Here is a 115,343-nt window from a genome sequence, read left to right on the forward strand (position 1 = left end):
CGAACGACGCGCTCGCGGTCACCTACGCGGCCGCCTTCGCGCAGGAGGTCCGCCTCGTGGGCCTGCCCACCGGCGCCGGTGAGGACCGCACGGGCGAGCAGGGCGACTTCGATGCCGAGGACCTCGGTGGCCAGGCGATCCCCGAGGGGGTGAACGACTGATGGCCGGCACGATCGTCATCGGCTGCGCCGACCAGTCGCTCGCGTACGAGCTGCGCTCGCAGCTCGCCGAGGCGGCCGACGTCGAGGTCGTCGGGGTCGCGGAGACCACGACCGAGCTGACGTCGCTCGTCGTCACGCACGAGCCCAACGTGATCCTCGTGCACGACCAGCTCGGTCCCGAGCCGGTGCACCAGACGATCCGGGACCTCGGCCTGCGCCGCCCCGCGACCGTCACGATCGTCGTCTCGAGCGACAACGAGCCCGAGGCGCTCGCGTCCGCGATGGACGCCGGTGCGCGCGGCGTGCTCGCCTACCCGTTGTCGTTCGCCGACGTGCAGCAGCGCGTCGTGAGCGCGCTCGACTGGTCGCGGCACCTGACGTCGCTGCTCGCGTCGACCCGCGAGGGCGACGCCGGCCCGCGCGGCCGGGCGAACGTCGTCGCGGTCACCGGCTCCAAGGGCGGCGTCGGGACCAGCACGATCGTCACGCACCTCGCGTGGGACATCCGCCGCGAGGTCCCCGCGTACAAGGTGCTCGTGATCGACCTCGACCTCGAGAAGGGCGACGTCACCAGCCTGATCGAGGCGCGGTACCGGACCTCGATCGCCGACCTCGCGAAGGTCTCCGAGGACCTGTCGGTGCGCACGGTCGCGGACGCGGTCTTCGAGCACGAGTCCGGACTGCACATGCTGCTGCCGCCCGAGGACGTGCGGGACGTCGAGTGGGTCACGCCCGCGGCGATCCGGCAGATCATCGCGCTCGTGCGCCAGCAGTACGACCTGGTCATGATCGACCTCGGCTCGCACGTGACGCCCGTCCAGGCCGCGGTCGTCGAGATCGCCGACGAGGTCGTCTCGGTCGTCACGCCCGGCCTGATCAGCCTGCGCGCCCTGCGCCGCAACCTCGGCTGGTGGGAGTCGCTCGCGGTCCGCAAGCCCGACGCGGTGCACGTGCTGCTCAACCGGCACTCGCGCGTCGACGAGGTGCAGCCCGAGACGGCCCGGCGCCTGTCGCCCGCGCCGCTGCTCGAGACGGTCCTGCCGGACCTCGGCCGCAAGCTCGAGTCGTCGGCGAACTCCCGCTCGCCCGAGCTCGTCGACGACCCCACGTGGTGGAAGTCGCTGCGCGCGCTCGGCCGGGAGATCGGGCTCGTGCGCGTCGCCGGGGACGCCCCCGCGCAGGCGGCCGCGCCCGCGCGACCGGCCCCCGCAGCACCGGCCTCGGCGCCCTCGCTCGAGAAGCCCGGCCGCGCGTCGTTGCCGACCCGCCGGCGTGCGCGCGGCGACGAGACCGGGTCCGCGTCGGTCGAGCTGCTCGGCGTGCTGCCCTGGGTCGCGCTCGTGTGCGTCATGCTGTGGCAGCTCGGCATCGTGGGCGTCACGTACGTGTGGACCGGGCACGCCGCCTCGGCCGCCGCCCGCGCGGTGTCGCTCGGCCAGCCCGCGTCGCAGGTGCGCGACGCCGCGGAGGACCGCTTCCCCACGGGGATGCGCGACGGGCTGCGCGTCGACCTCGACCCCGGCGACGCCGGCGGTGTCTCGGTCGTGTCCCGGGTGCCGCTCATGATGCCGGGGGTCCTCAGCTCCCCGTGGGACGTGCGGGTCGACCGGTCGGTGGTGATGGAGCCGTGACGCGGCGCACGCGCGGCGACCGCGAGCGGGGCAGCTCCGCGGTCGAGCTCCTCGGTGTGATGCCGGTCGTCGTCGTGGTGATCCTCGTGGTGCTGCAGGTCTGCGCCGCCGCGTACGCCACGCAGGCGACGAACCAGGCGGCCCGCGACGGCGCCCGCGCGCTGAGCCGCGACCAGTCCGTGCCCGCCGCGGTCGAGCGCTCGCTGCCGAGCGGTCTGAGCGCGGACGCCATCAGCTACCCGGGTGGCGACGGGGTGCGGGTCGAGGTGCGCGTGCCGCGCATCGCGCTCTTCCCGCCGCTCACCGTGACGCGTGAGGCGGTCATGCCATGAGGGCCGGGTTCGGTGAGTGGTCGGGCGAGCGCCGCCCCGAGACCCCGGCGGCCGCCGCCGTCGTCGAGCAGCCGGCGGCGCCGCTCGCACGCAGCGACCTCGACGAGGTCCTGGTCACGACGTTCAAGCGCAAGCTGCTCGACGAGGTCGACCTGCACGAGCTCGGACGGCTCGACGCGGGCCAGCGGCGCATCCGCCTCGAGCGTGTCGTCGCGCACCTCGTGTCGACCGAGGGCGTCATCCTCACGACGCGCGAGCGCAACGCGCTCATCCGCCGCGTCGTCGACGAGTCGATCGGCCTCGGCGTGCTCGAGCCGCTGCTCGCGGACGAGACGGTCTCCGAGATCATGATCAACGGCCACGACACGATCTACGTCGAGCGCTTCGGCCAGGTCGAGCGGGTCTCGGCCGCGTTCGCGTCGGAGGAGCAGCTCCGGCAGACCATCGACCGCATCGTCTCGACCGTCAACCGCCGCGTCGACGAGTCGAGCCCGATGGTCGACGCGCGCCTCCCCCCGGACGAGCGCATGCCCCGCGGCGCGCGCGTCCACGTCGTGCTCCCGCCGCTCGTGCTCAACGGCCCGACGGTGACGATCCGGCTCTTCCCGAAGGCGTACGGCCTGGACGAGCTGCTCAACCGCAACAGCCTCGACCCCGCGACCGCGGAGCTCCTCGCGGCGTGCGTGCGCGCGCGGATGAACATCATCGTCTCGGGGGGAACGTCGTCCGGGAAGACGACGATGCTCAACGCGCTCTCGGCGTTCATCCAGTCGCGGCAGCGCATCATCACGATCGAGGACGCCGCCGAGCTCTCGCTCTCGCAGGACCACGTGGTCCGCATGGAGACGCGCCCGGCGAACGTCGAGGGCCAGGGGCAGGTCACGATCCGCGACCTCGTCCGCAACGCGCTGCGCATGCGCCCCGACCGCATCATCGTCGGCGAGGTCCGCGGCGGCGAGGCGCTCGACATGCTCCAGGCGATGAACACCGGCCACGAGGGCTCGCTCGCGACGGTGCACGCCAACACGACGGTCGACGCGCTGATCCGCCTCGAGACGCTCGCCTCCATGAGCGACGTCGAGGTGCCGTTCCACGCGCTGCGCGACCAGGTGAACAACGCGGTCGACCTCGTGGTCCAGCTGCTGCGCGGCTCGGACGGGACCCGGCGCGTGGTCGAGGTCGGCTACGTCGCCTCGCGGCACCGCGAGGACTTCGTGGTGCAGCCGCTCATGCGCTGGGACCCCGAGGCGCCGAACCCGCCCGGCCCGCCCGGACGGTTCGTGCAGTACCCGATCCCGCAGCCGATCCTCGACCGGCTGCGCATCGCGGGCGAGCCGATCGGCATGGCGGCCTCCCCGCCGCACGCCGTCCCCCAGCCGCCGACCGAGCCCGGTGCGCCGGCGCAGAGCGCGGGGGCCGCGTCGTGATCGTGGTCGTGATCCTGATCGGCGTCCTCGGGGCGTGCGTGCTGTTCCTCGCGGGCGTCCGCGAGCTCGTGTCGGTCGCGTCGCGCCGGCGGGCGCTCGTCGCGGGTGTCGTGGACGACACGCCGCTGTCGGGCAGCGCGCGGGTCGCCCGCTGGGACCGCGCGTTCCGGCAGACCGCCCCCGGGCGGTGGGTCGACCGCCAGCTGCTGCTCGCGGGCGAGGAGACCCGGCCCGCCGTCGTCGTCGCGGGCGTGGCCGTCCTGGGCGGCCTCCTGATCGGCTGGGTGCTGGCCGTGGGCCTGGCGCCGGTGTTCGGCCTGCTCGGGATCGTCGCCGTCGTCGTCGGCATCCGCGCCTACCTCGCGCGGGCCCGCGAGCGGCGCAACGAGCAGTTCATCGCCCAGATGCCCGAGCTCGCGCGCGTCCTGTCGAACGCGACGAGCGCGGGCCTGTCGATCGCGGCCGCCATCGGGATCGCCGCCGGGGAGCTCGCGGCGCCCGCAGGACCCGAGCTGGCTCGCGTCGCGTCGCGCATGCGGTTCGGCGACAGCCTCGAGGCCGCGATGACCGGGCTCACGGAGCGCCTGCCGTCGCGCGAGGTCTCCGTGCTGGTCTCGACGCTGCTGGTCAGCGCGCGCTCGGGCGGCTCGCTCGTCTCGTCCCTGCGCGACATCGCCGACACGCTCGACGAGCGCAAGGAGATCCGGCGGGAGGTGCGCACGACGCTCGCGCAGTCGACCTCGACCGGGTACCTCGTGATCGGCATGGGCTTCGCGCTGCTGTTCCTGCTCAACGTCATCCAGCCGGGCACCGTCCAGGCGATGACGTCGGAGTGGGTCGGCCGCGTCGCCCTCGTCGTCGGCGGCGCGCTCTTCGTCAGCGGGTTCCTGCTGATCCGGCGGATGACGAGGTTCGACGGGTGAACGTCCTCCTCGCCCTGGGCGCCGCGGTCGTCGGCGCGCTGGCCACCGTGCTGCTGCTCGTCGGCTACCGCCAGATGCGGACCGACGCCCTCGACACGCTCGACGTCGAGGACCTCAGCCTCCTGCGCGGCCGGGAGCGCCGTCGCGCCGAGGGGGAGACCCCGCTGCAGCGGCTCGCGCGCCGCCAGGTCCCGCGCCTGCGCTCGATGCTCGGCCCGCAGCGGCTCGCGCAGCTCCAGCGTCGCATCGACGAGGCGGGCCGACCCGACGGGCTGACCGTCGACGGGTATCTCGAGCGGACCGCCATGTGGTGCCTGATCGTGGCCCCGGTGCTGCTCCTGCTGCTCGTGCAGGGGAACATCCTGATGGCCGTCCTGGCGCTCACGGTCCCGGTCGCCCTGCCGCTCAGCCGGGTCGCGGCGGCCCAGCGCAAGCGCCGCGAGCGCATCGACCGCGACCTGCCGGACTTCCTCGACGTGCTCGCCGTGACCGTGATGGCGGGCGTGAACTTCCGTGCGGCGCTCTCCCGCGTGTCCGAGCGGTTCCAGGGGCCGCTCGCCGACGAGATCACCCTGACGCTCCAGCAGATCGTCAACGGCGCGTCGGTGCGCCAGGCGTTCACCGACCTGCGCCGGCGCAGCACGTCCGAGCCGGTCGGGCAGTTCGTCTCGGCGCTCCTGCAGTCCCAGGAGCTCGGCGCCCCGCTCGCGGAGTCGCTCCAGCAGATCGCCGAGGACATGCGGCGCGACAGCGGTCAGCGGCAGCGCCAGGCGGCCGCCCGCACCGCGCCGCGCGTCACGCTCGTGACGTCGCTCGTGCTGGTGCCGGGTGCCCTGATCTTCATCGTCGTGGGCCTGTACGTCGGCACGGACGTGGACTTCGGTGCGCTGCTCGGCGGTGTCGGGTGAGCGCCCCGCAGCGGGACTTCGCGCACCAGGTCGTCTCCGCGGGCCTGCTCGTGCGGCTCATCGCGATCATGGTCGCGATGATCGGCATGGTCGGCGACACCATGACCGGGCCGGTCCTGACGTGCGTCCTCGTGCTGAGCGTCTCGAGCTTCTCGTTCCTCGTGTACCCGCAGGTGTCCGGCTTCGTCGCGCGGCACCCGCTCGTCGTCGTGGTCGACGTGCTGCTGACCCTCACGGTCGTCTCGCTGCTCGGCGTCGAGAGCCCGCTCGTGCTGGCGACGTTCTCGACGGCCCTGATCCTCGGGGTGCTGTTCCGCCCGCAGATCGCGTGGCTCGGGGCCGTCGTGCTCGTCGCGGGCTACCTCGCGGTCGCCCGGGCCACCGTGGGGCTCGACGTCGGCTTCATGCTGGCCCTGGGCGTCCCCGCGCTGTACCTCGCGTTCGTCGCGATCGGGCTCGCGGTGCGCGGCGCCCACGAGCAGTTCGTGGGCGTGGCGCGCGAGGCCGCCCTGGCTCGGGAGGCCGTCGCGGCGGCGGACGAGCGCGCGCGGCTCGCCCGCGAGATGCACGACTCGCTCGGCAAGACGCTGCACGGCATCTCGCTCGCGGCGCAGGCGCTCCCGCTCTGGGTCGAGCGCGACCCCGCCGCGGCCATGGTCCAGGCGCGCGGGCTCGCCGACGGCGCCAACCAGGCGGCCGACGAGGCGCGGCGCCTGCTCGTGCGGATGCGCGCCGACGAGCCCGACCGCCCGCTGGTCGAGGTGCTCGCCGAGCTCTGCGCGCGCTGGGAGCTCGAGCACCGCACGGAGTGCCGGTTCACCTACGGCGCCGCGGTGGACCTGCCCCCCGACACCCGCTACGAGGTCCTCGCGATCCTCGGGGAGGCGCTCGAGAACGTCGCCCGCCACGCCGGGGCGTCGCGCGTCGACGTCGAGCTGCGCGGGCAGCCCGACGGCACCGTCCGCCTGTCCGTGCAGGACGACGGGCAGGGGTTCGTGCCGCGCGAGGACGGGACGAGCCCGCGCGGGCACTTCGGGCTGACCGGGATGCGCGAGCGCGCGCTCGAGGTCGGTGCCGAGCTCGACGTCCGCTCGACCCCCGGGGCGGGCACCCAGGTCCTCGTCCAGGTGGGTCCCACGAAGGAGCGCAGCGATGTCCCGAGGTGACACGGTCGGCGACGTGGGCCCCGCGCCCGGAGGTGTCGACCCCGCGCACGGAGCCCTGACGCAGGTCACGGTCGTCGTGGTCGACGACAACTCGGTGATCCGGATGGGCCTGCGCAGCCTCCTCGAGGCCTCGGACCGGTTGCGCGTCGTCGGCGAGGCGGCCGACGGCGAGGAGGCCGTGCGCGTCGTGCGGGCGACCCTCCCGGACGTCGTGCTCCTCGACGTGCGGATGCCGCGGCGCGACGGGGTGCAGGTCGCCGCCGAGATCCAGGCGTGGACCAAGGTGCTCATGCTGACCTACTCGGAGGCGCCGGAGGTGGTGCGCGCGGCGGTCGACGCGGGTGCGAGCGGGTACCTGGTGCACGGGACGTTCGCGGCGCACGAGCTCGAGCGCTCGATCCTCGCGGTCGCCGAGGGCTCGTTCCTGCTGTCCGAGCGGGCGGCCAGCGCGATGCGCGCGTCCTGGGCCGCGCCGTCGACCCCGGCGGCACCGCAGCGGCCCGACGTCGGCCTCTCGGAGCGTCAGCGCGAGGTCATGGAGCTCGTCGCGCTCGGGCGGACGAACGCCCAGATCGCCGGCGAGTGCTTCCTGTCCGAGAAGACGGTCAAGAACCACATCAACCACATCTTCGCGAAGCTGGGCGTCCGGACCCGGGCCGAGGCCGTCTCGGTGTGGCTGGGCGGTGCCCCGGACCCGGGCCGAGGGCGGCCGTAGATGGGCCCGCAGATGGGCCCACGGGCCCGCCACCGGCGCCGGGACCGCCCGTAACGTTCCTGGTGTCAGGACGAACCAGGGCAGCTCAGGCCGGCCGGGACGGACCTCAGACCTCAGCACACCACGTGGCTCGGCCGGCAACGGTCGGCCGAGAGAACGGAGAGCACCATGACCCGCATGTTCGTCAACACCAAGATCCGCCTCCAGAAGAGCCTCGAGGAGCGCGAGCTGGGCCAGGGCACGCTGGAGTACCTCGGCATCGTCATCGTCGCGGCGATCCTCGTGGCGGCCGTCGTCGGCGCGTTCGACACGTTCGACCTCAAGGCGAAGATCGGCGCGCAGCTGACGAAGATCGGCAACCTGGGCGGCGAGTGACGCCGAGCGCGTGACGGAGCGGCGGTGCGGTGGCGGAGGGGCCACCGCGCCGCCGCTGTCGTGCAGGTGGTGCGGGTCGTGCAGGCGGAACGGGCGGGACGAGGAGGGAACCGGATGCGGGTCGGACGCAGCACCTGGCGACGGGACGAGGGCGACGACCGTGGGCTCGTGACGAGCGCGCTGGTCGTCGTCGTGTCCGTCGGTGTCGTCGCACTGCTCTTCCTGGCGGTGCTCCCGCTGCTGGTCGGGACGGACCAGAAGGGCCGCACGCAGACCGCGGCGGACGCCGCGGCGCTCGCCGGCGCGGAGTCGGTCCGCGAGCACGCGCTCGCCCACCTGGATGACGTGATCCGGCCGGTCGGGGGAGTCTCGTTCGCCGCGATGCTCGGACAGTCGCGCGGGCTCGGGCAGGCCCAGGTCTACGCCGCCCGCAACGGCGCGACGATCGTGGTCGAGCAGTACCGGTACGACCCGTTCGCCGACGAGGTCCGCGTCGTGACCCGCTCCACGCAGGCGCCGGCGCGCTCCGGGGGCGAGCCCGCGTCCATCGACCGCACGCAGGCCGTCGCGACCGCCGAGGTCGGGGTCGACCTCGGCGAGTGCGTGTTCTCGGTGTCGCAGAAGCTCGTCGGCCACGAGCCCGTGCCCACGACCGAGCCGCCGCCGCCCGGCGCGCCGGAGCCGACGCCCGCGCCGACCCCGACCCCCACGCCGACGCCGGTGCCGATCTACGACGACGAGTACCGCTTCAGCTGCCCGGGCCTGCGCGCCGTCCCGGCCTCGCTCGACCTGGGCGCCGTCCTCGACGGCGCGCGCGAGGCGCTCGACGACGCGCTGAAGCCGAAGCTGGTGCGATGATGCAGCCGGCCCGAACCCCGACGTCCACCCGAGAGGTCCGCGCGATGACACCCTCGACCCTCCGGCGCAGGTCGGCCGCGCTCGCGGGCGCGGCCGGCGTGCTGCTCGCGACCGGGGCCGGTGCCCAGGCCGCCGAGGCGGGCCGTGACGAGCTGCCCCTCGGCACGATCGACCTCGACGGGCAGGAGACGCCGGTCCTCGGCTCGTTCGTCTACCACCAGTTCCACCTCGACACGAACCCCGAGATCCGCGGGCTGGTGCACGGCGTGCAGCGCGTCGAGGGCGGGACGGTCCTGTATTACTCCGTCGGGACACCCGCGGGGTCCTCCGCGTCGGCTTTCGCTGGGGCGATGGCGTTCCCGGACTCGAGCCACCCGTACGACGGGTCGCACGGGGTCGACCTCGCGCTCGTCGACACGCAGAGCCTCGCGGCGTACCGGCCGCTGTACACCTCGAGCGAGACCTTCACGAGCGCGACCGCCGACCTGGAGGCCTCGCCCGGTGAGCTCGTGGTCGGCTGGGCCGTGTTCCCCGAGCTCGCCGCGGACGTCGACACCGTCCAGGTGACCATGCCGTGGGGCACGGCGGTCGGCGACGTGCCCGTCGGCGAGGGTGCGCTCAAGCCCGTCGCGCAGGAGCCGGCGCCGCTGCTCGGGGAGGGCTGGCCCGAGGTGCCCACCGCCGACGCGCTCGCGGCCGCCGACGCCGCCGCCGTCACCTACTCGCTCGTGCGCCGCACGGGCGACGAGGAGGGCACGTCGACCACCGAGGAGTCCCCCGAGCAGGTCGCGGTGACCCTCGACGCGAACGTGCTGTTCGCGAGCGGGTCCGCGGACCTGTCCGGCGACGCGCAGCAGGTCCTGGCGACCATCGCCGCGGACATCGCGGACCGAGGGACCGGTGAGGTCGTCGTGACCGGGCACACGGACTCCGACGGCTCCGACACGTTCAACCAGACGCTGTCCGAGCAGCGGGCGTCGTCGGTGCTGAACGTCCTGCAGCCCGCCAGCGGGAGCGGCGTCACGTTCACCGCCGTCGGCCGGGGCGAGGGCGACCCGGTCGCGGGCAACGACACGGACGAGGGCAAGCAGGCGAACCGGCGGGTCACCGTCGTCTACGCGGTGCAGGGGGAGTCGTGAGGAACAGGACGTGGGGCGTCGTGGCCGGTGCGGTCGCGGCGGTCGGGGTCGGCCTGGTCGTGCTGGCGTCGTGCTCGCCGGACGACGAGCCGGGACCCGGGGCGACCTCGACGGCGGGCGCGTCCTCGTCGACCGGCGGTGACACGTGGACCCGGGCCGAGCTCCAGGAGCTGGTCTTCGAGGGGGACGTCGGCACGTCGAGCGTCCTGGGCTCGGTGTCCGGCGAGATCCCGAGCCGGCCGACCCCGTTCCCGGCGGAGATCGAGGTCACCGAGGTGAGCGCCGGGTCCGAGAGCACCCTGGTGCGCTTCACGCTCCGTAACGACGGCGAGGAGGTCTCCCCGAGCCTCGAGTCGTTCAACCGTCGCACCCCGCTGACCAAGGACATCCGCGACATCGCGATCGTCGACACCACGCTCGGCGCGCGGCTGCAGCCGTTCCTCGGCGTGCAGGCGAGCGCGCCCGACGTCTCGATGTGCACCTGCGCGGACGCCCCGAAGCAGGTCACGGACGCCGGTCAGCTGCTGTCGGGCACGTTCCCGCCGCTCGACCCGGGCACCACGACCATCACGGTGGAGATCCCCGGGTTCCCCCCGGTCGAGGACGTGCCGGTCACGCGCCGCTGAGCAGCCCCCCACGGGACCCCGTGCGCCGCACCCCCGTCCGCGGGGCGTGCGGCGCACGCGCGTGACCGTGCGGGGGAGCGCGCCGGGTCCGGTGACGTGACCGGCCGGAGCGGGGCGCGGAGCGAGCACCGGCACGGGCGCCCGCCCGAGGCACGCCGGCGCCTTCTCCTCGATCCGGGGCGGCGGCGACCGATCGGTGGGGAAGGGGCCGCGGGGACGCCGGATGCCGACCCGTCGGTAGGATGCGGGCCGACGCCCGCCCCGAGCGGAGCGCTGCCGAGCCGGCAGCGCGACGTCGACGAGCAGCACGGACGAAGGCAGGACGGACGACGGTGCGCTGGCGGTCAGGACGCGGTGACGCGCGCGCGTCCGGTGTCCCCCTCCTCGCGCTCGCCCTCGCCGCGGCGGTGTCCCTGCCCGGGTCCGCCGCGGTGGTCCGCGTCGCCACCGACCCCGCCGGCGCCGAGCTCGGGCTGTGCCGGTTCGTCGCCGCCGTGAGCCTGCGCGCGGGCGCGTGCGAGCCGCCCGAGCTCCTCGGCGCCGGCGACGACGACGCCGCGCGGGTGTACGGGCCCCCGGTGTGCCGCGTCTACGCGCAGGCCGACGAGCGAGGACGTTCGGTCCGGACGTCGCGCGTCGCGACCCGCACCGGTGACGTGCTGGTCCAGGAGGCCTCGGGCGGCGCCGTGCGCGTCGTCGCGGTGGCGCCCGCGGACGACGGCGCGGCGCTCCTGACCGTCGGGGAGCCGCGCGACGGCACACGCCCGCCCGCGGACGCCGCACGCGAGGTCGGCGACTCCTGGGAGGTCCCGGACGCGGACGCCTGGGAGCGGCTCCGCACAGCGACCGACGAGCGCGACGCCCAGCTCGACCGGCTCGCGTCCGGCGTCCCCGTGGCCGAGGCGTGGTGGCTGGCGGAGAGCGGGCAGCGCACCGCCCCACCGCCGCCCCCGAGCCGCACGCTGGTCCGCGGGGTCGTCGACCTCGACGACGCGGCCGCGCACGGCGTGCGTCCGCGGCCGTCGGCGCGGCGCGGCGCCGACGACGACCTCGTCGCGCTCAGGGCGGGTGCCCGGGGGACCGTGACGATCGCGACGGGCACCGACGGGACGCAGACCTGGACGTACTACCTCGACGGCCGGAGCGGCACCGGAGTGGACGAGGGTGCGCTGGGCGTGACGCGCGACGCGGTGGGTGACGTGCGGGAGCTCGTGCTGCGCAGCGTCGCGCCGGGGGAGCGGCGGGACCGCCAGGTGACGACGACGACGCTCACGGTGGCTGACGACGACCGCGGGGTCGTCGACGCGTGGCTCGGTGAGCGCGCCCCCGCGGGCCTGAGCGACGGCGTCCGGGTCGAGGAGTCGGCGCTCGTCCCGGGGCTGCCCTCGCCGCGCGCGTTCGGCGACCTCCTGTACCGGGGCTCCACGACGAGCGTCATCACCTACCGCGGGGTCGGCGACGACGCCGACTTCCGGTCCGCGGTCCGCGACGGGTGGGCGCTCGGTCTCGCGGTGCGCGCCCGCGACGTCGGGGCCCGCACCGCCGACGCGACGTACCTGGGCTCGCCGAGCCGGACGGGCGAGCGCCTCATGATCCCGGAGGCCCGCTGCACCGGCGGGGCGTCGTTCTGATGCGCGCGGGGGCCCTCCGTGGTCGATGACCTGATCCGCCGGCCGTCACGGCCCTCGCAGCGCCCCGCCGCGCGAGGGCACCGGGGACCCGTCGAGCGCTGGCACGAGCTCGGGCGCACCGTCGACGGGCTCGTCGGGCGCCACCGGCACGCCCGCGCGTGGCTCGTCGGGCTGCTCGTGGGCGTGGTGGTGCACTCGCTCGCGGCCGCGCTCGTGGCCGTCGTCGCCCTCGGTGGCGCCGCGGGCCCGGCCGGCCTGCTCCCGGCGCTGACGCCGGCCGTCCTCGGCGCGGCCGCCTCGGCAGCAGCGTTCCGCCCGCGGACGCCGCCCACGGTGCGCGACGTCGTCGTCGTCCCGCTCGCGGTCGTCGGGTACGTGCTGCTGCTCGCCGCGCGGGTCCTGGGGCGCGTCGGCGCCGACGTCGCGGCCGCCACCGCGACGACCGTGCTCGTCGTCCCCGCCGCCGCCGCGCTGGTCACCGGGGTCGTCGCGGGGCTGGTCCTGCGGCGTCGGTGGGAGCCGCCCGCGGGACCCGTCGCCTCGGTCACCTACACGACGCCGCGCGTCTGACGATCAGGTGGTGGGCCCGGATCCGGGCCCACCGACGGGTCCGTGGGCCCACACCGCGCCGCGGACGGCGACGTAGCGTCGTGGTCCCCGACCCCCCGCCCGACAGGAGCCGTACCGCCGTGATCTCCCGCCTCGCCCGCGCGGCGCACCCGTCCGACCGCGGGGCGAGCACGCTCGAGACCCTCGGGATCGTGGTGGTCGCGGCACTCCTCGTCACGGGCGTGACGATCTCGATGGCGGCGTACCCCGGCCTGATCTCGGGTGCGCTGTGCCGCTTCACCGCCGCGGTCGGGCTCGGGGCGGGAAGCTGCGAGGAGAGCGACCCGCAGGCCGAGGACCCCGTGACCGACGATGACTTCCGGCCGCCGGTCTGCATGCTCCACGAGGAGAGCGAGCAGTACCAGGCCGAGTTCAAGGCCTGGTTCTTCACCTTCGGCCAGAACTCGGGCTTCATCGTGCAGGAGTACGCCGACGACACCGTCCGGGTCACCGCGACGGACGGTGCTGGGGTCGGTGCGGGGGGCTCGGTGTCGAGCTCGACGTTCGACGCCGGCAAGCTCGGGAACGGCGACAACGCGGGCGTCGACGTCGACCTCGGTGGCGGCGTCAAGTTCTCCTACGGGGACACGTGGGTCTTCGACGACCACGACGAGTGGCTCGAGATGAAGGAGCAGCTCGACGACTACCTGCTCCAGCAGGAGATGCTCAAGCAGCGCGGCGGGGTGTGGGCGGCGAAGTCCATGGGCTGGAAGGAACAGCCCAAGGACCCCGAGGTCTCCTACGTGCGCACCGAGCTCGAGCTGTCCCTCGAGGCGGCGCTCGGCCTGCGCGACCCGCTCGGACCGGCCGGGCCCAAGGGCGAGCAGGAGTTCCTGGACCCGAACGTGGGCCTGACGCTCGAGGCCAAGGCGGGCGGCGCGGTCGTCGTCGAGACGAACCACGACACCGGCGAGCAGAGCTGGATCTACGAGGTGAGCGGCTCGGCGGCCGCGGGCGCCGAGGTCGTCGTCGGCCAGGGCTCGGTTCAGGGTGCCGTCAAGGGAGCCTTCACGGTCACGCGCGGCGAGGACGGCGACGTCACGCAGCTCGTGTTCCAGAGCACCCGCGAGGTCGGGGTCCGCGGCGGGCTCGGCAACGACACGTTCGACCAGGCCGGCGGCAGCACGGGGACCAGCGAGACCGACTCCTACGTGACGACGACGACGCTCGACGTGACCGACGAGAACCGCGACCTCGTCGACTCCTGGCTCGCCGAGCGCAACGACGCGGGCGTCGCGCTGACGCTGCCGTTCGGTGCGATGGAGCCCCGCAACCCGTCCGACGACCCGTTCCTCCAGCTCCTGTACGAGGAGGCGACGATGAGCCAGCTGACGTACCACAACGTCAAGGACAAGACCGAGTTCGAGGCCGCCATCAAGAAGGGCTGGGAGTTCGGGTTCGCGGTCAGCGCGGAGAACGCCACCGCGAGCCTGACCGACGCCGACTTCCTCGGCGCACCCGGGCAGGACGGCACGCGCGTCATGCTCCCCGACACCGAGTGCAAGTGACGGAGGGGACGACCGTGACGTTCGCGAGCTTCGTGCGGCCCTGGGCGGCCGGCCTGGTCGGCTTCCTGGTGGGCGAGTACGGCGCCGGCGCCCTGCTCGGGTCGCTCGTGCGGTCCGGCGACCGCGAGCAGGCCCTCGCGCTGAGCTGGCTGCCGTGGGTCGCCGCGCCCGTGCTCGGCGCGCTGCTGGCGACGCTCGCGGTGGGGGTCGTCGCGACGACCCGGTGGTGGCACTGGCTCGTCGCCGTGCTCCCGGTGCCGCTCGGCGCGGTCGGGGTCACCGCGGCGGTGATCGTCCTGACCGGTGCCGCGGCGACGGGCTTCGCGCTCTCCGTCGTCGCCCAGCTCGTGCTCGCCGCGGGCGTCGGGCTGGCCCTCGGTACGCTGCGCAGACGGGCCTGGCGCCCGCCGACCCCGGCCGAGCCGCCCGTGAGCTACGTCGTCGACCGACCGGAGGACCTCCCCGCATGAGCCGCCCGAACCCCGTCCGACGCGCCCTCCTGGCTGCCGCCGGCGCCACCGTCCTCGTCGGGCTCGCCGCCTGCTCCTCGGGGAGCGGCACACCCGAGGGCTGGACCCGCGTCGAGGACGGCTGGCTCCAGGTGGACGTCCCCGAGGCCTGGGTCGAGACCGGCGGTCTCAGCGACCGCTGGACGGCGTCGTGGCAGGACGCCGAGGGTGCGGACGCGACCGTGCAGCTCGCGGCGAGCCCCGCGCTCGGCTACTACCGGGCCGCGGAGGCGCGCGGGATCATCCTCGCGAACGCCCAGGTCGGCGGTCTGCCCGGGTTCGCGGTGACGAGCCAGTCGGACCCCGTCGACACCGACGCGCTCGAGGTGACGCGCACCGACTTCACGTACGAGCCCGACGACGGCGGCACGTCGGAGGGCGTGCTGTGGGTCGCGGCGGACCGTGAGACGAAGAAGTCGGTGGCCCTGCAGCTGACGGCCGCGGAGCTCGACGAGGACGTGGTCGAGCAGCTCGAGGCGAGCATCCGGGTGCTCGACACCGAGGCGACGCCGAACGGCTGACCGGCCGCACCGTCGCGCACCGCTCTGCCCGGACCGCCTTCCCGCACCGCCCGGCCGCAGCGCCCGGCCGCACCGCGCTGCCCCGCACCGTCTGCCCGCACCGCCCTGCGCTGCGCCGCCCACCGCCCTGCACCGTCCACCGAAAGAGGTCCCGTGCGCCGCACCGTCGCCGGCCTGGCCGCCGTCCTCGTGCTCCTGTCCGCCTGCACCGGCGGGGACCGGCCGAGCGCCTCCGGCGACCCCGCGAGCAGCGCCCCCGCCACGGCGGCACCACAGGAGCCGGCCCCGGTCGTCGTCGAGGCGACGTACCTGTCCGTCCCCGTCGAGCTCGAGGTCGCGCCGGTCCAGGTGCAGGGCGACGTCGCGCTGCTGTCGGTCGAGTACCGGCTGGGTGCGGGGGCGCCCGCCGGGGCGGTGTTCAGCGCGGGGCAGGTGCTCAAGACCGCCACCGGAGCGGTCGGCCCCACCGGGGTGCGGCTCGTCGACCTCGAGACGGGGCAGGTGCACCCGCCGGGGACGGACGCGGAGCGGCAGCCGGCCGTCACGCGCGAGGCCCTGCCGGTCACGGCGGAGGCCCCGGCGACGTCGCACGGCCTCTACCGCGCCCCGGCTGCGGAGAGCGTGGCCGTCCTGTTCCCGTACCTCGGCCTGGTCCGCGACGTCCCCGTCGTCCACCTGGGCGCGGGGGAGGAGCTCCCGGTGACCGCGCAGGACCTCGGCCGCGCGGGCGACATCACGTACGCCGCCGCGCCGGTCGACCAGTTCACGGTCGCGTTCGACGACTCGTCCTCGACGCGCGTCTCGCACGAGGACGTCACGGTCGCCCTCGCGTCGGACGTGCTCTTCGGCGTCGACCTCGCCGACCTCTCGCCGGACGCGCAGGCCGTCGTCGACCGGGCGGCGACCGAGATCGCGGCCGAGGCTGCCGAGGGCCGCGTCGAGGTCGTCGGGCACACCGACGACGTCGCGTCGCCCGAGCACAACCAGGACCTCTCGGTGCGCCGGGCGCAGGCCGTGGTCGACCGCCTCGCACCGGTGCTGGGGACCGCGTTCGAGGTCGTCGCCGAGGGCCGAGGCGAGAGCGAGCCCGCCGTCGCAGGGACGTCGCCCGAGGCCCGTGCGGCCAACCGCCGCGTCGAGATCCGGTTCACCGCGGCGACGCCGGGCGCGTCGGTCGAGGTGGGCGCGGCCGCGGCGGTGCCGGAGCCCACGGGTCCCGTCGCGTCGGGCGACGCGGCCGTCGAGGTCGCCGGGGTCACGGGGTTCGCCGTGCGGGCCCTCGCCGTGGAGCCGGTGGGCCCGTTCCTCGTCGGGACCCTCGAGGTCGAGCGCACCGGCGCCGGGACCGCGCAGCCGACCGGGCTGTTCGGCGACTTCGTGCAGGGCCTCGCCACCGGGCGGGGGCTGAGCGCGCTCGCGATGGGCGGGGGTGCGCACAACGCGACGCTGCTCGGCGACGCGAGCCGGGTCTACCCGCTCGACTACGTCCGGCCGGCGGCGGACGGCGCGAGCGGCGACGTCCGCGCGGTCGTCGCCGACGAGTGGGTCGTCGCGCCGATGGCGCCTGGCGAGACCCTCACGACGACCGTGCTGTGGCCCGACCCGGGCGGCGACACGGTCACGGTCGACGTGCCCGAGCGGTTCCGGCTGGCCGACGTCCCCGTCACCCGCCGCTGAGCCGTCGGCAGCCGCGTGGCCGTGCGCGGCCGGGCGTGCGCGGCCCGGCGGCGGAGCCTCCCGGGCGTGCCCGGAGGCCGGACCACCTCGGCCGGGACCGCCGGCGACGATCTACCCTGGCCCGGTGCTCCACGCCGCCTGCGGTCCCGACCTCGTGACGCCCCGCCGGCCTGCGCACGCGCGGAACCCCGTGCTCCGTGCGCCCCGGGACACGCACGCCGACGGCGGCGCGCGGCGACCGCGCGGCACGGCGCGCGACGGCCGCAGCGGGTCGGGCCGATGAGCGCCGACGCGCCCGCGGCCCGTGCGCCGCTCGTCCCCGAGGGCCCGCCGCTCGACCCCGCCCGGCTCGCGCGGTACGCCCGCCACCTGACGCTCCCCGGGGTCGGGGTCAGCGGCCAGCGCCGGCTCGCGGCCGCGCGCGTGCTCGTGGTCGGCGCGGGCGGCCTCGGCAGCCCCGCGCTGCTCTACCTCGCCGCCGCGGGGGTCGGGACGCTCGGCGTCGTCGACGACGACGTGGTCGACGAGTCGAACCTGCAGCGGCAGGTCCTGCACGGCCGGGCGGACGTCGGGCGCCGCAAGGTCGACTCGGCGCGCGAGGCCGTGCTCGCCGCGAACCCCGACGTCACGGTCGAGGCCCACCCGGTGCGCCTGACCGCCGCGAACGCGCTCGAGCTCGTGTCCCGCTACGACCTCGTGCTCGACGGCTCCGACAACTTCGCCACCCGCTACGTCGTGAGCGACGCGACCGCGATCGCGGGGGTCCCGCACGTGTGGGGCGCGCTCGACCGGTTCCAGGGCCAGGTCAGCGTGTTCTGGTCCGCGCCGCCCGAGGGGCTGGCGCCCGTGACCTACCGCGACCTGTTCCCCGACCCGCCCGCGCCCGGCACCGTCCCCACGTGCGCCGAGGGCGGGGTGCTGGGGGCGCTGTGCGCGACGATCGGCTCGGTCATGGTCACCGAGGCCGTCAAGCTCGTCACCGGTGCGGGCCGCTCGCTGCTCGGGCGCCTCGCGCTGTACGACGCGGCGGACGTGCGCTGGCGCGAGCTGCGCGTGGCCGCGGACCCGACGCGGGCGCCGGTCACCGAGGTCGCCGAGCCCGCCGCCGAGGTGTGCGAGGTGCCCCCGCGCGGGGCCGCGGGGTCGACGGCGGCGGCGACCGCGGTCTCGGCGCGGCAGCTGCGCGACCTGCTCGACTCGCCCGCGCCGCCGTTCGTGCTCGACGTCCGCGAGGAGCACGAGCGCGCCGTCGTCGCGATCCCGGGGTCGGTGCTGCGGCCGGCCGGGACGCTGCTGCGGCCGGTGCGCCCGGTCGCCGACGGGGTCGGGGGAGCCGGGGGCGCCACCGGGGGCGGCCCGGACGCCGTCCCCAACGACCCGTTCGCCGAGCTCCCGCGCGACCGGCTCGTCGCGGTCTACTGCAAGTCGGGCGCGCGCTCGCAGCGCGTCGTGGAGGCGGCGCACGCCGCGGGCCGCAGCAACGTCGTGCAAGTCACGGGCGGCGTGCTCGCGTGGGTCGCGGACGTCGACCCGTCGCTCCCGACGTACTGACGGCCGGGAGCGACGACCCGCCGCTCAGAGCGCGAGGTCGAGGTTGCCGGTCGGGCCGCCCACGAGACCGGTGGTCGGCGAGGACGCGAGGGCCTGCTCCCGCCGGGGGATCCGCCCCGCGAGCCGCGCGGCGCGGCCGGCCTCGACGGCCAGGGCCATCGCACGCGCCATCCGGGCCGGGTCCGCCGCGCGCGTGACCGCCGACGCGACGAGCACGCCGCTGCACCCGAGCTCCATCGCGAGCGCCGCGTCCGACGCCGTGCCGATCCCCGCGTCGAGGATCACCGGGACCTGCGCGTGCTCGGCGATCGCCGCGATGCTGCGGGGGTCGAGGATGCCGAGCCCCGAGCCGATGGGCGACCCCAGCGGCATGACCGCGGCGCACCCGACGTCCTCGAGCCGGCGTGCCACGACCGGGTCGTCGCCCGTGTAGGGCAGCACGGTGAACCCCTCCCGGACGAGCCGGTCGGCGGCCTCGACGAGCCCGAACGGCTCGGGGAGCAGGGTCACGTCGTCCGCGAGCACCTCGAGCTTGACCCACGACGTCCCGCAGGCCTCGCGCCCGAGCTCGGCCGTGAGCACCGCCTCGCGTGCGGTGAAGCAGCCCGCGGTGTTCGGCAGCGCCCGGATCCCCAGCCGGGTCAGCAGACCCCAGACCGACTGCTCGCCGCCGGCCCGGACCCGCCGCAGCGCGACGGTCGTCAGGCGCGTGCCCGACGCGACGAGCGCGTCCTCGAGCCGCTCGAGGCTCGGCGCGCCGCCCGTGCCGAGCACGAGCCGGGGCCCGACGACGGTGCCCGCGATCACGAGCGGGTCGTCGACGGTCCCGGGGGCGTCCGAGGCGGTCGTCGTCAGGACGCCGCTCATCCGCCCTGCACCGCCGTCACGACCTCGACGCGCGCACCGGCCCGCACGAGCGTGGAGGCCCAGAGCCCGCGGGGGACGATCGCGTCGTCGACCGCGACCGCGACACCGGTGGGAGCGGCGTCGCCGTCCGCCCTCGCCGTGGCCGGGGACGCGGTGGCCGTCGCGCCGTCGGCGAGAAGCTCGGTGACGAGCGCGGCGACGCTCGTGGGGTCGGTCAGCGGGCGCTCGACGCCGTTGAGGGTCACGGTCGGCACGGTGCCGGTGGAGGTCATGCGGGTCCTCTCGAGGGAACGGGCAAGGCGGCAGGGACGGGAACCGGAGCGGGGACCCGGGGGACGAACCTTGCGGGGTCGCACGCGCGCACGGCGTCGGGCACCGGCTCTCCCGCGAACAGCGCGTCGAGCGCGGCCGCGGTGAGCGGGGTCTGCAGCACCCCGTTCCGGTGGTGGCCCGTCGCGAGCACGAGGCCCGGGACCGGCCCGGCGCCGACGAGCGGGAGGTGGTCGGGCGTCGCCGGCCGGGCCCGCGTCGTGACGTCCACGAGCGGCAGCTCGTCGAGCCCGGGCAGCAGCGCGCGGGCGTCGCGCAGCAGCGCGAAGACGTCGCCCGCCCGCGTCCCCGGGGTTGGTTCGCGCTCGTCGCTCGTCGCGCCGACCACGACCTCCCCGCCCGGGCGCGGGACGACGTACACGGGCCGGTGCTGGACCGACCCGCGCACGACGGGCAGCTCGCGGAAGCCCGGCACCTCCCGGGCGTCGAGCCGCAGCGTCGCGCCGAGCACGGGCCGCACGGGGACCGGCACGTCCGGCTCGTCGCGCACGACGGACGCCGAGCCCGCACCCGCGGCGAGCACCACGAGGCCGGTGGGGTGGACCTCGCCGCGGCGGTCGCGCACGCCGACGACGTCACCGCCGGGACCGCGCACGAGGCCGGTCGCCGCCCCCTCGACGACGCGGACCCGCGCGGTGCCCGTGGGCCTCCCGTCCGGGTCGCGGAGCCCGAGCGCCGTGCGCAGCGCCGTCACGACCGCCCGGGGGTCGACCTGCCGCTCGCCGGCGGCCCACGTCGCGGCGCTCACGTGCGGGCCGAGGAGCGGGACGCGCTTGCGGGCCCCGGCCGCCGTGACCTCGTGCACGTCGAGCCCCCAGGACCGCTGGAGCGCGAGCAGCTCCCGGCAGCGCACGGCGTCCGCGGCGTCGTACGCGACCGTGAGCGTCCCCGACGCGACGAGCCCGACGTCGACCCCCGACGCGTCCTCGAGCGCGTGCGCGAACGCCGGCCAGAGCCCGGCCGCCGCGACGTTGACCCGGGCCAGCGCGTGCTCGCCGTGCTCGGCCTCGGAGACCGCCGCGAGCATCCCGGCGGCGGCGTGCACGGCCCCGGCGGACCCGCGCGCGCCGTCCGGGTCGAGCAGCGTCACCGCCAGCCCGGCCTCGACCGCGCGCCATGCGGCGGCGAGCCCGACGACCCCGCCGCCGACGACGAGCACGTCCGGCGGGGACCCCGGGCGCGGTGCGGACGGGCCGCGGGGAGTGCGGGTACGGGCGGCGCTCATCGCGCGTGCTCCCTTCGCTGGCATGACCCAGATCAGGTTCGACGGTCGGCTGCGACGCCCTCTCAGCCCCGCTCTCGTGCGGGGCTCCCGTGCGGCGGTCAGACTACGCTGCCCGGCATGTCCGATGTCCAGGCGCGGACGGCGCTGCGCGCCCGGCTCGCCGACGCCCACCTGTACCTGTGCACCGACGCCCGGCGCGAGCGCGGCGACCTCGAGCCGTTCCTGCACGAGGTGCTCGCGGGCGGCGTCGACGTGGTGCAGCTGCGCGACCGCACGCTCGACGTCGCCGACGAGCTCGCCCTCGGCGCCCTCGTGCGGGACGTCGCCCACGAGCACGGCGCGCTGTTCGCCGTGAACGACCGGGCGGACCTCGCGCGGGCGCTGCGGGCGGACGTCCTGCACACCGGTCAGCGGGACCTGCCGGTCGAGGTCGCGCGCGAGGTCGTCGGCCCGGGCGTGCTGCTGGGCCGCTCGTCGGGCGGCGGCGACCAGGCCGCGCGCGCCGACGCGGACCCCGAGGTCGACTACTTCTGCGTCGGCCCGGTGCTCGCGACCCCGACGAAGCCGGACCGCGAGGCGGTCGGCCTCGGCGCGGTCCGCGCGGTGGCCGACGCCGCACCCGGCACGCCGTGGTTCGCGATCGGCGGGGTCGACGAGGCGCTGCTCGACGAGGTCCTCGCGGCCGGGGCGCAGCGCGTCGTGGTCGTCCGGGCGCTCACCCACGCGCCCGACCCGCGGGGCGTCGCGGAGCGGCTGCGCGCGCGGGTCGTCGCGGCCCGCGCCGCCACTCCCGCGCCCGACGGCGCGGGGGACCGCGCCGGCGGACGCGCGGCCGAGCAGCGCTGACGGCACCCGGCCCGCGCCGACGCCGGCTGCCGGCGGACGGGCACCCGGTGCGCCCGCCGCGCCGCCTATCCTTGGCCCCGTGACCTCCGACGCGCAGACCACGCCGCCGCCCGCCGCAGCACCCGTGTCGCCCGCGACCCTCGAGGACGCGCCGACGGAGCACCGCCCGGTCCTCGTGATCGACTTCGGCGCCCAGTACGCGCAGCTCATCGCCCGGCGCGTGCGCGAGGCGAACGTGTACTCCGAGATCGTCCCGCACACCGCGAGCGTCGAGCAGATCCTCGCGAAGGACCCGGCGGCGATCATCCTCTCGGGCGGCCCGTCGAGCGTGTACGCCACCGGTGCGCCGTTCGTCGACGCGGCGCTGTTCGAGGCCGGCGTCCCGGTGCTCGGCATCTGCTACGGCTTCCAGGCGATGGCGCAGGCGCTCGGCGGGACGGTCGCGCAGACCGGCGCGCGCGAGTACGGCGGGACCGCGGTCGAGGTCGTCGCGGGCGGCACGGTGCTCGCGGGCAGCCCCGACTCCCAGACGGTGTGGATGAGCCACGGCGACGCGGTGCACGCCGCGCCGGAGGGCTTCCAGGTGCTCGCGACGTCGGCCGGCTCGCCGGTCGCGGCGTTCGAGGACCCCGACCGCCGGCTCTACGGCATGCAGTGGCACCCCGAGGTGAAGCACTCGGTGCTCGGGCAGCGCGCGCTCGAGAACTTCCTCTACGAGGGTGCGGGGCTCGCGCCCGACTGGAACGCGGGCAACGTCGTCGCCGAGCAGGTCGAGCGCATCCGCGCGCAGGTCGGCGACGCCCGGGTGATCTGCGGGCTGTCCGGCGGCGTCGACTCCTCGGTCGCCGCGGCGCTCGTGCAGAAGGCCGTCGGTGACCAGCTCACCTGCGTGTTCGTGGACCACGGGCTGCTGCGCTCGGGCGAGGCCGAGCAGGTCGAGGAGGACTTCGTCGCCGCGACCGGCGTGCAGCTCAAGGTCGTCGACGCGCGCGAGCGGTTCCTCACGGCGCTCGCGGGCGTGAGCGACCCGGAGACCAAGCGCAAGATCATCGGGCGCGAGTTCATCCGGGTGTTCGAGCAGGCGGCGCGCGAGGTCGTCGCCGACGCCGGCGAGCACGGCACCGAGGTGAAGTTCCTGGTCCAGGGCACGCTGTATCCCGACGTCGTCGAGTCCGGCGGCGGCGAGGGCGCGGCGAACATCAAGAGCCACCACAACGTCGGCGGCCTGCCCGACGACCTGCAGTTCTCGCTCGTCGAGCCGCTCCGCACACTGTTCAAGGACGAGGTCCGCGCGGTCGGCCTCGAGCTCGGCGTGCCCGAGGGCATCGTGTGGCGCCAGCCGTTCCCCGGTCCCGGCCTCGGCATCCGCATCGTCGGCGAGGTCACCGCCGAGCGGCTCGAGACCCTCCGCGCTGCGGACGCGATCGCGCGCGAGGAGCTCACGCGCGCCGGCCTCGACCGCGAGATCTGGCAGTGCCCGGTCGTGCTGCTCGCGGACGTGCGCTCGGTCGGCGTCCAGGGCGACGGCCGCACCTACGGCCACCCGATCGTGCTGCGGCCCGTCTCGTCGGAGGACGCGATGACGGCCGACTGGACGCGCCTGCCCTACGACGTGCTGCAGGTCATCTCGACGCGCATCACGAACGAGGTGCCCGAGGTCAACCGGGTCGTCCTCGACGTCACGAGCAAGCCGCCGGGCACGATCGAGTGGGAGTGACGGCGCCGGGGACCGCGGCGGTCTGACCCAGGCTTCGGAGCCCCCGTCTCGTTCGTCCGCCCGACGAGCGGCGCCCTCGGTGCTCCGCCGACGGGCCGCTCGGCGCCCCGGTGCGAGCGGCTCAGGCCTCGACGCCCGCCCGGTCGCCGGCGCGCTCGCGCGCCCGCTCCGCCGTGCGCCGCCGCTTGTCCGCGTACATCTCCTGGTCGGCCCGCGCCACGGCCTCGGCGGTCGTCGCGCGCTCGCCGGCCCCCACGTGGTGGACGCCGATCGACGCGCCGGTGCCGAGCACGAGGTCGCCGTACGGCACCGGACGGTCGAGGCACGCGCGCAGGCGGGCGACGAGGGCGTCCCCGGCCGGGCCGCCCTCGTCGACCACGAGGAACTCGTCGCCGCCGAAGCGCGCCACGCACGGCCCGTGGCCGAGGGTCGTGACGAGCCGCTCCGCGACCGTGGTGATGAGGGCGTCGCCCGCGCCGTGCCCGTGGGTGTCGTTGATCTGCTTGAGCCCGTCGACGTCGAGGAACAGCACCGTGACGCCCGCCGAGCGGCCGTCCGCGACGCGGTCGAGCGCGCCGTGCAGCTGCTCGAGGCCGGCCCGCCGGTTCTCGAGGCCGGTGAGCTCGTCGTGCGTGGCGAGGTGCGCGAGCGCGCGCTCCGCCTCGAGCTGGCGGCGCGCGAGGCCCGCGATGCGCGCGACGACCAGCGGGACGATGAGCACCGTCCCGACCGTCAGGAGCAGCCAGTCCACGTCGCCCCGGAACGCCTCCTGGAGGCCCGCGAGCAGCGGGTTGAGGCCGAGCGCGACGCCGAGCGTCGTGAGCCGCGCGGGGCCCAGCCGGTCGCTCGGGGGCTCGGCGCCCTCGGCGACGCGCGCGTGCGTGCTGTGCACCGCGGCCGCGGCGAGGCAGCTGTAGCCGAGGATCCACAGGGTGGCGACCCAGGGCGCGTACAGGCCGGTGGCCGCGTCCGTCGTCAGGACGATCGCGACGTTGCCGACGAGGGTCAGCAGCACCGCGGTGCACACGTAGGCGAGGGCCGGGCGGGCCGCGCGGTGCACGAGGGCGGCGCGGAGCACCATGCCCGCGATGCCGCTGACCAGGACGATCAGCAGGAGCGTGTACAGCCGGACGCCCAGCGGCGCCCCGGTCGCCACGAGCGCGGGGTGCACCAGGACGGTCCACAGAAGGCTCGCGCACGCGAGCCACAGCACCGCGGCCTCGACCAGGCCGCCGCTGTCGCGGCGGGCGAACGGCAGCAGGATCGCGATCGCGGCGGCGAAGAGCAGCAGGTAGCCGATCGGGAGCGTCACGTCGACGACGAGCCCCGGCTGGGCGGGGTCGGCGTCCTGACGGCTCACGTCGACGACCCACGCGAGCCCGTTCACGGTCAGCACGCCGAGCGCGGCGCACAGGAGCGTCCACGACGCCGCCCGCCGGACGCGGCGCCGCGCGAGCAGGACCAGCACGATCGTCAGCGGGATCGCGCTCGCCAGCACGAGCATCGACGCCCGGAGGACACCGCTGGACGCGAGGAAGGTCAGCGCCACCGCGACACCGGCGAGGACGAGGACCGCGTGCGTCGGGACGCGGTCTCGTGGCTTCACGTCCCTCTCATCGGCCGGCGGGTGCCGCGCCGTGACGCGTGCGGGGGATGAGATCGCGCCGAGGTGGGGCCGGGGCCTTGACGGCGGCGCGGTGCGGGTGCGATACCGCCCCCGCGGGACCCTCGCGCCCGACGCGGGAGGGCCCCCGACCGACCGGCCGGGGGCCCTGCGACGACGGACGCCGGCTCAGCGCGAGGTGCACGCCTCGCCGCCGAGGAACGTCAGCGGCGAGACCGCCCCGGACACCCCCGCCCCGGTGTAGCCGAACGTGGCCGTGGCGCCGGGCCGGAGCACCGAGTACGGCTTGGCCGTGACCGTGACGACCGCGCCGTCCTGCGCCCAGCCCGCGCTCCAGAGCTTCGTGATCCGCTGGTCGCCCGCGAAGGCGAACCGCAGCTCCCAGTCGCGCAGCGGCTCGGTGCCGCTGTTCGTGACCCAGACCTGCGACGTGAAGCCGGTCGCCCACGAGCCGTGCACGGTCGTGCGGACCTGGCACGACGGTGCCTCGACGGGCGGTGCGGCGAGCTCGATGAGCTCACGGGCCTGCTCCACGAACCAGCCGCCGGCGCGGGGGTCCTCGATGCCGCGCTCGGGGTCGAGCGGGCCGCCGGTGCCGCGGTAGCACTGACCGTCGGACTCGCCGGGGATCTTGATCCAGAGGAACCCGTCGACGACCTCGTCACCCGTGTCGAGCGTCGGGCGCACCCCGAGGCCACGACCCGGAGGGTTGCACCAGACCTCGGCGTCCGTGTACTTGCCCGGGGGAGCGGTCCACGCGCCCTGGCCGTTGCGGCTCGTGTCGATGACCGCGTGCTTCTGCGCCGCGCGGTCGCGCACGAGGCCCGTGTCGGCGAACGCCTGGTCGTACGCGGCGTCGGACAGGTCCCACGTGCTGAGGTCGTCGGGGCTCGCCGGGTAGTACTGGCTCGCGCACCACGCCGGCTCCCACCACGTCTGCGTCGAGAGCGCGATGCAGTCGGACACCCAGCCCGCGTACCGCTGGACCTTCTCCGTCGGCTGGTAGTTCGACGCGTTGAGGAAGAACCCGTCGGCACGCTCGACGCCGGCCCGGATCAGCCGGTCGGTCGCGTCGCCCACGCCGAGCCAGCCGTTGTGCGTGCCGTCGAGGTAGGTGCGGGTCGCCGGCAGCGTCGCGAGCGCGTCGACCGCGTGGTTGAGCTGCTCGAAGCGGCTCGCGGCGGAGGTCGCCGGGTCCGCCTCGGCAGGCTTGCACCACTCGGCCTCGCCGTTGACGTTCGTGTACCAGGGGATGATGCCGAGGCCGTCGGGCTCGAGGACGACGATCGCCTCGCGGTCGCCGATGCCCGCGGCGAACGCGTCGACCCAGGCGTTGTAGGACGCGGTGTCGAGCGCGCCGCCCGCGGAGTACTGCGCGCAGTCGCGGTACGGAAGGTTGTACGCGACGACCACCGGCACGGCGTCCTCGGCGTCGGCGGCCGACACGTAGGAGTCGACGGCGGCCTGCACCTCGGCGGGCGTCCCGGTGGTGAACCAGCGCGCCGACGGGAAGCTGCCGAGCAGGAGCGCGTCGTCCCGCGCCTGACCGGTCAGGGTGCCGGCGGCCTCCACGGTCGAGCTGTTCCAGTCGACGAACAGCCGCTCGTCGTCGTACGGCGCGGCGGTCGCGGCGAACGGCGCCGCGACGAGTGCCGTGGCGGCGATCGCGGTGGTGGTGAGTGCGGCGGCGAGCGCTCGGCGTCGTGCCGGGCGCCGTGCCGGCCGGGTCGGAGCTGACGGCATGGTGGGTCCCCTCGGTCCGGACCGGCCGGGCGTCGTTGCCTGGTCGAGCCGGTCCGGCGGCGGCCCGCGCGCGCGGACCCCGTCCGGGCCCGGTCCGGGCGCGGTCGTGCCGTCACGCTCGCCGAGCGGGCCACGACGCGTCAACGGACGCGCGAATGCCGAAACGTTTTGGCAACCGCGCAGTACACGTCCGGGTGGTGAGCGCCGGCGCCCGGCGCGGCGGGACCGGACGGCGGCCGCGGACGCGTCTCGGACCAGGACCCGTGCGGCTACCCTGTGCCGGTGCGGATCGTCCACGTCTCCGACTGCTACCCGCCCCGGACGGGCGGCATCGAGACCCAGGTGAGCGACCTCGCCCAGCACCAGTCCCGGGCGGGGCACGACGTGCACGTCCTGACGGCCACGCTCGGCGAGGCCGGGGAGCGGGGCGGGGTCGTCGACCTCGTCGGGGGGGTCCACGTGCACCGGCTCGGGGCCCGGCTGCCCTTCGACCTGCCGGTCAACCCCGCGGGCCCCCGCCTGCTGCACGCCGCGCTGCGCGACGTCGCACCCGACGTCGTGCACGTGCACGCGGGCGTGCTCTCGCCGTTCGCGTTCGACGGCGCCCGGATCGCGCTCGGGCACGGGCTGCCCACCGCGATCACCTGGCACTGCATGCTCGACGGCACGGTCCCCGCGCTGCGCACCGCCGTGCGCCTCACGGGGTGGCGCACGGCGCGTGCCGCCCTCAGCGCCGTGAGCTCCGCGGCGGCGGCCCGCGTGCGTGACGCGTTCGGCACCGAGGTCGGGGTCGTGCCCAACGGCATGGACCTCGACGTGTGGGCTCCGCTCGAGCCGGTCGGTGCCGCCGGGACCCGGCCCGGGCGGCCGGACGACGCCGCGGCTCCCGACGACACCGCGGCGCCTGACGGCCCGGTGCGGCTCGTCGCGACGATGCGCCTCGCCCCGCGCAAGCGCGCCGTCCCGCTCGTCGAGCTCGTCGGCGCCGCCGCGCGCCGGCTGCCGCGAGGACGCCTGCACCTCACCGTCATCGGGGACGGGCCCGTGCGCGGGCGCGTCGAGCAGGTCGTCGCCGCCCAGGGGCTGCGCGACGTCGTGACGCTGCGCGGCCGGCTCCCGCGCGAGCAGGTCCGCGCTGCCTACGCCGACGCCGACGTCTTCCTCGCGCCGGCGGAGCTCGAGGCGTTCGGCATCGCGGCGCTCGAGGCGCGCACCGCGGGGCTCGCGGTCGTCGCGCGCCACGGGACGGGGATCGAGGAGTTCGTGGTCGACGGCACCGACGGCCTCCTGGTCGCCGACGACGCCGAGATGACCGAGGCGATCGTGCACCTCGCGCGGGACGAGCGGCTGCTCACCGGGATCCGTGCGCACAACCGCTCGGTGCGGCCGGCGTTCGGGTGGCCCCGCGTGCTCGAGGCAGCCGACGCCGAGTACCGCCGGGCCGTCGCGCTCGCGCGCTGACCCGCTCTTCCGCAGCCCGCGGAAACGGACGAATCCCCTGGTGAGGGACGTGTCGAGGCAATAAGTCCGGCGCCGTGCGTGCATGACCAACGTCCCTCGTCCGAGGGCCGCCGCGGGGGCACGCTTGTCTTGTCAGCCCCACGGGGCAGGCCGGATCTGGTACCTGCCAGAACCGCATCCGGGGGTCGTCGGGAAACGGAGCAGGACAATGAACAACGGGGCCAGGACCGCTCGCATCATCGGTGCCATCACCGCGATCGCAGGGCTGTTCCTCATCATCGCCGGTGGCGTCACCTGGGGCACGGTCTCGGGTCGCCTGGCCGACGAGAAGATCACCGTGGCGGAGGACGCCGCGAGCTTCGCGGGCCAGCCGGTCACGAGCCCGTGGACCGCGTTCGCCGAGGCGGACATCATCGCCCACCACGCGCTCGAGGCGACCGAGGGCAAGACGTACGCGGAGCTCGACCGTGAGGACCCGCTGCGCGCCACGGCCATGAACGGCTCGTTCCTCCGGGCGTCGCTCTTCACCTCGGTCGTCGCCTTCGGTGTCGCCGCCCTGGTCATGGGCCTGGGCCTGCTCTTCATCCTCGTCGGCTACGCCGTGTGGGTCCTCGCCGGTCGCTCGGCGGTCACCCCCGCCACCGCGGCGCAGGGCGTCCCGGTCACCGTCTGACGCCCACGCCCACGCCAACGGCCCCGGGCCGGTCACGACAGCCCTCCGCTGCCGGGACCGGCCCGAGGCCGTTCGCGTGTGCACGCCTGCCGGGCGCCGTCCTCGGGGGGGTCGGCGCCACCCGGCCGGTGCGCCGCCACCCGGTCGTCCCGGGCGGCGCCGTCCTCCGCTCAGCGGCTCCCGCCGCGCCGGCCCTTGATCAGCGAGCCGACGAGCATCGCCGCACCCGCCGCACCGAGCAGGACGATCAGCGCGAGCTCGACGTCGAGCGTGTAGCCCGCCGAGAGCGCGAAGACGCCGATGCCGACCGCGACGATCACGAGGCCCCAGACGAACGTGCCGACGCGCACGCCGCGTCGCACGGGGGCGTCGGGGGCCGGCGCCGCGGCTGCGGCCGACGTCCCGGGTCCGGTCGGTGCGCCGGGAACGGGTGCCGCGGCAGGGCCGCCCGGTGCCGGGGCGGGCTCGTCGAACGCGCTGAGCGGGTCCGTCGAGGCCGTGGGGGAGGCGGCGGTCGTCGCCCCGGGTGACGTCCCGTACGCGTCCGCCGGGTCGGGGCTCGTCCGCCCCGACGTCGTGCTGCCCGCGGGGGTCGTGGGGATCTTCTCGGTGGGTCCGTCGGTGCTCATCGTGCCTCCTCGATCGTGATGTCTCCTGCGCCGAGGGTCACGACGAGCGCGAGCTCGGGTGCCGTCCCGTCGACGACCTCGTCGCTGCGGTAGCTGCGCTCGCCGAGGCCCACGCCGCCGCTCTTCTCGAGCGGCTCGTCGACGTCCCAGGTGATGTCGCCGGCGCCGAGCGTCACGTCGGCGACGACCGCGGCGCCCTCGGGGACGATCACGCGGAGCGTCCCGGCGCCCATGTCGACGGGTACGCGCAGCGTCTCGTCGGTGAGCTCGACGTCCGAGAGGTCGACCGTGCTGTCGCCGAGCCCGAGGTCGTAGCCCCGGGTCGCGACGTCGCGCTCGGTCACGACGAAGTCGGTGTCGGCGATCGCGGCGTGCGAGTCGCCGTCCCAGGTCCAGTCGCGGTCGCCGGCCCACGCCAGGGGCAGCACGACGAGCGTCGTGAGCACCGCGAGCGTGCCGAGACCGCTGCTGCGCCGGCCGCGCAGGCCCGACACCATCGCGGCGAGGCCGAGCAGAACGATCGCCGCCGCGCCGCCGGTGAGCCCGACCGGGCCGGTGAAGTCCCCGGACCGCTCGGCCGCGAGCAGCACCGCGAACGTGAGCAGGACGAGCGCGGCGACGATGCCGAACGTCGTGCTGCCCGGACCGGGCGTGCTCACCCGGGGGGCGCGGGGCGGGGGCGGCGGCGCCGGTGCGTAGCCCTGCGTCGGGTACGGCTGCGTGGGGGAGGGCGGGGTGGGAGAGGGCTGGGCCGGGTAGGGCGGGACCGCCGGGTACGGGGCCGTGGGGTAGGGCGCGGACGCTGCCGGCTCGGGCGTCTTGGTCAACCGCACCGGACCGTAGGACGTGGTCTCCGCTGCGACGTCGCCGGCGGCGGTGCCGGACGCGGTGGCGCCCGGTCCTGCGGTGCCCGCCGCGCTCGTGCCGGGCGCTCCAGGAGCCGGGATCCCCGGGTACGGGCCGTACGGCGGCGGCGTCCGGCGGTTCCCCGCGGCCTTGACGACGACGACGACCGCGACGACGACCGCCGCGACCCACAACAGACCGTTGAGCCAGCCGAGGTCCCCCCCGCCCCACCAGCCGAACCAGTGGTCGTTGCGGTTGAGGCCCACGATCAGGAGGGCGACGGCCCCGAGCAGCGCGGCGTCGAAGCGCCCGCGGATCGTCTCCTCCAGGTGGATGCGCCCGTCCTTCTGCTCGGGCAGCAGCGCCCAGCCGATCCCGTACAGCACCATCCCGAGGCCCCCGAGCAGGACGCTCGCGCCGAGGATGCCGCGCACCAGCAGCGGGTCCACGCCGAGCCGCAGCGCGATGCCGCCCGCGACGCCGCCGATCCAGCGCTCGTCGCTGCGGACGAGCCCCGAGCGGCGCACGGAGGCGAAGAACGCGCTGTCGCCGGGCGGGGCCGGCGGCGGCGGGGTCACGGGGGAGGTGTACGACGAGGGCGCCGGTCCGGGCTCCGAGGGTCGGGGCTCCGCCGGGTCGGGGGTCTGCGTGTCCATGGGTCGATCGTGGCCCCGGGCCGTGCCCCCGGGCATCGGGGGGTGCCCCTGACACGACCCTGATTCCCGTCCGCGGCGCCCCTGATCCTCGCCCGGACCGGGTCTCAGGGGCGCCGCGACGTGTGACGATCAGGGGGTGAGCACCACTCCTGCCCCGGACGGCCGGTCCCCGGCGCCCGGCGTGCCCCGCGGCGCGCCCGGTGCCGGCGTCGTGCGCCTGCCGCTGCGCCGGCCGCCACACGGCCGGCGGCTCGGCGGCGTCGCGCTCGGGCTCGCCGCGCACCTCGACGTCCGGGTCGCGCACGTGCGGCTCGCGCTCGTCGGGCTCGCGCTCGTCGGGCTCGGCGTCCCGCTCTACCTCTTCCTGTGGCTCACGGTCCCCACGGGCGACCCGGCCGCCGCGGCGGGGGAGGTGCGCCCCGCGACGCTGACCCGGCTCGCGCAGCGCCAGCTCGGGCCCGAGGGCGCGGCGGCGCGCTGGCCCGTGACGGACATCGCGGTCGCGATCGTGCTGCTCGTCGGCGCGGGTGCGCTCATCGCGACGCGGCAGGGCGCGGAGCTGGGCATGACGTGGGTCGTGCCGTCGATCATCCTGCTCGCGGGCGCGGGGCTCGTGTGGAGCCAGCTCGACTCCGTGCAGCGCGGGCGGTGGCGCGAGCGCACGGGCGGCGGCCGCATGCCCGTGAGCGTCCTGCGCCTCGTCGGCGGCCTCGTGCTGACCGGGGTCGGGATCCTGCTGCTCGTCGCGCAGGAGCTCCAGCCCGGCGCCCTCGTCCAGTCGACGATCGCCGCGGCCGCGGTGCTCGCCGGGGTCGCGCTCGTCATCGCGCCCTGGTGGCTGCGGCTCGTGCGCGAGCTCGGTGACGAGCGGGCGGCACGGGCGCGCGAGTCGGAGCGCGCCGACATCGCCGCCCACCTGCACGACTCCGTGCTGCAGACCCTCGCGCTCATCCGGGCGCGCGCCGACGACCCCGCCGAGGTCGCCCGCATGGCCCGCGCGCAGGAGCGCGAGCTGCGCGAGTGGCTGTACGACGACCGCCCCGCGCCGGGCACGTCGGTCGCCGCAGCGCTGCGGGCCATCGTCGCGGAGGTCGAGGACGGGCGCTCGGGTCCCGGGGGCGAGGTCGTGACGATCGACACCGTCGTCGTCGGCGACCGCGTGCCCGACGCGGCGACCGAGGCCCTGCTGCAGGCGACGCGCGAGGCGCTCGTCAACGCGGTGGTGCACGGCCGCCCGCCCGTGTCGCTGTACCTCGAGGTCCGGCCCGACGTCGTCGAGGTGTTCGTGCGCGACCGCGGCGCGGGCTTCGACCTGGACACGATCCCGTCCGACCGGTTCGGCGTGCGCGAGTCGATCCTCGGCCGCGTGCGCCGGCGGGGCGGGACGGCGACCGTCCGGTCCAAGGACGGCACCGAGGTGCACCTGTGCGTCCCCGTCGACGGGACGCCCGACGAGCCGCACGCGCACGGCCCCGCGACGGACCACCGGACCGCCGCGCCGCCCGCGCCGCCGCCCCCTGCACCGGTCCCCCCGCCCCCCGCACCCGGCCCGCCGCCCGGCCGCCCCGGTGCGTCACCCACGGTGTCCGGCGCCCCCGGCACCACCAGAGAGGCATCCGTATGAGCGCACCGGTCGACGTGGTCCTGGTCGACGACCACCTGATGTTCCGCACGGGGGTCAAGGCGTCGCTCGACGACCGTGTCCGCGTCGTCGGCGAGGCCGCGTCGGTCGACGAGGCGGTGCGCGTCGTGCGCGAGCTGCGCCCGCCCGTCGTGCTGCTCGACGTGCACCTGCCCGGGGGCGACGGGGGCGGCGGGGCCGAGGTCATCCGCACGTGCACGGACCTGCTCGGCGAGACGCGCTTCCTCGCGCTCTCGGTGTCCGACGCGTCCGAGGACGTCGTCGCGGTGATCCGCGCCGGCGCCCGGGGGTACGTCACGAAGGCGATCTCGGGCGCCGACCTCGCGGACGCCGTCCAGCGGGTCGCGGGCGGTGACGCCGTGTTCTCCCCGCGGCTCGCGGGCTTCGTGCTCGACGCGTTCGGCACCGCCGCGGGCGACGTGGCGACCGGCGACGACGAGCTCGACCGGCTGTCGGCGCGCGAGCGCGAGGTCATGCGGCTCATCGCGCGCGGGTACTCCTACCGCGAGGTCGCGAGCGAGCTGTTCATCTCGATCAAGACGGTCGAGACGCACGTGTCGGCGGTCCTGCGCAAGCTCCAGCTCTCGTCGCGGCACGAGCTCACGCGCTGGGCCGCCGCCCGGCGCCTGCTGTGACGGTGCCGCCGACGGGCCGGCCGCCGCGGGCGTGCGGCACGGCCTAGGGTGTGGCGCATGACGACCCTGTACTACGTCCTGCTCGTGCTGCACCTCGTCGGCTGGGCCATCGTGCTCGGCGGCGTCCTCGCGACGATGCGCGAGCGCGTGCTGCCCCGGGGCGCGCTGCACGGGATCCTCACGGCGCTCGTGACCGGCGTGCTCATGGTCGGGCTCGCGTCCTCGGGCGCCGCGGACGTCGGCGAGCCGGACAACACCAAGATCGCGGTCAAGCTGCTCGTCGCGGTCGTCGTCACGGCCCTCGTCGTGCAGGGTGCCCGCAAGCCGGCCAAGGTCACGACCGGCCTGCTCGGCGTGATCGCGGGGCTCACCGCGCTCAACGTCGCGATCGCCGTCCTGTGGCGCTGAGGGTCCGCGCGTGAACCCCGTCGGTGAGCTCGTCGTCGGGCTCGTCATCGCGGTCGGCCTCGTCGGCGTCGTCGTGCAGGTGCTCCCCGGGAGCCTGATCATCCTGGGCGCGGTGCTCGTGTGGGCCGGCGAGACCGGTGGCGCGGTCGCCTGGGTCACGTTCGCGGTCGGCGTGGTCGCGATCGCCGCCGCGTCGGTCGGCAAGTACCTCCTCGCCGGGCGTCACCTCAAGGGCGCCGGGGTCCGCAACGCGACGCTCGTGTGGGGCGGCGTCCTCGGGGTGGTCGGCTTCTTCGTCGTCCCGGTCGTCGGCCTCCCGCTCGGGTTCGTGCTCGGCGTCTACGCCGCGGAGCGGGTGCGCCGCCGCGAGCACGGCGCGGCGTGGACCGCGACGGTCGCGGCCCTCAAGGCCACGGGGATCACCCTGCTCGTCGAGCTCGCGGGTGCGCTCGTCGCCGCCGGGGCGTGGGCGGTGGCGGTCGGCGTCACCTGACGGGGTGACATCGGGTGGGCTCGCTCATACCCGGTGCCGCCCGGGCGATAGGGCGTCGACATCCCCGACGTCGTGGAGCCCCTCATGAGCAGACTCGCCTCGCTGTCCATCCGCGGACGCCTCCTGGCGCTGGTCGTCGTGACGGCGCTCGGCCTCGTCGCCGTCGTGACGCTCGCCGTCGGGCAGGCCGAGGGCCGGATCCTCGAGGAGCGCCAGGCGGCGACGCGCGCGGTGGTCGAGACCGCCGTGGGGCTCGTCGCCGTGTACGGCGAGCGCGCCGAGTCCGGGGACCTGACCGAGGAGGAGGCCCAGGAGCAGGCGATCGCGGCGGTGCGCGAGCTCCGGTACTCGGGCGACGAGTACTTCTGGATCAACGACATGGGTCCGACGATGGTCATGCACCCGATGAAGCCCGAGCTCGACGGCACCGACCTGACCGAGAACGCGGACCCCGACGGCAAGCACCTGTTCGTCGAGATGGTCGAGGTGGTCGAGGCGGACGGCGCGGGCCTCGTCGCGTACCAGTGGCCCAAGCCGGGCGCCGAGCAGCCGCAGCCCAAGATCTCCTACGTCGCGGGCTACGAGCCGTGGGGCTGGGTCGTCGGCTCGGGCGTGTACGTCGACGACGTGCGGGGAGCGGCGGTCGCGGACGCGCGCGGGCTCGTCGTCGGCTCGGCGCTCGTCCTCGCGCTGGTCGTGGGCCTGAGCCTCGTGGTCGCGCGCAGCATCGTGCGCCCGATCGGCGTCGCCGCGGGCGTGCTCGCGAGCGGCGACCTCGCGGCCCGCCTCGACACCGGCCGCGGCACGACCGAGCTCGACCGGCTCGCCGCGGCGCTCAACGCGACGCTCGACCGGACGTCCGCCGTCGCGGCCAGCGTCACCGACGTCGCGCAGGACGTGCGCGCGGCCGCTGGTCGCCTCGCGGAGACGAGCGACGCGATGGGCTCGGTCGTCGCGGGGTCGGCGCAGCGGACCGCGGAGGCCAGCGCCGCCGCGCACGAGGTCAGTGGGGGCATCGACGCCGTCGCGTCAGGCACGACGCAGATGGGCGCCTCCATCTCGGAGATCGCGGCCAACGCCAACGCGGTCGCGAAGATCGCCGCCGAGGCGGTCGAGGTCGCCGAGCGGACCAACCGCACGGTCGCCCAGCTCGGGGACTCGTCCGCGCAGATCGGCAGCGTCGTCAAGGTCATCACCGCGATCGCCGAGCAGACCAACCTGCTCGCGCTCAACGCGACGATCGAGGCGGCCCGGGCGGGGGAGGCCGGGAAGGGCTTCGCGGTCGTCGCGGGGGAGGTCAAGGAGCTCGCGCAGGAGACGGCGCGCGCGACGGGCGACATCTCGGCCCGCGTGGACGGCATCCAGGCCGCGGTCGAGCAGGCCGCCGAGGAGATCGCGCAGATCGCCCGCATCATCGACCGGATCCACGACTACCAGGGCACGATCGCGGGCTCCGTCGAGGAGCAGACCGCGACGACCAGCGCGATGGCGCACGCGGTCGCGGAGGTCGCGACGAGCGGCCGCGGCATGGTCGCGACGCTCGGCGACGTCCGGACGGCCACGGCCCGCACGACGACCGACCTCGACGGCATCCGGGACGCGGCGCGCGAGCTCGAGGCGACGAGCCGGCGGCTGCAGGAGTCCGTGCAGGTGCTCCAGGGCTGAGCGCCGCTCGCGGCGGTGCGTGTACCGGGGTGTCGGTGGCGTTGCCTAGGCTGGTGGTGCCATGACGTCGCTCTTCGAGAACCTCCCGCTGCCCGGGTTCGGCGCAGCCGACCTCGCCCGTCCGACCGCCGCCGCGCCCTCGCAGGGGCCGGCAGCAGGACGTGGCGCCGGCGCCATCCCTGGTGCGCGCGGGCGCGCCTTCACGCAGGCGACGCTCGACGTGCCCAACGGCGCGTCCGAGGACGTGTCGCTGCCCGGTCCGGTCCGCGGGGACGGCGAGCCGGACGACGGCCGCGTGCACGCGGCGGGGTCGGCGGCGGGGCGCGGCGCCGCCGTGCCGGACGACGGCAGGGACGCCCGCAGCGACCACCGCGACGACGAGCACGCGCACAGCCCGCGCCGCCCCCGGGTCGACCCGGACGCGCTGCTCGAGGGCCTGAACCCCGAGCAGCGCGAGGCCGTGCTGCACCGGGGGAGCCCGCTGCTCATCGTCGCCGGCGCCGGCTCGGGCAAGACGCGCGTCCTCACGCACCGCATCGCGCACCTGCTCGCGACCCGGCAGGCACGCCCGGGCGAGATCCTCGCGATCACGTTCACGAACAAGGCCGCCGCGGAGATGCGCGAGCGCGTCGAGGCGATCGTCGGCCCGCAGGCCCGGATGATGTGGGTCTCGACGTTCCACTCCGCGTGCGTGCGCATCCTGCGCAAGGAGGCCGCGACGCTCGGCCTGCGGTCGACGTTCTCGATCTACGACTCCGCCGACTCCCAGCGCCTGCTCACGATGGTCGCGCGCGAGCTCGACCTCGACGCGAAGAAGTACCCGCCCAAGGCGCTCGGGTCCAAGATCTCGGCGCTCAAGGACGAGCTCGTGGACCCCGAGACGTTCGCGGCGACCGTCCCGAGCGACGCGGGGTCGTTCGACGCGGTGCTCGCGCAGGTCTACCAGCGCTACCAGACCCGGCTGCGCCAGGCCCACGCGCTCGACTTCGACGACCTCATCATGACGACGGTCAACCTGCTGCAGGCGTTCCCGGCCGTCGCGGAGCACTACCGGCGGCGGTTCCGGCACGTGCTGGTCGACGAGTACCAGGACACCAACCACGCGCAGTACACGCTCGTGCGCGAGCTCGCGGGCGTCGGCGCCGCGGCGCGTGCGGCCGACGGTGCGGCGGCGGAGGGCGCGCCGGTGGACGGTGCGCCCACGGAGGTCGGGCACGACGAGCTGCGCGGCGAGCTCACGGTCGTCGGCGACGCCGACCAGTCGATCTACGCGTTCCGCGGCGCGACGATCCGCAACATCCTCGAGTTCGAGGCCGACTACCCGGACGCCCGCACGATCCTGCTCGAGCAGAACTACCGCTCGACCCAGACGATCCTGTCCGCGGCGAACGCCGTGATCAGCCGCAACCCGGGCCGCAAGCCCAAGCGGCTGTGGACCGACTCGGGCGCGGGCGCGCAGATCGTCGCCTACGTCGCCGACAACGAGCACGAGGAGGCGCGGTTCGTCGCCGAGGAGATCGACCGTCTCGGGGACTCCGCGGGCGTGCGCCCCGGCGACGTCGCCGTGTTCTACCGGGCCAACGCGCAGTCGCGCGCGCTCGAGGAGGTGCTGATCCGCGTCGGCCTGCCCTACAAGGTCGTCGGCGGCACGCGCTTCTACGAGCGGCGCGAGGTCAAGGACGCGGTCGCGTACCTGCGCGCGCTCGCGAACCCCGACGACGACGTCAACGTCCGCCGCATCCTCAACGTCCCCAAGCGGGGGCTCGGCGACCGCTCCGAGGCGATGGTCAGCGCGTACGCGGAGCGCGAGCGCATCTCGTTCGGTGCGGCGCTCGAGCGGCTCGACGAGGTCCCGGGCCTCGGCACGCGGGCCGTCACGGGCCTGCGCGGCTTCGCGACGATGATGGCCGAGCTGCGGGCGCTCGTGGACTCGGGCGCCGGCCCCGCCGAGGTGCTCGGTGCGGTGCTCGACCGGTCCGGCTACCTCGCGGAGCTGCGCGCGAGCGAGGACCCGCAGGACGCCTCGCGCGTCGAGAACCTCTCGGAGCTGCACGCGGTGGCGTCCGAGTTCGAGGAGTCGGAGCCCGAGGGCAGCCTCGCGGACTTCCTCGAGCGCGTCTCGCTCGTGGCGGACTCCGACCAGATCCCCGGCGACGGCGAGGGCGGCGTCGACCAGGGCGTCGTGACGCTCATGACGCTGCACACCGCGAAGGGCCTGGAGTTCCCGGTCGTGTTCCTCACGGGCATGGAGGACGGCACCTTCCCGCACATGCGCTCGCTCGCGGACACCGACCAGCTCGCCGAGGAGCGCCGGCTCGCGTACGTCGGCCTGACGCGCGCGCGGGAGCGGCTGTACATCTCGCGCGCCGCGGTGCGCACGGCGTGGGGCGTCCCCAACGAGTTCCCGGCGAGCCGGTTCCTCGACGACCTCCCCGAGGACCTCGTGGACTGGCGCCGGCGCGAGTCGAGCATGGATGTGCTGCGGCGCCCGGGCGGTGGGTCCGGCTTCGGGTCGGGCAGCTACGGGTCCGGCGGCTACGGGTCCGGCAGCTCGCGGTCCGGCACCGCGTCGAGCGGCGGGTACTACGGCTCGAGCGGGAGCGCGCGCTCCGGCCAGGCGTCGCGGGGCGCGTCGTCGTCCCGGGCCCGCGCAGCCGCACCGAGCGCGTCGGCGGCTGCGGACGGACCGAGGTTCGGCTCCGCGACCCCGCGGCCGGACGCCGCGGTGCCGAGCCTCGCCCTCGGCGACAAGGTCACGCACGACGCGTACGGCATGGGCACGGTCGTCGCGCTCGAGGGCGCGGGCCCCAACGCCGTCGCGAAGGTCGACTTCGGCAGCGAGGGGACCAAGCGGCTGCTGCTGCGGTTCTCGCCCGTCACGAAGCTCTGAGCCGCCCGTCCGCACAACGCGTGGGCCCAGGGACTCATGCGGGCAGGCCGTCCGGGTCCCGGGGCCCTTCGGCGCGCACCGCCGCCCGCCCTAGGGTGAGCGCGGCGAAAGGGTGGACATGACCTCGATCGATGCACGGGCGGCCGGAGCAGGTGCCGTCACCGGGGTGGTGGCCTACCTCGTGGCCACGGTGACCGTGCTCCCGCTCCTCGCAGGGAGCCTGCTGCGGACGGACGGGTTGCTCGCGGCGGCGGTGGTGCTCGCGCTCCAGGTGCTCGCGCTCGCCACCAGCGGCGTCGTGACCGCCCTCGTGATGCGCCGGCGCAGGAGCACGACGACGCGTCCCGGCACCGTGCCGAGCGCCGTCGCCGGAGGGCTTGCCGGGGCCGTCGTCGTGCTGCTGCTCGGGGCGGCGGCCGCAGCGGCCAGCGCGTCGAGCGGGCTCGGCGCCGGCGCGGTCGTCTCGACGCTCCTCCTGTGGACCCTCGCACCCGCGGGCGGTGCCCTCGTCGTGCCGCCCTCGCGCGACCCCGCGACGAACGGCTACGGGGCAGCGGCGTCCCGCTGGGCGTCGCAGCGCGGTGACGCCGGGGCCTCGACGCTCGAGACCCTCGGCGGTGCGACGGTCGCCGCGATCCTCGTGGTCGCGGTCGTCGCGGCCGTCGGCCCGCAGGGCTCGTGGCTCGGTGACAACGTCCGCTGGGGCCTGTGCCAGGTCGCGACCGCCGGCCAGGGCGGCTGCGGCAGCCGCGTCCCGGTCGAGGCCGAGCAGCACCGCCCGACGAACGCCTGCGTCCTGGAGAACAGCGCCGACAAGCGCAACGCGTCGGTCGCCGTCACGTTCATCGCGGTCAAGGGCGGCGGCACGATCCGCGTCGAGACGATGTCCGACGGCACGTACCGGGTGTCGGCCGAGGGCTCCGGCGGTGTCGGGGTCACCGAGGGTCTCGGCGGCGGGGTGAGCGTGACGGTCGACGACTACATCCACGGCGGCGAGGCGCAGCTGTCCGGCTCGGCGTACGTCGAGGCTGCGGGCGGCGCGACCTGGGTGGTCGACGAGGCGGGCAAGGACCAGCTCGTCGACTTCCTCACGGAGCAGCGCGACTGGGCGACCCTCCAGGCGGGGCTGAGCGGCAGCGGCCCGCTCGGTGGCGTCGCGGCGGGCGCGGCGTGGGCCGGCAAGGAGGTCTGGGACTGGATCACCGGCGACAGCTACACGCCGCCCGCCCCGGACGAGGTGTACGGCCAGGCCGGGATCGGCGGCGACGGCAGCGCGAGCGCCGCGGGGATCGTCAACGGCGGCGCCGTCAAGGGTGCGACCGCGACGGCGCTCGGCTCGCGCGTCAACGTCAGGACCGGCGCGACGACCGTGTACTACACGTCGACGATCAGCGGCAGCGCCGCGCTGACCGGGCACGACCCCCTCAACAGCACGCAGCTGCAGGCCGGCGGCGAGATGAAGGTCATGGTCGCGGTCACGGTCGACGCCGAGGGCAACCCGGTCAAGGTCTCGACCCAGGCGCTGGCCGTGGGCGACGCCAAGGCGTTCGCGGAGAACGCGTTCCTCGGCGAGACGTTCAACGAGCACCCGTCGGGCGGCAGCCTGCTCGAGGCCTCGGTCGAGCTCACGGGCCCGGAGACGGAGCGCATCGCGCTCGACCTGCTCGGGGCGACCGGCATCATCCCGCCGGGGACGCCCGCCCAGCGCGCGACCAGCGCGTACGACGCCCTCACCACGTTCACGGGCGCCGCGCGCGACCGAGGCGTCATGACGCGCCAGGACGTCACGCTCGACACCAACACGTCCTTCGGCATCCAGGCCGGAGGTAAGGTCGGCCCCGTCGCGCTGGGCGGGACGTTCGAGAACTCGACCTCCACCGTGACGTCGGGCGACGCCTACTTCTACAACGGATCGGGGTGGCAGCCGTGGACCGAGTGCGCCGCGTGAGCCTCGCACTGACCGCGGCGGCCCTGCTCGCCGTCACCGGGTGCTCGGCCGACGAGCCGGAGGCCACGTCGTCCCCGGACGCCGGGTCGTCGGGGTCGTCCGCGGAGGCGACCGCCCCCTCGGTCATGTCGCCGACGGGCGCGCCCTCGGAGCTCACCCCGGCGGAGGGCTCGGGCGAGGAGATCGACCTCGGGGGGCACGGCTCGTTCCGCGCGCCCGAGGGGTCGGCGACCGAGCCGGGCGGGACCGAGATCCCGGGCACCGAGCAGGTCCTCGTCCGGATGCCGGACGCGACCGAGCGCGGCGTGCCCGCGGTCCAGGTGACCTGGCAGGCCGACGCCCCGGCCGGGGCCGTCGAGCAGTCCTGGTCGACCGAGAAGTCCCGGACCATCGACCCGTCGGTGTCCGACTACGTGCGCTCGCCCGTCGAGTGGCCGGGCTCGGAGTCCTCGGTGGTCGCCACCTGGACGGAGGACGTGGCGCTCGCGGAGGGCGGCACCACCGGGGTCGACGCGCTCGCGCTGTGGCTCGAGAAGGCCGACGGCACGGTCGTCCTCGCGATCGCCTTCGCGCCCGCGGGCGAGCTCGACGGCTCGACGTCGCTCGAGGCGCTGCGCTCGCTGACGGTCTCCTGACGTGGCGAACGGGCCCGGGCTCGGGCTGTTCGCCGCCGTCATCCTGCTGCTGACGCTCGTGCCGGCCGCCGCCCTCGTCCTCGGTGGCGTGGCCGCCCGCCGCCGCTCGTCGACGGCCGGGCTCGTCCCCGTCGAGGCGGTCGTCGTCGACTTCAGCAACGCGACGCGCTCGAACCGGGTCACGTTCGACTACCCGGCGCCGGACGGCTCGTGGCTGCGCGCCACGCGCGTCGAGGGCGTCTCGACCGTGCGGCGCAGCGGGCTGCTCGTGCACCCCGGGGACCGCCTCACGGTCTACGTGGACCCGGCCCGCCCGGCGGACGTCCGGCTGACGCAGGACGGCAGCGCGGCGGGGCTGGCGGGGCCCGTGATGGTCGTCGCGGGGATCGTCTGGGGTGTCGTCGGCGTCGTGTTCCTGTCCGCCGTGCTGCTGTTGGCGCGCTCGGCGTCCTGAACGACGTCCGGGCGGTGTGGCCCAGGCGACATCTCTCGATGTGAAGATACTTGTCATCCACGGCTACGATCGACGGGGCGCTGCGGCCAGACGAGGTCGCGATCGCGGGTCGACGGAAGGACCAAGCCAGGTGGACCTGTTCGAGTACCAGGCACGTGACATCTTCGAGAAGCACGGCGTTCCCGTGCTCGGCGGCGTGGTCGCCACGACCCCCGAGGAGGCCCGCGCGGGCGCCGAGCAGCTGCTCGGCGGCCAGCCCGGCGTCGTCGTGGTGAAGGCGCAGGTCAAGACGGGCGGCCGCGGCAAGGCCGGCGGCGTCAAGCTCGCGCGCTCGGCCGAGGAGGCCCAGGAGCACGCCGCCGCGATCCTCGGCATGGACATCAAGGGCCACACGGTCCACCGCGTGATGATCGCCGCGGGCGCGCGGATCGCGAAGGAGTACTACTTCTCGGTGCTGCTCGACCGGGCCGAGCGCCGGTACCTCGCGATGGCGAGCGTCGAGGGCGGCATGGAGATCGAGCAGCTCGCGGTCGAGCGCCCCGAGGCCCTCGCGAAGGTCCCGGTCGACCCGCGCACCGGCATCGACGCGGCGAAGGCCGACGAGATCGTGCGGGCCGCCGGCTTCGACGCCGACGTCGCCCCCAAGGTCGCCGCGGTGCTGCAGAAGCTCTGGGACGTCTACGAGAACGAGGACGCGACCCTCGTCGAGGTCAACCCGCTGGTCCTCACGGAGGACGGCGAGATCGTCGCGCTCGACGGCAAGGTCACGCTCGACGGCAACGCCGCGTTCCGGCACCCGGACCACGCCGCGCTCGAGGACGCCGAGGCCGCCGACCCGCTCGAGGCCGCCGCCAAGGCCAAGGACCTCAACTACGTCAAGCTCGACGGCCAGGTCGGCATCATCGGCAACGGCGCGGGGCTCGTCATGAGCACGCTCGACGTCGTGGCCTACGCCGGCGAGGCGCACGGCGGCGTCAAGCCCGCGAACTTCCTCGACATCGGGGGCGGCGCCTCGGCCGAGGTCATGGCCGCCGGCCTCGACATCATCCTCTCGGACCCGCAGGTCAAGGCCGTGTTCGTCAACGTCTTCGGCGGCATCACGGCGTGCGACGCGGTCGCCAACGGCATCGTCGCGGCGCTCGAGATCCTCGGGGACCACGCGACCAAGCCGCTCGTGGTGCGCCTCGACGGCAACAACGTGCTCGAGGGCCGGCGGATCCTCGCCGAGGCGGGCCACCCGCTCGTCACGCTCGCCGAGACCATGGACGGCGGCGCGGACAAGGCCGCCGAGCTGGCGCACGCCGCCGCCTGAGCCCGGCCGCCCCTCACCCACGCAGACGCGAGAGACGAGAGAACAGCAGACATGGCGATCTTCCTGACCGAGGCATCCAAGGTCATCGTCCAGGGCATGACCGGCTCCGAGGGCCAGAAGCACACGACGCGCATGCTCGCGAGCGGCACGACGGTCGTCGGCGGCGTGAACCCGCGCAAGGCCGGCACGTCGGTCGAGTTCCCGACCGGCTCGGGCGCGCACGCCGCGTCGGTGTCCGTGCCGGTGTTCGGCTCGGTGGCCGAGGCCGTCGCGCAGACCGGCGCCGACGTGTCCGTCATCTTCGTGCCGCCGGCCCACACCAAGGCCGCGGTCGTCGAGGCCGTCGACGCGGGCGTCCCGCTCGTCGTCATCATCACCGAGGGCGTGCCGGTCGACGACACCGCCGAGTTCTTCGCGTACGCGCAGGACAAGGGCGTGCGCCTGGTCGGCCCGAACTGCCCCGGCCTGATCAGCCCCGGGAAGTCGAACGTCGGCATCATCCCCGCGGACATCACGGGCCCCGGCAAGGTCGGCCTCGTGTCGAAGTCGGGCACGCTGACCTACCAGATGATGTACGAGCTGCGGGACTTCGGGTTCTCGACGGCCGTCGGCATCGGCGGCGACCCGATCATCGGCACGACGCACATCGACGCGCTCGAGGCGTTCGAGGCCGACCCCGACACCGAGCTCATCGTGCTCATCGGCGAGATCGGCGGCGACGCCGAGGAGCGGGCCGCGGCCTACATCAAGGAGCACGTGACGAAGCCGGTCGTCGGCTACGTCGCGGGCTTCACCGCCCCCGAGGGCAAGACCATGGGCCACGCCGGCGCGATCGTGTCCGGCTCGGCCGGTACCGCGCAGGCCAAGAAGGAGGCCCTCGAGGCCGCCGGGGTCAAGGTCGGCAAGACGCCGAGCGAGACGGCGGCGCTCGCACGCGAGCTGCTCTCCTGACGCCCCGCACCTGACAGCGCCGACGGCGCCGTGCCCCGGGAGGGGTGCGGCGCCGTCGGCGTCGGTGCGACATTCCCGGCACGCCGCGCCGCCTGCCGGGTCGCGAGCCGATCGGCAGCGACGATGGACCCCGTGAGCACCCCCACCGGAACCGAGCGGCTCCAGCGCGTGCGCCGTCAGCTGCTCACGGCGGACGACGGCACGTCCCGGTTCGGCGCCGCACGTCCGGGCGACGGCGAGGGCGCCGCGCGCTGGGTCGCCGGCCTGCTGGCCGGGCTCCAGGGCGCGATCCTGTCGCTGCTCGTCGTGGTCCTCCCCGCGGTCGCGGCGTACGTCGTGACGTCGGCGGACCCGTCGAACGCCGACGTCCCGTGGACGCGCTCGCTCGAGCTCGGCACGGGTCTCTGGCTGCTCGCGCACGGCGTCCCGCTCGCGGTGGGCACGGACGTCGTGACGCTCGTGCCGCTCGGCCTCACGCTGCTCGCGCTGTACACGTGCCACGCGTCGGCCCGGCGCTCGGGCTACCCGACGTCGCTCGCGCTCTCCGCCGGCGTCGGGGGGTACGTCGCCGTCGCGGTCGTCCTGTCGCTGCTCGTGCGCGCGTCCGTCGGTCACGTGGTGCTCGCGGCGTCGGGGGCGCTCGTCGTGTCGGGGCTCGGGCTCGCGACCGGGCTCGCGCGCCGGCCCGAGGCGCCCCCGCTGCGCGGGCTCACCCGGCCGCTGTGGTCGCGGGTCCCGGCTCCCGTGCGCGCGGGGGTGCCCGCCGGGGTGCTCGCCGTCGCGCTCGTGCTCGCCGCCGCCGCGTTCGTCACCGTGCTGTGGGTGCTTGCGGGGCGCGCGACGATCGCCGACGTCATCGAGGCGCTCGACCTCGACGCGGTCGGCGGGGGAGTGCTCGCGCTCGCGGAGCTGGCGTTCCTCCCGAACCTCGTGGTGTGGGCGTTCGCGTGGCTCGCCGGGCCGGGGTTCCACGTCGGGACCGGCACGACGTTCACGACGGCCGAGGTCGTGCCCGGCCCCATCCCGGCGCTGCCCCTGCTCGGGGCGCTGCCGCAGCCGGACATGGCCGGGGGAGCGCTCGTCGCCGCACCCGTGCTGCTCCTGCTGGCCGGCTGCGTCGCCGGCTGGTGGCTGCACCGGCGGACGGTCCCGGCCCGGGTGCGCGACGTCCTCGTCGCCGGGGCGGCGGCCGGGGTCGCCGCGGGCGCCTGCGCGGCGGGGCTCGTGTCGCTCGCGAGCGGGGCGGTCGGACCCGGCCGGATGGCCCAGGTGGGTGCGGCGTGGGCGCCGGTCGGCGGCGTCGTGGCGCTCGGGGTCGCCCTCGGCGCGCTCGTCATCGCGCTCCCCGCGGAGCCGCTCGTGCGTGACGCGGTGCGTCACGGGCGGTGGCGGCGTGGCGCGCGCGGGGACGCGGAGCGTGCGGCGGACGAGGGGCACCGCGAAGGCTGACCTACGACGGACGAGGGTGCCCGCGCGGCCTGACGTCCGGCGGGCGAGGGTGCCGACGAGGGCTGACGGACTTCGTCAGCCGCCGGAGGGTCGGCTCCGCATCATCTGCTCGAGGTCGACGGTCCGCTCCGAGATCCCGTCCTGGAACGCGTGCTCGCACTCCGCCTGGGCGCTGACCGTGAGAGCGCCACGGAGGCACTCCTCGCGGTCCTGGACGAGCGGCCACATGGCGATCGTGCCGAGCAGTGCGGCTCCGATCAGGCCGGTGAAGCCGAGTCCCGCGACGATCATGGGCAGCATGAGCCCGGGGAGCCGGGCGCGCCACGTCGTGACGAGGGCGAGGCCCCCCATCACGAGGGCGGCCCCGACGAGCACGAGGGCGCCCACCTTCCACGGCAGCGGGAGGCCGAACGTCACGACGGCCCCCAGGACGAGCAGCCAGAAGTGCAGGAGCTGACGGCTCGCGCGGCGCACCTGGTCCGGGTCCGGGGGCTCGCGCGGCGGTACGGGCGGGCGGGAGCCGCGGGGGTCGTGCGGTCCGGGCCCACCCGGGCGACCGCCGGGGTCCCGCGGCGCGCGCGGGGCCTCGGGACGCAGGTCCGGACGCGCGGCACCCTCCTTCGGCGGCGCGTACGGGTTGCTCACCCGAGCATTCTCGCGCATCCCGGACGCTAGGGTCGGCGCGTGGCCGCTCCGAACCCGCCCCGCACCCCCAGCCCCGACGTCCTGCCGACGTCGACGCGTGTCGTCGTCCTGATCTCCGGGACCGGCTCGAACCTCGCCGCGCTGCTCGCGGCGCACGCCGACCCCGCGTACGGCGCGCGCGTCGTGGGTGTCGTGAGCGACAAGCCGGACGCCGGGGGGCTCGCGCTGGCCCGCGAGGCCGGGGTCGCGACCGTCGTCGTCCGGCCCGGGGACTTCGACGACCGCGCCGCGTGGGACGCCGCGCTCGCCGAGGCCGTGGGCGTGTTCAGCCCGGGGCTGGTGGTCAGCGCCGGCTTCATGCGGCTGCTCGGGGCGCCGTTCCTGGCGCGCTGGGGCGGCCGCGTCATCAACACCCACCCCGCGCTGCTCCCCTCGTTCCCGGGTGCGCACGGAGTGCGGGACGCGCTCGCGCACGGCGTGAAGGTCACCGGCTGCACGGTCCACCTCATCGACGAGGGGGTCGACACCGGCCCGGTCATCGCGCAGCGGGCCGTGGACGTGCGCGACGACGACGACGAGGCGAGCCTGCACGAGCGGATCAAGACGGTCGAGCGGGAGCTTCTCGTGGACGTCGTGGGCCGCGTCGCGCGCGAGGGGCTGACGGTCGAGGGGCGCCGGGTCAGGATCGGCTCCCGGGCCTAGCCGCCGGGGCGTCCGACCACCGTGGTGTCGTCGCGCGTCATGCGCGACACCACAAAGCACCAGGACCTCTTGCCATGACACCACACGTGGTGTCATGATGGCGTCATGGACCTGACCCGTTACGTCGACGACCTGCAGCACCGGCTGGCCTCGGCCGCCGACGCCGCAGGCCAGGACGCCCGCGAGCTCGCCGAACGGCTGGCCGCACCGCTCGACGCCGCTGTGCGGCTCGTCCTGCTGGACGCGCTGACCGCCGCTGCGGGCGAGATCTCCGCCGAGCTCGCACCCGGTTCGGTCGACGTGCGGCTGCGCAGCGGCGGCCCGGAGTTCGTCGTCGAGGCCCCCGTCGCGCGACCGGACCCGGCGGCGCCGCCCTCGTGGGCTCCCGCACCGCCGGCCCCGCCGACCGCGGCCGCGCTGCCCGCGCCGCCGGACCTCGACACCGGCGGCACGACCCGCACCACGCTGCGCCTGCCCGACCAGCTCAAGGCCCAGGTCGAGCTCGCCGCCGCCCGCGAGGGCCTGTCCGTCAACACCTGGCTCGTGCGCGCGGTCGCCGCGGCGCTCGAGCAGGCCACCGACCTGCCCGCCGCCCAGGCGCGCGCCGAGCCCCGGGGCGGGACGCGCCTCACGGGCTGGGTGCGCTGACCCCGGGTTCCTTCGGCCGACCGGAGCACCGCACCGCCGCCGCACCGCACCGCCGCCGCACCGCACCGCCGCCGCACCGCACGTCGCTCGTCACCGCACACCCGGGTCCACCCGACCCGGTCCACGCCGTCCCGCCCATGCCCTGGAGCCGTCATGCCCACGTTCCCCGTCCCCGCCCCGGTCCCGGTCGTCGTCGACCTCCCCGTGGGCTGCAGCCTGCACGTCGTCGCGGGTGACCGTGACGACGTCGTGGTCACCGTCCTGCCCGCCGACGCCGCCAAGGCGGGCGACGTGCGCACCGCCGAGGAGGTGCACGTCGGGCGCGACGACCGCGCCGTGACGATCACCGGTCCGCGCGCCTGGAAGCAGTACGTACCGTTCGCCGCGGGGAGCATCGCCGTCACGGTCGAGCTCCCGGCGGGGTCCGACCTCAGCGGCCGGACCGGCACGCTCTACGCCGAGGGCCGCCTCGGCGCGGTCGACGTGCAGGTCACCGCCGGCGACGCCCGGGTCGACGAGGCCGCCCGCCTCGACCTCAAGGTCTCCGCGGGGTCCGTCGTCGTCGGCCGGAGCGCCGGCGCCACGTCGGTCAAGGCGTCGGCCGGCTCGGTGCGCATCACCGAGCTCGCCGGCGACGGCACGGTCCGTGCCAGCAACGGGCCCACCGTCGTCGGCTCGGTGACCGGGTCGTTGCAGGTCACCGGCGCGCACGCGGAGATCTCCGTCGGGCGGGTCCGCGGCACGCTCACCGCGACCACCGCGGCGGCCGGCATCCGCGTCGAGCGCGTCGAGCACGGCACCGTCACGCTCACGACGTCCTACGGGACGATCGAGGTCGGCGTGCCGGAGGGGACGGCCGCGTGGCTCGACGTCTCCTCCGAGCACGGCACCGCGCGCAACCAGCTGCTCCCCACCGACGGCCCGGCGGAGGACCAGCCCACGGCCGAGATCCACGCCAGCACCGGCTACGGCGACGTCATCGTGCGCCGCCCCTGACGGGCCGCCCACCGGGTCGCGCCCGGACCGGGCGCACCCCGCACCGGGTCGTCGTCCTGACGGTGCCCGTCTCCGACCCGACCGCGTCCTGACCCGGCACCTCTCTCGCCGACCGCACTCCTGCCGGCACGAACCTGCCCTGTCCGGGCCCCGCCCTGCCCTGTTCCGGCCGGTCCGCCCGGCGCGGCCGTCGGCCGTACGCACGTCCTATCGCCGCCCGGCGCTCCGCCGCCGCCCGGCCCCACCGCTCCACCCGCACCACGAGACGGAGTACAGCCATGCCTGGAACAGCTCCTGCGATCGCGCTCCGCGGTCTGCGCAAGTCCTTCGGGGACCACACCGTGCTCGACGGTGTCGACCTCGTCGTCCAGCCCGGCACGATCACGGCGCTGCTCGGCCCGAACGGCGCCGGCAAGACCACGACCGTCGGCGTCCTGTCGACGCTGCTGCGCTCCGACGGCGGCAGCGCGCACGTCGCCGGCCACGACGTCGTGACCGACCCCGGTGCCGTGCGCGCCGCGATCGGCGTCACGGGTCAGGCGTCGGCGGTCGACGACCTGCTCACCGGGGCGGAGAACCTGCGGCTCATGACCGCGCTGCACCACCTCGGCCGCCGCGAGGGGCGCGAGCGCGTCGAGCAGCTGCTGGCCCAGCTCGGCCTCACCGAGGCGGCGGGCAAGCCGGTGTCGACGTGGTCCGGCGGCATGCGCCGCAAGCTCGACCTCGCGATGACGCTCGTCGGGCACCCGGCGGTCGTGTTCCTCGACGAGCCCACCACGGGCCTGGACCCGCGCAGCCGCCGCACGCTGTGGGACGAGGTGCGCACCCTGGTGGCGGGCGGCACGACGATTTTGCTCACCACGCAGTACCTCGAGGAGGCGGACCGGCTCGCCGACCGCGTCGCGGTCCTCGACGGCGGGCGCATCGTCGCCGAGGGCACGCCCGACGAGCTCAAGTCCGCGCACGACGCCGGGTCGCTCGACGACGTCTTCCTGCGCCTCACGGAGCCGTCCACCGACGCGCCCGCGGCCGGCGGCCCGACCGGCACCACCACCCCGACGACCTCGAAGGAGGTGGCCTCATGACCACCGCGACCCTGATCCCGACCGCCGGCGCCCGGCCCGTCGCCGACACCCTCACGATGCTGCGCCGCAACCTGCTGCGCGCCGCGCGCTACCCGGGCCTGACGAGCTTCACGGTCGGCATCCCGATCGCGCTGCTGCTGCTCTTCGTCTTCGTGTTCGGCGGCGCGTTCGGTGCCGGCGTGGCGCCCGGGGTGGCCGCGGGGGCGGACGGCCGGGCGGCGTACCTGGACTACATCACCCCCGCGATCCTGCTGTTCGCGGTCGTGGGGGCGGCGCAGAGCGTCGCGATCACCGCGGCGATGGACGCCACGAGCGGGATCATGGCGCGGTTCAAGACCATGGCGATCTCGCCGGGCTCCGTGCTCGGGGGGCCCGTGCTCGGCACGGTCGTCCAGGGGCTCGCGGCCGTCGTCCTCGTGCTCGTGCTGGCCGTCGTGCTCGGCTTCCGCCCGGGCGCGGGTCCGCTCGACTGGCTCGCGCTGACCGGGTTCCTCACGCTCGTCACCTTCACGACGAGCTGGCTGTGCGTCGCGATGGGGCTCGCCGCGAAGTCGGTCGAGACGGCGTCGAACACCCCGATGATGCTGACCGCCCTGCCGTTCCTGGGCAGCGGGTTCGTGCCCGTCGAGACCATGCCGCCGGCGGTGCGCTGGTTCGCCGAGTACCAGCCGTTCACCCCGGTGATCGAGACGACGCGCGCCCTGCTGGCCGGCACGGCGCCCGACACCTCGACGACGCTCCTGGCGCTCGGGTGGTCGGTGGTCCTCGGCGGGGCCGGCTACGCGTGGGCCCGTGCGCTGTACCGGCGCGAGCGACGCTGAGGCCCCGGCTCCCTGGCCCGCCCCCGGCACGCTGCTCGTGCCGGGGGCGGGCTGTCGCCACCCCGGGCCTCCGGTGGGGCGGACGTGTCGCGTCCCGCCCGCGCGCCGGAGGTCCGGGCGTCACGCCGCAGCGCGCCCGGTGCCGGTACTGGAGCGCCGGCCGTCGGCCGTGTGGCCGGTCTCGGCGCGCCACGCCGCCAGCGTCTCCTCGACGACGCGCGACCACGGGGTCGCCGTGACGCCGAGGGCCCGCTCGGAGGCCGTCGTGTCCATCACGAACGGCTCGACGAACTGGTAGCCCATGGCGTGGACCTCGCGCATCATCGGGTTCACGAGACCGACCGCGCGCACGACGGCGAGCGGGACGGTCCGGATCCGCGGGGCGGGCGCACCGGCGGCGGTCGCGAAGCGGGTCGCGACCTCGCGGTACGTCAGCGGCTCGGGCGACGGGACGTGCCACGGGCGGCCCCAGGCGGCCTCGGTCACCGCGGCGGCGGCGAGGGCGCGGGCGAAGTCGGGCAGGTACGTCCACGAGTGCACGGTGTCGGCCGAGCCGATCGGGTACAGCGGCTTCCCGGCGAGGAGCGGCTCGAGCATGCGCGGGCCGGCGTGCGCGTGCGCCTGCGCGCCGGGGCCCAGGTAGTCGCTCCCGCGGACCTCCGTCGCACGCAGGGCGCCGGCCCGGTGGCGGCGCTCCGCCTCGGCCCACATCGCGGCGCGCACCGCGCCCTTGGTCTCGGTCGTGGCGAGCGGGGAGTCCTCGCGCATCAGCTGAGTGCCGCGCCCGTAGCCGTAGAGGTTGCCCGCGACGACGAGCACCGCGCCGGTGGCCTCGGCCGCGGCGAGCAGCGCTCCGGCGACGGGCGGCCAGTCGGTCGTCCACCGGTGGTAGGGCGGGTTGACGCAGTTGTGGAGGGCGACGGCCCCGCGCGTCGCGCGGGTCAGCTCCTCCGGGTCCGTCGCGTCCGCGGCGCGGTGCTCGACGGTCCCGCCCGCGGGGGTCGTGGCGACCGCGGGGCCACCGGAGCGGCTGAGCACGAGCACCTCGTGCCCCGCGTCGGCGAGATGCTGGGCGAGGGTCGAGCCGATGGGGCCCTTGCCGACGACCACGTGACGAGCCATGAGGTGCTCCGATCCACAGTGAGAGCGGCGCTCTCGTCTGAGAGCGATGCTTCCGCTCTGCGCCTCCGATGTCAAGAGCGGTGCTCTCGTTTGCGGGCACCGCTCTCGTGCAGCATGCTCGGGAGCATGGCCGAGCCGACGAACGCACCCCGCGGCGCCCGCGAGCGCGCCCGCGCCGAGATCATGGCGGAGCTGCTCACGAGCGCCCGGGCCCACCTCGTGGCGGACGGTGCGGCGAGCCTCTCGCTGCGCGCCGTCGCGCGGGACCTCGGAGTCGCGTCCTCGGCGGTGTACCGCTACGTGGAGTCCCGGGACGCGCTGCTCACCCTGCTGATCGTCGAGGCGTACGACGCCGCGGGCGCCGCGGCCGAGGAGGCCGACCGTGCCGCGGAGCAGCGGGGCGACGCGCCGGCGCAGCGCTGGCTCAAGGCCGCGCGGGCCGTGCGCGCCTGGGCGATCGCGAACCCGCACTCCTTCGAGCTCGTCTACGGCACGCCCGTCCGCGGATACCGCGCACCCACGGACACGGTCGCGCCCGCGCTGCGCCTCTGGGGTGTCGTCGTGCGCGTGCTCCTCGCCGCGCACGCCGACGGCTCGCTGCGTCCCGTCGGCCCGGGCTACGACCCGCGGGGCCTCGTCGAGCCGGACGTCTACGCGTTCGCGGGCCTCGGCCCCGAGGAGGAGGTGCCCGACGACGTCGCGCTCGCGCTCACCCGGTCGATGTCGCTGTTCGTGTCCCTGGTCGGCGCGATCAGCGCGGAGCTGTTCGGCCACCTGCACAACGTCGCGGTCGACGCGGACCGCCTGTTCGACGTGACGATCGCGACGACGTCGGCCGGCATCGGACTGCACGTCGACCTCGGCTAGGATCGGTGCCGGCCGTGACTGGCGTACCTGAGGTGGGCTGAACCACCGGGGAGCGGCCGGAACCACCTACCGTCGCACCGTTCGCCTGGGTGCTCGGGTCCATGACGTCTCACGAGACCACCGACCCGGGAGGTCACCGCCATGTCCCACGAGCTCACTCCCCTCGAGCCCGTCCTCGACCCCGCCGCCCCCGAGACGCGCCGGCCCGTCCGCCGCGCGCTCCTGAGCGTCTACGACAAGCAGGGCCTCGTCGAGCTTGCGACCGCGCTGCACGCCGCCGGTGTCGAGCTCGTCTCGACCGGGTCGACGGCCGGCACGATCGCGTCCGCCGGGGTCCCGGTCACCCGCGTCGAGGACCTGACCGGCTTCCCCGAGTGCCTCGACGGGCGCGTCAAGACGCTGCACCCCCGCGTGCACGCCGGGATCCTCGCCGACACCCGCCGTCCCGACCACGTCGCGCAGCTCGCCGCCCTCGAGGTCGAGCCGTTCGACCTCGTCGTGGTGAACCTCTACCCGTTCAGCGCGACCGTGGCCTCGGGCGCGGGGCCCGACGAGTGCGTCGAGCTCATCGACATCGGCGGGCCGTCGATGGTGCGCGCCGCCGCCAAGAACCACCCGAGCGTCTCGGTCGTCGTCGACCCTGCGCGCTACGCGGAGCTCGCCGAGGCCGTCGCGGCCGGCGGGTTCACGCTGGCGCAGCGCCGTCGCCTCGCGGCCGACGCCTTCGCGCACACCGCCGCGTACGACGTGGCCGTCGCGTCGTGGTTCGCGTCGTCCTACGCGCCCGACGCGGTCGCGGGCGAGTCCGGCTTCCCCGCGGTGCTCGGCGGCACGTGGGACCGCGGCCGGGTGCTGCGCTACGGCGAGAACCCGCACCAGGGCGCCGCGCTGTACCTCTCGACGGACGGTGCGGCGGGCGAGGGCCTGGCGGGCGCGACGCAGCTGCACGGCAAGGAGATGAGCTACAACAACTACGTGGACGCCGACGCCGCCTGGCGCGCCGCGCACGACCACGACGGCCCGGCCGTGGCGATCATCAAGCACGCGAACCCGTGCGGCATCGCGGTCGGCACCGACATCGCCGATGCGCACGCCAAGGCCCACGCGTGCGACCCGGTCTCGGCGTTCGGCGGCGTCATCGCGGCGAACGGCCCGGTGACGCTCGCGGCCGCGCAGCAGATCGCGCCCGTCTTCACCGAGGTCGTCGTCGCGCCGTCGTTCGAGCCCGAGGCCGTCGAGCTGCTCACGCAGAAGAAGAACATCCGGCTGCTCACGGTCGCCGGCACGCCGAACGCCGCCCCCGTCGAGCTGCGCCCGGTGACCGGTGGGGTGCTGCTCCAGGTCGCCGACCGCATCACGGCACCGGGTGACGACCCGGCGTCGTGGACGCTGGCCGCGGGCGCCGCCGCCGACGACGCGACGCTCGCGGACCTCGTGTTCGCGTGGCGCGCGGTCCGGGCCGTGAAGTCCAACGCGATCCTGCTCGCGCACGACGGTGCGTCGGTCGGCGTCGGCATGGGCCAGGTCAACCGGGTCGACTCGTGCCGCCTCGCGGTCGAGCGGGCCAACACCGGCGACGTCGAGCGGGCCCGCGGCGCGGTGGCGGCCTCGGACGCGTTCTTCCCGTTCGCGGACGGCCTGCAGGTGCTGCTCGACGCGGGGGTGCGGGCGGTCGTCCAGCCCGGTGGGTCGGTGCGCGACGAGGAGGTCGTCGCGGCGGCCCAGGCGGCCGGCGTGACGCTCTACCTCACGGGCACGCGCCACTTCGCGCACTGAGGTGCCGGCCCTGGGGTGCACCGGTGCAGCACACCGGCGCACCTCAGGGCCGCGGCGCACCCGAGGCGCGGCGCACCCGCGGCGCGGCGCCGCTCGTCGCGGCGGGCGCGCGGTGGGCTAGGTCGCCACCCGCGGCTCCAGGACCACGACGGCGGTCGCGGTCGACCGTGACGCCGTCAGGGCGTCGAGCTGCGGGTCGACGGCGATCCACCGCTGCCACAGCCGCGCACGCTCCGGCCCCGTCGCGGACCGTGCGCGGACCGGGCGCGCGTCCTGCCCGGCGAGCCGGACCGTCCCGTCCGGGTGGGCCTGGAGGTTGAGCCACCACGCGGGGTCGCCCTCCGCCCAGCCGTTCATCGCGAGCGTGACGAGGTTCGGGCCGTCCTCGAGGTAGCCCAGGATGACGCTGCGCTCGGCACCGGACCTCCGGCCGGTCGTCGTCAGCCGCAGCGCACCCCAGCCGCGCCTGCTCGACGTCGTCCACAGGAAGCGTCCGCCGCTCACCCGGTGCAGGGCGCGGTGGACGCGCCACGCCGTCGTGACGACCCACCGCGGCGGCACCCGCGGTGCTGCCGGGGCTCCCGGGGCTCCCGGGGCTCCCGGGGCCCGCGGTACCGGGTCCCTCCGCTGTGCCCATGACCGTCCTCGAGGTCGACGCCGACCCGGGTCACCGTAGCGCTGCGCGTGCCCCAGGCCCAGGCCGCGGCTCAGCGTCGTCACAGGTCACCGTCCCTATGGTCGACCCGGGCGCGCCGCACCGGCGTGCCCCTCACGCCGCGGTCGGCGCCCGGGGTCCGCCCGGGGGTCCCGCGCCTGCTCGGAGGACCCATGAGACTCCCGACCGCCGCCCACACCGACGCCCCCTGGCGCATCCACGAGGTCGCACCCGACTTCAGGGTCGAGGACGTGTGGGCGCTCGCGACGCCCGGCGGCCCGGACGACCTGCCGCGGCTCGTCGACGCCATGTTCGCCGGGCGGTTCCCGGACGACGCCCCGCCCGTCGTGCGGGCGCTGTGGGCCGCGCGCGAGCGGATCGGTGCCGCGCTCGGCTGGGACCGGCCCGACGACGGGCTCGGCGCACGCGTCCCGTCGCTGCGGGAGCGGCTGCCGGCCGACCTGCGCATGCCGCCCGGCGGCCCGGACCCCGCGCCGTTCACGCCGCTCTACGCGACCGAGGACGAGTGGGTCGCCGAGACCGCGAACCGGACGGTGCACGCCGTGCTCCACCTGGGCTGGGTGCCGGACGGCGACGGTGGGCACACCGGCCGGATGGCCGTGCTCGTCCGGCCGAACGGGCGGCTCGGCGCCGCGTACATGACCGCGATCGCGCCGTTCCGGCACCTGCTCGTGTACCCGGCGCTGCTGCGCGGGATCGAGCGGCGGTGGCGCGAGCCGGCCGCGAGGCCCGCGGCTCGCTGACGGCCCGGTCCCGGCGTCCTCGAGCGGTGCACCCGGCGGGCGCCGGGGGGCGCGCCGGCTACGGACGGGGGAGCGGCCGCCCGGGGTCGGCGGCGGCGTCGCGGTCCACGCGGGGGAGGCGGGCGCCGGAGAACAGCCGGCGCGCTGCGGCGACGTCCCGCGGGCGGTCGACCGTGAGCACCGCGGTGAGCTCGTCGGTGCCGCGGGCGAACCACAGCGCGGTCCAGCCGCCGGCGGTGGGGTCACCGCGCAGCACCGCGTCGTCGGTCTCGCCGCGGTGGCCGTAGAGCGTCAGGTCGTGCCCGAGCTGCGTCGAGAACACGTAAGGGGCCGGGTCGTCCCCGGGTCCGACGGCGTCGACCGGGTGCCCGTGCACGTCGGCGTCCACGCCCGTCGCCGCCTCCGCTCGCGCACCCGCCGCACCCGCCGCAGCGGCGCCGAGCGACCCGGGTCGCAGCAGGTCCCGCACCGCGACCGGGGGCCCGGTGAGTGCGCCGTCCCAGTGCCCGCCGGGCACGAGCCCGTGCCGGGGCGAGCGCCGCCGCGCGACGTCGCCGACCGCGCGCACGTGCCGCGGTCCGCCCGCCGGCGCCCACGTCGCGTCGACCCGCACCGCGCCGTCGGGGTCGAGCGGGAGCGCGCCGTCGAGCCACGCGGTCGCCGGCCGGGCGCCCACCGCGGCGAGCACGACGTCCGCGTCGAGGTCCCGGCCGTCGGTGAGCCGCACGCCGTCCGTGCGCACCTCGGCGACCCCGACGCCGGTGACCAGCCTGATCCCCGCCGCCGCGTACCAGGGGACGGTGAGCGCCCCGACGTGCGACCCGAGCGCCGCGGCGAGCGGCGACGGCGCGGCCTCGACCACGGTGACGTGCACACCGGCGGCGGCCGCGACGCCCGCGACCTCGGCCCCGACCCACCCGGCGCCGACGACCACGAGCCGGACCCCCGGGCGCAGCGCCGCGCGCAGCCGCGCGGCGTCGTCCGCGGTGTGCAGCACGTGCGCGTTCTCCCACCCCGGAGGCCGGACGGCGTGCGCCCCGCTCGCGAGCACGACCGCGTCCGCGACGACGGTCCCCTCGTCGGTCGTGACGACGACGTCGGTCGCGCGCACCTCGAGCGCGCGCGCGGGCTCGTCGAGCCGGACGTCGTCGGCGAGCGCGAGCGCGTCGACCCCGAGGTCGTCCGCGAGCCACACCGGCTCCGGCCGGTCGAGCAGGTGCTTGGACAGCGGCGGCCGGTCGTAGGGTGCGACGCCCTCGGCGCCGAGCAGCGTCACGGAACCGGTGAAGCCCTGCTCCCGCAGCGCCGTCACGGTGCGGTGCGCGGCGAGCCCGCCCCCGACGACGACGACGGACCTGGGCGAGCGCGGGGCGGGGTCGGTCACGGGCGCAACGGTAGTCTCACGCGCAGGAGGCAGACCGATGGCGCACGACCCGCACCACCCGCAGCACGCCCGCGACCCGCAGCCGCGCCCCGCCGCGGCGGCCCCGCCGTCCCCGGGTGCGCGGCGCGCGCCCGGCCCGGGGGATCCCGCCGCGCTGCGCCCCGACGGCGGCCCGGAGCCGCAGGTCACGCCCCTGGACACGTCGACCGCGGGCTTCCCGGTGATCCCGCCCGAGGAGAAGCCGCTCGACCCGCGCCAGATCGCGCGCGAGTCGCTCGCCGCGAGCCGGAACTGGTCGCTGTGGCTCGTCGCCGCCGGGCTGGTGACCGCGTGCGTCGTCGCGACCGTGCGCGGCGGCGCCGCCGGGGCGCTCGTCATCGCGGCCATCCTCGCGATGTCGGCGGTCGTCCGTGCCGTGGTGCCCGAGCCCGCGCCGGTCGCGCTCGCGGTGCGGGCACGGGCGCTCGACGTCGCGGTGCTGACGGGTCTCGCGGTCGGCATCGGGGTCCTCTCGCAGGCGATCCCGACGAGCTGACGGCCGCGCGCCGGCTCGGTCGCCCAGGGCCGGCCACCACGGCCCGGGCGCAGAGACGCCCGAGCGGCCGTGGAGGTCCACGGCCGCTCGGGCGCTGCGTGCGGGGCGGTGCGGGGCGTGCGCCCCCCGCGGGTCAGAGGGCGCGCTCGGCCTCGTCGCCCGTGAGCACGACGACGTCGTCCTCGCCGAGCAGGTCGTCCTGCACCGGCTCCGCACCGAACGCGCGGTAGAGCAGGCCGGCGAGCGCGGCGCCGACCAGCGGGGCCACCCAGAACAGCCAGAGCTGGCCGAACGCCCAGCTCTCCGAGAACACCGCCGCGGCCGTCGAGCGCGCGGGGTTGAGGCTGCCGTTCGTCATCGGGATGGTCACGAGCAGGCCGACGACGAACGCGAAGCCGATCGCGACGGGCGCCAGGCTGTTCGTCGAGCGCCGGTCGGTCGAGCCGAGGATGACGCCCACGAAGATCGCGGTCATGACGACCTCGATGAGGAGCGCGCCGAGCAGCGAGAAGCCCTCGCCCTGGACCTGCGCGCCGATCGGGGAGTGCGTGCCGAAGCCGTTGGCGACCGACGAGAAGAACTCGCGGGCCTGCTCGGCGAGGGTCGGGAACGACGAGAGCGTCACGTACAGCACCGCGGCCGCGGCGACGCCGCCGACGAGCTGGGCGAGCCAGTAGGGCAGCACGTCCTTCCACGACGTGCGGCCGGCGATCGCCGCGCCGAGCGTGACCGCCGGGTTGAAGTGCCCACCCGAGACGTAGCCGACCGCGACGGCGCCGGCGAGCAGCGCGAGCCCGAAAGCCAGCGCGGTCGCGAGCGGCCCGCCGCCGAGCCCGGTGATGTTCGCGTACAGGGCGGTGCCCAGCCCCGCGATCACGAGGAACAGCGTGCCGAACGCCTCGGCGGCGAGGCGCGGGCCGAGACCCGGGCCGACGGGCACGGCCGCGACGGCGACGGGCGCGAGCGCGACGTCGTCGTCGAGCGTGGCGACGGGGGCGGGCTCCACGGGCGCCGGCCGGACGGGCGGGGGCGCGGCGGCCGGTGCCGGCTTCTCGAGGCCGACGGGAGCGGCGGTGCTCGTGGACGGCTCGGCCGGGACGGTGCCGCCCGCGCCGACCGCGGGCGTGGTGGAGGCGTCGGGGATCACGGCGTCCGGGCCGGTGGCCTCGGGCGTTCCGGTGTTGTCCTGGGACATGGGGTTCCTGTCGTCGAGGAGGGGGGCGGCGCGACCGGCGGCTGCGGGGCCGGGCGCGGGCGGTCAGCACCGGTCAGCATGCCAGCCGAACCTGCACGCGTCCTGGGTAAGCCCGGGACGCTCGTCCGTCGGCCCGTGCTGAAGCGCTTCACCCGCCCGTCCGCGGGCGACGTGGGGCGCCCGACCGTGCCCGCCGGCGGACGGTCGGGGCAAAGTCTCTCGATGTCGAGTAATCTTGGCGCCGGACAGCACACGAGAGCTCAGGAGATCCCGCATGGCGAAGATCAAGGTAGTGGGCCCGGTCGTCGAGCTCGACGGCGACGAGATGACCCGGATCATCTGGCAGTTCATCAAGGACCGCCTCATCCACCCGTACCTCGAGATCGACCTGCGCTACTACGACCTGTCGATCGAGAACCGCGACGCGACCGACGACCAGGTCACGATCGACGCGGCGCACGCCATCAAGGAGCACGGCGTCGGCGTGAAGTGCGCGACGATCACGCCCGACGAGGCGCGCGTCGAGGAGTTCGGCCTGAAGAAGATGTGGGTCTCGCCCAACGGCACGATCCGCAACATCCTCGGCGGCGTCGTCTTCCGCGAGCCGATCATCATCTCGAACATCCCGCGCCTCGTGCCGGGCTGGAACAAGCCGATCATCATCGGCCGTCACGCGCACGGCGACCAGTACAAGTCGACGAACTTCAAGGTGCCCGGCGCCGGGAAGATCACGATGACGTTCGAGCCGGCCGACGGCTCGGAGCCGCAGCAGTTCGAGGTCGTGACGATGCCCGAGGCGGGCGGCGTGGCGATGGGCATGTACAACTTCAACGAGTCGATCCGCGACTTCGCGCGCGCCTCGTTCGCGTACGGCCTGCAGCGCGGGTACCCCGTGTACCTGTCGACCAAGAACACGATCCTCAAGGCGTACGACGGCGCGTTCAAGGACATCTTCCAGGAGGTGTTCGACGCCGAGTTCGCCGCGGACTTCGCCGCCGCCGGCCTCACGTACGAGCACCGCCTGATCGACGACATGGTGGCCGCCGCGATGAAGTGGGAGGGCGGCTACGTCTGGGCGTGCAAGAACTACGACGGCGACGTCCAGTCCGACACCGTCGCGCAGGGCTTCGGCTCGCTCGGCCTCATGACGTCCGTGCTCATGACGCCCGACGGCAAGACCGTCGAGGCCGAGGCGGCGCACGGCACGGTCACGCGCCACTACCGCCAGCACCAGGCGGGCAAGCCGACGTCGACCAACCCGATCGCGTCGATCTTCGCCTGGACCGGTGGCCTCAAGCACCGCGGCAAGCTGGACGGCACGCCCGAGGTCACGCAGTTCGCGGAGACCCTCGAGAAGGTCGTCATCGAGACCGTCGAGAGCGGCAAGATGACCAAGGACCTGGCCTCGCTCGTCGGGTCCGACCAGGCCTGGCTCACGACCGAGGAGTTCCTCGCGGCGCTCGACGAGAACCTCGCCGCGCGCCTGGCCTGACCTGCCCCGTCGGCGCCGCCGCACGCACGGCGCCACCCTGCACGACCCGCACGCACCGCGACGCACGGTGCCCGGCACGGCCCCTGGGCCCCGGGTACCGTGCGTCGTAGCGTGTGGGGGCGAGTTCCCCGCAGCACCTGATCCCGAGCAGCGACCGATCGAGGGAGATCCCGGACCATGACAACGCCCGTGAACGTGACCGTCACCGGAGCTGCCGGCCAGATCGGCTACGCGCTGCTGTTCCGCATCGCGTCCGGCCAGCTGCTCGGTGCGCAGACGCCGGTGCGGCTCAAGCTCCTCGAGATCCCGCAGGGCGTGAAGGCGGCCGAGGGCGTCGCGCTCGAGCTCGAGGACTGCGCGTTCCCGCTGCTGTCCGGCATCGACATCTTCGACGACGCGACGGCCGCGTTCGACGGCGCGAACGTCGCGCTGCTCGTCGGCGCCCGCCCGCGGACCGCGGGCATGGAGCGCGGCGACCTGCTCTCCGCGAACGGCGGCATCTTCAAGCCGCAGGGCGAGGCGATCAACGCGGGTGCGGCGGACGACATCCGGGTGCTGGTCGTCGGCAACCCCGCGAACACGAACGCGCTCATCGCGGCGTCGCACGCGCCGGACGTGCCGACGTCCCGCTTCACCGCGATGACCCGCCTGGACCACAACCGCGCGCTCACGCAGCTCGCGACGAAGGCGGGGGCGTCGGTCACCGACATCCAGCGCCTCGCGATCTGGGGCAACCACTCGGCCACCCAGTACCCGGACATCACGCACGCGACGATCGGCGGGCGCCCGGCGACCGAGGTCGTCGACGACCACGCCTGGGTCGAGGGGGAGTTCATCCCGCGGGTCGCCAAGCGCGGCGCCGAGATCATCGCGGCGCGCGGCGCGTCGTCGGCGGCCTCGGCGGCGAACGCGGCGGTCGACCACGTGCACTCGTGGGTCAACGGCACGCCCGAGGGCGACTGGACGTCGGCCGCGGTGGTCTCGGACGGGTCCTACGGCGTCCCCGAGGGCCTCATCTCGTCGTTCCCCGTGACGTCCTCGGGCGGCGAGTGGCACATCGTGCCCGACCTCGAGATCGACGAGTTCAGCCGCGCGCGCATCGACGCGTCGGTCGCGGAGCTCGGCGAGGAGCGCGACGCGGTCCGCTCGCTCGGGCTCCTCTGAGCGTCCTCTCCTCGACGACCGTGCGGGTCGCTCTCCGGGTCCGCCCGGGAGCGGCCCGCACGCGTGTCGGGGCGGGTACGGCGACCGGCTCGTCGTCGCGCTGCAGGCGTAGAGGCGGCGCTGCGCGATCGCGCACCCTGCAAGGTCTTGCTGAAACTTGCGAACAGTATGTACGGTCAGCCCGACACGTCCCTTTCCGCACGCCGGTGTGCGGTGACGAAGGAGTCCCCGGAATGGCTGCTGCCGACGCGCGCATCCGCACCACCACCTCAGCGCTGGCAGCGGCCGCGCTGGTCGCCGTCGGTCTCGTCGCGAGCCCCGCGACCGGTCCGGCGAGCGCCGCGACGGAGCCCGCACCCCGCACGTTCGCGCTCGTCGGCTCCCTGCAGGACGAGCTCGGCTGCGCGGAGGACTGGGCGCCCGCGTGCGCCGAGACCGAGCTCGCCCCGACGGGCACCGACGGCCGGTACGCGCTCGAGGTGACGCTGCCCGCGGGCACGTACGAGTACAAGGTCGCGGTCGACGACGCGTGGGACGAGTCCTACGGCGCGGACGGCAGCGGGGACAACACCCCGCTGGTGCTCGCGGGGGAGTCCGCGGTGCGCTTCACCTACGACGACACCACGCACCGCACGGCGCTGACCCCGCTCGACCTCACGGGCGCCTACACCGAGGCGGACGACGCCCTCGTCGCGGCGCCCGTGCGCCAGCCCGGCTCCGCCGAGCAGTTCTACTTCGTGATGACCGACCGGTTCGCGAACGGTGACACCACCAACGACACCGGCGGGCTGACCGGCGACCGCCTCACGACGGGCCTCGACCCGACCGACAAGGGCTTCTACCACGGTGGCGACATCGCGGGCCTGCACGAGCAGCTCGACTACATCGAGGGCCTCGGGACCACCGCGATCTGGCTGACCCCCTCGTTCGCCAACCGCCCGGTCCAGGGCACCGGCGCGAACGCCTCCGCCGGGTACCACGGCTACTGGATCACCGACTTCACGCGCATCGACCCGCACCTCGGCACGAACGCCGAGCTGGAGGCCCTGATCGCGGACGCGCACGAGCGCGGCATCAAGGTGTACTTCGACATCATCACGAACCACACCGCGGACGTCGTCGACTACGCGGAGAAGCAGTACTCCTACGTCGACCAGGCGACTCGGCCCTACACGGACGCGGCGGGCGACGAGTTCGACCCCGCCGACCACGCCGGCACGGGCGAGTTCCCCGAGCTCGACCCCGCGACGTCGTTCCCGTACACGCCCGTCGTGGCCCCCGCCGACGCCGACCTCAAGGTCCCGGCCTGGCTCAACGACCCGACGCTCTACCACAACCGGGGCAACTCGACGTGGACGGGGGAGTCCGTCACCTACGGCGACTTCGACGGCCTGGACGACCTCATGACCGAGCACCCGACCGTCGTCAACGGCTTCGTCGAGGTGTACCAGGACTGGGTCGACCTCGGCATCGACGGGTTCCGGATCGACACCGTCAAGCACGTGAACATGGAGTTCTGGGAGGAGTGGACCACGCAGGTCCGCGACTACGCCCGCGCCAACGGCAAGCCGGACTTCTTCATGTTCGGCGAGGTCTACGACGCGGACGCGAAGAAGCTCTCGCCGTACGTCCGGAACACCGACATGAGCTCGGTGCTCGACTTTGCGTTCCAGGCGGGGGCGGCCGGCTACGCCAAGGGCTTCTCCGCGCAGGGCCTGCGGGACCTGTTCGCGACCGACGACTACTACACGACGCCGGACACGAGCGCCTCGGCGCTGCCGACGTTCCTCGGCAACCACGACATGGGCCGCATCGGCTACGCGCTCGCAGGTTCGGGGACCCCGACCGCGGAGACCCTCGCGCGCGACGAGCTCGCGCACTCGCTCATGTACCTCACGCGCGGCCAGCCGGTCGTCTACTACGGCGACGAGCAGGGCTTCGTCGGCGCCGGGTCGCTCGGCGGCAAGGACAAGGACGCCCGCCAGACGCTGTTCGCGACGCAGGTGGCCGAGTACGCGGACCAGCCGCTCGTCGACGGCACCCCGGCCGGCTCGGTCGACCGGTACGACACCGACGCCCCGCTCTACGACCACATCGCGGAGCTCGCGGCGCTGCGCTCGTCGACGCCCGCGCTCGCGACCGGTGCGCAGGTCGAGCGGTACAGCGACGGCCCGGTGTACGCCTTCTCGCGGGTCGACCGCGAGGAGAAGGTCGAGCACCTCGTCGCGCTCAACAACGCGGCAGAGGCGGCGACGGTCACGGTCCCGACGCTCACCCCGGGGGCGACGTTCGCGCCGCTCGCGGGCACGGACGCCACGGTCACGGCCGACGCCTCGGGCGCGGTCACACTCACGGTCCCGGCGCTGTCCGCGGTCGTGCTGAAGGCCGACGCCCAGGTCGCCGCGTGGGCAGAGGACGCCCCCGACGTCGCGGTGGAGGTCCCCGCTGCGGGCGCCGCGGTCACCGGGGTGGCCCCGGTCGCCGCCGACGTCCCCGACGCGTCGTGGACCGAGACGTCCTTCGCCTACCGCGTGCTCGGCGACGAGGGGTGGACGCCGCTCGGCACCGCCGAGGACACCGACCCGCGCGTCTTCCACGACGTCACCGGGCTTGCGAAGGGCACCGTCGTCGAGTACCGCGCCGTCACGGTCGACGCCGCGGGCGAGCGGACCGCCGCCTCGACCTACGCGGGCGTGGGCGTCGCGCTCGACGGCGCGGTGCCGACCGAGCCCGAGCCGGACGGCGGCGTGGTCTCCGTCCCCGGCAGCCACAACGCCGCGATGGGGTGCCCGGGCGACTGGCAGCCGGCGTGCGAGACCGCGCGCCTGACGCGGCAGCCCGGCGGCGCGTACTCCGGGACGTTCGACGTCCCGGCCGGCACGTACGAGTACAAGGTCGCGATCGACGGCACGTGGGACGTCAACTACGGCGCGGGCGGTGTGCTCGGCGGCGAGAACGTCCGCTACACGCACGCCGGCGGCCCGGTGACGTTCGTCTACGACCCGGTCACGCACTGGTTCACGTCGAGCGCGCAGGGCCCGCTCCTCACCGTCCCCGGCAGCCACCAGAGCGAGCTCGGCTGCCCGGCGGACTGGTCGCCCGACTGCCTCGCGCCGTGGCTCCAGGACCCGGACGGGGACGGCACGTTCACCGCGACGGCGACGTTCGCGGACGCGGCCACGTTCGAGGCGAAGGTCGCGCACGGCCTCTCATGGGAGGAGAACTACGGGGCCGACGGCGTGCCCGGCGGCGCCAACATCACGTTCGCGGCGGCCGCGGGCGAGTCCGTGACGTTCTCGTACGTCCTCGCGACGCATGTCCTGACGATCGGCGGCGCCGACCCGTCGCTGCCGGGCACGGGTGAGCAGCGCGCGCACTGGGTCGACGAGACCACGCTCGCGTGGCCGGCCCCCCTCGTGGGCGACGCCGACCCGGCCGACCTCGTCTTCGCGCTGCACGGCTCGCCCGACGGCGCGGTCGAGGTCGCGGACGGCGACGTCACCGGCGGCGAGACGTTCCCGCTCACGGTGCGGGACGGCGGGCTGACCGAGGAGCAGCTCGACCGCTTCCCGGCCCTCGGCGGCTACGTCGCGCTCGGGCTCGAGGGCGTGGACCGCGCGCAGGTCGAGGCGCTGCTGCGCGGCGAGCTGCTCGTGAGCCAGCGGGCCGCGGGCGACGACGGCACGCTGCAGGCGGCGAGCGGGGTCCAGATTCCCGGCGTGCTCGACGACCTGTACGCGGACGCCGCCGACGACGGCGCGTTCGGTGCGACGTGGCGCAAGGGCGTCCCGACGCTGCGCCTGTGGGCCCCGACCGCGCAGGACGTCGAGCTCCTGGTCTGGCCCGCCACCAAGGGCTCGCAGGGCCCGGGGTCCGGGAAGCCGGACCTCGGCGCCGAGCCGACGCGCGTCGCGATGGAGCGCGGCGACGACGGCTCGTGGACGGTCCGCGGCGAGAAGGTATGGAAGAACGCTGCGTACCGCTACGCCGTCACGGTCTACGTGCCGTCGACGGACGCGGTCGAGGTCAACGAGGTGACCGACCCGTCGTCGGTCGCGCTCACCCTGAGCTCGACGCACTCGGTGCTCGTCGACCTCGCCGACGGCGCCCACCGCCCGAAGCAGTGGGAGAAGGCGAAGCAGCCCGTCGTCCGGCCCGTCGACCAGACGATCTACGAGCTGCACGTGCGGGACTTCTCGATCTCGGACGAGACCGTCCCGGCCGAGAAGCGCGGCACGTACTCGGCGTTCGCCGTCGAGAGCACCGGGCGCGAGCACCTGCGGGACCTCGCCGACGCGGGGCTCACGACGGTGCACCTGCTCCCGACGTTCGACATCGCGACGATCGAGGAGGACCGCGCCGAGCAGCTCGTGCCGCAGTGCGACCTCGCCGTCTACGCCCCGGACTCCCCGGAGCAGCAGGAGTGCATCGAGGCGGTCCGGGCCGGCGACGCGTTCAACTGGGGCTACGACCCGCTGCACTGGTCGGCACCCGAGGGCTCGTACGCGGTCGACGCGCACGGCGGGGCCCGCGTCGCGGAGTTCCGCACGATGGTCGGCGCGCTGCACGCGGACGGCCTGCAGGTCGTGCTCGACCAGGTCTTCAACCACACCGCCGCCAGCGGCCAGGCCTCGACGTCGATCCTCGACCGCGTCGTGCCCGGCTACTACCACCGCCTGAACGCGGTGGGCGCGGTCGAGACGTCGACGTGCTGCGCGAACATCGCGACCGAGCACGCAATGGCTGAGAAGCTCATGGTCGACTCGGTCGTCACGTGGGCCCGCGACTACAAGGTCGACGGCTTCCGCTTCGACCTCATGGGGCACCACTCCCGCGAGAACATGCTGGCCGTGCGCGACGCGCTCGACGACCTCACCGTCCGCAGGGACGGCGTCGACGGGAAGCGGGTCTACCTGTACGGCGAGGGCTGGAACTTCGGCGAGGTGGCCGACAACCGGCTGTTCACGCAGGCCACGCAGGGTCAGCTCGGCGGCACCGGCATCGGGACGTTCAGCGACCGGCTGCGCGACGCGGTGCGCGGCGGCGGCCCGTTCGACGAGGACCCGCGCGTCCAGGGCTTCGGCTCGGGCGTCGCGACCGACCCGAACGGCGCCGCGGTCAACGGCACCGAGGCCGAGCAGCTCGCCCGGGCCGCGCACCAGGGCGACCTCGTGCGGCTCGGCATGGCCGGCAACCTGCGCGACTACGCGTTCCTCGCCTCGGACGGCACGGTCCGGACCGGCGCCGAGATCGACTACAACGGCCAGCCCGCCGGGTACGCGGACTCGCCCGAGGAGGTCGTCACGTACGTCGACGCGCACGACAACGAGACGCTGTTCGACTCGCTGACGTACAAGCTCCCGGTCGACACCGCGATGCCCGACCGGGTGCGGATGAACACGGTCTCGCTCGCGACGACCGCGCTCGCGCAGACGCCGTCGTTCTGGCACGCCGGCACCGACCTGCTGCGCAGCAAGTCGCTCGACCGCAACTCCTACGACTCGGGCGACTGGTTCAACCTCCTCGACCTGTCCGGCCAGGACAACGGCTTCGGCCGGGGCCTGCCGCTCGCGGCCGACAACGAGGCGAAGTGGCCGATCCAGCAGGAGCTGCTCGCGAACCCCGCGCTCAAGCCCGCGCCGGCGGACATCCAGGCGGCGTCGACCGCGGCGGAGGAGCTGCTGCGCCTGCGGTTCTCGACCGACCTGTTCCGGCTCGGCTCGGCGGCGCAGATCGAGAAGAAGGTGACGTTCCCCGGTTCCGGGCCGGACGCCGACCCGGGCGTGGTCGTCATGCGGATCGACGACACGGTCGGTCGGGAGACCGACAAGAAGCTCGACGGCGTGCTCGTCGTGGTCAACGCGTCCGACGAGGCGACCACGCAGACCGTCCCGGAGCTCGCGGGGCACCGCCTCGCGCTCTCGCCGGTCCAGGCGAAGGGCAGCGACCCGGTCGTCAAGGCCACGCAGTGGGTCGCGGCGGACGGCGCGGTCACCGTCCCGGCGCGCACCGTCGCGGTGCTCGTCGAGAAGGAGCACCACACGTCGTGGTGGGACCGGGTCACGGACTGGTGGTCCGACCTGTTCCGCCGCTGACCCCGACGCTGCCGGGGACCCGCCCCGAGCCCGTCCCCGGCAGCACCGACCGGCGTCGCACCACGCGTGCGGCGCCGGTCGCCGTGCGGGGCTCCTGCGGGGTCAGCACGACCTGGACGCGGTCCGGTCCGCGCGCGAGCAGGGTCAGCCGGCTCGACGGGTCGCGCACCGCGCGCACGAGGCGGGCCGTGGCCGCCGCCCGCGCGGGGTCGACGGGCCACGGGAACGACACCGTGGCGTGCGCCCAGGACCGTCCACCGGTCGCGCCGGCGCCGCCCGAGACGCACACCCCGAGCGACGTGCGGACCACCTGCACGGGCCCGCCGTCGGCCGGGCCGAACGCCTGCCGCACGGCACGGACCAGCTCGTGGCGGTGCGCCGCGTCGAGCAGCCGCCCCGACGCCCCGGCCCGGCGTCGGCGTGCGACGAGGTGCGCGGCCCCGAGCACGAGCCCCGCGGCGCACCACGCGTGCCACGCCCGGCCGCCGCCTCCGACCGCGGCCACGCAGGCGACGGCGAGTGCGGCGCCGCACGCCGACCACTGCGCGTGCGTGAGCCCAGCCGCGCCGGCGCGCGGGCTGTCGCCGCGCCACAGCTCCAGCACGAAGCGGGCGGACACGTACGCGACGGTGGCCCCCGCGGCGACGGTGCCCGACGCGGCGCCCCCGAGCACGCCGACGACGCCGCCGACGGCGACCGCCCCGGCGGCCGCGGACTCCAGGGCCTGCACCGGGACGAGGGGAACCCCGCACAGGTGCGCCGGGAAGCCGTCCCGCACGCGGTCGACGCCGTAGCGCACCCCGTGGCGTGCGGGCGTCCCGTAGCAGCAGCCCACCCGCAGGCAGCCGAGCCGCCCGACCGCGAGCAGAGCCACGCACCCGGTGACGACGGCGTCGAGGACGTCCGCGACGGGCACGCGTGCGACCGCGGCGACCCCGGCGGCTGCCACGCCCACGGCCGCGAGCTCGTGCACCGCGACGAGCGTGTGCCGGTGCAGGAGCGCCTGCGCCGCGACCGCGACCGCGGCGGCCGCGACCAGCCCCGCGGCGAGCAGGCCGACCGCGAGCAGGGGCGGTGCGCCGCGCAGGCCGAGCACCCACGCGGCGACCGCGGTCGCCGCGGCGGTCCCGAGCGCGCCGCACACGGTGTACGCCGAGACGCGGCGCGCGCCGGGCACCGGGGTCGACGCCGTCACGGTCCCGGTGGCGACCCGGGCCACCACCACCACCAGTGCGAGGTCGGGATGCCGGGCGGGACGGGGTGGCTCGGCGGGAAGCCCTCGCTGCGGCCGCGGTCGCGGATGAGCTCGTCGAGGTCGTCGAGCTCGAGGATGTCGGCATAGCCGTCGTACGGCGTGCCGCGGTACAGGTCGCCCGCGAGCTGGAGCGACGAGCGCCGCTCGAGCAGACGCTCCCACTCGCCGTCCTCCCACGCGCCGTAGCTCTCGTGCGCGGCCATGGCGCGGTAGTGGTCGACGGCGGTGTGCAGGAACGTGAGCTGGCTCCCCGACTCCTGCAGGAAGAGCGCGACGTCGGCCTCGGCGCGCAGCTCCGGGTGCGCTGTGAGGGCCCGCCCGACCGTGAGGAGCCCGTCGAGGAACCGCGCGACCGCCGCCCGCTCGGCGTCGCCGGACGGCGCCTCGCGCGCCTCCGCGAGCACGCCGGCGAGCGCCGGCAGCAGGTCCGCGAGCTCCGGTCGTGTCGTCATCGTCATCGCCCTCCCATGTGGGTCGCCAGCAGCGCGCGCCCGTCGTTCCCGACGCGCACGATGGCGATCATGCCGTCGTGCACGAACCGCACGGAGCGCGCCGTGCCGTCCTGGCTCGAGCTGAGCGTCGCGGACCCGCTCACGATGGTGCGGTGCGCGCTCAGCAGGTACGTGTCGACGTCCGACGCCCCCGCGGCCTCGGCGGCCGACCGGACTCCCGGGGGGAGCTCCGAGTAGTGCTTCGCGACGTGGTACGCGGCGGCCGGCTCGCTGCCGAACGGGATGTCGCCGAGCCCCTGGAGCCTGGCCACGAGCTCGGCGTCGGGCAGCCCGGGCGGCACCGCGACCGAGCCGACCCGCCCACGCAGGTCGGTGACGCGGCGCTGGTACTCCGCCTCGACGTCGGCGACCGCGGCGGCGCCGGGACGGGTGGTGTCGACCGCGCCCCCGGAGGTGCGCCCGGACATCTCGTGGAGCACCTGCGCGTAGTAGAAGTTCTCGGCGTTGCCCGTGATCCCGAGCGCGGTCTTGACCCGGTTCTGGATGGCCTGGAGCTGCTTGGGGGTCGGCGGCGTGCCACCCGACGCCGCGGTCGCCGCCGCCACCTCGGTCCGGACCCGCTCGGCGTACACGTCGATGCGCGCGCGGGCCGTGCCGAGGAAGTGCGTCGAGTACACCTGGTACTGCTCGACGAACGCCCGGACGCTGTCGGAGCGGGGCAGCGCGTAGGCCGCGGCCTGGCGGCGGAGGTCCCGTGCCGCGGACGGGGGGCGCTCGTTGACCAGGTCGAACAGCCGGTCCCGGTCGGCGTCGGTCATCGCGTCGAAGATCGCGCGCTGCTCGGCGGGCAGCGTCGTGATCCCGAGCTCGACGAGCAGCGCGTCGGCCTGCGCGCGGTGGTACTCGCTGCGCAGCCGGAACCCGTTCGAGGTCCCGGTGACCCGGTCGAGCAGCTCGCGGTCCGCGGGGGTGAGCGCGGCGCGGCTCCCGCCGGCGTCCTGCAGCGCCTTGTACGCGCGCATGACGTCCTCGCGTCCCGCCGCCGGGATCTCGACGAGCCTGCGCGGGCTGATGTCGAGCTCGCCGTTGATCCGCACGAGGCCCCGGTTCGTGGGGCACACGACGATCGTGCTGCCCGTCGCCACGCGGCTCGCGGCCACGGACGCGACGCCGCTCCCGCGCATCACGGGCGCCAGCACGTTGGCCGCGCCGTAGTCGCCGAGCCCGAGCAGCGCGGTCCGCGCCGTCGCGGCGCCGACGTCCTGGAGCGCGACGAGCGCGTCGGTCTCCATGTGCAGCAGCATCTCCGCGACGTGCGGCGGCGTGAGCTCCTGGCGCATCCAGGGCAGCGTCCCGTGCCGGTCGACGAGCTCGCGGTCGGTCAGGGAGCGTGAGCGGAGCCGCTCGCCGACGAGCGGCTCGCCCGCCGCCTTGAGCTCCGCGGCGACGTCGAGGCGGGCGCCGGTCTCGAGCCGTACCTCCCCGGGCGGCGTGCCGCGCACGACCGCTGCCGGGTCGGTGCGGAAGAAGTCGGAGCGCCGGAGCCCCTGCTTCATGAGGTCGCGGTTGCTCACGAAGAACATCGCGCCGTTGAGCATGACGCTCGAGATCACGCGGAGCACCGCCATCGCGCGCTGGCCCTCGTCGAGCGTCGGGTCGTTCTGGGCGGCGCGGACCTGCGCGTACGCCGCCTCGGTCGCGAAGGCGAGGGTGCCGACGTCGCCCGCGAGCGACGTCATGACGAGGTAGTTGCCCGCGCGGTAGACGGTCGGCCGCACCGCGGACACGCCGATCTGGCGCAGCGCGCTGCCGCCCGCCCCGACGAGCGCGGTGACGATCGAGAGCCCTTCGAGGACGTTGCGGGAGTCCGTCGGCGGGATGCCCATCGTGACGTTCTCGTAGATCGCGACGGCCGACCGGCCCACGGACGCGGCGAGGATGATCGCGCCGAGCCACTTCGTGCCGGTCGTCGGCTCGGGGGTGAGCAGCAGCAGCCCCGCGACGACGACCCCGCCGACCGTGAGGATGCCGTCGACCCACGCCTTCGCGGTGTTCCACGCGGTCGTGGTCTCGAAGGACCCGCCGGGCGCGAACGCCACCCCGCGGTACGTCACGGTGCCGCCGCGCGGGTAGGGGTGGTCCGCGCCCCACGCCCGCAGGGCCGCCACCTGCGCGGCCGGCGCGGTCGCCGCCTGGCCGTCGAAGTGCACGACGTCGGCGCTCGTGGAGTCGATGAGCCGCGCGTGCCACACGCCGTCGGCGTGCCGCAGCGTCAGGTGCACCGCGAGCGGCTGCGCGCCACCGCCGCTCGGGAGCACGATCGCGGCGGGCACCGCCGCCGAGTACACGCCCGCGGGGTCCAGCGCGGCGGGGTCGCCGGGCAGCGTGCGCATCGCCCCGGAGCCGGGGGCCTGCTCGCGCAGCCGGGCCAGGCGGTTGCGCTGCGCCTCGATGCGGTCACGCCAGTACTCGGCCTGCTCGCCCCCGAGGGCCGCGCGGCGCTCCATGTCGGCGATCGACTCCTCGATCGACGTCGCGACGGTCCCGAGCGCGGGCAGCCGGTCCGGCGTGGCCGCGTCGAGCACGCGCTCGCCCGCCGCCACCGGGTCCTCGACGCGCAGGGTCGTGCGCACCTCCTGCACGAGCCGGCGGTCCTGGATGCCGAAGCTCCGCCGCACCTGGTAGAGCCGGGCGGTGACCTGGCGCTCGCCCGCGCGGTCGAACGTCCGGTCGAGCACCGGCACGTCCCGCGCGGCGGCCTCCCCGTCGACGTCCCAGTCGATCGAGTACGTCGAGCGCGGCGGGACCCACTCGGCGGGCCGCACGGTGGTCCGGCCCCCCTGGACGAGCGACGGCGGGTCGGCGCTGAGCGAGATGGTGCCGGGCACCTCGTCGGACAGCGCCACGGACCCGGACGACAGGGTCGCCACGGCGGTCTCCTCCTCGCCGAGGTAGACCCGGGCGAGGACCTCGATCTCGTGGCTGCGCCGGATGTCGTCGTCGATCAGGTTCCAGAACGGCTCGCCGAGCTCGAGGTCGGTCGCGCGGGAGCGCCCGGGGGCCGCGAGGAACTGGAACTCGCGCGAGCCGCCGGTGCGCCACCGCCACTCGTACTGCGCCGTGCGTCCCGCGGGCAGGTAGTCGAGCGCCGCGTGCAGCTGCATCCGCTGGCCGAGGAACGCCGGGCCGTCGGGCAGGCGCTCGACCCGGCCGCGGACCTGGAGGAGGTCGACGGGCTCGGCGGCGGTCACGGCGGCGTGGATCCGGTCCGCGTCGACCGTGATGCCGAGCTCGCGCAGCCGGGCCACCTCGACGGCGATCCCCGCGTCGATCGACGGGAGCGCCTCGGGTGGCTCGGTGCCGTCGACGACCGCCTGCTTGCGTGCGTACAGCACGCGCAGGCGGCTGACCGCGTCGTCGTAGTCCGGACGCGGGTCGCGGAGAGCGGGTGTGTCCGAGCACCGGGCGATCCGGAGCCCCGAGCGCAGGCGCGGGCGGTCCTCGACGGCGGCGGCCATGGCGTGCTCGTCGTGCAGCCGGAGCAGCGTCGAGGCGACCCCGAGGTGCGCGTCGTGCTCGAGCGCGTCGTCGGTCGACGGCGTCGCGTCCGGCTCCCCGGCGGACCGGGTGGTGGCGTCCTGCTGCTGCGCGACGTGCGCGAGCTCGTGCGCGAGCAGCGCGTCGCCCAGCGGCGTCCCCGGGGCCGGCGCTCCGGGGGCCAGGGAGATCGAGCGGCCGTAGGTGACGGCCTCCGCGCCGGCCCGCTCGGCCACCGCCCTGCCGGCGCCGCCGGTGTGCAGCCGCACGTCGACGTCGGGCCCGCCGAGGCGCGCGCGCGTCCCGGCGTCGAGGAGGTCACCGGAGCCGGTCGAGCCCGCTGCGGTCCCCGCCCGGCGCGTCCCGTCGGTCGTCACGGTCGCCCCCGGCTGCCCGGGACCGTCCGGGGCCCGCTGCACGGGCGCGGCGGGAGCCGGCGGTGCCGCACCGGGAGCACCGCCCGCCGGGCCTCCCGCGTCCGGGCCGCCCTGCGGCGCCGACGGGACCGCTCCGGTCGACCGCCACGACGCCACGCCGTCGTGCACCCGGGCGCACACCGCGGGGACGTAGTCGCCGCCGGTCGCCGCGGCCGCCGCCTGCGGTGCCCAGAGCCGCAGCGCCCGCTCGAGCTGCGCCGCGGGCCGGACCTGGTAGTACGTGATCCAGTGGTCGATCCACGGGCACCCGGCGACCGAGTAGGGGGTGCCCGCGAGGCCCGCCTCGACCGTGGACTCGAGCGCGGGGCGCAGCTCGCGCAGGAATGCTTCGGTGCTGAGCTGCCCCGGGCCCGGCGCGACGCCGGCGTCCACGAGCAGCGCCGGCTCGGCCGGCGTGGCGGTGGCGGTCGTCCCGGCGGGCGCGCCGCCGTCCCGCTGGAGGTGGCGCACCGCGGACGCGGCGGCCGCGTTCCCGGCGAGCCGCTGCAGCGCGAGGACCGAGCCGCGCGACCGGCGCAGGCCGTCGGCGGCGGCCCGCGAGGACCCGGTGGCCGGCTCCGGACGGACGTCCGGGGTGGCCGCACGGCGCGCGTCCGGCGCGCCGGCGGGCCGCTGCGGGTTGTCGCGCGCCACGCTCACCCACCCAGGGCACCACCGGCGGCGCCGACGTGCGAGCACCGGGCGCGCGCCCAGGAGGGCAGCATCGTCGGCCCGAAAGGGACCGGCGCGCCCGTGGACCCGGAGGCGGCGGGCCGGGTGCGCGGCGCGTGCCGTCGGCGCACCCGGCCCGGACCGCCTACGGCGTCGTGGTCGCCGCCGCCACGAGCTCGGCCTGGAAGGCGGCGGCGTCGGTGGTGCCCGTGGCGAACCGCCCGGTGGCCGTCGAGATCGCGGTGAGCGTGCCGTTCGGGGCCGCCGCACCGTGCGCGAGCGAGGACACGATGCGGTCCACGTAGAACGACTCCATCGCGGACTGCTGGTAGTCGCTGAAGTACGACGACGACACGTCGCCCCGCGCCGGGATCGAGCCCTTCTCGAGGTTGAACGCGGTCTGCCCGTCGACCGAGCTGATCGTGTCGAGCCACGCGCGGGCGCCGTCGGGGTGCGGCGCGCCGACGGGCAGCACGAACGAGTCGGCGAGGAAGTCGAACACCCCCTGCGTCCCGGGCACCGGGAAGTAGGTGAAGTCGGTGCCGCGGACCTTGCCGGCGTCCTCGAACTCGGCGACGGCCCAGTCGCCCATGACGTTGAACGCGGCCTGCCCGTCGATCACGCGCTGCGTCGCGTCGGGCCAGTCCAGGCTCTCCCGGTCGGCGTTGCTCAGCTCGAGCAGCACGTCGAAGTGCTCGATCGCCTCGCGGACCTCGGGGCCCGCCCAGTCCGTCGTCCCGTCCCACAGCCCCGAGTAGGCGTCGGGGCCGAGGTCGGCCAGCAGCACCGTCTCGAGCAGGTGCACCTGGGTCCAGGTCGTGGCGATCGACAGCGGGGTGCGGCCGGTCGCCGCGACGGCCCGCAGCGCGACGATCCACTCGTCGATGCTCGCGTAGCTCGCCGCCGGGTCGAGGCCGGACGCGCTCAGCACGCCGGGGTTCGCCCACACGACGTTGGCGCGGTGGATGTTCGACGGGATGGAGTAGATCTTCCCGTCGACCGTGAGCCGCTCGATCAGGTCCTCGGGGAACGCCGAGCGCAGCTCCCACTCGTCGTAGAGCGCCGAGATGTCCTCGAGGCGACCGGCCTCGATGTAGTCGGTCAGCTCGGCGCCGGCGTGCGCCTGGAACGTGTCCGGCGGGTCGTTCGCCTCGAGGCGCGACTGCAGGAGGTCCTTGGCGGCGCCGCCCCCGCCGCCCGCGACGGACCCGTTCACGAACGTGATCTCGGGGTGCTGCTCGGCGAACGTGGCGACGAGCGAGTCCAGGCCCAGCTTCTCGGACCCGCTGGCCCACCAGGTGAAGACCTCGACCTCGTCGGGCTGGGCCGTGGCGGTCGGCGCGGTCGCCGGCTCCTCACCGCCGGACGAGCAGGCGGTGAGCAGGAGGGCGGCCGCGGCGACGAGAGCGAGCGCGCGGCGGCGGGGACGAGCTGGGTGCATGGGATTCAAACCTCTGTGACGGGGTCGGGGCTCCGACGGCTCCACATCCAAGGACGGGGCCTGGTTGGTGTCAACAAGTGAATCGACCTCGCGGCACGTTCTGCGGAGTTGTGCCCGGGGTGAAAAGGCACACGGAACGGGGGAGCGCTTCCATTCCGGGATCGGACGTACCGGCCGAAAGCGCTGCGCAGCGCCGATTTCCGGCCGCCACCGGGACGTTCCGGGAATTCCCGGCCACGGGGCCCGCCGGGCGGCTTCCCGGCGCTGTGTATCCTTCCCGCTGTGGGCACAGACCGGGTGACGCCGGGCTCCCAGACTTCACTGCGTGAAGCCAACCGGGCCCGGATCGTGAGTGCGGTCCAGCAGCGTGGCTCCCTCACGCAGGTCGAGCTGGCCGGGGTCACAGGGCTGTCCCCGGCGACCGTGTCGAACATCGTCAAAGAGCTCACCGTGCTCGGCGTCCTGCACACCGCACCCACGTCGCGCAGCGGCCGGCGCGCGCAGCAGGTGACGCTCGCGCGCAACCTCGGCCTCGTCGCCGGCGTGCACTTCGGCACCCGCTCGATGCGCGTCGCGCTCTCCGACGTCGCGCACCGCGTCATCGCCGAGCAGCGCATGCCCCTGCCGCCCGACCACCGCGCGGACGCGGGCCTCGACCGCGCGGCGCTCCTGCTCACCGAGATGGTGGAGTCGCTCGACGCGAGCATGCAGGAGGTCCTGGCCGTCGGGGTCGGGGTGCCCGCGCCCGTCGACGTGCGCACGGGCCGGATCGCCACCGTCGGGATGCTGCGCGGCTGGGACGGCGTCTCGGTGTCCGAGGTGCTCGAGCGGCGCATCGGCATCCCCGTGCACGTCGACAACGACGCCAACCTCGGTGCGCTCGCGGAGGTCCGCCTGGGTGCGGCCCGCGGCGCGCGGCACGTGCTCTACCTCAAGGTCTCGCACGGGGTCGGCGGCGGGCTCGTGCTGGGCGGCGAGGTCTTCCACGGCCGCTCGGGCACCGCGGGGGAGATCGGGCACGTCACGCTCGACGACAACGGCCCGATCTGCCGCTGCGGCAACCGGGGCTGCCTCGAGACGTTCGTCGGCGCCCCCGTGCTCCTCGCGATGCTCGCCGCGAGCCACGGGCACCTCACGCTGCGCGACGTCATCACGCGCGCGCAGGACGGCGACCCGGGCTGCCGCCGCGTGATCTCGGACGCGGGCCTGCACCTCGGCGCCGCCGCGGCGAACGTGTGCAACGTCTTCGACCCCGAGCTCGTCGTGGTCGGCGGCCAGCTCGCCGAGGCCGGCGGGATCCTGCTCGACCCGCTGCGCACCGTGCTCGCGCAGCGCACCGTGCCGAGCACCGCGGGGCCGGTCGACGTCGTCGCGTCCGAGCTCGGGGCGAGCGCCGAGGTCCGCGGGGCGCTCGCGGTCGCGCTCGACCGGGCGGCCGTCGCCGGGTCCGTGGCGGTGGTGGGATGACGCGCCGCCGGGCCGGCCTGGGTGCCGCGGTGGCCGCCGGGCTGACGCTCGTGCTGGCCGCCTGCGCGTCGGTCACCGCCGGCGCCGACGGGCCGCCCACGCCGTCGGGCGAGACCATCGCGCTGCTGCTGCCCGAGTCGAAGACCGCGCGGTACGAGGGCGTCGACCGCCCGACGTTCGAGCAGGTCGTCGCGCGCCGCTGCCCGACGTGCCGGGTGCTGTACGCGAACGCGGACCAGGACGCCGCCCGCCAGCAGGAGCAGGCCGAGTCGGTGCTCACGCAGGGCGCCGGGGTGCTCGTGCTCGACGCGGTCGACGTCACCGCGGCCGCGAGCATCGTCGAGGCGGCGCGCGAGCGCGGCGTGACGGTCATCGGGTACGACCGGTTCATCGCGAGCGCCCGGCTCGACTACTACGTCTCGTTCGACAGCCGCCGGGTTGGTCAGCTGCAGGGCGAGGCGCTCGTCCGCGCGCTCGCGGAGAGCGGCGAGCTCGCCGACCGCGACGACCCGCCGGGCGTGCTGCTCGTCGGCGGTGCCCCGACCGACGCCAACTCGGCGGCGCTCGAGGCCGGGGTGCGCGGCGCGTTCGAGGGCACGGACATCCGGGTGCTCGCCGCGTACGACACCCCCGACTGGAGCCCGGACAAGGCGCAGGAGTGGGTCGCCGGCCAGCTCACGCAGTACGCGGGGCGCGTCGACGCGGTCTACGCCGCGAACGACGGCACCGCGGGCGGCGCGATCTCCGCGATGAAGGCGGCCGGGCTCGACCCGGTCCCGCCCGTCACCGGGCAGGACGCCGAGCTCGCGGCGATCCAGCGGATCGTGTCGGGCGACCAGTACATGACCGTCTACAAGGCGATCACCGAGCAGGCGCGCACCGCCGCCGAGCTCGCGGTGCGCGTGCTGCACGGCGAGCAGCCCGCGACGACCGCGACCGTCGAGGGCGTCCCCGCGCTCCTGCTGACCCCCACCGCGGTGACCGTCGAGAACCTGGGCCGCGTCGTCGTCGACGGCGGCCTCTATACGATCGAGGAGATCTGCGTGCAGCCTTACACCCGCGCGTGCAGCGAAGCAGGTCTCGTGGGAGAGGTGGCCCGATGAACGGCTCGGTGCTCTCGCTGCGCGGCATCTCCAAGAGCTACGGAGCCGTCCGCGCGCTCGTCGACGTGGACCTCGAGATCCGGCCGCACGAGGTCGTGGCGGTCATCGGGGACAACGGCGCGGGCAAGTCCACGCTCGCGGGCGTCATCTCCGGTGCGCTCGTGCCCGACGCCGGGCAGGTCCTGCTCGACGGTCAGCCGGTCAGCCTGTCCACGCCCGCCGCGGCACGGTCGCACGGCATCGCGGCGGTGTTCCAGGACGGTGCGCTGTGCGCCAACCTCGACGTCGTCGAGAACATCTTCCTCGGCCAGGAGGTCACGCGCGCGGTCCTGCTCGACGAGGTCGCGATGGAGAAGCAGGCGTGGACGCTGCTCGGCCAGCTCGCGGCGCGGGTCCCGTCGGTGCGCGTCCCCGTCGGCGCGCTCTCGGGCGGTCAGCGGCAGGCCGTCGCGATCGCGCGCTCGCTGCTGGGCGAGCCGCGCGTGCTCGTGCTCGACGAGCCGACCTCGGCGCTCGGCATCACGCAGACCGCGGAGGTGCTCAGCCTCATCGAGCGGCTGCGCGAGCGCGGGCACGGCGTCGTGCTCATCAGCCACTCGATGGCCGACGTCCAGGCGGTCGCGGACCGGATCGTCGTGCTGCGCCTCGGCCGCGTCAACGGCGAGTTCGACGCCGCGAGCACGAGCTACGAGGACCTCATCGCGGCGGTCACGGGCGCGACGTCGGGGGCACCCCGGCGCGGCGCACCCGGCGGCGAGCCGTCCCGGCCGGGGGTGGGAGCCGGACGGCCGCGGGCGGACGCCGCGGCGAACCCCGACGCGCCACGGGGCCCCGACGCGCACGAGGTGATCCCGTGAGCGTGCTCGGCCGCGAGCGCCGCCTCGCGGCCGGTCCGGCGGCGAGCACCCCGGGGCGCGGGGGTGCGCTCCGCGAGCTCGTGGGGCACGTGCGCTCGGGCGAGCTCGGGATGGTGCCGATCGTCGTCGCGCTCGCGGTCATCTGGCTCGTGTTCCAGCTGCTCAACCCGTACTTCCTGTCGAGCGACAACCTCGTCAACCTCACGCTGCAGTGCGCCGCGACCGGCGTGCTCGCGCTGGGGGTCGTGCTGGTGCTGCTCGTCGGGCAGATCGACCTGTCCGTCGGCTCCGTCAGCGGTCTCGCGGCGGCGGTCGTCGCGGTCGGCGCGGTGCAGCTGCGGTGGCCGATCGCGCTCACCGCGCTCGCGGCGCTCGGCGTGGGTGTCGGTGCCGGCCTGCTGTACGGGGTCCTGTTCACCCGGCTGCGCCTGCCGAGCTTCGTGTTCACGCTCGCCGGGCTGCTGGTCTTCGCGGGCCTCCAGCTGCGCGTGCTCGGGCCGACGGGCTCGGTGAACCTGCCGTTCGAGTCGTGGCTCGTGCAGGTCTCGCAGCGCGGGTTCCTCCCGGCGGGGCTGTCCTACGCGCTCGTCGCGCTCGTCGTCGTCGCGCACGCCGCGAGCCTCCTCGTCGGCCGCGCCCGCCGCGAGCGGGCCGAGCTGCCGGTCGCGAGCCTCACGGTCGTCGCCGCCCGGGTGGGGACCCTCGCGCTCGTGCTGTTCGGCGCCGTGGCGTACCTCAACACCAACCGTGGCGTGGGCTTCACGTTCGCGCTGTTCGTCGGGCTCGTGGCCGTCGTCGACCTGCTCCTGCGGCGCACGCGCTGGGGCCGGGCCGTCCGGGCCGTCGGCGGCGACGTCGAGTCCGCCCGCCGCGCCGGCCTGCCCGTGCAGCGCACGTTCGTCTCCGCGTTCGTCGCGTGCTCGACGCTCGCCGCGCTCGGCGGCATCCTGTCCGCCGGACGCCTCGCGGCCGCCAACCAGGGCACGGGCGGCGGCGACATCTACCTCACCGCGATCGCCGCGGCCGTGATCGGCGGGACGAGCCTCTTCGGCGGCCGGGGCAGCGCGTGGTCGGCGCTGCTCGGCATCCTCGTGATCCAGTCGATCTCGAGCGGCCTGACGCTGCTCGACCTCGACACGTCGGTCCGGTACGTCATCACGGGTGTCGTGCTCGCGCTCGCGGTGCTCATCGACTCGGTCGTGCGGCGGGCCAACCAGGTCTGACCGGGCGCGCGCCGCTCTCGCCCCGCGCCCGCCGACGGCACCGCGGGCGCGGCGACGGGACGGCGGCCCCCGGACGTCAGCGGAAGACGATCGTCCGGTGCCCGTCGAGCAGGACCCGGTGCTCGGCGTGCCAGCGCACGGCCCGCGCGAGCGCCCGGCGCTCGACGTCCTGGCCGAGAGCGACGAGGTCCTCGACCGTGCGCGTGTGGTCGACGCGCTCGACGTCCTGCTCGATGATCGGCCCCTCGTCGAGGTCCCCGGTCACGTAGTGCGCGGTCGCGCCGATGAGCTTGACCCCGCGGTCGTGCGCCTGGGCGTACGGGCGGGCGCCCTTGAACGACGGCAGGAACGAGTGGTGGATGTTGATCGCGCGTCCCGCGAGCCGCGCGCACAGCTCGGGGGACAGGATCTGCATGTAGCGCGCGAGCACGACGAGCTCGACGTCGAGCTCCTCGACGAGCTCGAGCAGGCGGGCCTCCGCGGCGGGCTTGGTCGCCGCCGTCACGGGCACGTGGTGGAAGTCGATGCCGTAGAACGCGGCGAGCTCGGCCAGCACGGTGTGGTTGGAGACGACCGCGACGATGTCGATCGGCAGCTTCTCGGAGCGCTGGCGGAACGCGAGGTCGTTGAGGCAGTGCGCGGCGGTCGAGCCCAGCACCAGCGTGCGCACGGGGCGGCCCGCGACGTCGAGCTCCCAGTCCATCGTGAACCGCTGCGCGAGCTCGGTGAGCGGACCCTCGAGCTCCGCGCGCGACGCCGACGAGGTCACCTGGACCCGCATGAAGAACAGCCCGGACAGCGCGTCGCCGAACTGCTGCGACTCGGTGATGTTCCCGCCGAGCTCCGCGAGCAGACCGGCGACCGCGTGCACGATCCCGGGGCGGTCGGGGCAGGAGAGCGTCAGGACCCAGTGCGTGCCTGAGGCGGTGTCGTCGGTGGTGGCCACGACGGCTGAGCGTAGTCGAGCGGTCCGGCGTGCCCGGCCGGCGGCACCCGCAGGGGCGCCGCCGGCCGACCGTCAGGCGCCGGTGCCGACGAGCTCCCGCGGTCGTCCGCCGGTGGGCGCCGCCGGGCCCGCACCTGCGCCGCTCCCGGGGTCCGCCGGGATCTCGCCCTCGCGGAGCCCCACCCGCGCGTGCAGCCGGGCGAGCGGCGCGGGCAGCCACCACACCGACCGGCCGAGCAGCCGCACGGTCGCCGGCACGAGCAGCGCCCGCACGAGGGTGGCGTCGACGAGCACCGCGAACGCGAGACCGAGCCCGATGACCTTGAGGAACGTGACCCCGGACGTCCCCATCGCGACGAGCACCACCACGAGCAGCAGCGCGGCCGACGTGATCGTCCGTCCCGTGCGCTCGAGGCCGACGACGATCGCGTCCTGCGCCGACCGGCCGCGCAGGTGCTCCTCGCGCACGCGGCTCAGGAGGAAGAGCTCGTAGTCCATCGCGAGGCCGAAGGCGATGACCCCGATGAGCACGAGGTTCGACGGGTCGATGCGCCCGGTCGCGGTGAACCCGAGCGCGCCCGCGAGGTGCGCGTCGCCGAACGCCCACCACACCGTGCCGAACGTCGCCCCGAGCGAGAGGACGTTGAGCACCACGGCCTTGACCGGCAGGACGAGCGACCCGAGCGCCAGGAACAGCAGCACGGCCGTCGCGCCCGCGATCACGAGCAGTGCCCAGGGGAGCGCCGAGGTGATCGCGTCGGTCGAGTCGACGTTCGCCGCGGCCGCCCCGCCGACGAGCACCCCGACGGGTGCGCCGTCGGGCCCGGTGGGGCCGTCGAGCGCGCGCACGTCCCGGACGAGCTCGCGCGTCGCGGGCGCGTCGACCGCGCCGGAGGTCGTGACCGCGACGGAGGTGAGCGCGTCGGTGGCGGCGACGACCCGGACCGTGCCGGCCCCCGGGAGCGCGGCGAGGTCGGCGAGGTAGCCGTCGAGCACCGCGGGGTCCGGGGCCCCGTCGAGCACCACGTCGAGCGTGACCTCGCTGCCGCCGCCCGGGAAGAGCTCCGCGAGCTGCTCGGTCGCCTGCCGGGCGGGCGAGGACGCGGGGAGGTCCCGCTCGTCGGACGAGCCCACCACGAGCCCGAGCGTGGGCAGCGCGAGGAGGACGAGGACGCCGGTGACCCCCGCGGCGACGAGCCCGGGCCGGCGCAGCACGCCGCGCCCGAGCCGGGTCCACGCCGGGGTGCGCGGACGGCGACGGCCCGCGAGCCGCTGCGTGAGCCCGCGCGGGAGCCGCCCGGCGTCGACACGGCGACCCAGCAGCGCGAGCAGCGCGGGCAGGAGCGTCACGGCGAGGACCATGTCGAGCAGCACCACGGCCATGCCGCCGAGCCCCATGCTGCGCAGGAACATCTGCGGGAACGCGAGCAGCCCCGCGAACGCGATGAGCACGGTCAGGCCCGAGAACACGACGGTGCGGCCCGCGGTCGTGACGGTGCGCACGACGGCGGCGCCCACGTCGTCCGTGCGCGCGAGCTCCTCGCGGAACCGGCTCACGACGAACAGCGCGTAGTCGATCGCCAGCCCGAGGCCGAGGATCGTCGTGACGTTGATGGCGAACGTCGACACGTCGGTCACGAGGGTCAGGGTGCGCAGCAGGCCCATCGCGCCGAGGATCGCGAGCACGCCCATGACGACGGGCAGCAGCGCCGCGACGCCGCTGCCGAAGATGATCGCGAGCAGGACGAGGAGCACCGGCATCGCGATCGTCTCCGCCGCGGCGATGTCGGTCTCGGCGCGGTGCGAGAGGTCCGCGTTGACCGCGAGCGACCCGCCGACGGCGGTGGTCCACGGCGCGGGCGCCGCGAGGTGCGGCTCGAGGACGCCGTACGCGTCGACGCGGGCGTCGAGGTCGGCGCCCGGCACCGAGATCACCACGAGCGCCGACCGGCCGTCCGTCCCGAGCAGCGCGGCCTGCGCGTCGCTGGGGAGGCCGGGCGTCCAGGGCTGGACGACGCGGGCGGTCGCGCCGTCCGGCAGACCGTCGAGGTGCGTCGCGAGGCCCGCGGCGAACGGCGGGTCGTCGGGGGCGAGCGTCGGGTGGGCGTAGGTCACGAGCACGTCGGGGCGCGTCGCCCCGAGCTCGGCGGCGACCCGCTGCTCGGCGCGCTCCGAGTCGGAGCCGGGGACGGTGAACCCGCCGGCCTGCACGTGGTCGGAGACAGACGAGCCCCACACCGCGGCGAGGGCGGCCAGGGCGAGCGAGACGGCGAGCACCCAGCGGGCGTGCCGGTGGGTCAGACGACCGAGCGCGTCGAGCACGGGACCTCCCAGGGACAGCGCGACGCGATGACGCGTCACGAAGTAAACGGCGTTAGCGAACAGTGTTTACCCAAGCATCGGGCGTATGCTCGTGTCAACGCCGAGTGCGCGCCGGCGGCGTGGCAGGCTGCAGCGGACGGCCGAGCCGCCACACCGGCCCGTGGACAGGAGGAGCCGCATGACGACGACCGAGACCGTCGTGCCGCGCCGTGACCGGCTGCGCGCCGCGACCGAGGCCGAGATCCGGGCGACCGCGCGCCGGCTCCTCGTCGCCGAGAAGGGCCAGCCCCCGACCCTGCGCGGGATCGCACGGGAGATGGGCATGACCGCGCCCGGGCTGTACCGCTACTACGCGAGCCTCGACGACCTGCTGCTCGCGCTCTGCGACGACCTCTTCGGCGAGGTCCACGGCGTCGTCACGTCGGCGCTCGAGGAGCACGGCGACGACCTGGGCGCCCGGATGCTCGCGGCCGTGCGGGCGTTCCGGGGCTGGGCGCTCGCGCACCCCGCCGAGTTCGGGCTCATGTTCCGCTCGGGCGACGGCCTGTGGGCGGACGGGGAGGACGGCTGCGAGCAGTCGCGCCGGTTCGCCGCGCTGTTCCTCGAGCTCTTCGTCGGGCTCTGGGCGGCGCGGCCCTTCCCGCTGCCGGAGCTGCACGGGGGAGTGGCGGCGAGCTGCGGCCAGCTCGCAACCTTCGCGCGCACCGCCGGCGTGGACCTGCCCGAGCCGGCGCTGTGGGTCTTCGCGAACGGCTGGGTCCGGCTCTACGGCGTCGTGTGCATGGAGGCGCTCGGGCACCTGCGCTTCATGTTCAGCGACGTCGAGCCGTACTTCGAGGCGGAGCTCGAGCAGGTCGCCCGCACGATCGGCGTGACGTACGCCCCGCCCGTCCCGGCCGGCCGGCGCTGACCCGCGCCCGCCCGCGGCCGACGCCGGACCTCGCCCACGACCTCACCCGCGACCTCACCCCGGACGTCTGTCGCCGGGTGCGCGTCGCCTCTGAGACGATGGGCCCATGAGCGATCCCGAGGTCGACATCCGCCCCGTGAGCGACGCCGAGTCCGGCGAGCTGCTCACGCTGCGTCGCGCCGCGTTCGTGAGCGAGGCGCAGATCTACGGTGACCCGAGCATCCCGCCGCTGACCCAGACGCTCGACGAGCTGCGCGCCGACCTCGCGAACCCCGACGTCATCACGCTCGGCGCGTGGGCGGGGCACCGGCTCGTCGGCTCGATCCGCGTGCTCCTCGAGGGCACGCGCGCGACGCTCGGCCGCCTCGCCGTCGCGCCCGACCTCCAGGGCCAGGGCATCGGCACCCAGCTCCTGCTCGCGATCCTCCCGCACCTGCCCGAGGACACCTCCGAGGTGTGGGTCTTCACGGGCCGCGACTCGGTGCAGAACCTCGCGCTGTACGAGAAGCACGGCTACGAGCACGAGCACGACCGCACGGTCGGCGACCTCACGTACGCGTACCTGCGCAAGATCCTGGGCGACAGCGCGGCGGTCTGACGTCGCGGGCGCGGGTCGCTGCCCGCGTCCCGCACGATCCGCACACCCAGCGACCGGACGCGTTGCCGCGGCGCCGCGTCCGGTTGCTAGGCTGTCCGCGTCGCGACTGGCGCAACGGGTGGGTCACCACCGGGGAGCGACGAGCAGCAGCAGACTTCGGGTCGGACGCCTGGGCCCCCGGTCACCACACCACTCGTGTGCGTGCCCGTCCGTGTGCCGGGAGAGACCACGCACCCGCTGACTGCGAGGAGAACCATGAGCCTGCTCGACCAGAACCTGTCCGAGCTGGACCCCGAGATCGCCGCCGTCCTCGACGGCGAGCTCGCGCGGCAGCAGGGCACGCTCGAGATGATCGCGAGCGAGAACTTCGTCCCGCGTGCCGTGCTCCAGGCGCAGGGCTCGGTCCTGACCAACAAGTACGCCGAGGGCTACCCCGGCCGCCGGTACTACGGCGGCTGCGAGCAGGTCGACGTCGCCGAGACGCTCGCGATCAGCCGCGCCAAGGAGCTCTTCGGCGCGGAGCACGCGAACGTCCAGCCGCACTCGGGCGCCACGGCGAACGCGGCGGTGCTGCACGCGCTGATCAACGCGGGGGACAAGATCCTCGGCCTCGAGCTCGCGCACGGCGGCCACCTCACGCACGGCATGAAGATCAACTTCTCGGGCAAGCTCTACCAGGTCGGCGCGTACGGCGTGGACCCCGAGACGTTCCTCGTCGACATGGACAAGGTGCGCGAGAAGGCGCTCGAGCAGCGCCCCGACGTCATCATCGGCGGCTGGTCCGCGTACCCGCGTCAGCTCGACTTCGCGGCGTTCCGCTCGATCGCGGACGAGGTCGGCGCCAAGCTCTGGGTCGACATGGCGCACTTCGCGGGCCTCGTCGCGGCGGGCCTGCACCCGAGCCCCGTCCCGCACTCGGACGTCGTGTCCTCGACCGTGCACAAGACGATCGGCGGCCCCCGCTCGGGCTTCATCCTGAGCCGTGAGGAGTACGCCAAGAAGATCGACTCGGCCGTCTTCCCGGGTCAGCAGGGCGGCCCGCTCATGCACGTGATCGCCGCCAAGGCGGTCTCCTTCAAGGTCGCGGGCACCGAGGAGTTCAAGGACCGCCAGCAGCGCACGCTCGACGGCGCGCGCCTCATCGCCGAGCGCCTCACGGCGGCCGACGTCACGGGCGCCGGCGTCTCGGTGCTCACCGGCGGCACCGACGTGCACCTCGTGCTCGTCGACCTGCGGCACTCGGACCTCGACGGCCAGCAGGCCGAGGACCTCCTGCACTCGGTCGGCATCACCGTGAACCGCAACGCGGTCCCGTTCGACCCGCGCCCCCCGCGCGTGACGTCGGGCCTGCGCATCGGCACGCCCGCGCTGGCGACGCGCGGCTTCGGCGACTCGGAGTTCGCGGAGGTCGCCGACATCATCGCGACCGCGCTCGTCGCCGGCGCGTCGGCAGACGTCGAGGCCCTGCGCGCCCGGGTCACGAAGCTCGCGGACGCGTTCCCGCTGTACGCCGGCCTGCAGCAGTACTGACCGCGGTCGGCGGTCGGGCGGTCGCCCCCGGGGGGGCACCGCCCGACCGCCTGCCCGCGCCACCGCACGCCGCCCGACCCAGCCGCCCCCGCGCGAGGAGACACCATGACCGCACAGATCCTGGACGGGACGGCCACCGCCGCCGCCATCAAGGCCGAGCTCACCGAGCGGGTGGCCGCGCTGGCCGCGCGCGGCGTGCAGCCCGGGCTGGGCACACTGCTCGTCGGCGACGACCCGGGCTCGCGCTGGTACGTCAACGGCAAGCACAAGGACTGCGCCGAGGTCGGGATCGCGTCGATCCGCGAGGACCTGCCCGAGACGGCGTCGCAGGACGAGATCGAGGCCGCGGTGCGCCGGCTCAACGACGACCCGGCGTGCACGGGCTTCATCGTCCAGCTGCCGCTGCCCCGGGGCATCGACACCAACCGCGTGCTCGAGCTGATCGACCCGGGCAAGGACGCGGACGGCCTGCACCCGACGAACCTCGGGCGCCTCGTGCTGCGGGTCAACGACGAGATCAGCTCCCCGCTGCCGTGCACGCCGCGCGGGATCATCGAGCTGCTGGAGCGGCACGGCATCGAGCTCGCGGGCGCCGACGTCGTGGTCGTGGGCCGCGGGACGACGGTCGGGCGCTCGATCGGGCTGCTGCTGACGCGCCGCGCGGTCAACGCGACGGTCACGCTCACGCACACCGGCACGCACGACCTCGCCGAGCACACCCGGCACGCCGACGTGATCGTCGCCGCGGCCGGCGTGCCGAGCATCATCACGGCGGACATCGTCAAGCCGGGCGCGGTCGTGATCGACGTCGGGGTCTCGCGCGTGCCCGACCCCGAGACGGGGAAGAGCCGGCTCGCGGGCGACGTGCACCCCGAGGTCGCGGAGATCGCCGCGTGGATCTCGCCGAACCCGGGCGGGGTCGGCCCGATGACGCGCGCGATGCTGCTGAGCAACGTCGTGGACTCCGCGGAGCGCGCTCTCGGCGCCTGACGCCCGCGTCGCGACCGCGTGACGACCCCCGCCGGACGGCTGCGTCCGGCGGGGGTCGTCGTCGTTCCCGGACCGGACGGGCAGCCGCGGGGGAGATCTCGGCACGGGGACGGTGCGGCACGTCGACGTGCGACCGGGTCGCCCGTCGGGGCAGGGCGACGAATGTGACGGACCGGTAACTTTCCCGGTCCGGTCCGTGCCGGAACGACCGGGATGTGAGATGTTCACACCGGGTTCACCTCCCCCGTACACCCGCGTCGATCGGCTCCCGTAGATGTGTGCCGCCGACCGCTCGGGGTCGGCACCTGCGCCCCGTCCGCACGAGGACGGACGCGCCCGGACTCGTCGCGGCACGTCCGCGCTCGAAGGGATCGACGCATGCACCTGTCCCACCCCTGGCTGCGGCGCTCCGCCGTCGCCGCTGCCGCCACCGCGGCACTCACGCTCCCCGGGGTCGCCCCGGGGTACGCCGCCGTCGCACCCGACGCCGCGGTCGTGATCAACGAGGTCTACGGCGGGGGCGGCAACACCGGCTCGGTCCTGACCCACGACTTCGTCGAGCTCTACAACGCGTCCGACGCCCCCGTGGAGCTGTCCTCGTGGTCGCTGCAGTACGCGTCCGCGGCCGGCACGCTGTGGAGCGGGTCCATCCCGCTCACGGGCACGGTCCCCGCGCGCAGCACGTACCTCGTCCAGGCGGCGACGCAGACGGCCGGGACGGTCTCGAACCTCCCGACCCCCGACGCCACGGGCACGGTCAACCTGTCCGGGACGAACGGCAACGTGGCCCTCGTCTCGTCCGCCACCCGGCTCACCTGCGCGACGACGGCGTGCGCGAGCGACCCGGCGGTCGTCGACCTCGTGGGCTTCGGCACAGGCGCGGCGTTCGCGGGCGCACCCGCCCCGGCGCCGAGCGCGACGACGTCGATCGCGCGCACGGGCGCGGCCAACACCGCGGACAACAAGGCCGACTTCACGGCGGGCGCACCGACGCCGGCGGGCACGGGCGGCACGCAGCCCACCCCGGAGCCGACTCCCACCGCGACGCCCACCCCCACGGCGACGCCCACGCCCACCCCGACGACCGCCCCCGAGCCGATCGCGATCGCCGCGATCCAGGGCACCGGCGCGGCGAGCACGTACGTCGGCGCGAGCGTCACGACGCGCGGCGTCGTCACCGCCGCCTACCCGACCGGCGGGCTGCGCGGGTTCGTCATCCAGACGCCCGGCACGGGCGGCCCGACCGACCCGGCGACGCGCACGGCGTCCGACGCGCTGTTCGTCTACCAGCCCGCGGGCGTCACGGCGACCGTCGGCCAGCACGTCGAGGTCACCGGCACCGTGGCCGAGTTCAACGGCCTGACGCAGGTCACCGCGTCGACGGTCACGCCGCTCGCGGCGGCCGAGCCCGTGACCCCCGCGGTCGCGCCATGGCCCACCACCGACGCGCAGCGCGAGACGCTCGAGTCGATGCTCTACGCCCCGGCGGGCGCCTTCACGGTGAGCAACACGTACTCGACGAACCAGTACGGCGAGGTCGGGCTCGCGTCCGGCGACCGCCCGCTGATCCAGCCGACCGACGTCGCCGCCCCCGGCTCGCCCGAGGCCGCCGCGGTCGCCGCGGACAACGCCGCACGCGCGGTGGTGCTCGACGACGGCGCGACGACGAACTTCCTGACCGCGGCGAACTCGTCGCAGACGCCGCCGTACGTCTCGCTGACCGACCCGGTCCGCGTGGGCGCCCCGGTGGTGTTCACCCAGCCGCTGATCGTCGACTTCCGGAACTCGACCTGGAAGCTCAACCCGACGAGCCAGGTCACGGACGCGACGCCGCTCGCGGAGCGCACGCAGTTCACGAACACGCGTGCCGCGGCGCCGGACGCGGAGGCGCTGGGCGCCGCCGACCTGCGGGTCGCGTCGTTCAACGTGCTCAACTACTTCACGACGCTCGGCGCGGACACCGCGGGCTGCTCGCCCTACCGGGACCGCACCGGGGACGGCGTGACGGTCGACGAGTGCACCGACAACGGCCCGCGCGGCGCCTGGGACGGCGGCGACCTCGCCCGCCAGCAGGCCAAGATCGTCGCGGCGATCAACGCCACGGACGCGGACGTCGTCGGTCTCATGGAGATCGAGAACTCGGCGGCGCTCGGCGAGCAGGCCGACGAGGCCACGCAGACGCTCGTCGCGGCCCTGAACGCCGCGGACCCGTCCGCGGGCTGGGCGCACGTCCCGTCCTCGGGGGACCTGCCGGACGCGAGCGAGCTCGACGTCATCACGAACGCGCTGATCTACCGGACGGGCTCGGTCGAGCTGCTCGGGGAGGCCCGCGCGCTCGGCGACCTCAGCGACACCGGCGAGGCGTTCGCGAACGCCCGCGAGCCGATCGCGCAGGCGTTCGTCCCGCTCGGCGGCGGCGAGCCGTTCCTCGTGGTCGTCAACCACTTCAAGTCCAAGGGCTCGGCGGGCCCGCTCCCGGGCGACGCCGACGCCGGCGACGGCCAGGGCGCGTCCAACGCGTCGCGCGTCGCGCAGGCCACGGCCCTCGCCGCGTGGGTCCCGACGGTGCTCGACGACTACACGACCACCCCGGTCGAGGCCGTCGCGCTCGTCGGCGACTTCAACGCGTACACGCGCGAGGACCCGCTCGAGGTGCTGTACGACGCCGGGTACACCGACGTCACCGCGCACTTCGGCACGGGCGAGTACTCGTACAGCTTCAGCGGGCTCGCGGGGTCGCTCGACCACGTGCTCGTCAATGAGGCGATGCTCGCGCGCTCGACGGGTGCGGACATCTGGGAGATCAACGCCCCCGAGTCCCTCGCGCTCGAGTACAGCCGGTACAACTACCACGGCACGGTCCTCACGGACGCGAGCCCGTACCGGTCCTCGGACCACGACCCGGTGCTCCTCGGCATCACGGCCGCCGCTCCTGCGGAGACCACCGAGCTGACCCTGCTCAACCTCAACGACTTCCACGGGCGGATCGACGCCAACACCGTGGCCGTCGCGGGGACCATCGAGCAGGAGCGCGCGGCGCACGGCGAGGACTCGACCGTGCTGCTGTCCGCGGGCGACAACATCGGCGCGTCGCTGTTCGCGTCGTCGGTCCAGCGGGACCAGCCGACGATCGACGTGCTCAACGCGCTCGACCTCCGCGCGTCGGCCGTGGGCAACCACGAGTTCGACGGCGGGTTCGCCGACCTCGTCGACCGCGTCGCCGCCGACCGGACCAACGCCCGGTGGGCGTACCTCGGCGCGAACGTCTACCTCGACGGCACCACGACCCCGGCGCTGCCGGAGTACGAGATCCTCGAGGTCGCCGGCAAGCGGCTCGCCGTCGTCGGCGCCGTGACGCAGGAGACGCCGTCGCTCGTGACGCCGGCCGGTGTCGCGGGCCTCGACTTCGGGGACCCCGTCGACGCCGTCAACCGGGTCGTCGCGCAGCTGAGCGACGGCGACGAGGCGAACGGCGAGGCCGACGTGTTCGTGGCCGAGTACCACGAGGGCGCGGGTGCGGGCACGCCCGACGGCGCGACCCTCGAGGAGGAGGTCGCCGCGGGCGGCGTCTTCGCGAAGATCGTCACGGAGACCGACGCCGACGTGGCGGCGATCTTCACGGGCCACACCCACAAGCAGTACGCGTGGGACGCCCCGGTCCCCGGCCGCGAGGGCCAGACCCGCCCGGTCCTGCAGACCGGCTCGTACGGCGAGTTCATCGGCTCGATCACGCTGACGGTCGACAACGACACCGACGCGCTCGTCTCGTACGAGGCGAAGAACGTCAAGCGCACGACGACCCCCGCCGCCGAGCTCGTCGCCGCGTACTCGCGCGTCGCCGAGGTCAAGGCGATCGTCGACGCGGCGCTCGAGGTCGCCAAGGTCGAGGGCAACAAGGTCGTCGGCAGCATCTCCGCCGACATCACGACCGCGTACACCGGCACGACGAGCGGGGACCGCGCGTCGGAGTCGACCCTCGGCGGGCTCGTGGCCGACGCGCTCAAGGCCAGCCTGAGCGACCCGGCTCGTGGCGGCGCCCAGATCGGCGTCGTCAACCCCGGCGGCCTGCGTGCGGACCTGTTCGCGACGCAGTCGTCGTACACCCCGCCGGGCCCGGCCGCGGACGGCCAGATCACGTACGCCCAGGCGAACGCGGTCCTGCCGTTCCTCAACAACCTGTGGACGGTCTCGCTCACGGGCGAGCAGTTCGTGACGCTCCTCGAGCAGCAGTGGCAGCGCGACAAGGACGGCAACGTGCCGTCGCGCCCCTACCTGCAGCTGGGCCTGTCGGACAACGTCACGTACACGTTCGACCCGGCGCTGCCCGAGGGCGACCGCATCACGTCGGTCACCGTTGACGGTCAGCCGATCGACCTGGAGGCGTCGTACCGCGTGGGGACGTTCTCGTTCCTCGCGACGGGTGGCGACAACTTCCGGGTGTTCACGGAGGGCGCGGACCCGCGCGACTCGGGTCTCGTCGACCGCGACGCCTGGATCTCCTACCTCGGCGCCAACCAGCCGGTCTCGCCGGACTTCGCGCGGCAGTCGGTCCAGGTGACCGGCCTGCCGACCGAGGCGACGCAGGGCGAGACGGTCGCGTTCGACGTGGCGAAGCTGGACCTCACGTCGCTCGGCAGCCCGGCGAACACGTCGCTCACCGCGACGTGGGCCGGGAGCGCCGCGGCGCCCGTCGAGATCCCGGTCTCGGGCGGGGCCGCCTCGGTCGAGCTGGCCGTGCCGGACGACGTCGAGGGCGAGGTGCTGCTCACGCTCGTGGCGGCGCCGTCGGGCACGACCGTGACGATCCCCGTGACCGTCGAGGCGGGCGGTCCCGTGGCCACGGTGCCGCCGGGCCGTGCGACGCTCGTGAGCGACAACGGGTGGGACACCGGCCTGCGGGACGGCGACTACACCATCTCGGCCGCGCTGTGGTGGGGCCAGAACGGCACGACGTTCCGCCTGTTCGAGAACGGGGTGCTGATCGACACGCAGAAGGTGACCGACCGGTCCCCGCTCCCGCAGTTCGCCTCTGTGCAGGTCACCGGCCGGGCGAACGGCACGTACGTGTACACCGGCGAGCTCGTCAACGCCGCGGGCACGACCGCGACCACGTCGGTCACGGTCAAGGTCACGGACGCCAACCCCGGCAAGCCGTCGCTCGCGCACGACAACTGGGACGGCGACGGCTCGTACACCGTGACCGCCACGAAGTGGTGGGGCACGGCGGCGAGCGAGTACCGGCTCTACGAGAACGACGTCCTCGTCGACACGCAGGCGCTCACGGGCACCGGCCCCGGCGCGCAGTCCGCGTCGACGGCGTTCACCGGCAAGGCGGCGGGCACGTACCGCTACCGCGTCGAGCTCGCGAACGCCGCAGGGACGACGAGCAGCAACGAGATCACGGTCAAGGTCAAGAAGAAGTCCTGACCGTGGGGGAGTGACCCGGCGGTGAGTGCCGGGGACGGGGTGTCGGTGCCGGGAGGCGCCGGCACCCCGTCGCGCTGTCCGGGGCCGGCGTCCGCGGGGTGTGACCGGCGTCGCGCTCGCGGGGGTCGGGGGCTGTGGGTGGCATGGGGTTGGATGGTCCGGTGCTGACGATCGCGACCGTGAACGTGAACGGGATCCGTGCCGCCTGGAAGCGCGGCATGGGGGACTGGCTCACGACCCGCAAGCCCGACGTGCTCCTGCTCCAGGAGGTCCGCGCGCCCGACGAGCTGCTGAGCGACTTCCTGCCCACCGCCGAGTGGGACCTCGCGCACGAGGCGTCCGAGTTCAAGGGCCGCGCGGGCGTCGCGATCGCCTCGCGACTGCCGATGTCGGCGATCCGCATCGGGCTCGCGACGGGGAACGCCTGCGACACCGGGCGCTGGGTCGAGGCGGATCTCGAGGTCGCCGCGACCGACGACGCCCCGGCGCGCACCCTCACCGTCGTCTCGGCCTACATCCACTCCGGCACGGTCGGGACGCCGTCGATGGAGGAGAAGTACTCCTTCCTCGAGGCGGTCACGGCGCGGATGGCGGCCATCGCGGACGCCGGCGGCCTCGCGGTGGTGGCGGGCGACATCAACATCGCGCACCGCAACGTCGACCTGAAGAACTGGAAGGGCAACCAGAAGTCCGCGGGCTTCCTGCCCGAGGAGCGCGCCTACCTCGACCGCTGGTTCGACGACCTCGGCTGGCGGGACCTCGGGCGCGAGCACGGCGGGGAGGGCCCCGGGCCGTACACCTGGTGGTCGTGGCGCGGGCAGGCGTTCGACAACGACGCGGGCTGGCGGCTCGACTACCAGATCGCGACGCCCGCGCTCGCGGACCTGGCGCGCAGCGTCGAGGTGGACCGCGCCGACGCGTACGCCGCGCGGTTCAGCGACCACGCCCCGGTCGTCGTGGGGTACGAGCTCTAGGTCCCCGACGACGGGCCCGTGGGCCCGGACGGCTCCGCGGGGCGGGAGCGCGAGGGAGGTGCGGCAGCCGCGGTCGCCTCGGCGCCCGGGAGCTCACGCATCCCGAGGAGCGGCGACGCGAGCACGGGCACGGCGGCGAGCGTCACGCCCGCGACCGCGAACCAGAGCGTCGGCAGGACGCCCACGGTGCTCCCGAGCCAGCCGCCCACGAGCGCGCCGAGCGGCATGCTGCCCCAGACCACGAACCGTACGGAGGCGTTCATGCGCCCGAGCAGCGTCGGCGGGCACAGCCGCTGCCGGAAGCTGACCTGCGCGACGTTGTAGACGACCACCCAGAACGACAGCAGCGCGCCGCCCGCGACGAGCGGCACCTCGGGCGGGACCCCGAGGTCGCGCAGCGGTGACGCGAGCGGCGTGAGCGCGTAGGCCGGGGCGAAGAACAGGGCGCTGACCGGGATGATCCGGCCCTCCCCGACCCACCGCGCGAGCCGGTCCGCGAGGAGCGCGCCGAGGAGGCCGCCGACGGCGCCGGCGGAGAAGACGAGCCCGAGCCCCGCCGGGTCGAGCCCGAGGTGACGCAGCGCGTAGAGCACGACCAGCGCCTCGCCGGCCGCGTGGAACATGTTGCCGAGCCCGGTGCAGGCCACGATCCGGCGCAGCAGCGGCTGGTGGACGACAAACCGCAGCCCCTCGGCGATCGCGGCCCGCAGCGGCGGGTGCTCACCGCGCGCGGGCAGGTCCTCGGTGTGACGGATCCGCCCGACGGCGAACGCCGACACGAGGTACGTCACGACGTTGACGACGATGAGCAGCGGGGCGGAGATGACCCGCAGCAGCGCGCCGCCGATCGCCGGCGCGGCGACCATCGCGACCGACTGCGTGGCCTGGAGCTTGGAGTTGCCCTCGACGACGTGCTCGAGGCCCACGAGCGCGGGGACGTAGCTCTGGTGGGCGATGTCGAAGAAGACGCTCGCGCAGCTGAGCACGAGCGCGGCGCCGTACAGCAGGCCCATCGACGCGTGTCCCGTGAGCGCGAGCGCGACGACCGCGGCGAGCACGACGGCCCGGACGAGGTCGGCGGTGATGAGGACGCGCCGCTTGCGCATGCGGTCGACCCACGCGCCCGCGGGCAGCCCGATCACGAGGAACGCGGCGGTCTCCGCGGCACCGAGCGCGCCCATCTGCCACTCGGTCGCCCCGAGGTGCTGCACCGCGAACACGGGCAGCGCGAGCCCGGTGAGCTGGGCGCCGAGCTGGCCGAGCGCGTCGCCGGTCCACAACCGCCGGAAGTCGGGGTGGAACGCGAGCGAGCGCCGCCGGGCCGCTGCCGGGGCTGCGGGCGGTGGAGGAGCGGGGTCCGGGCCGGGGGAGCCGGAGGTGGTCACGCACGCAGCATGGCCTCACTGATTGGGAAGTGTCAATCAGTGACTAGGATCGTGCCGTGGCCGGTGACGAGCGCGACGCGGAGACACGCGAGCGGGACGCCGACGCGCGCGCCCTCGCCTCGACTGTGCGCCTGCGCATCCTCCGGCTGTGCCTCGACGAGGCGCTCACCAACCGCGAGCTCGCCGAGCGGCTGGGCCGCAATCCCGCGACGACACTGCACCACGTCCGCACGCTCGTCGACCGCGGCTACCTCGCCGCGGAGCCGGTCCGGCGCGGCGCCCGCGGCTCCCGCGAGGTCCCGTACCGGGCGACGGGCCGGTCCTGGCACTCACGCCGGCCCAACGCGTTCAGCCGCGTGCTCATCGACACGTTCCTCGAGGAGGTCGCGCTCGCCGACCCGGACAGCGTGGGGACGACGCGCCTCGGCGTCCGGCTCGACGCCGCGGGCAAGGCCGAGCTCGACCGGCGCGTCCAGGAGCTCTTCGACGAGCTCGCCGCACGGCCGAGCGACCCGGACGGCACGCCGTACTCGATCTTCTACGCGATCCACGAGGACGCCGGGCGCCTCCGGCGCGACCGGCCCGCGGGCTGACCACGCACCGACGGGCTCAGATACCCCCGCGCAGCGCAGCGATCGGCTCGATGGCCGCGGCCTTGAGCGCCGGGTAGATGCCCGCGAGCAGCCCGATCACGCCGCCGGCGAGCGCCGAGAGCAGCACGACGACCGTGTCGAGGATCGGCGTCCACGACTGCACGGCGGACACCACGACGACCGCCGCGACACCGACGGCGGCACCGATGAGCCCACCGAGCAGCCCGACGACCACGGACTCGACCACGAACTGCGCCCCGATGTCCCGCCGCGTCGCGCCGAGCGCCCGCCGCAGCCCGATCTCCCCGACGCGTTCCATCACGGACAGCAGCGTGACGTTCGCGATCCCGAGGCCGCCGATGAGCAACGCCACGGCGCCGAGCGCGAGGAAGATCGCGTTGACGTCGGCCTGGACGCTCTCGCGGACCGTCGAGCCCGCCGGCGGGACCTGGACCTTGAACCCGTCGGGCGCGTTCGGGTCGAGCGCGACGGGCACCTGCTCGCCGACGACGGGCCCGGCGCCGACCGCGATCCTGATCTGGAGCTGGTCGGGCGACGTCAGGTCGAAGTCGGCGCGCGCCGTGCCCTGCGGCAGGAGCACGGCGTCGACGAGCTCGCCGCGCCGCTGCACCCCGTCGACGATGCCGATCACCGTGTACGAGGTCTCGCCGATGAAGACGGACGGCTGCCGGTCGACGCGGTGCACGCCCAGCCGCTCGGCGGCCCGTGCCCCGAGCACCACGACGCGGTCGGCCCGGGCGTCGTGGCCCGCGTCGAAGTAGCGACCGGTGACGACCTCGCCGCGGACCGCGTCGAGCAGGCCGGGCGACGTCGCCACGACCGGGATGGCGACGCCCGCTGGCTGCGACGGGTCGTTGACGGGGACGGCGGTGACGGCCGCGCCCGCGACGTCGACCTCGGCGAGCGTGCCCGCCGCCTCGACGCCCGCGAGGCGTGCCGCCCGCTCCTCGGCGTCCCACGGCAGGCGAGCCGTCGCGCGCTCGGTGCCGTCCGCCCCGCGCGTCGTCGCCGGTGCCGCCACGACCTGGGTCGCCGCGACGGCGTCGAACTGCCGGTTGATCTGGCCCGCGGCGGTCTGCGCGAGACCGACGGTGACGACCACGGACGCGATGCCGAGCACCGTCCCGAGGATCGTGAGCACGAGCCGCCCGGGGCGGGCACCGATCCCGTAGGTCGCCTCGGTCAGCAGGTCCCGGACCGAGAACCGGTCGGCCCCGCGCACGTCGTCGCGGGCGTGCGACCGCCGCACGCCCGCCAGGACGCTCATGCGAGCTCCGTGAGCGTGCCGTCGGAGATCCGGACCCGGCGCTGCGCGCGGGCGGAGACGGCCGGGTCGTGCGTGATGACCACGAGCGTGAGGCCGTCGGCGTGCAGCTCGTCGAAGAGGTCGAGCACGCCCGCGGAGTTCGTCGTGTCGAGGTTGCCGGTCGGCTCGTCGGCGAGCAGCACGCGCGGCGAGGCCACGACGGCGCGCGCGACCGCGACGCGCTGGCGCTCGCCGCCCGAGAGCACGGTCGGCAGGAAGCCGGTCCGGTGCGAGAGGTGCACCCGGTCGAGCGCCTCGAGCGCCCGGTCGCGGCGCTCGGCGCGCGGCACGCCGCTGTACAGGGTCGCCAGCATGACGTTGTCGAGCACGGTCCGGTGCGGCAGGAGGTGGAAGGCCTGGAAGACGAAGCCGATCCGTCCGCCGCGCAGGGCCGAGCGCTCGCGCTCGGACGCCGTGCCGGTCGGGACGCCGTCGAGCAGGTACTCGCCCGACGTGGGCCGGTCCAGGAGGCCGAGGATGTGCAGCAGGGTCGACTTCCCCGAGCCCGACGGGCCGATGATCGACACGTACTCGCCGCGCTCGATGCGCAGGTCCGCCGCGTGCAGGGCCTCCACGGGCGGGTCGCCCGGGAACGCGCGGGTCAGCGCGGCGAGCTCGATGACGGCGGGCGCCGGCTCCTCGACCGGCGCCTCCCCGAACACCTCGAGGACGGTCATCCCGCCGAGGCCTCGGTGGCCGTCGGGCTCGGGCCGCCGGCACCCGCGGCGCCGCGCGCACCCACGACCACGAGGTCGCCCTTGGCCAGCTCGACGTCGGCGCCCGTGATCTCGACGTACCCGCCCGCGGCGAGCCCGGTCTCGACGGTGACGAGCCTGCTCTCGTCGTCCGCGCCGAGGACCTCGACGCGCGACTCGCCGCCCGGGCCGGCGGTGAGCGCGGCGATCGGCACGGCGAGCACCTCGCCGCCCGTCGAGCTCACGGGGATCCGCACGCGCACGTTCGTGCCCTGCAGGAGCGTGAGCTGCTCGGGGGTCAGCGCCCCCGGCGTGAGCGTCACGGTGTACCGGCCGCCACCGGCGCCCTGCCCGCCGGCGTCGCCCGAGCCGCCGCCCGCCGGTTCGCCCTCGGCGCCGGCGTCCCCGTCGGAGGACCCGGCGTCCTGGACGCCCGCGGCGACCTCGGCGACGGTCACCGGGATCTCCGTGCCCTCGACGGTGATCGAGCCCACGGTCCCGACCGTGAGCAGCTCCGCGTCGGCGCGCGCGGCCGAGGCGACGACCTCGAGGGAGGCGCCGGAGACCGTCATCACCGGGCCGCTGATCGTGCCCCCGCGCTTCACGGTGACCTCGTCGACGCGGCGCGGGAGCGACGGCAGGAAGACGACCTCGCTCGCGGGGAGCGTGGTCAGCACCGCGGTCTGCGCCTCGGCGAGCGCGGTCTTCGTCTCGGTCACCGCACGCTGTGCCGCGGTGACCTGCGCCTTCTCCGCCGAGGTGTCCGGTGCCGCCCTGGCCTCGTCGCGTGCGGCGACCGCCGCGTCGAGCTCGCCCTGGGCACGGGCGACCGCGCTCTGGCTGCACGTGGCGGCGCCGGTCTCCCCGTCGGGGCTCACCGGCGCTGGAGCGTCGCACAGCGCGCGCGCCTCGGCGAGCTGCGCCGTCGCCACGGTCACCGCGGTCTCGAGAGCGATGAGCTCGGACGCCAGCTTGCCGCCGCCGGCCTTCGACAGCGCACGCTGCGCCGTCGCGAGCTGCTCCTGGGCGTCGCGGTGGGCCGACGTCGCGACCGTGACCTGCTCCTTCGTCTCCTTCGACGGCGCCGGGGCCTCGTAGCCGATCTTCTGGTACAGCGCCTCGACCCCGCGGGCCGTCGTCGCGTCGAACGTCGGGTCGGCGGGGTCGCCGCCCTCGATCCCGAGCGCGCGCAGCGCCGCCTTGAGCTGGCTCACGTCCGGCCCGGTCACCCCGGCGCGCAGCGTGCGGTACGTCGGCAGGTCGCCGGGGAGGACGACGACCGGGCGCCCCGCGACCTCGAGCGCGATGCTCGCGGCGTCGAGGGCCGCGCCGACCTCGGGCACGTGCCCGGTGACGACCGCGGGACCGTCGGCGTCGCCGGTCTCGATCCGCACCTCGGCGGGGTCGTCGTAGACGGCGTCGCCCCGCAAGGTCACGTCGTTCGCGATGACCCGGCTCTCGACGGGGACCGTGATCGGCCCGGCCTCGGGTGGTGCCGCGTCGGCCGCGGCCTGGGCCGGCGACTCGATGAGCCGGCTCAGGCCGAGGCCCGCCGCGAGGCTCACGGCGGCCACGACCGCCATGACCCAGATCGTCCTGCTGCCCCCTGCGTGCTTCACGTCGTCGCGCCGTCCTCGTCGGTCAGTCGCCCTCGGTCACTCGCCGTCGGCGGTGGAGTACTTCTCGGCCCAGGCGTCGAGCTCGGCCTTGTGCTGGTCCACGAACTCCTGCTCGAGGGCGAACTGCACCTCGCGCGCCTTCTTCTCGTGCTCGGTGGACTTCTTGCAGCGCGCGTCGGCGACCGCGGTGGCGATTTCCTTCTCCTTGAACTCCGCGACCGCGGCGGGGTCCGGCTCGGGCGCCTCCTCGGTCGTCGTCGACATGAGCGTGCTGAACTCCTCGGAGATCGCGTTGATCGCGTCCTCGGGGGTCGCGAAGTCGGCGTACCCGGCGTCCGCCATGCACGTGGCCCAGGCGGCGTTCGCCTCGGCCATCTTCGGGTCGCTCGTGGCGCGCTCGTACAGCGCCGTCATCTCCTCCTGGAGGCTCGCGAACTCCGGGTCGGCCCACGCCTGACCCTGCTCGTAGACCTCGTGCTGCGCCTTGCCCTGGCAGCCCTGCGTCGTCCAGTCGCCGGCGGGCGCGTCGCCCTCGGCTGTCGCCGCCTGGTCGCCGAACAGCGCGGCGTAGTACGCGGCCTGCTCCTGCTCCGACATCGCGGCGACGTAGTCGGCGTTGGGGTCGACCCACTCCTGCTCGCCCTCGGTCGGCGTCTCGTACGAGGTCGACATGCCGTACCCGTTCTCCGCGGCGTACTCCTCGGTGCCGTAGCGGTCGGCGTCCTCCTGGTCCTCCTCGATCGTCTCCGTGACGGCCGACATGTCCTGCTGCGTGTACTCGAAGCCCTGCTCCCGCATGCAGGCGGCGACGATCTCCTCGGAGCGGCGACCCATCTCGGACCAGTCCTGGTCCTCCATGCTGCCCATGACGTCGTCGAAGTAGGCGCTGAGCGGCCCGTCGCCGTCCTCGCTGACCGTCGTGGCGTCCTTCGGGTCCTTGTCGGAGCTGCACCCCCCGACGAGCAGGAGCACGGTGCATCCGACCGCTGCTGCGGCGGTGGTCAGGGTGTGGGTCCTCATGAGGCTGCCTTCCTCGGCGTGCGACGGCGTTCCGTTTCCTCCGGGAACGTACCGGTTCCGCGCGTGCGCCGGATCACTCTCGGGGATGACCGGGCGCCCGGGGTGGGGGTCCGCAGGGCGCACGGATCCCCACCCCTGGTCAGTAGCGGATGGCGTCGATGACCTTGACACGCACCGCGACGGTCGCGGGGATGAGGCCGGCCAGGGCGCCCACCGCCGTCGCGCACGCCATGCCGGTCAGCGCCGCCGAGACCGGGAACGGCGGCATGTCCTGGATCCCCGTCCCGAGCGCGCGCTCGATCGGCAGGTTCTTGATGATCGCGACCGCGGCCACGATGCCGACGAGACCGGCGACGACGGTCGCGACGACGGACTCCATGAGGACCCCGAAGAAGATCCGGCCCGACGTCGCGCCGAAGCTGCGCCGGATGCCGATCTCCCGGATGCGGTGCCGCACGGTCACGAGCGCGATGTTCACGAGCCCCAGGCCCCCGAGCAGCAGCGCGATCGCGCCGATGCCGAGCGCCGCCCAGCGCATCGCGCCGTCGATCGCGCCCCAGCCCTCCTGCGGGAGCATCACGTTGACGTCCGTCCCCGGCAGGGAGGCGCGCAGGTCGCGCGTCAGGAGCGGCTGCATCTCCTCCGCGAGGTCCGGCGGCACCCACGCCTTGAGCGTCGGGACGATCGGCCCGTACGCCGTCGAGGGCGTCGCCCACCGCTCGTAGTGGTCGAACAGGAGGTACGCCTCCGGCGGTGCCTCGGGCCACATGTTGGGGTAGACCCCGATGACCTCGGTGCGGACCGGGGTCTCGCCGCCGAGCAGCACGGTCGGGTGCCCCGACACGTCGGCCACGCCCAGCGCGTCGAGGAAGGCCTCGTTCACGACGACGGCCGGTGCGAAACGGCCGGCGTCCGCGTCGGTGAACCAGCGTCCCTGCTCGGGCACCAGGCGCATGATCGTGCCGTACGCCGGGTCGACGACCTGCATCTGCACGGGTCGGCTGCCCGTCGGGAAGCGGAACGGCAGCTCGGTCCACATCTGGCGGCTCGCGTGCTCGATGCCGTACCGCTCGACGAGCCGGTCGTACTCGGCCGTGTACTGCGCGGTGCTGGGAGCGGACGCGCCCCGGGGGTACGCCGCGATGTCGAGCGTCACGGACCGGCCCGACTGGCGCTCGGCCATCTCGTGGGTCGCCTGGTTGAGCATCTGCACGATCGCCGTCACGCCGGTGATCGCGGTGACCGCGACCGCGACGCCGACGAGCGCGAGCAGGACCCGCAGCTTGTGGATGCGCAGCTCGTCCCACGCCTCGACGACCGTGCCGACGAACCCGCTCATGCGAGCACCGCCGTCGCGTCGTCCGGCCGGTCGGTCGGCACGTCGCCGACCCACTCGGTCACCCGACCGGGCGCGTTGAGTCGGATCGGGACGAGCACGCCGTCCGCGAGCCGGTAGTGGCGCTGCGCCCGCGCCGCGACCGCGAGGTCGTGCGTGATGGCGATGAGTGCCGCGCCCGACTCCGACGCGATCTCGTCCAGCAGCTCCATGATCTCCCCGCCGGTGTCGACGTCGAGCGCGCCGGTCGGCTCGTCGGCGAGGATCACGCGCGGGCGGCGCACGAGCGCACGGGCGATCGCGACGCGCTGCTGCTCGCCGCCGGACAGCTTCTCGGGCTTCTCCTCGAGCCGGTCGCCGAGCCCGACGCGCTCGAGCATCTCGCCGGCGAGGCCCCTGCGGCGCCAGAACTGCCGCCCGCGGGCGTACATCAGCGGCGCCGCGACGTTCTCGAGCGCGGTGCGCCCGGGGAGCAGGTTGAACTGCTGGAAGACGAACCCGAAGTCGTCGCCGCGGCGGCGCGCCCGGGCCCGGCCGGACAGCCGCGCGACCGACGTGCCCTCGAGCACGTACTCGCCGGACGTCGGCGCGTCGAGCAGACCGAGGATGTTGAGGAGCGTCGACTTGCCGGTCCCGGAGCGGCCCACGACCGAGACGTGCTCGCCCGCGTCGACCGAGAGCGTGATGCCGCGCAGGATCTCCAGGACGCGGTCGTCGGGCAGGCGGACCGACCGGGTGACGTCGGTGAGCTCGAGCAGGCTCATCCGCCGCACACCGCCGGGTCGAACTGCATCGGGTCGCCGCAGTCGACGGGCCCCGAGACGTCGCCGATCGGGATGAACTGCAGCACCTTGTCGCCCTCGGCCAGGCCCTCGGTGACCTGCACGGTCTCCCCGTCGGTCAGGCCGAGCCCGACGGCCCGCATCTCGGGCTCCCCGCCCGGGACCTCGACCCAGACGTTGCCCTTCTGCACCGAGCCCTGGACGGACGAGACGGGGACGACGACGGCGTTCTCGGCCGTGCCGTTGGTGATCGCGATGTCCGCGCCGAGCCCCGCGAACGCGGTCACGCCGGCGGGCACGGCGCACGTGACGGTGCCGGAGACGGGCTCGGCCGGTGTGCCCGGGTCGGCCACGGTGGTGGCGTCGGGAGCCGTCGCGGGTGCCTGGGCGGCGGCGCCGAGCCGCAGGCCCGTGCACGTGAACGGCGCCGGGCCGCCCTTGAGCGTGACCTGCGCCTCCGCGGGGGCGCCGAGCAGGCGGTACTGCTGCTCGGGCGTGAGCGTGCCCGAGACCGAGAGCGTCCCGGGGGAGACCGAGCCGATCGCGTCGCCGACCGCGACGACCTGGTCCTTGAGCGCCGTGAGCGTGAGCGTCCCGGCGGTCCCGGCCCGCACGGTCTCGCGCTTGACCTTCGGCTTGTTCTGCTTGACGGTCTGCTCGCCGGTCTCGGCGTTCGTCGTCGTGGTCGGCTCCACGGGCGTCTCGAGCGTGACCTCGAGCACCGGGGTGTCGGCGGCGACGGCCTGGCCGTTCGTGGCGAGCAGCTTGGTGACCGTGCCGGCCATCGTGGCCTTGACCGTGGTGGCCGGGTCGGCGACGACGGCGCCCTGCACGGTGACGGAGTTCGTGATGGTCCCGGTGCCGACCTCGACGTACTGCTCGGTGATCTGCCCGGACGGCTCGAGCGCGTCGGACGTGGTGGTGACCTCCGAGCCCGCGAAGGCGAGCTTGACGAGCGCCACCGCGATCACCGCCCACAGGACGATCCGGACGGTCGGGAAGATGATCCTGCGGGTGACCCCCACGGTCGTGCTCCTCTGTCGGCGTGGACGGGGGCGACGTGGGCCGCCCCCGCACGCCGAACCTAGCGACGCGCTCGCGGGCGTCGCCTCCGCCTGGGGGATGACTCCGCCGTCCTGCCCTGGTCCTCCCCTGCGAGGAGGGCCGGACCGTTGTCCACCCGGGGTCGCACGCGGGCCGGCGCCGCGGACCGGGGTGCGCTGGCGCAGGTCAGCGGCCCGCGGGCCGGGTCGCGCCGCCGTCAGGCAGCGGGCTCCGAGGGCGTCGCGACGAGGAACGCCGGGGCGCGCAGGCCCTCGCGGTCGAACGCGGCGGCCACCGCGGAGGCGACGTCGTCGACCGCCGTCGCCTCGACGAGCGCGATCGCGGAGCCCCCGAAGCCGCCGCCGGTCATCCGCGCCCCGAGCGCACCCGCCTCGCGCGCCGCGGCCACCGCGACGTCGAGCTCGCGGGCCGAGACCTCGTAGTCGTCGCGCAGCGAGGCGTGCGAGGCGTCCATCAGCGGGCCCACCTCGCGCACCCGTCCCGCGTCCAGCAGGTCCACGAAGGACTGCACGCGGGCGATCTCGGTGACGACGTGCCGCACCCGCCGGACCACGACGTCGGCGTCCTCGTCCTCGGGCGCGTCCGCGGCGAGCGTCGTGAGCGTCTCGTCGAGCGTGGCCGCGTCGATCTCGCGCAGCGTCGCCATGCCGAGCCGCCGGGCGGCCGCCTCGCACGTGGCGCGGCGCGCGGCGTACTGCCCGTCGACGAGCGCGTGCTCGGCGCGCGTGTCGATCACGAGCAGCGCGAGGTCGTGCGCCGCGAGGTCGAACGGCACCTGCCGCACCGACAGGTCGCGGCAGTCGAGCTCGAGCGCGTGCCCGGCGGTCGCGCGCAGCGACACCGCCTGGTCCATGCCGCCGGTCGGTGCCCCGGCGATCTCGTTCTCCGCGCGCACGCACGCGGCCGCGAGGCGCGCCCGGCCGGCGTCGTCCGGCGAGCCCGGGTCGCCGGGGGTCCCCGCGAGCCCGAGTCCGAACACGTCGTCGAGCGCGACCGCGACGGCGCACTCGAGCGCGGCGGACGACGAGAGCCCGGCGCCGAACGGCACGCACGAGTCGACCGCGACGTCGAACCCGCCGGCTCCCTCGTCGAGGTCGCCGGACTGCTGCAGCGCCCACGCGACGCCGACGACGTACGCGGGCCAGCCGTCGACCGCACCGGGCGCGACGTCGGCGAGCGCGACCTCGCGGACCTCGCCGGCGGCCGCCTGCGCGGAGGTGAGCCGCACGACGCCGGACGCCCGTCCCTCGGGCACGGGCGTGCGCCGCAGCGCGACGTACGTGCGGTGGGGCAGCGCCATGGGCAGGCACAGGCCGCCGTTGTAGTCGGTGTGCTCGCCGATGAGGTTGACGCGGCCGGGCGCCGACCACACGCCGTCGGGCTCCTCGCCGAACCGCTCGACGAACAGCGCCCGGGCCCGCCCGGAGCCCTCGTCCTGCGTCCACGCCTCGGTGCGCTCGACCGTCACAGGGCCACCTCCTGAAGTCGCGCCGCGATCCGCTCGGGCGTCGTGTCGCTGATCCATGCCGCCATCCCGGACTCCACGCCCGCGAGGTACTTGAGCTTGTTCGCGGCGCGCAGCACCGAGAACACCTGCAGGTGCAGCCGGCCGAGGTCCCGGCCCTCGCCGACGACGGCCTGGTGCCAGCCCGCGATGTAGGGCAGCGGGACCGCCGTGCCGTCCTGCTCGACGAAGAACCGGTCGAGGCGGCGCAGGAGCTCGAGGTAGGTGACCGCGAGGTCGTCGCGCTCCGCGTCGGTGAGCCCCGGGAGGTCCAGGACGTCGCGGTGGGGGGCGAGGTGCACCTCCACGGGCCAGCGCGCGGCCGCGGGCACGTACGCCGTCCAGTGCTCCGACTCGAGCACGACGCGGGTCCCGGCCCGGCGCTCCGCGGCGAGCACGTCGGCGTGCAGGTTGCGGCCCGTGCGCTCGCGGTAGCCGGCGGCCTGCGTGAGCATCGCCTGCGTGCGCGGGGTCACGTACGGGAACGCGTAGATCTGCCCGTGCGGGTGCGGGAGGGTGACGCCGATCTCCTTGCCGCGGTTCTCGAAGCAGAACACCTGCGCGATGCCGGGCAGCCGGGACAGCTCGGCCGTGCGGTCGGCCCAGGCCTCGATGACGGTCCGCACGCGCGACGGCGCGAGCTCGGCGAACGAGCTCGTGTGGTCCGAGCTGAAGCACACGACCTCGCACCGCCCGGCGGCCGGGCGCGCCGCCCACAGCTCCTCGCCGTCGACCTGCCAGCCGTCCTCGAGCGTCACGCCCGGGACCTGCATGAGCGCCGGGAACCGGTTCTCGAAGACCGCGACGTCGTAGTCGGTGTCGGGGATCTCGCCGTCGGAGTAGGTCGTCCCCGAGGTCGCCGGGCGCGCGGGGCACAGCGGGCACGAGTCGGCTGCGGGCAGGAACGTGCGGTTCATGCGGTGCGACGCCATCGGGATCCAGTCGCCCGTCAGCGGGTCGCGGCGCATCTCCGGCCCCGCGAAGGTCGCGGGGGCCGGGACGCCGGGCGCGGGGGCGACGGGCGTGAACCGGTCGCCGAGAGGGCGCGGGTCGTCGAGGCGACGGGTCGCGCCGCCCGAGACGTAGGGCTCGGAGTCGTCGAAGTAGACGAGCTCGCGGCCGTCGGCCATGGTCGTCGCGGTCCGGCGCACGCGCGCAGCGCCGGGGGTGGGGCCGGGGTCGGTCATGGCTGCTCCTCGGGGAGGGGGTCGGGGGAGACGAGGCGGACCTCGCCCACGGCCGTCCCGAGCGTGGCACGGGCGTGCGCGCCCAGCCCGGTGTCGGTCACGAGCACGTCGACGTCGTCGAGCGGGACGATGCGGGCGAGCCCGGCGACGCCCCACTTCGAGTGGTCGGCGAGCACGGTCACGTGCGCGGCGGAGCGCACGAGCGCCCGGTCGGTGGCGGCCTCGAGCACGTTGGGGGTCGTCGCGCCGCCCGCGTCGAGCCCGTGCACCCCGAGCAGCGCGCGGTCGACGCGCAGGCTCGCGAGCGCGGCGTCGGCGACGGGGCCGACGAGCGCGTCGGACGGGGTGCGCACGCCGCCGGTCAGGATGACCTCGAGCGTGCCGCCCGCGGGCGACGCGGGTGCGCCGTGCAGCGCGTCGGCGACGTGCAGGGAGTTGGTCACGACGGTGAGCGGGCGCAGCGCGGTGTCGGCGGCGACGAGCCGGGCGAGCAGGTGGGTCGTCGTGCCGGCGGACAGCGCGAGGGACTGGCCGGGCTCGAGCAGGGTCAGCGCCTCGCGGGCGATGGCGGCCTTCTCGGCGGCGGCCCACGCCTGCTTGGTCGCGAATGCGGGCTCGGCCGCCGAGTGCCCGGTCGGGGCGATGGCGAGGGCGCCTCCGTGGACGCGGCGCACGAGTCCCGCGCGGGCGAGCTCGGCGATGTCGCGGCGGACCGTCATGTCGGAGACCTCGAGCGCCTCGACGAGGTCGGCGACCCGCACGGCCCCGTGCAGGCGCGCCTCGGCGAGGATGCGGTCCTGACGCTGAGACGCGAGCACCTGCACAGTATCCACCGGGATCGAACAGGAACCAACAGAGCGGCGGGCGCGGGTCCGGCGTCCGGGCGCGCGTCGGTCGGGCGGACGGGCGTCCTGCCAGTGTGCGCAGCGGCAGGCCCGGGCGCGCGGCGGACGACGCAGGCTCAGCCGCGGTCAGTCACCGGGCGCGAGCGGCGGTCGGCCGCCCCGGACGAGCGGCAGCCCCGGTCGACGCCGGGTCAGGCGGTCAGCGACCGACCGGCGACAGCCCGAGCGGCTTGCCCGCGAGCCCGCGCGACCGCGTCGCGAGCGCCCGCGCGACGTCCCGCAGCGCGACCGCGGCGGGCGAGTCGGGGTGCGCCAGCACGACCGGCGTGCCGTCGTCGCCGTCCTGCCGCAGCGCGACGTCGAGCGGGACCTGCCCGAGCAGCGGGACCGCCGAGCCGGTCGCGCGCGACAGGTTCTCCGCGACGCGCGCACCGCCGCCCGCGCCGAAGATCTCGAGCCGTGAGCCGTCGGGCTGCTCGAGCCACGACATGTTCTCGACGACGCCCACGACGTGCTGGCGCGTCTGCAGGGCGACGGACCCCGCGCGCTCGGCGACCTCGGCCGCGGCGTCCTGCGGCGTCGTGACGACGAGGACCTCGGAGGTCGGCAGCAGCTGCGCGACCGAGATCGCGATGTCGCCGGTGCCGGGCGGCAGATCGAGGAGGAGCACGTCGAGGTCCGCCCAGAACACGTCCGCGAGGAACTGCTGGAGCGCGCGGTGCAGCATCGGCCCGCGCCACACGACCGGCTGCCCGGGCGGCACGAACATGCCGATCGAGATGACCTTGACGTCGTGGGCGACCGGCGGGAGCAGCATGTCGTCGACCTTGGTCGGCGGCTGCGTCACGCCGAGCATGCGCGGGATCGAGAACCCGTAGATGTCCGCGTCGACGACGCCGACGCGCAGGCCGTCCGCGGCCATCGCGACCGCGAGGTTCGCCGTGACCGACGACTTGCCGACGCCGCCCTTGCCCGACGCGATCGCGTAGACCTTGGTCAGCGAGCCCGGCTGCGCGAACGGGATCGTGGGCTCCGCGGTGCCGCGCAGGCGCTCGCGCAGCCCGGCGCGCTGCTCGGCCGACATCACGCCCATCGCGAGGCGGACCTCCGCGACGCCGTCGAGCGGCTGGACCGCCGCCGTGACGTCCTTGGTGATCGTGTCCTTGAGCGGGCAGCCCGCGGTGGTGAGGTCGATGCCGACCGTGACGCGCGCGCCGTCCGGCAGCGACGTCGTGTCGACCTCGACGGACCGGACCATGCCGAGCTCGGTGATCGGCCGGCGGATCTCGGGGTCGAGGACCCCCTCGAGCGCGGTGCGCACCGCTTCGGCGAGCGCGGTCGGGTCGGTCGTCAGGGGCATGCGCCCATCGTAGGCGCGGCGTCCCGGGGGCCCGTGCGCCGCAGGTCCCGGACGCGGCGTACCCCCCGGGGGGTCACCGACGCAGCCGCCCGGCCGCGCGGCCCTCGGCGCCGCACCCGACCCTCGGCGCCGCACCGGCGCTCGGTGCCGCGCCGGGTCCTCAGCGCCGCGCGGTGTCCGCGGGGCCGTCGGCCGTCGCGCCGTCGTGCTCGCCGCGGGCGTCGTCGCGCTCCGCGGTGAGGTCCTCCAGCAGGTTGCGCAGCTCCGAGCGCACGAAGTCGCGCGTCGCGACCTCGCTGAGCCCGATCCGCAGCGCCGCGATCTCCCGCGCCAGGAACTCCGTGTCGGCGAGGTTCCGCTCGGCGCGCTGACGGTCCTGCTCGAGGCTCACGCGGTCGCGGTCGTCCTGCCGGTTCTGCGCGAGCAGGATCAGCGGCGCGGCGTAGGAGGCCTGCACCGAGAAGAACAGGTTGAGCAGGATGAACGGGTACGGGTCCCAGCGCAGCCCGAACAGCCCGACCGCGTTGATCGTGACCCACACGATCACGAAGCCGGTCATGTACATCAGGAAGCGCCCGGTGCCCATGAAGCGGGCGAACGCCTCGGCGACCCGGCCGACCGCGTCGGGGTCGCGCTGGAACCGCGGGACCCACGAGCGGCGCGACTCCTTGGGGGTGTCGAGCCGCTCAGCCACGACGCACCCGCCCGCGGACGGTGCCCGTGCCGCTCGCGGGCAGCGGGCTGTCGTCGTGCTGCTCGCGCCAGTCCTGCGGCAGGAGGTGGTCGAGGACGTCGTCGACGCTCACCGCGCCGAGCAGCCGGCGCTCCTCGTCGACCACGGGCAGCGCGAGCAGGTTGTACGTCGCGAGCAGGCGCGTGACCTGCAGCAGCGGGGCGTCGGCGGTGACCGCGTCGATGTCGGTGTCGACGAGCGAGCCGATCGACTCGTGCGGCGCCTCGCGCAGCATCCGCTGCAGGTGCACGACGCCGATGAAGCGCCCGGTCGGGGTCTCGAGCGGCGGGCGCGCGACGAACACCATCGAGGCGAGGGCCGGCGCGAGGTCCTGGCGGCGCACGTGCGCGAGGGCCGCCGCGATCGACGTCTCGGGGCCGAGGATCACGGGCTCGGTCGTCATGAGACCGCCGGCGGTGTTGTCCTCGTACGCGAGCAGGCGCCGCACGTCCCGCGCCTCCTCCGGCTCCATCAGCTCGAGGAGCTCGGCGGCCTGCTCGTCGGAGAGCTCGCCGAGCAGGTCGGCGGCGTCGTCGGGCTGCATGGCCTCGAGCACGTCAGCGGCACGGGTGCGCTCGAGCCCGGAGAGGATCGCGACCTGGTCGTCCTCGGGCAGCTCCTCGAGCACGTCGGCGAGCCGCTCGTTGTCGAGCGCGTGCGCGACCTCGTTGCGGCGGGTGCTCCCGAGGTCGTGCAGCACGTCCGCCAGGTCGGCCGGCTTGAGGTCGTCGTAGCTCGCGAGCATGAGCGCCGCGCCCTGCGCCGCCGCCGAGACGCCGAGGCCCGTGACGGCGCCCACGTCGACCAGCAGCGTCTCGCCGCGGCGGCGCAGCAGCGCCGACTTGCCGGGAACCAGGCGGCGCACGAAGAGCTTGGCGACCACCCAGTCGCCGCTGCGCTGGCGCTCGATCGCGACGTCCTCGACGGAGGCGCTGCCGCTGCCGTCCGTGAGCTCGACCGTCCGGTCGAGCAGCTCGCCGACGACGAGGGTCTCCGACGTGCGCTGCTCGAACCGGCGCATGTTGACCAGGCCCGTCGAGATGACCTGCCCCGCGTCGATCGACGTGACGCGCGTCAGGGGCAGGAAGACGCGGCGCCGGCCGGGGACCTCGACGACCAGCCCGACCGCGCGGGGGGCTCCCGTCGGGCGCACGAGCACGACGACGTCGCGCACCCGCCCGACCTGGTCCCCGATGGGGTCGAACACCGTGGTCCCGGCGAGGCGCGCGACGAAGACACGGGTCCCTGCGCTGCTCACGGGCGTCAGCCTAGACCGGCGGCACCGTCCCGGCCGGGCCGGTCAGGTACCGGTCAGGTGCCGGTCAGGTGCCGGTCAGGTGTCGGCCGGGCGACGCCGGGGTGCCCGTGGGGTGCGGCGACGCCCCTGGCGTGGGACGGGGCGGCGGGGGAGGATCGTCGCATGTCGATGAACAAGGCCTCCCGCGTCCCGACGGCCCCGACCCTCCCCAAGGGCGAGCTCGTCGCCTCCTACGGCACGTACCTCGAGGCCCAGCGCGCGGTCGACCACCTCGCCGACAAGCAGTTCCCCGTGCAGCTCGTGACGATCGTGGGAACCGACCTGCGCATGGTGGAGCGGGTCACCGGGCGGCTGTCCTACCCGCGCGTCGCACTCGCCGGCTTCGCCTCGGGCGCGTGGTTCGGGCTCTTCGTGGGCCTGCTGCTGTCGCTGTTCTCGGAGGAGGGCTCCTCGACGTTCCTCGCGGCGATCCTCATCGGCGGCGGGTTCGGGCTGCTCTTCTCGGTCATCACGTACTCGCTCACGGGCGGCAAGCGCGACTTCACGTCGTCGAGCCAAATCGTCGCCTCGCAGTACGCGGTGCTGTGCGCGGCCGAGCAGGCGCACAAGGCCCGCCACCTGCTCCAGGAGATCGGCGGGGTGCAGTCGGGCTGGCCCGCGCGTCCCGCGACCGGCGTGACCCCGCCGTCGGATCCGTCCGGCGCCTACCCGGCGCCGGGCCCCCAGCAGCCCGTGAGCGGCTCGCCGACCGTGCCGCCGGTGACGTCGCCGGGCGTGACGCCGCCGTCGACCCCGCCCGCGCCGCCGACCGAGCCGCGCTGACGCCGCGGCGGTCCCGACGTGCGCAGCGCCGGCCCCGGGTGCTCGGTGCCGGCGCTGCGCCGCGTCCTCGCTGCCGTCAGGCCGACGCCCGCAGCCATGCGGTCGTCGCCCCCGGCAGCGCGTCGCCCTCGAGCGGTGCGCTGCTGAGCAGGACCTCCCCGGCGGGCAGCGGCGCGGGCCGGTCGCCGAAGTTCGTCACGCACAGCCACCCGCCCGAGCGCCGGAACGCGAGCACGTCGGCCCGGCTCGTCGTGACCCACGTGAGGCTCTCGTCGCCCTGCAGCTCGTGCCGCAGCGCGAGCGCCTCGCGGTAGAGGGTCAGCGTCGACGCCGGGTCGTCCTCCTGCGCCTCGACCGCCAGGTCGCGGAACCACTCCGGCTGCGGCAGGAACGGTGCGGCGGAGCTGAACCCGAGCGCGACGCCGTCGCGGGTCCACGGCAGCGGGACGCGACAGCCGTCACGCCCCGCGTCGACGCCCGGGTTCCGGAAGAACGACGGGTCCTGGCGCGCCTCGTCCGGGATGTCGGGGACCTCGTGCAGGCCGAGCTCCTCGCCCTGGTAGAGGTACGACGACCCGGGCAGGGCAAGCTGCAGGAGCGTCGCGGCCCGCGCCCGGCGCAGCCCGAGCTCGTGGTCCAGCGCCGGCTCGGCCCCGCGCGCGAGCAGCCACGCGCTGCCCTGCTTGTCGGTGCTCGCGCCGCGGGCGGGGAGCCCGTACCGCGTGGCATGGCGCACGACGTCGTGGTTCGACAGGACCCACGTGGTCGACGAGCCGGACTCCGCGGCGAGCTCGAGGTTGAACGTGATGATCTCCCCGAACTGCGCCGCGTCGAAGTCGGCCTCGAGCAGGTCGAAGTTGAAGGCCTGGCCGAGTCCCTCGGCGCTCGCGTAGCGGGCGCGGCGCGACGCCTCGACCCACGCCTCGGCGACCGCGGTGCGCGGCGGGTCGTAGGAGTTGAAGACCTCGCGCCACTCGGCGTAGATCTCGTGCACGTCGTCGCGGTCCCACAGCGGGTGCGTGCCGTCCTTCGGGTGCGCGTCGAGCTCGGCCTGGGTCGGGAGCGCGTCGGGCAGGTTCTTGGCCAGGCCGTGCGCGACGTCGACGCGGAAGCCGTCGACCCCGCGGTCGGACCAGAACCGCAGCGTCGTGAGAAAGTCGTCGCGCACCTCGCGGTTCTTCCAGTTGAGGTCGGGCTGCTCCTTGGCGAAGTAGTGCAGGTACCACTGGCCGTCGCCCACGGGCTCCCACGCGGGTCCCCCGAACGTCGAGGTCCAGTCGGCGGGCGGCAGCGAGCCGTCGGGGCCCGTGCCGTCGCGGAAGACGTACCGGTCGCGGGCCGGGGAGCCCTTCGGCGACGCGAGCGCCTCCTGGAACCACACGTGCCGGTCGGACGTGTGGTTCGGGACCAGGTCGACGACGACCTTGATGCCGGCGGCGTGCAGCGCGGCGACGAGCTCGTCGAAGTCCTCGAGCGTGCCCAGGCGCGGGTCGACGGCGCGGTAGTCGTCGACGTCGTAGCCGCCGTCGGCGAGCGCCGAGGGGTAGAACGGGCTGAGCCACACCGCGTCGACGCCGAGCCGGGCCAGGTACGGCACGCGGCGCGTGATGCCGGGCAGGTCGCCGATGCCGTCGGCGCCGGAGTCCGCGAACGAGCGCGGGTAGATCTGGTAGACGGCGGCCTGGCGCCACCAGGCGGCCCCGTCACGGCCCAGGTCGGGCGTCGCGCGGGCGTCGAGGACGTCGGTCACGTCGGTCATGGAGGGCTCTCGTCTCTCTCTCGGGTGGGGTCCTGCGGTGCGGGGACTGACGGGTCGTCCGTCTCCAGCGTCGGCGCGCTCGGGGCCGGGCGCTACTTGATGGCGCCCTGCGTCACGCCGGCCATGACCCAGCGCTGCGTGAACAGGTAGACGACGATCGCGGGCGCCATGGCCATGAGGTAGGACGCGAACGCGACGTTGTAGTTGCTGCTGAACTGCGTCTGGAACACGCTCTGCAGCACCGGCAGGGTCTGCTGCGTGGCATCGGCGATGATCAGCGACGGCATCATGAAGTCGTTCCACGAGGCGAGGAACGCGAAGATCGCGACCGTCGCGCTCATCGGCGCGAGCAGCGGGAACACGATCCGCCGGAAGACCTGCCACGTCGACGCGCCGTCGAGCCGCGCGCTCTCCTCGAGCTCCTCGGGCACCGAGCGCAGGAACGCGGTGAACAGCATGACGCTGAACGACAGCTGGAACATCACGTGCAGCAGCGCGACGCCGCCGGGGTTGGCGAGCCCGACCATGCCGGTGAGCTTGACCTGCGAGAGGGCGAGCACCGGGAACGGCAGGAACATCGCGGCGAGCAGGTAGAAGAACGACCAGCGGAAGAACCGGCGGTCCCAGTTCCGCGAGATCGCGTACGCGGCGAGCGAGCTGAGCAGGACCGTCCCGACGACCGTCACGAGCGTGACGAGCACCGAGATGGTGAACCCGCGCGGGAAGTTCGTGAGCCGCCACGCCTCGACGAACCCGTCGAGGCTGAGCGGCGACGGCAGCGAGAACGCGTTCCCGTCGACGGACTGCTGGGTCGTCTTGAACGCCATCGTCACCGTGGCGTACAGCGGGGCGAGCACGGCGACCGAGCACAGGAGCAGGACGACGGTGCCGGGCCTGTTGGTGCGGTCGTCGCGGTCGCGGCTCCTGAGGGCCCGGGTCCGCAGGACGGGGACCTGGGCCGGGGCCGTGGTGCGGAGCGTCTGGTCGGTCATCAGAGGGCCGCCTTCCCGCGGGTGAGGCGGATCTGGAGGAGGGCGAGGACGACCGCGATGAGGAAGAAGATCGTCGCGTTCGCCATCTGGTAGGCGTAGTCGCCGCCGGTGAAGCCGGAGAAGATCGTCATCGCGACGCTGCGGGTCGCGGTGCCCGGGCCGCCGTTGGTCAGGCCGACGATGATGTCGTAGGCGTTGAGGAAGTTCTTGAAGCCGATGACGACGTTGATCAGGACGTACCCTGCGACGAGCGGGAGCGTGATCGAGCGCAGCCGCCGCCCCGCGCCCGCACCGTCGAGCGACGCGGCCTCGTAGACCTCGCCGGGGATCGACAGGATGCCGGCGACGTAGATGAGCAGCGCCGACGGGATCGCCTGCCACGCGGTGACGATGACGATGGTCACCCAGGCGAGGTCCGGGTTCGCCAGCATGCTCGTCTCGAGCGGGCCGAACCCGACCGCCTCGGCCGCGCGCGGCAGCGAGTTCGAGAACAGGAACGCGAAGACGTACGCGATGACGATGCCCGAGATGACCATGGGCAGCACGAACACCGCCCGCAGGGCCACCGTGCCGCGGATCTTCGAGGTGAGCCCGACCGCGAGCAGGAACGCGACGACGTTGACCACGAGCACCGTCACGAGCGCGAACCCGACGGTGAACCCGTACGAGGCGAGGATCGCGGGGTCGGAGAACAGCGCGACGTAGTTGGTCAGCCCGGTGAAGTCGAGCTCGCCGAAGCCGACCGAGTTCGTGAAGCTCAGCGTGATGCCCATGACGGCGGGCAGGGTGATCGCGAGCGTGAACAGCACGAGCGCGGGCACGAGGAAGAGGTAGTGCGTCCGGCCGGCGCCGGGGCGCCTGCCGTGCGGGCGGGCCGGTGCCGCGTGCTCGCGGCGGGCGGCCGGTGGGGCTGTGGTGGTCGCCATGCGGGTTCTCCGGTTCTGTGCGGGTCGAGCCGGGGTTCGGGTCAGGAGCGGAAGGCCAGGCGCGACCAGTCCGCGTCGACCCGGCGCAGGATCGCGTCGGGGTCCGCGCCCGTGACGATCGACTGCGTGTAGTTCTGCAGCGGGATGGACTGCGGCACGAGCTGCGAGGCGCCGACGTAGAAGTCCGCGCGGTCGTAGTACTCCTGGAGCTCGACGAGCGTCGGGTTCGTGACCGGCGCGGCGTCCTCGGTGACGCCGAACCCGAGGTTGTCGGCGTTGTAGGTGTCGATGATCTCGGGCTGCATGAGGAACTGGAGGAACTCGCGCGCGGCCTCCTGGCGAGGGGAGGCTTCGGGGATCCACAGCGCGAGGTCGACGTTGACGCGCACCTTGCGGTCGGCCGGGTCCTCGGTCATCGGCAGCGGGAACGCGCCGACGTCGAGGTCGGGGTTGGTCTTCGCGATCTCGGTGAGCGCCCAGGGGCCCTGCAGGTACATCGCGGCCTCGCCGCGGGCGAACGCGAGGTTGCCGTCGCCGTAGCCGCGGCTCGGCGCGTCCTCGTTGGTCCAGCCCGCCAGCCGGACCATCCGCTCGACGGGCTCGCGGAGCTGCTTCTCGAACGACACGGGCGAGGACGGGCCGACGTCGGCGCCCTGCGCCTCGAGCTCGGTGAAGAACTCGGTGGTGTCGACCATGCCGCCGA

Annotated in this window: 95 protein-coding genes and 2 riboswitches (2 of these 97 running past the window's edge); of the genes, 59 read left to right on the forward strand and 36 right to left on the reverse strand. The window is 75.2% G+C overall.

Features of this window, described 5'->3' with window-relative positions:
- The 19 genes from cpaB to moeB form a co-directional block, all read left to right on the forward strand.
- A protein-coding gene (cpaB, locus tag NXY84_RS05625) for a Flp pilus assembly protein CpaB (RefSeq protein ID WP_258726140.1) crosses the window boundary here: on the forward strand, positions 1–161 show its final stretch. It extends 568 nt beyond the left edge of the window; the window shows 161 of its 729 coding nt (coding positions 569–729); its start codon lies off the left edge, out of view; the stop codon is at positions 159–161.
- Positions 161–1,792, forward strand: a complete 1,632-nt coding sequence (locus tag NXY84_RS05630) for an AAA family ATPase (RefSeq protein WP_258726141.1) — start codon at positions 161–163, stop codon at positions 1,790–1,792. The genes cpaB and NXY84_RS05630 overlap by 1 nt, the downstream gene beginning before the upstream one ends.
- Positions 1,789–2,124 carry a TadE/TadG family type IV pilus assembly protein gene (locus NXY84_RS05635; protein ID WP_258726142.1) on the forward strand — a complete coding sequence of 112 codons (336 nt, stop codon included), beginning with the start codon at positions 1,789–1,791 and terminating at the stop codon, positions 2,122–2,124. Before NXY84_RS05630 ends, NXY84_RS05635 begins: the two co-directional genes overlap by 4 nt.
- On the forward strand, positions 2,121–3,551 hold the full coding sequence (locus tag NXY84_RS05640) for a CpaF family protein (RefSeq protein ID WP_258726143.1): 1,431 nt from the start codon (positions 2,121–2,123) through the stop codon (positions 3,549–3,551). Before NXY84_RS05635 ends, NXY84_RS05640 begins: the two co-directional genes overlap by 4 nt.
- On the forward strand, positions 3,548–4,474 hold the full coding sequence (locus NXY84_RS05645) for a type II secretion system F family protein (RefSeq protein WP_258726144.1): 927 nt from the start codon (positions 3,548–3,550) through the stop codon (positions 4,472–4,474). The genes NXY84_RS05640 and NXY84_RS05645 overlap by 4 nt, the downstream gene beginning before the upstream one ends.
- Positions 4,471–5,382, forward strand: a complete 912-nt coding sequence (locus NXY84_RS05650) for a type II secretion system F family protein (RefSeq protein WP_258726145.1) — start codon at positions 4,471–4,473, stop codon at positions 5,380–5,382. The genes NXY84_RS05645 and NXY84_RS05650 overlap by 4 nt, the downstream gene beginning before the upstream one ends.
- Complete coding sequence (locus tag NXY84_RS05655; RefSeq protein WP_258726146.1) at positions 5,379–6,548, forward strand: sensor histidine kinase; 1,170 nt, start codon at positions 5,379–5,381, stop codon at positions 6,546–6,548. Before NXY84_RS05650 ends, NXY84_RS05655 begins: the two co-directional genes overlap by 4 nt.
- On the forward strand, positions 6,535–7,263 hold the full coding sequence (locus tag NXY84_RS05660; protein WP_258726147.1) for a response regulator: 729 nt from the start codon (positions 6,535–6,537) through the stop codon (positions 7,261–7,263). Before NXY84_RS05655 ends, NXY84_RS05660 begins: the two co-directional genes overlap by 14 nt.
- A 168-nt stretch (positions 7,264–7,431) precedes the next feature.
- The gene (locus NXY84_RS05665; protein ID WP_258726148.1) at positions 7,432–7,638 is read left to right on the forward strand and encodes a hypothetical protein; all 207 of its coding nucleotides are present in this window, start codon (positions 7,432–7,434) and stop codon (positions 7,636–7,638) included.
- 168 nt (positions 7,639–7,806) lie between these two features.
- On the forward strand, positions 7,807–8,496 hold the full coding sequence (locus tag NXY84_RS05670) for a hypothetical protein (RefSeq protein ID WP_258726149.1): 690 nt from the start codon (positions 7,807–7,809) through the stop codon (positions 8,494–8,496).
- A gap of 44 nt (positions 8,497–8,540) precedes the next feature.
- Positions 8,541–9,635, forward strand: coding sequence for an OmpA family protein (locus tag NXY84_RS05675; protein WP_258726150.1), 1,095 nt, complete (start codon positions 8,541–8,543; stop codon positions 9,633–9,635).
- On the forward strand, positions 9,632–10,261 hold the full coding sequence (locus NXY84_RS05680) for a hypothetical protein (RefSeq protein ID WP_258726151.1): 630 nt from the start codon (positions 9,632–9,634) through the stop codon (positions 10,259–10,261). Before NXY84_RS05675 ends, NXY84_RS05680 begins: the two co-directional genes overlap by 4 nt.
- 332 nt (positions 10,262–10,593) lie before the next feature.
- Complete coding sequence (locus NXY84_RS05685; RefSeq protein ID WP_258726152.1) at positions 10,594–11,892, forward strand: hypothetical protein; 1,299 nt, start codon at positions 10,594–10,596, stop codon at positions 11,890–11,892.
- 18 nt (positions 11,893–11,910) lie between these two features.
- Entirely contained in the window at positions 11,911–12,462 is a 552-nt protein-coding gene (locus NXY84_RS05690; RefSeq protein ID WP_258726153.1) for a hypothetical protein, read from the forward strand.
- A gap of 119 nt (positions 12,463–12,581) precedes the next feature.
- Entirely contained in the window at positions 12,582–14,009 is a 1,428-nt protein-coding gene (locus tag NXY84_RS05695) for a hypothetical protein (protein WP_258726154.1), read from the forward strand.
- Positions 14,006–14,479 (forward strand): hypothetical protein, encoded by a 474-nt coding sequence (locus NXY84_RS05700; protein ID WP_258726155.1) that lies wholly within the window; start codon positions 14,006–14,008, stop codon positions 14,477–14,479. The genes NXY84_RS05695 and NXY84_RS05700 overlap by 4 nt, the downstream gene beginning before the upstream one ends.
- A complete protein-coding gene (locus tag NXY84_RS05705; RefSeq protein WP_258726156.1) occupies positions 14,476–15,039 on the forward strand; it encodes a hypothetical protein in 564 nt (187 codons plus the stop codon). The genes NXY84_RS05700 and NXY84_RS05705 overlap by 4 nt, the downstream gene beginning before the upstream one ends.
- A 153-nt stretch (positions 15,040–15,192) precedes the next feature.
- A complete protein-coding gene (locus NXY84_RS05710) occupies positions 15,193–16,716 on the forward strand; it encodes an OmpA family protein (protein WP_258726157.1) in 1,524 nt (507 codons plus the stop codon).
- Between the two features lie 279 nt (positions 16,717–16,995).
- Complete coding sequence (gene moeB, locus NXY84_RS05715; RefSeq protein WP_258726158.1) at positions 16,996–18,267, forward strand: molybdopterin-synthase adenylyltransferase MoeB; 1,272 nt, start codon at positions 16,996–16,998, stop codon at positions 18,265–18,267.
- A 24-nt stretch (positions 18,268–18,291) separates the two neighbouring features.
- On the opposite strand, the gene NXY84_RS05720 is transcribed toward moeB, so the two are convergent.
- From NXY84_RS05720 to NXY84_RS05730, 3 genes are read right to left on the reverse strand one after another with little or no spacing between them, the layout of a single operon-like run.
- Positions 18,292–19,134 (reverse strand): thiazole synthase, encoded by an 843-nt coding sequence (locus NXY84_RS05720; RefSeq protein ID WP_258726159.1) that lies wholly within the window; start codon positions 19,132–19,134, stop codon positions 18,292–18,294.
- Complete coding sequence (gene thiS / locus NXY84_RS05725; RefSeq protein ID WP_258726160.1) at positions 19,131–19,406, reverse strand: sulfur carrier protein ThiS; 276 nt, start codon at positions 19,404–19,406, stop codon at positions 19,131–19,133. The genes NXY84_RS05720 and thiS overlap by 4 nt, the downstream gene beginning before the upstream one ends.
- Positions 19,403–20,689, reverse strand: a complete 1,287-nt coding sequence (locus NXY84_RS05730) for an FAD-dependent oxidoreductase (protein WP_258726161.1) — start codon at positions 20,687–20,689, stop codon at positions 19,403–19,405. Before NXY84_RS05730 ends, thiS begins: the two co-directional genes overlap by 4 nt.
- A gap of 117 nt (positions 20,690–20,806) precedes the next feature.
- On the opposite strand from NXY84_RS05730, the gene thiE reads away from it, so the two are divergent.
- Both thiE and guaA read left to right on the forward strand, forming a co-directional pair.
- Positions 20,807–21,535, forward strand: a complete 729-nt coding sequence (thiE, locus tag NXY84_RS05735; RefSeq protein WP_258726162.1) for a thiamine phosphate synthase — start codon at positions 20,807–20,809, stop codon at positions 21,533–21,535.
- A 124-nt stretch (positions 21,536–21,659) separates the two neighbouring features.
- Entirely contained in the window at positions 21,660–23,252 is a 1,593-nt protein-coding gene (gene guaA / locus NXY84_RS05740; protein WP_258727124.1) for a glutamine-hydrolyzing GMP synthase, read from the forward strand.
- 121 nt (positions 23,253–23,373) lie between these two features.
- Here the strand turns inward: guaA and NXY84_RS05745 are convergent, their stop codons facing one another.
- Positions 23,374–24,858 carry a GGDEF domain-containing protein gene (locus NXY84_RS05745; protein WP_258726163.1) on the reverse strand — a complete coding sequence of 495 codons (1,485 nt, stop codon included), beginning with the start codon at positions 24,856–24,858 and terminating at the stop codon, positions 23,374–23,376.
- A 186-nt stretch (positions 24,859–25,044) separates the two neighbouring features.
- Positions 25,045–26,619 carry a glycoside hydrolase family 6 protein gene (locus NXY84_RS05750; RefSeq protein WP_258726164.1) on the reverse strand — a complete coding sequence of 525 codons (1,575 nt, stop codon included), beginning with the start codon at positions 26,617–26,619 and terminating at the stop codon, positions 25,045–25,047.
- Positions 26,620–26,901: 282 nt separating this feature from the next.
- Here NXY84_RS05750 and NXY84_RS05755 point away from each other — a divergent pair, with 282 nt between their 5' ends.
- Together NXY84_RS05755 and NXY84_RS05760 are read left to right on the forward strand one after the other, a co-directional pair.
- Positions 26,902–28,080 (forward strand): glycosyltransferase family 4 protein, encoded by a 1,179-nt coding sequence (locus NXY84_RS05755; RefSeq protein WP_258726165.1) that lies wholly within the window; start codon positions 26,902–26,904, stop codon positions 28,078–28,080.
- Between the two features lie 208 nt (positions 28,081–28,288).
- Positions 28,289–28,753, forward strand: a complete 465-nt coding sequence (locus NXY84_RS05760) for an aromatic ring-opening dioxygenase LigA (protein ID WP_258726166.1) — start codon at positions 28,289–28,291, stop codon at positions 28,751–28,753.
- 170 nt (positions 28,754–28,923) lie between these two features.
- Here the strand turns inward: NXY84_RS05760 and NXY84_RS05765 are convergent, their stop codons facing one another.
- Positions 28,924–29,382 (reverse strand): hypothetical protein, encoded by a 459-nt coding sequence (locus NXY84_RS05765; protein ID WP_258726167.1) that lies wholly within the window; start codon positions 29,380–29,382, stop codon positions 28,924–28,926.
- Complete coding sequence (locus NXY84_RS05770; protein ID WP_258726168.1) at positions 29,379–30,884, reverse strand: PspC domain-containing protein; 1,506 nt, start codon at positions 30,882–30,884, stop codon at positions 29,379–29,381. Before NXY84_RS05770 ends, NXY84_RS05765 begins: the two co-directional genes overlap by 4 nt.
- Before the next feature lie 136 nt (positions 30,885–31,020).
- Between NXY84_RS05770 and NXY84_RS05775 the strand changes: the two genes are divergently transcribed.
- The 12 genes from NXY84_RS05775 to NXY84_RS05830 all read left to right on the forward strand — a co-directional run bounded on the left by NXY84_RS05775 (position 31,021) and on the right by NXY84_RS05830 (position 45,366).
- Positions 31,021–32,508: a PspC domain-containing protein gene (locus tag NXY84_RS05775; protein ID WP_396126372.1), complete on the forward strand. Its 1,488-nt coding sequence runs from the start codon at positions 31,021–31,023 to the stop codon at positions 32,506–32,508.
- Positions 32,505–33,161, forward strand: a complete 657-nt coding sequence (locus NXY84_RS05780; RefSeq protein ID WP_258726169.1) for a LuxR C-terminal-related transcriptional regulator — start codon at positions 32,505–32,507, stop codon at positions 33,159–33,161. The genes NXY84_RS05775 and NXY84_RS05780 overlap by 4 nt, the downstream gene beginning before the upstream one ends.
- 57 nt (positions 33,162–33,218) lie before the next feature.
- Positions 33,219–33,569, forward strand: a complete 351-nt coding sequence (locus tag NXY84_RS05785; protein WP_258726170.1) for a hypothetical protein — start codon at positions 33,219–33,221, stop codon at positions 33,567–33,569.
- A gap of 10 nt (positions 33,570–33,579) precedes the next feature.
- Positions 33,580–34,062 (forward strand): DUF456 domain-containing protein, encoded by a 483-nt coding sequence (locus tag NXY84_RS05790; protein ID WP_258726171.1) that lies wholly within the window; start codon positions 33,580–33,582, stop codon positions 34,060–34,062.
- A gap of 84 nt (positions 34,063–34,146) precedes the next feature.
- Positions 34,147–35,727, forward strand: coding sequence for a methyl-accepting chemotaxis protein (locus tag NXY84_RS05795; protein WP_258726172.1), 1,581 nt, complete (start codon positions 34,147–34,149; stop codon positions 35,725–35,727).
- Positions 35,728–35,788: 61 nt separating this feature from the next.
- On the forward strand, positions 35,789–38,617 hold the full coding sequence (gene pcrA, locus NXY84_RS05800) for a DNA helicase PcrA (protein WP_258726173.1): 2,829 nt from the start codon (positions 35,789–35,791) through the stop codon (positions 38,615–38,617).
- A 118-nt stretch (positions 38,618–38,735) separates the two neighbouring features.
- Positions 38,736–40,565 carry a hypothetical protein gene (locus NXY84_RS05805; RefSeq protein WP_258726174.1) on the forward strand — a complete coding sequence of 610 codons (1,830 nt, stop codon included), beginning with the start codon at positions 38,736–38,738 and terminating at the stop codon, positions 40,563–40,565.
- Positions 40,562–41,200, forward strand: a complete 639-nt coding sequence (locus NXY84_RS05810) for a hypothetical protein (protein WP_258726175.1) — start codon at positions 40,562–40,564, stop codon at positions 41,198–41,200. The genes NXY84_RS05805 and NXY84_RS05810 overlap by 4 nt, the downstream gene beginning before the upstream one ends.
- Position 41,201: 1 nt before the next feature.
- Entirely contained in the window at positions 41,202–41,654 is a 453-nt protein-coding gene (locus NXY84_RS05815; RefSeq protein ID WP_258726176.1) for a DUF3592 domain-containing protein, read from the forward strand.
- A gap of 130 nt (positions 41,655–41,784) precedes the next feature.
- Positions 41,785–42,966, forward strand: a complete 1,182-nt coding sequence (sucC, locus tag NXY84_RS05820; RefSeq protein ID WP_258726177.1) for an ADP-forming succinate--CoA ligase subunit beta — start codon at positions 41,785–41,787, stop codon at positions 42,964–42,966.
- Between the two features lie 51 nt (positions 42,967–43,017).
- Positions 43,018–43,917 carry a succinate--CoA ligase subunit alpha gene (sucD, locus tag NXY84_RS05825; protein WP_258726178.1) on the forward strand — a complete coding sequence of 300 codons (900 nt, stop codon included), beginning with the start codon at positions 43,018–43,020 and terminating at the stop codon, positions 43,915–43,917.
- Between the two features lie 123 nt (positions 43,918–44,040).
- Complete coding sequence (locus NXY84_RS05830) at positions 44,041–45,366, forward strand: DUF6350 family protein (protein WP_396126373.1); 1,326 nt, start codon at positions 44,041–44,043, stop codon at positions 45,364–45,366.
- A gap of 75 nt (positions 45,367–45,441) precedes the next feature.
- Here the strand turns inward: NXY84_RS05830 and NXY84_RS05835 are convergent, their stop codons facing one another.
- The gene (locus NXY84_RS05835) at positions 45,442–46,011 is read right to left on the reverse strand and encodes a hypothetical protein (RefSeq protein WP_258726180.1); all 570 of its coding nucleotides are present in this window, start codon (positions 46,009–46,011) and stop codon (positions 45,442–45,444) included.
- 39 nt (positions 46,012–46,050) lie between these two features.
- On the opposite strand from NXY84_RS05835, the gene purN reads away from it, so the two are divergent.
- The 5 genes from purN (at position 46,051) to NXY84_RS05860 (ending at position 50,263) form a co-directional block, all read left to right on the forward strand.
- Positions 46,051–46,713 carry a phosphoribosylglycinamide formyltransferase gene (gene purN, locus NXY84_RS05840; protein WP_258726181.1) on the forward strand — a complete coding sequence of 221 codons (663 nt, stop codon included), beginning with the start codon at positions 46,051–46,053 and terminating at the stop codon, positions 46,711–46,713.
- 105 nt (positions 46,714–46,818) lie between these two features.
- Positions 46,819–47,361: a toxin-antitoxin system HicB family antitoxin gene (locus NXY84_RS05845; protein ID WP_258726182.1), complete on the forward strand. Its 543-nt coding sequence runs from the start codon at positions 46,819–46,821 to the stop codon at positions 47,359–47,361.
- Positions 47,362–47,514: 153 nt separating this feature from the next.
- Positions 47,515–48,357 carry a DUF4097 domain-containing protein gene (locus tag NXY84_RS05850; protein WP_258726183.1) on the forward strand — a complete coding sequence of 281 codons (843 nt, stop codon included), beginning with the start codon at positions 47,515–47,517 and terminating at the stop codon, positions 48,355–48,357.
- A 278-nt stretch (positions 48,358–48,635) separates the two neighbouring features.
- Positions 48,636–49,442, forward strand: a complete 807-nt coding sequence (locus NXY84_RS05855) for an ABC transporter ATP-binding protein (RefSeq protein WP_258726184.1) — start codon at positions 48,636–48,638, stop codon at positions 49,440–49,442.
- Positions 49,439–50,263 (forward strand): ABC transporter permease, encoded by an 825-nt coding sequence (locus NXY84_RS05860; RefSeq protein ID WP_258726185.1) that lies wholly within the window; start codon positions 49,439–49,441, stop codon positions 50,261–50,263. Before NXY84_RS05855 ends, NXY84_RS05860 begins: the two co-directional genes overlap by 4 nt.
- Positions 50,264–50,383: 120 nt before the next feature.
- Here NXY84_RS05860 and NXY84_RS05865 read toward each other — a convergent pair whose 3' ends face one another.
- The gene (locus NXY84_RS05865) at positions 50,384–51,385 is read right to left on the reverse strand and encodes an NAD-dependent epimerase/dehydratase family protein (RefSeq protein ID WP_258726186.1); all 1,002 of its coding nucleotides are present in this window, start codon (positions 51,383–51,385) and stop codon (positions 50,384–50,386) included.
- Positions 51,386–51,511: 126 nt separating this feature from the next.
- Here NXY84_RS05865 and NXY84_RS05870 point away from each other — a divergent pair, with 126 nt between their 5' ends.
- The gene (locus NXY84_RS05870; RefSeq protein ID WP_258726187.1) at positions 51,512–52,252 is read left to right on the forward strand and encodes a TetR/AcrR family transcriptional regulator; all 741 of its coding nucleotides are present in this window, start codon (positions 51,512–51,514) and stop codon (positions 52,250–52,252) included.
- A 4-nt stretch (positions 52,253–52,256) separates the two neighbouring features.
- A riboswitch (ZMP/ZTP riboswitch) is annotated at positions 52,257–52,350 on the forward strand.
- A 43-nt stretch (positions 52,351–52,393) separates the two neighbouring features.
- Positions 52,394–54,028, forward strand: a complete 1,635-nt coding sequence (purH, locus tag NXY84_RS05875) for a bifunctional phosphoribosylaminoimidazolecarboxamide formyltransferase/IMP cyclohydrolase (protein WP_258726188.1) — start codon at positions 52,394–52,396, stop codon at positions 54,026–54,028.
- Positions 54,029–54,145: 117 nt separating this feature from the next.
- Here the strand turns inward: purH and NXY84_RS05880 are convergent, their stop codons facing one another.
- Positions 54,146–54,532 carry a nitroreductase family deazaflavin-dependent oxidoreductase gene (locus NXY84_RS05880; RefSeq protein ID WP_258726189.1) on the reverse strand — a complete coding sequence of 129 codons (387 nt, stop codon included), beginning with the start codon at positions 54,530–54,532 and terminating at the stop codon, positions 54,146–54,148.
- A gap of 324 nt (positions 54,533–54,856) precedes the next feature.
- Between NXY84_RS05880 and NXY84_RS05885 the strand changes: the two genes are divergently transcribed.
- Positions 54,857–55,447 (forward strand): DUF2867 domain-containing protein, encoded by a 591-nt coding sequence (locus tag NXY84_RS05885; RefSeq protein WP_258726190.1) that lies wholly within the window; start codon positions 54,857–54,859, stop codon positions 55,445–55,447.
- Positions 55,448–55,505: 58 nt separating this feature from the next.
- Here NXY84_RS05885 and NXY84_RS05890 read toward each other — a convergent pair whose 3' ends face one another.
- Positions 55,506–56,831 carry an FAD-dependent oxidoreductase gene (locus tag NXY84_RS05890; protein ID WP_258726191.1) on the reverse strand — a complete coding sequence of 442 codons (1,326 nt, stop codon included), beginning with the start codon at positions 56,829–56,831 and terminating at the stop codon, positions 55,506–55,508.
- A gap of 37 nt (positions 56,832–56,868) precedes the next feature.
- On the opposite strand from NXY84_RS05890, the gene NXY84_RS05895 reads away from it, so the two are divergent.
- Complete coding sequence (locus NXY84_RS05895) at positions 56,869–57,366, forward strand: DUF3017 domain-containing protein (RefSeq protein WP_258726192.1); 498 nt, start codon at positions 56,869–56,871, stop codon at positions 57,364–57,366.
- 133 nt (positions 57,367–57,499) lie between these two features.
- Here the strand turns inward: NXY84_RS05895 and NXY84_RS05900 are convergent, their stop codons facing one another.
- Complete coding sequence (locus NXY84_RS05900) at positions 57,500–58,561, reverse strand: aquaporin (RefSeq protein ID WP_258726193.1); 1,062 nt, start codon at positions 58,559–58,561, stop codon at positions 57,500–57,502.
- Positions 58,562–58,835: 274 nt separating this feature from the next.
- Here NXY84_RS05900 and NXY84_RS05905 point away from each other — a divergent pair, with 274 nt between their 5' ends.
- The 3 genes from NXY84_RS05905 (at position 58,836) to pulA (ending at position 67,312) form a co-directional block, all read left to right on the forward strand.
- Positions 58,836–60,053 carry an NADP-dependent isocitrate dehydrogenase gene (locus NXY84_RS05905; RefSeq protein ID WP_258726194.1) on the forward strand — a complete coding sequence of 406 codons (1,218 nt, stop codon included), beginning with the start codon at positions 58,836–58,838 and terminating at the stop codon, positions 60,051–60,053.
- Between the two features lie 177 nt (positions 60,054–60,230).
- A complete protein-coding gene (locus NXY84_RS05910) occupies positions 60,231–61,217 on the forward strand; it encodes a malate dehydrogenase (RefSeq protein WP_258726195.1) in 987 nt (328 codons plus the stop codon).
- Positions 61,218–61,450: 233 nt separating this feature from the next.
- Positions 61,451–67,312, forward strand: coding sequence for a pullulanase-type alpha-1,6-glucosidase (pulA, locus tag NXY84_RS05915; protein ID WP_258726196.1), 5,862 nt, complete (start codon positions 61,451–61,453; stop codon positions 67,310–67,312).
- Here the strand turns inward: pulA and NXY84_RS05920 are convergent.
- The 4 genes from NXY84_RS05920 to NXY84_RS05935 all read right to left on the reverse strand — a co-directional run bounded on the left by NXY84_RS05920 (position 67,278) and on the right by NXY84_RS05935 (position 75,085).
- Positions 67,278–68,531 (reverse strand): prolipoprotein diacylglyceryl transferase, encoded by a 1,254-nt coding sequence (locus NXY84_RS05920; protein ID WP_258726197.1) that lies wholly within the window; start codon positions 68,529–68,531, stop codon positions 67,278–67,280. The genes pulA and NXY84_RS05920 overlap by 35 nt on opposite strands.
- A complete protein-coding gene (locus tag NXY84_RS05925) occupies positions 68,504–69,019 on the reverse strand; it encodes a hypothetical protein (RefSeq protein ID WP_258726198.1) in 516 nt (171 codons plus the stop codon). Before NXY84_RS05925 ends, NXY84_RS05920 begins: the two co-directional genes overlap by 28 nt.
- Positions 69,020–69,021: 2 nt before the next feature.
- Complete coding sequence (locus NXY84_RS05930) at positions 69,022–73,632, reverse strand: DUF4157 domain-containing protein (protein ID WP_258726199.1); 4,611 nt, start codon at positions 73,630–73,632, stop codon at positions 69,022–69,024.
- A 157-nt stretch (positions 73,633–73,789) separates the two neighbouring features.
- Entirely contained in the window at positions 73,790–75,085 is a 1,296-nt protein-coding gene (locus NXY84_RS05935; protein ID WP_258726200.1) for an ABC transporter substrate-binding protein, read from the reverse strand.
- Between the two features lie 348 nt (positions 75,086–75,433).
- Between NXY84_RS05935 and NXY84_RS05940 the strand changes: the two genes are divergently transcribed.
- From NXY84_RS05940 to NXY84_RS05955, 4 genes are read left to right on the forward strand one after another with little or no spacing between them, the layout of a single operon-like run.
- Positions 75,434–76,552, forward strand: coding sequence for an ROK family transcriptional regulator (locus NXY84_RS05940; RefSeq protein WP_258726201.1), 1,119 nt, complete (start codon positions 75,434–75,436; stop codon positions 76,550–76,552).
- Entirely contained in the window at positions 76,549–77,655 is a 1,107-nt protein-coding gene (locus NXY84_RS05945) for a substrate-binding domain-containing protein (RefSeq protein ID WP_258726202.1), read from the forward strand. The genes NXY84_RS05940 and NXY84_RS05945 overlap by 4 nt, the downstream gene beginning before the upstream one ends.
- Positions 77,652–78,512, forward strand: coding sequence for an ATP-binding cassette domain-containing protein (locus tag NXY84_RS05950; RefSeq protein WP_258726203.1), 861 nt, complete (start codon positions 77,652–77,654; stop codon positions 78,510–78,512). Before NXY84_RS05945 ends, NXY84_RS05950 begins: the two co-directional genes overlap by 4 nt.
- Positions 78,509–79,735, forward strand: a complete 1,227-nt coding sequence (locus NXY84_RS05955; RefSeq protein ID WP_258726204.1) for a sugar ABC transporter permease — start codon at positions 78,509–78,511, stop codon at positions 79,733–79,735. The genes NXY84_RS05950 and NXY84_RS05955 overlap by 4 nt, the downstream gene beginning before the upstream one ends.
- A 76-nt stretch (positions 79,736–79,811) precedes the next feature.
- Here NXY84_RS05955 and purU read toward each other — a convergent pair whose 3' ends face one another.
- Together purU and NXY84_RS05965 are read right to left on the reverse strand one after the other, a co-directional pair.
- Positions 79,812–80,681 (reverse strand): formyltetrahydrofolate deformylase, encoded by an 870-nt coding sequence (gene purU / locus NXY84_RS05960; RefSeq protein WP_258726205.1) that lies wholly within the window; start codon positions 80,679–80,681, stop codon positions 79,812–79,814.
- A 72-nt stretch (positions 80,682–80,753) separates the two neighbouring features.
- Positions 80,754–83,042, reverse strand: a complete 2,289-nt coding sequence (locus NXY84_RS05965) for an MMPL family transporter (RefSeq protein ID WP_258726206.1) — start codon at positions 83,040–83,042, stop codon at positions 80,754–80,756.
- A 139-nt stretch (positions 83,043–83,181) separates the two neighbouring features.
- Here NXY84_RS05965 and NXY84_RS05970 point away from each other — a divergent pair, with 139 nt between their 5' ends.
- The 6 genes from NXY84_RS05970 to NXY84_RS05995 all read left to right on the forward strand — a co-directional run bounded on the left by NXY84_RS05970 (position 83,182) and on the right by NXY84_RS05995 (position 93,432).
- Entirely contained in the window at positions 83,182–83,913 is a 732-nt protein-coding gene (locus NXY84_RS05970; protein WP_258726207.1) for a TetR/AcrR family transcriptional regulator, read from the forward strand.
- A gap of 106 nt (positions 83,914–84,019) precedes the next feature.
- Positions 84,020–84,511, forward strand: coding sequence for a GNAT family N-acetyltransferase (locus NXY84_RS05975; protein ID WP_258726208.1), 492 nt, complete (start codon positions 84,020–84,022; stop codon positions 84,509–84,511).
- 92 nt (positions 84,512–84,603) lie between these two features.
- A riboswitch (ZMP/ZTP riboswitch) is annotated at positions 84,604–84,693 on the forward strand.
- Positions 84,694–84,766: 73 nt separating this feature from the next.
- Positions 84,767–86,041 (forward strand): serine hydroxymethyltransferase, encoded by a 1,275-nt coding sequence (gene glyA, locus NXY84_RS05980; protein WP_258726209.1) that lies wholly within the window; start codon positions 84,767–84,769, stop codon positions 86,039–86,041.
- Positions 86,042–86,146: 105 nt separating this feature from the next.
- Positions 86,147–87,031: a bifunctional methylenetetrahydrofolate dehydrogenase/methenyltetrahydrofolate cyclohydrolase gene (locus tag NXY84_RS05985; protein WP_258726210.1), complete on the forward strand. Its 885-nt coding sequence runs from the start codon at positions 86,147–86,149 to the stop codon at positions 87,029–87,031.
- Positions 87,032–87,409: 378 nt separating this feature from the next.
- Positions 87,410–92,458: an ExeM/NucH family extracellular endonuclease gene (locus NXY84_RS05990; RefSeq protein WP_258726211.1), complete on the forward strand. Its 5,049-nt coding sequence runs from the start codon at positions 87,410–87,412 to the stop codon at positions 92,456–92,458.
- A gap of 161 nt (positions 92,459–92,619) precedes the next feature.
- Positions 92,620–93,432 (forward strand): exodeoxyribonuclease III, encoded by an 813-nt coding sequence (locus NXY84_RS05995; RefSeq protein WP_258726212.1) that lies wholly within the window; start codon positions 92,620–92,622, stop codon positions 93,430–93,432.
- Here the strand turns inward: NXY84_RS05995 and NXY84_RS06000 are convergent.
- The gene (locus tag NXY84_RS06000) at positions 93,429–94,817 is read right to left on the reverse strand and encodes an MFS transporter (RefSeq protein ID WP_258726213.1); all 1,389 of its coding nucleotides are present in this window, start codon (positions 94,815–94,817) and stop codon (positions 93,429–93,431) included. The genes NXY84_RS05995 and NXY84_RS06000 overlap by 4 nt on opposite strands.
- A 56-nt stretch (positions 94,818–94,873) precedes the next feature.
- On the opposite strand from NXY84_RS06000, the gene NXY84_RS06005 reads away from it, so the two are divergent.
- Positions 94,874–95,410: an ArsR/SmtB family transcription factor gene (locus NXY84_RS06005; protein WP_258726214.1), complete on the forward strand. Its 537-nt coding sequence runs from the start codon at positions 94,874–94,876 to the stop codon at positions 95,408–95,410.
- 16 nt (positions 95,411–95,426) lie between these two features.
- On the opposite strand, the gene NXY84_RS06010 is transcribed toward NXY84_RS06005, so the two are convergent.
- The 13 genes from NXY84_RS06010 to NXY84_RS06070 form a co-directional block, all read right to left on the reverse strand.
- A complete protein-coding gene (locus NXY84_RS06010; RefSeq protein WP_258726215.1) occupies positions 95,427–96,698 on the reverse strand; it encodes an ABC transporter permease in 1,272 nt (423 codons plus the stop codon).
- Positions 96,695–97,414 carry an ABC transporter ATP-binding protein gene (locus NXY84_RS06015; RefSeq protein WP_258726216.1) on the reverse strand — a complete coding sequence of 240 codons (720 nt, stop codon included), beginning with the start codon at positions 97,412–97,414 and terminating at the stop codon, positions 96,695–96,697. Before NXY84_RS06015 ends, NXY84_RS06010 begins: the two co-directional genes overlap by 4 nt.
- A complete protein-coding gene (locus tag NXY84_RS06020; RefSeq protein WP_258726217.1) occupies positions 97,411–99,051 on the reverse strand; it encodes a hypothetical protein in 1,641 nt (546 codons plus the stop codon). Before NXY84_RS06020 ends, NXY84_RS06015 begins: the two co-directional genes overlap by 4 nt.
- Positions 99,052–99,087: 36 nt before the next feature.
- Complete coding sequence (locus NXY84_RS06025; protein ID WP_258726218.1) at positions 99,088–100,071, reverse strand: hypothetical protein; 984 nt, start codon at positions 100,069–100,071, stop codon at positions 99,088–99,090.
- Positions 100,072–100,210: 139 nt separating this feature from the next.
- Complete coding sequence (locus NXY84_RS06030) at positions 100,211–101,410, reverse strand: ABC transporter permease (protein ID WP_258726219.1); 1,200 nt, start codon at positions 101,408–101,410, stop codon at positions 100,211–100,213.
- Positions 101,407–102,171 carry an ABC transporter ATP-binding protein gene (locus tag NXY84_RS06035; protein WP_258726220.1) on the reverse strand — a complete coding sequence of 255 codons (765 nt, stop codon included), beginning with the start codon at positions 102,169–102,171 and terminating at the stop codon, positions 101,407–101,409. The genes NXY84_RS06030 and NXY84_RS06035 overlap by 4 nt, the downstream gene beginning before the upstream one ends.
- The gene (locus tag NXY84_RS06040) at positions 102,168–103,214 is read right to left on the reverse strand and encodes a secretion protein HlyD (RefSeq protein WP_258726221.1); all 1,047 of its coding nucleotides are present in this window, start codon (positions 103,212–103,214) and stop codon (positions 102,168–102,170) included. Before NXY84_RS06040 ends, NXY84_RS06035 begins: the two co-directional genes overlap by 4 nt.
- Positions 103,215–103,450: 236 nt before the next feature.
- A complete protein-coding gene (galK, locus tag NXY84_RS06045) occupies positions 103,451–104,722 on the reverse strand; it encodes a galactokinase (RefSeq protein WP_258726222.1) in 1,272 nt (423 codons plus the stop codon).
- Positions 104,719–105,945, reverse strand: coding sequence for a galactose-1-phosphate uridylyltransferase (gene galT / locus NXY84_RS06050; protein ID WP_258726223.1), 1,227 nt, complete (start codon positions 105,943–105,945; stop codon positions 104,719–104,721). Before galT ends, galK begins: the two co-directional genes overlap by 4 nt.
- Entirely contained in the window at positions 105,942–106,763 is an 822-nt protein-coding gene (locus NXY84_RS06055) for a DeoR/GlpR family DNA-binding transcription regulator (RefSeq protein WP_258726224.1), read from the reverse strand. Before NXY84_RS06055 ends, galT begins: the two co-directional genes overlap by 4 nt.
- 226 nt (positions 106,764–106,989) lie before the next feature.
- A complete protein-coding gene (locus tag NXY84_RS06060) occupies positions 106,990–108,150 on the reverse strand; it encodes an Mrp/NBP35 family ATP-binding protein (RefSeq protein ID WP_258726225.1) in 1,161 nt (386 codons plus the stop codon).
- Between the two features lie 160 nt (positions 108,151–108,310).
- Positions 108,311–108,844 carry a DUF1003 domain-containing protein gene (locus NXY84_RS06065; protein WP_258726226.1) on the reverse strand — a complete coding sequence of 178 codons (534 nt, stop codon included), beginning with the start codon at positions 108,842–108,844 and terminating at the stop codon, positions 108,311–108,313.
- The gene (locus tag NXY84_RS06070) at positions 108,837–110,141 is read right to left on the reverse strand and encodes a magnesium transporter MgtE N-terminal domain-containing protein (RefSeq protein ID WP_258726227.1); all 1,305 of its coding nucleotides are present in this window, start codon (positions 110,139–110,141) and stop codon (positions 108,837–108,839) included. Before NXY84_RS06070 ends, NXY84_RS06065 begins: the two co-directional genes overlap by 8 nt.
- Before the next feature lie 162 nt (positions 110,142–110,303).
- Here NXY84_RS06070 and NXY84_RS06075 point away from each other — a divergent pair, with 162 nt between their 5' ends.
- Complete coding sequence (locus NXY84_RS06075; RefSeq protein WP_258726228.1) at positions 110,304–110,963, forward strand: general stress protein; 660 nt, start codon at positions 110,304–110,306, stop codon at positions 110,961–110,963.
- 76 nt (positions 110,964–111,039) lie between these two features.
- On the opposite strand, the gene NXY84_RS06080 is transcribed toward NXY84_RS06075, so the two are convergent.
- The 4 genes from NXY84_RS06080 to NXY84_RS06095 all read right to left on the reverse strand — a co-directional run.
- Positions 111,040–112,722, reverse strand: coding sequence for a glycoside hydrolase family 13 protein (locus NXY84_RS06080; RefSeq protein ID WP_258726229.1), 1,683 nt, complete (start codon positions 112,720–112,722; stop codon positions 111,040–111,042).
- A gap of 92 nt (positions 112,723–112,814) precedes the next feature.
- Complete coding sequence (locus NXY84_RS06085) at positions 112,815–113,714, reverse strand: carbohydrate ABC transporter permease (RefSeq protein ID WP_258726230.1); 900 nt, start codon at positions 113,712–113,714, stop codon at positions 112,815–112,817.
- Positions 113,714–114,640, reverse strand: coding sequence for a carbohydrate ABC transporter permease (locus NXY84_RS06090; RefSeq protein ID WP_258726231.1), 927 nt, complete (start codon positions 114,638–114,640; stop codon positions 113,714–113,716). The genes NXY84_RS06085 and NXY84_RS06090 overlap by 1 nt, the downstream gene beginning before the upstream one ends.
- Before the next feature lie 41 nt (positions 114,641–114,681).
- On the reverse strand, positions 114,682–115,343 hold the 3' portion of the coding sequence (locus NXY84_RS06095; protein WP_258726232.1) for an ABC transporter substrate-binding protein. 649 nt of this gene lie beyond the right edge of the window; only the last 662 of its 1,311 coding nucleotides appear in the window; its start codon lies off the right edge, out of view; its stop codon occupies positions 114,682–114,684.

Origin of the sequence: Cellulomonas sp. NS3 (assembly GCF_024757985.1) — a bacterium.
Taxonomy (GTDB): domain Bacteria; phylum Actinomycetota; class Actinomycetes; order Actinomycetales; family Cellulomonadaceae; genus Cellulomonas_A.

Coding starts and splice junctions, on each gene's coding strand:
- NXY84_RS05630 (WP_258726141.1), top strand. CDS start 161: ATGGCCGGCACGATCGTCATCGGCTGCGCCGACCAGTCGCTCGCGTAC.
- NXY84_RS05640 (WP_258726143.1), top strand. CDS start 2,121: ATGAGGGCCGGGTTCGGTGAGTGGTCGGGCGAGCGCCGCCCCGAGACC.
- NXY84_RS05660 (WP_258726147.1), top strand. CDS start 6,535: ATGTCCCGAGGTGACACGGTCGGCGACGTGGGCCCCGCGCCCGGAGGT.
- NXY84_RS05665 (WP_258726148.1), top strand. CDS start 7,432: ATGACCCGCATGTTCGTCAACACCAAGATCCGCCTCCAGAAGAGCCTC.
- NXY84_RS05675 (WP_258726150.1), top strand. CDS start 8,541: ATGACACCCTCGACCCTCCGGCGCAGGTCGGCCGCGCTCGCGGGCGCG.
- NXY84_RS05705 (WP_258726156.1), top strand. CDS start 14,476: ATGAGCCGCCCGAACCCCGTCCGACGCGCCCTCCTGGCTGCCGCCGGC.
- moeB (WP_258726158.1), top strand. CDS start 16,996: ATGAGCGCCGACGCGCCCGCGGCCCGTGCGCCGCTCGTCCCCGAGGGC.
- NXY84_RS05720 (WP_258726159.1), bottom strand. CDS start 19,134: ATGAGCGGCGTCCTGACGACGACCGCCTCGGACGCCCCCGGGACCGTC.
- thiS (WP_258726160.1), bottom strand. CDS start 19,406: ATGACCTCCACCGGCACCGTGCCGACCGTGACCCTCAACGGCGTCGAG.
- NXY84_RS05730 (WP_258726161.1), bottom strand. CDS start 20,689: ATGAGCGCCGCCCGTACCCGCACTCCCCGCGGCCCGTCCGCACCGCGC.
- thiE (WP_258726162.1), top strand. CDS start 20,807: ATGTCCGATGTCCAGGCGCGGACGGCGCTGCGCGCCCGGCTCGCCGAC.
- NXY84_RS05750 (WP_258726164.1), bottom strand. CDS start 26,619: ATGCCGTCAGCTCCGACCCGGCCGGCACGGCGCCCGGCACGACGCCGA.
- NXY84_RS05760 (WP_258726166.1), top strand. CDS start 28,289: ATGAACAACGGGGCCAGGACCGCTCGCATCATCGGTGCCATCACCGCG.
- NXY84_RS05765 (WP_258726167.1), bottom strand. CDS start 29,382: ATGAGCACCGACGGACCCACCGAGAAGATCCCCACGACCCCCGCGGGC.
- NXY84_RS05770 (WP_258726168.1), bottom strand. CDS start 30,884: ATGGACACGCAGACCCCCGACCCGGCGGAGCCCCGACCCTCGGAGCCC.
- NXY84_RS05780 (WP_258726169.1), top strand. CDS start 32,505: ATGAGCGCACCGGTCGACGTGGTCCTGGTCGACGACCACCTGATGTTC.
- NXY84_RS05785 (WP_258726170.1), top strand. CDS start 33,219: ATGACGACCCTGTACTACGTCCTGCTCGTGCTGCACCTCGTCGGCTGG.
- NXY84_RS05795 (WP_258726172.1), top strand. CDS start 34,147: ATGAGCAGACTCGCCTCGCTGTCCATCCGCGGACGCCTCCTGGCGCTG.
- pcrA (WP_258726173.1), top strand. CDS start 35,789: ATGACGTCGCTCTTCGAGAACCTCCCGCTGCCCGGGTTCGGCGCAGCC.
- NXY84_RS05805 (WP_258726174.1), top strand. CDS start 38,736: ATGACCTCGATCGATGCACGGGCGGCCGGAGCAGGTGCCGTCACCGGG.
- sucD (WP_258726178.1), top strand. CDS start 43,018: ATGGCGATCTTCCTGACCGAGGCATCCAAGGTCATCGTCCAGGGCATG.
- NXY84_RS05830 (WP_396126373.1), top strand. CDS start 44,041: ATGGACCCCGTGAGCACCCCCACCGGAACCGAGCGGCTCCAGCGCGTG.
- NXY84_RS05845 (WP_258726182.1), top strand. CDS start 46,819: ATGGACCTGACCCGTTACGTCGACGACCTGCAGCACCGGCTGGCCTCG.
- NXY84_RS05850 (WP_258726183.1), top strand. CDS start 47,515: ATGCCCACGTTCCCCGTCCCCGCCCCGGTCCCGGTCGTCGTCGACCTC.
- NXY84_RS05855 (WP_258726184.1), top strand. CDS start 48,636: ATGCCTGGAACAGCTCCTGCGATCGCGCTCCGCGGTCTGCGCAAGTCC.
- NXY84_RS05860 (WP_258726185.1), top strand. CDS start 49,439: ATGACCACCGCGACCCTGATCCCGACCGCCGGCGCCCGGCCCGTCGCC.
- NXY84_RS05865 (WP_258726186.1), bottom strand. CDS start 51,385: ATGGCTCGTCACGTGGTCGTCGGCAAGGGCCCCATCGGCTCGACCCTC.
- NXY84_RS05870 (WP_258726187.1), top strand. CDS start 51,512: ATGGCCGAGCCGACGAACGCACCCCGCGGCGCCCGCGAGCGCGCCCGC.
- purH (WP_258726188.1), top strand. CDS start 52,394: ATGTCCCACGAGCTCACTCCCCTCGAGCCCGTCCTCGACCCCGCCGCC.
- NXY84_RS05885 (WP_258726190.1), top strand. CDS start 54,857: ATGAGACTCCCGACCGCCGCCCACACCGACGCCCCCTGGCGCATCCAC.
- NXY84_RS05895 (WP_258726192.1), top strand. CDS start 56,869: ATGGCGCACGACCCGCACCACCCGCAGCACGCCCGCGACCCGCAGCCG.
- NXY84_RS05900 (WP_258726193.1), bottom strand. CDS start 58,561: ATGTCCCAGGACAACACCGGAACGCCCGAGGCCACCGGCCCGGACGCC.
- NXY84_RS05905 (WP_258726194.1), top strand. CDS start 58,836: ATGGCGAAGATCAAGGTAGTGGGCCCGGTCGTCGAGCTCGACGGCGAC.
- NXY84_RS05910 (WP_258726195.1), top strand. CDS start 60,231: ATGACAACGCCCGTGAACGTGACCGTCACCGGAGCTGCCGGCCAGATC.
- pulA (WP_258726196.1), top strand. CDS start 61,451: ATGGCTGCTGCCGACGCGCGCATCCGCACCACCACCTCAGCGCTGGCA.
- NXY84_RS05925 (WP_258726198.1), bottom strand. CDS start 69,019: ATGACGACACGACCGGAGCTCGCGGACCTGCTGCCGGCGCTCGCCGGC.
- NXY84_RS05935 (WP_258726200.1), bottom strand. CDS start 75,085: ATGCACCCAGCTCGTCCCCGCCGCCGCGCGCTCGCTCTCGTCGCCGCG.
- NXY84_RS05945 (WP_258726202.1), top strand. CDS start 76,549: ATGACGCGCCGCCGGGCCGGCCTGGGTGCCGCGGTGGCCGCCGGGCTG.
- NXY84_RS05950 (WP_258726203.1), top strand. CDS start 77,652: ATGAACGGCTCGGTGCTCTCGCTGCGCGGCATCTCCAAGAGCTACGGA.
- NXY84_RS05970 (WP_258726207.1), top strand. CDS start 83,182: ATGACGACGACCGAGACCGTCGTGCCGCGCCGTGACCGGCTGCGCGCC.
- NXY84_RS05975 (WP_258726208.1), top strand. CDS start 84,020: ATGAGCGATCCCGAGGTCGACATCCGCCCCGTGAGCGACGCCGAGTCC.
- glyA (WP_258726209.1), top strand. CDS start 84,767: ATGAGCCTGCTCGACCAGAACCTGTCCGAGCTGGACCCCGAGATCGCC.
- NXY84_RS05985 (WP_258726210.1), top strand. CDS start 86,147: ATGACCGCACAGATCCTGGACGGGACGGCCACCGCCGCCGCCATCAAG.
- NXY84_RS05990 (WP_258726211.1), top strand. CDS start 87,410: ATGCACCTGTCCCACCCCTGGCTGCGGCGCTCCGCCGTCGCCGCTGCC.
- NXY84_RS06010 (WP_258726215.1), bottom strand. CDS start 96,698: ATGAGCGTCCTGGCGGGCGTGCGGCGGTCGCACGCCCGCGACGACGTG.
- NXY84_RS06015 (WP_258726216.1), bottom strand. CDS start 97,414: ATGACCGTCCTCGAGGTGTTCGGGGAGGCGCCGGTCGAGGAGCCGGCG.
- NXY84_RS06025 (WP_258726218.1), bottom strand. CDS start 100,071: ATGAGGACCCACACCCTGACCACCGCCGCAGCAGCGGTCGGATGCACC.
- NXY84_RS06030 (WP_258726219.1), bottom strand. CDS start 101,410: ATGAGCGGGTTCGTCGGCACGGTCGTCGAGGCGTGGGACGAGCTGCGC.
- NXY84_RS06035 (WP_258726220.1), bottom strand. CDS start 102,171: ATGAGCCTGCTCGAGCTCACCGACGTCACCCGGTCGGTCCGCCTGCCC.
- galT (WP_258726223.1), bottom strand. CDS start 105,945: ATGACCGACCCCGGCCCCACCCCCGGCGCTGCGCGCGTGCGCCGGACC.
- NXY84_RS06060 (WP_258726225.1), bottom strand. CDS start 108,150: ATGCCCCTGACGACCGACCCGACCGCGCTCGCCGAAGCGGTGCGCACC.
- NXY84_RS06075 (WP_258726228.1), top strand. CDS start 110,304: ATGTCGATGAACAAGGCCTCCCGCGTCCCGACGGCCCCGACCCTCCCC.
- NXY84_RS06080 (WP_258726229.1), bottom strand. CDS start 112,722: ATGACCGACGTGACCGACGTCCTCGACGCCCGCGCGACGCCCGACCTG.
- NXY84_RS06085 (WP_258726230.1), bottom strand. CDS start 113,714: ATGACCGACCAGACGCTCCGCACCACGGCCCCGGCCCAGGTCCCCGTC.
- NXY84_RS06090 (WP_258726231.1), bottom strand. CDS start 114,640: ATGGCGACCACCACAGCCCCACCGGCCGCCCGCCGCGAGCACGCGGCA.